Origin of the sequence: Paraliomyxa miuraensis (genome assembly GCF_026337845.1) — a bacterium.
Classification (GTDB): Bacteria; Myxococcota_A; Polyangia; order Nannocystales; family Nannocystaceae; genus Paraliomyxa; species Paraliomyxa miuraensis.
Map to the genome: position 1 here is coordinate 286629 of NZ_JAOVZF010000162.1, position 115343 is coordinate 401971.

The following is a 115343-nucleotide window of genomic DNA, read 5'->3' on the forward strand; positions in this document are numbered from 1 at the left end:
CCGGGCTCCAAGCGGGAGCGCGATCTCGCCTACGTCGCCATGCGACGGATCCAGCTCGCGGAGGCCAAGGCCAACGCGACGAAGGCCGCCCAGGCCGAGCAGCGGGCCGAGGCCACGCGCACCAACCTCCTTCGCCGGCAGCGCGATCGATCCATGGAGCGACTTGGGCAGGTCGAGCGGAAGCTCGGTGACCGCGAGCGGCTGCTGCAGGATCGCGAGCAGGCGCTCCAGGAGGCTCGGCTCGAGCGCGACGCCTTCCAGCGGCGGCTCTCGGCGGCGACGGCGAGCCTGGCGGGCCAGGCCAAGATCGAGGACGATGCCCAGAAGGGTCGTACCGTGGTCGTGCTCAACTCCGAGGTGTTGTTCACCAAGGGCAGCGCGGACCTGCTCGACCCGGCCAAGGACAGCCTGCGGAAGCTCGCGCGAGCGCTCGAGGAGCACGGAGGCAATCCGGGGATCGTGATCGAGGGCTACACCGACTCCACGGGGAGCTCGGCCTTCAACCGACGCCTCTCGCAAGAGCGAGCGAACTCCGTGCGGCAGTTTCTCGTGCAGGAGGGCATGGCAGCCGGCTCCATCTCCGCGATCGGCTTCGGAGAAGCGGATCCCGTGGCCAGCAACGCGACCCCCGAGGGACGGGCGAACAACCGGCGGGTGGAGATCGTGATCGAGGACCGAGCGCAAGGCGACGAGTCGGCGCTCGGTCGCAAGGGAGGCGGCTAGAAGCCCGGGGCTAGTCCGGTGCTGCCTCCCGTCGCCCGACCCACACCCCCAGCGACAGCACGCCCAGCGTGGCGAGCACCATCGACACCACCACCGGGGTCGGGGACGCGCCGAGCATGAAGAGCATGGTGGCGGCCACCGCGGGGACCTGCGGGGCGGAGCTGGCCAGCATGAGCGCCTCGAAGTCCGCCTTGCGACGGGCTTGCTCGGCCGTCATCCCGCGTCGGACGACTCGCAGCTCGCGTCGGGCCAATACCCGAACGAGCCACCACCCCAGCCCCGTGGCCGCCACGGTGAGGGGAACGGTGGCCCATGCCCATGGCGTAAGCGTGGGGGACAACCAGGCACGCACGCGCTCGAAGTCTGGTGGCATCAGCAGGCGTCGCATGCCCGACTCCACCGCCAGGGCCATCGGCGTGGAGAGGGCGATGAGCCCCAGCAGCCCCCACGACCGCCGTTGGCTGGGGATTTGGCCAGTGGGCGGGCCAAACGTGTGGCCAAACGTGTGGTCGGTCGTGTGGCCCGACGTACCGCCAGTCGTATGGTCGGCCTCGGCCATGGTCGAGACGATCAAAGGCGGGCCTGGCCGCGGGCGCAAGGGGAATTGACCCGCAGCGCGTCAGGCGTGTAGCGTGCCAAGTGTAGGTTGCCAGCCCGACGAGGGAGGTCGTGGCCGACACCCCATCGGCGGATGCGAGCGCCTACGAGCCCCGGAGCCACGCATGGCGCACCCGCGACGACCCGTGTCCGCACCATCCCCCAACGTCACGCTCTCCCTCGCGCTGGGGGTCGGTCTGTGCCTTGGCCTCGCGCCGCGAGCCGCGCTGGCCGAGCCCGACGAGGACGATCTGTCGCTCGACGACGAGGAGGAAGAAGATCCGCTCGACGACGAGGGCGAGGAGCAGCCGCTCGATGACGAGGAAGCCCCCGGTGCATCGGGCGGCGCGTCGGGCAGCGCCTCGGTGAGCCTGGGCGGGGGGGCATCTGCCAAGGGCGAGGGCAAGGGCAAGGGCAAGAAGCAGAAGGCCCCCAAGCAGAAGGACGATCGTCCGTTCATCAAGCGCTACAGCCCCCAAAATCACATGATCAACGCGGGCGCATACCTCGGCGCCTTCTGGCGCGCCGACAACCATGGCCTGTTCGATCGAAGCCTCGGCGATCGTCCCGACACGCAGCGCACCAATTTCGACGTGGGCTTTCGCCTGGAGTACATGCCGATCCCCTACATCGGGGTCGGCTTCGAGGGGGGCGCGATGCCCACCAACAGCACCAGCATCATGGGCGGGGCCAAGGGCAACTTCTATGCCGTGCGCGGCCACGTGATCGGTGCGCTGCCCTATCGCATCACGCCCACGCTCGCCGTCGGCGGCGGGCTGGTGGGCCTGCGCTCGAACGAGCCCATCCTCAACGGGGCCGATCCCGCGTTCCACTGGGGCCCCGGCGCCAAGTTCTTCATCAACGAGTGGATCGCGGTGCGGGTGGACGGCCGCCACATGGTCTCTTCGCGCATCGAGGGCAACCGCGTGCACCACGGCGAGCTGCTGTTCGGGGCCGAGGTCACCATTCGCCTCACCAAGTGGGTGGGCGCCAAGTGGCGATCCCAGCGGACCGACACCGACGGCGACGAGATCGCGGACTACTGGGACGAGTGTCCCAAGGAGTGGGGCGACGGCGAGAACGGCTGCCCGCTCGATCGCGACACCGACCGGGACGGCATCAAGGACAAGCACGACAGGTGCCCCAACGAGTGGGGCGACGGTCCCGATGGCTGTCCGATCCCCGACAAGGATGGCGACGGCATCCTCGACCTCGACGATCGCTGCGAGGAGCAGCCCGAGAACTACAACGGCATCGACGACGAGGATGGCTGCCCCGACGAGATCCCCGAGGAGGTCAAGCAGTTCGAGGGCGTGCTCAAGGGCATCTACTTCGACACGGGCAAGTCCACGATCCGCAAGAAGTCGTACCCGGCCCTCGATCGCGTGGTGAAGGTGCTCGAGAAGTACCCGGGGCTCAAGGTCGAGATCAGCGGTCACACCGACAGCGTGGGCTCCGAGGAGGACAACGTGGTGCTGTCGCAAGAGCGTGCCGACGCGGTCAAGCAGTTCATGGTCGACAAGGGGATCGACGAGGGCCGCATCACCACCCGCGGCGCCGGGCCCAACGAGCCGATCGCCGACAACAAGTCCAAGAAGGGCCGTCAGCAGAACCGCCGCATCGAGTTCAGGCTGCAGTAGCACGTCGGCTCAGCGCTCGACCGCCACGGGCTCCACCCGGCCGATGCCGAGCCGGAGGTTGCGAGCCTGTGGCCGGCGCTCGACCACCATGTGGGCGTCGATGATGCCGATTTGCTGCGAACTCGCGCCGCAGCCGGTGGATCTCCACATGGAGGCGGCCGGTGGTATAGCCGAGCTGATCGCACAGGGCCTCCTGCTCCACCCAGCCGCGCTCCTCCTCGAGGTGGTGGGACCGGTCGTCGCGTCGGGCCTTGGCGAGCAGCAGGAGCGGCCGATGGTGAGCCCGCGGCTCGAGTGGCGTGGAGCGATCGCCCCGGCTGACGACCAGCTCGACCAGCTCGGCCCGCTCGTCCTCGGCCCCGGCCACCGAGAGCCGCAGCTCGACCGAGGCCAGTGTCGGCGGATCCACGGAGCCATCGGACACGTCGAGGGTCGACGGCACCAGCTCGGGCAGCCAAAGCGACCACGAGCCGCGCTCGCCGCAGACGACGTCGCCGTCCTCGACGATCGACCGGGTGCCGTCGCGCTCCAACCACCAGCGGCCATCGCGATGCACCACGACGAGCTCGGGATCGGCCGGGTCGGGGAGCAGGAGCCGCGCCCCTTGCCCCTCCACGACGCCCTCGGTGGGCTCCACGCCCGTGGCCACCGGCTCGGGAGGCCCTGCGTCGATCATCTCGTACTCGCTCGGGTGGCCGAATCCCAGGGCCGCTCCGCGGGCCACCGGTACCGGCTGTCCGGGCACGAGGCGCTGACCATCGACGTAGGTGCCGTTGCGGCTGCGTAGATCTTGCAAGCGGTGATCGGCTATTCGGGCTTCTTCAGGTGCCAGAAACCAAATATCGCATGTCGGTCTCGATACATCTCGTACACGCGAACGTTGAAGCCGTTGATCAGCCGTAGCACGAACGCCTCGTTGTCGAGCTCGGGATCGATCATGCTCTTCAAGTACGCCTCCAGGGGCTCTCGATTGGCCTTCATGGCTCGCTCCACCTTGGGGGTGATCTCCTGATAGGAGACGATCTCGAAGCCGGATGTCTCGACCGCATTGCGGTAGTGCTCGATCCGGTCCTCGAAGATGTTGTCCGCATACAGGAACGTGCCCCCGGGGCGCACCACACGAAGCGCCTCTGCGAAGAATTTGGGGACATCCGGGTACGAGTGGGATGATTCCAGGTTGAGCGCGACGTCGAAGGACGCATCGTCGAAGGGCAGATCGTCCGCGCTGCTCTGGACGAACGTCATGTTGGGAAGGGAGTGAACCCGCTGGCAGAAGCGGATGTTGCCGTCGGACAGGTCGACCCCGGTCGCACTCCTGACGCCCCCGTACTTGACGGCATACGAGAGATTGCCCCCACGGCCGGTGCCGATCTCGAGGAGATCCTTGCCCTCGAGTTCGATCCCCCGAAAGAGGAATTCGATGAACGCGACGCTGTACCGATGCACGGGGTGGAATCCCTCGTGCACCGCGGGCTCCCCTTCGGTCTCGTCGAAGTAGCCGTGGTTCATGAAGACGTAGTGGTCCGCTGGCACCATCGTCGTGAGTTTCTCGTAGAAGCTGCGGGGATCAGAATCGCCCATGTCGTCCTCTCTCGTCGTCCGTCTGCTAGGTCGTCCGTCTGTTGGCCGAACGATCGTGTCAGTGGATGTCACCGTGGTTGCTGTCGTGCACCCTGTCTGGTGCCGAGTTCGAATCTCTGTGCCACCTTCGTCAGCTTTCGGTAGGCCAGCACCGAGAGGTCCCTCAGGAGCAACTGCCTGGATACGCGATAGCTCCAGTGTCCCTTGAAGAACAGCGTGAGCGAGATCGCGGGCTCGATGCAGCGGGTGCAGTGCCACCAGTGAGGAGGGATGTAGAGGAGGTCTCCGGGCGAGAGGTAGACATCGAGCGGGCGAGCGTCGGCGTACGCAGGGAAACGCTCGGTCATTCCTAGCCCGACTCGAGACCAGTTGGCCTGCCGGGTGGGAGCGCTCGTGAGCGAGAAGGGGTAGAGCTTGTCGGTGTCGTCTGGTGAAAACAGCCGAAAGAGCTTCTGCCCGCACATCGAGAGCGCGAATGCCTGAGAGGCCCCCGCCCAGAAGACCGGGTGATAGTGGATCTCCGTGCCTTGGCCCTTGGGGCCCACGAACATCCCGTAGCTCTCCGTTCCGGCGTCGCCGAGGTAGGGCTGGAGGAAGTGGGGGATGCGGACCTCGGGCATCAGCTCGGGGAAGATGCCTCCGAGCGTGGCGTAGGTCATGTACTTCGAGAGCCCCGCGGGGGTGTTCATCTCATCGAGGTAGGTTCCGAGGTCCTCCTTCCCCCAGCTCCAGTCTGCCATCCGCGCGTCGTCGGAGTCGAAGACTTGGAGCTTGACCAGCCGATCGGGGAAGTCGCGTCGGAGCCGCTCGATCGACCAACTCGGGCTCGGGAAGCTCGCCGTGACGCCTCGAACGACCAGGGGGCGTCCCGCTCGAAGGTGGCGGTGGAGGAACGCTTCGGGCGTAATGTCGTCCACGATATCGATGTTCAGCATCGGTACCTCTCGCGGTGACCCTCTCGGCAGTGACCATCGCCTCACGCGACTGTGACGTCGTCATTCGGCGCAATCGATGACCGCGTGGTCGAGGCTCCTCTACGGTACGCTCGTCGAGCGAAGGTCCCAACCGCCTCCCGGGGCTCGAGGTGTTCGGGCCTGGAGGTGCGCTGCTTCGGATTCTCCGCGTCGATCGACTCGCATGGGGCCATCCCCTCGCATCCGGCGGAGGATCGGGCCCTACGGGACCGTTGTCAACGGCAATCGTGCTACCATCGTGTTGCAACGCCGACGCACGCGATGACGCAAATCGACCGGCGAGACACCGAGCGCCCTCGGGACATCGTGCTCGATGGGCGTGACGACGGGAGCCAGCAGGGGCGCTCGTGCTCGCGTGGTCGAGGTCACGTAGCACTGCCTGACGAGAGACCATGAGCACGCCACCGCGGAAACCGACCGAGGCCGGGGCACACGACGACGGCCGGTCCGAGGACGAGCGCGGGAACGCTCTCTCCTCCCTGCACGAGCTCCGCACCACGATCCTCTCGCATCTCGCGGCGCGCGTGGGTCGGGAGGCTGCGACCCTCGATCCGAGCGAGCGCTTCGTGCATCTGGGGCTCGACTCGATCGCCGCGACTGCCATGCTCGAGGCGCTCGGTCGAGCGCTCGGGCGCACGCTGTTGCCGACCCTGGCATGGGAGCACCCGACGCCCGAGGCGCTCGCGCGTCACCTGGCCGGGATGAGCTTCGACGAGACCGCGGCGACGAGGCGCTCGAAGGCAGAGGAGCCCATCGTGCTCGTCGGCATGGCCTGCCGGTTCCCCGGGGCAGAGAGCCTCGAGGCCTACTGGCAGCTCCTTCGTGGAGGCGTGGATGCGATCGGCGAGGTGCCCGAGGAGCGCTGGGAGGCCGACGCCTTCTACGACCCGGATCCCGCTGCGCCCGGCATGATGAACACTCGATGGGGCGGATTCTTGACCGACATCGCGGGGTTCGATCCTGGCTTCTTCGGGATCTCGCCGCGCGAGGCCAAGCAGATGGATCCGCAGCAGCGGCTGGCCCTGGAGCTGGCCTGGGAGGCGCTCGAGGACGCCGGGATCGCACCCGAACGCCTTCGAGGCAGCCGCTGCGGGGTGTTCTTCGGCGCGATGTGGTCGGACTACGAGCGGCTGATCGCGGGCTCGGCGGAGGCGATCGTCCAGCACACGGCGACGGGACAGAACCTGAGCATCGTGCCGGCGCGAGTGTCCCATGCCCTGGGGCTGATGGGACCGAGCATGGTCGTCAACACGGCCTGCTCGTCTTCGCTGGTGGCCGTGCACCTGGCCGCCCATAGTCTGCGGCGCGGGGAGTCGGATCTGTGCGTGGTCGGTGGCGTCAACCTGATGATCTCGCCGGAGAGCTCGATCGCCATGTCGAAGTTCGGAGGGCTGTCCCCGGACGGCCGCTCCAAGGCATTCGACGCGCGTGCCAACGGTTACGTTCGCGGCGAGGGGGGCGGTGTCGTGGTGCTCGAGCGGCTCTCGGATGCGCTCGCCCGTCGAGACCGGATCTACTGCGTGCTGCGCGGTAGCGCGGTCAACAATGATGGCTTCAGCAATGGCCTGACGGCACCGAACCCGCAGGCGCAACGGGAGCTGCTGTGGGACGCCTGTGCCAACGCGGGCGTCGAGCCCAGTGAGATCCAGTTCGTCGAGGCGCATGGCACGGGCACCATGCTCGGCGATCCGATCGAGGCGGGAGCCCTGGGTGCGGTGCTGGGGAAGGATCGACCGGTCGAGCGGGCGCTCCGGGTGGGCTCGGTCAAGACGAACATCGGACACCTCGAGTCCGCGGCTGGGGTGGCCGGGCTCATCAAGGTGGCGCTCTCCATGCAGAAGGGCGAGCTGCCGGCGAGCCTCCACTTCGAAACGCCCAACCCACACATCCCGTTCGATGCGCTCAAGCTCCAGGTCCAGACGGAGTGCACGCCCTGGAAGGGCGAGCAGGGACGTCTGCTCGCGGGCGTCAGCTCCTTCGGGTTCGGCGGGACCAACTGTCATCTCGTGCTCGAGGGCCACGATCGCTCCCGGTCCGAGCGCGTGGTCTTCGTGTTCGGCGGCCATGGCTCGCAGTGGCGTGGAATGGGCCGCGCACTGCTCGCGGCCGAGCCCGCAGCACGCGAGGCGCTCCTGCGCTGCGACGAGGCGCTGCGTGCCCACGTCGAGTGGTCGCTGATCGATCGCCTCGAGCGTGGCGATGACGTGCTGTTCGACCGGACCGAATTCGTGCAGCCGGCGATCTTCGCGATGCAGGTCGCGCTGGCGGCGGCATGGGGCGCCAGGGGGATCGTGCCCGCGGCGGTGGTCGGCCAGAGCATCGGTGAGGTTGCGGCGGCGCACGTGGCAGGAGCGCTGAGCCTGGACGATGCGGCGCGGGTGATCTGCCACAGCAGCGCTCTCATCGCGCGCTCGGCCTCGGGCCGAGGTGGGACGGCGATGGTCGGGCTCCCGGTGGCCGCCATGGATGAATTGCTCGCGGACTTCGGCGATCGGCTCTCGATTGCGGGGACCAGCGCGCCGCAAATGACGATCGTGGCCGGCGAGGCGCAGGGGCTGGAGGACCTCTTGGCGGTGGTGCGCGAGCGCGGTGTGTTCGGTCGACGCGTTCGCATGGACTATGCGTCCCACTCGCCTCACATCGATGCGTTGCTGCCCGAGTTCCTGCGGGCCCTCGATGGGGTCGAGGCACGGGATTGCCCGATCGACTTCCACTCCACGGTCACGGGCACCCGGCTCGAGGGGCACTCGCTCGATGCAGCCTACTGGGCTCGCAACCTCCGCGAGCCGGTGCAGCTGGCGTCCACGCTGGAGCGGCTCGCGGCGGAGGGCTTTGCGGTGTTCGTGGAGGTCGATCCGCATCCGGTGCTCGCGCGACCGATCGAGCAGTGCGCAGCCGCGGCGGGAACGAGCGCGAAGGTCGTCAGCTCCGCGCTGCGTGACGAGAGCGAGCCGGAGCGCCTGCGCGATGCGAGGTGCGAGCTGTTCGCGGCCGGGGTGTCCGGGCCCATCAGGTCGGCCTCCGATTCCTCGCCACCGCTGGTCCCGTTCGTGCTCTCTGCCAAGAGCGCGCAGGCCCTCGATGCGCAAGCCGAGCGCTTGGCGGCCCATCTCGAACGGAACTCGGAGGGATCGCTTCGCGAGCTCGCATGGTCGCTCGCGACCACACGCGATGCGATGACGCACCGCCTCGCGTTCCCCGCGAGCTCCAAGGAGGAACTGGTGCGCACGCTCGGTCGCGTGGCACGGGGAGATTCCCCGGTCCACGGGGAGCGTGCCCGTGCGGGCGTCACCCGTCCGCGCGTGGCATTCGTGTTCACGGGCCAGGGGGCACAAACCCCGGGGATGGGCCGAGCGCTGCATGGGACCTGGCCGGTCTTCCGCGAGGCCTTCGAGCGCTGTCTCGGGCTGTTCGAACGCGCGCTCGATCGGCCCCTGCGTTCGGTGATGTGGGCCGAGCCGGACAGCCCGGAGGCCGCGCTGCTCGACCAGACGGCGTATACGCAGCCAGCGCTGTTCGTGCTGGAGTACGCCCTGGCGGCGCTGTGGCAGTCGTGGGGGGTACGGCCGGATCTCGTCCTCGGGCACAGCATCGGCGAGCTGGTGGCGGCCTGCGTCGCGGGGGTCTTCTCGCTCGAGGAGGGGGTTGCCCTGGTGGCGGCACGCGGCCGGCTCATGCAGGCCCTCCCACCGGGGGGAGCCATGGCCTCGATCGCCGCGTCGGAGTCGGAGGTGGCGGCTGCGGTGGCCAGGCACGCCACGGCGCTGTCCATCGCGTCGATCAACGGACCCGAGCAGGTGGTCATCTCCGGTGCGGGGCAGGTCGTCGAGTCGGTGGCGGCGAGCTTTGCCGCGCGCGGCGTACGGACCAGGGCACTGCGGGTCTCCCATGCCTTCCACTCTCCATTGATGGATCCGATGCTCGAGGCCTTTGCCCGAGAGGCGGCCTCGATCGACTACCGCCGCCCGTCGATCCCCCTGGTGAGCAACCTGAGCGGGGCGCTGGCGGACGCCGAGCTCGGCTCGGCCGAGTACTGGGTCCGTCACGTGCGCGGTGCGGTGCGCTTTGCCGATGGCGCCGCGGCGTTGCACGCGGCGGGGGTCGAGGTGTTCGTGGAGCTGGGTCCCCGCGCGACCCTGCTGGGGCTCCTGCCCTCGTGCCTCCCCGATCAGCCGGAGCTTGCCCTGTACGCTTCGATGGAGCGCGAGCGCGAGGAGCCACGCAGCATGCTCGCCGCGCTTTGCGGGGTGTGGAGCCGCGGCGCGTACGTCGACTGGGGCGAGGTGTTCGGAGGCGGCACCCGCCGCGTGCCCCTGCCCACGTATGCGTGGCAGCGTACGCGCTACTGGCTCGACCGTCCGCCCTCGAAGCGCCGCACCGCCATCGATGCCAGCGCAGACTGGTTCTACCGGCTGGAGTGGCCCGAGCACGCCCGATGTGCGACGGCAGACAGCCCGCCGCGGCGCCCGGGGCCGTGGCTGGTCCTGGGCGGTGTCCGGGGAACGAGCGCGCTCGTCCGCCAAGCACTGATCCAGCGGGGATGCGAGCACGTCGTGGTGGAGGACCCGGCACGGCTCGCCGACGCGCTGACGCGTCGAGCCCAGTGGCAGGGCATCGTGTACCTGGGGGGCCTGGACGCGGTGGTGGATGCAGGGGCCAGCGCGACCGCGGTCGGTGAGACCACCCATCGCGTGCTCGCCCCGTTGCTCGCGTTGGCCCGAGCGCTGGGCATGGCCGAGGACCCGCCTCCCCTGTGGATCGTGACGCAGGGAGCCTGCGCGGTCGACCACGAGGCGGCCGACGTACGGCCGGTGCAGACCGCCCTGTGGGGCATGGGGCGGGTGTTTGCGCTCGAGCATCCCGAGGCGTGGGGCGGGCTGGTGGATCTCGATCCGCAGGGCGACCCGGAGGCATCGAGTGAGGCGAGCGAGTTCGAATCGCTCGTGGACGAGCTGCTCGCGCCGGGGGACGAGGATCAGCTCGCGTTCCGCGGCGGGCGCCGCCATGCGGCACGCCTGGTGCGAGCCTTGGGGGACGGGGATGCCGCGACCCCGTCGATCGTGGCGGAGGGTCGCTACCTGGTGACCGGAGGGCTCGGAGCGCTCGGCTCGAAGCTGGCAGAGTGGCTGGTCGAGCGAGGCGCACGGCACCTGCTGCTCACCAGTCGTCGCGGTCTGTCCACCCCGGGGGCCCGTGAAGCGATCGCGTCGCTCGAGGCACGGGGTGTTCGGGTCGAGGTTGCCGCGATCGATGTCGCCGACGAGGAGGCAATGGAGGCGCTCGTGTCAGGCGTCGAGCCGCCGATCCGCGGCGTGATCCATGCAGCAGGCATCGAGTGGCTGGGCCCGCTCGCGCAGACCGACGAGACGACGCTGGCGCAGGTGCTCCGTCCCAAGGTCGTGGGCGGGTGGGCGCTCCATCGGTCGCTGGCGAGGCAGCCCCTGGACTTCTTCGTGTGTTTCTCCTCGGGCGCGGGGGTCTGGGGAGGAACGCACCGCGGCGCCTACGCGGCGGCCAACGCCTTCCTGGATGGTCTGGCGCACCATCGGCGTGCGCAGGCTCGACCCGCGCTGAGCATCGCATGGGGCATGTGGGCACAGGGCGGCATGGGGGGAGCGGATGGCCTGGCGCGACTGCGGGAGCTCGGCGTCTTGGCGATGCCCACCGCACCCGCGCTGTTGGCGATGGAACACCTGCTCGGCGTGGGGGCCACGCAGCGCACGGTCGCTCGCATGGACTGGGAGCGCTTTGCCCCGATCTACACCGCGCGTGCACGCCGGAAGCTCCTCGCGGCGCTGGTGAGTACCGCGCCGGAGCCGGCCTCGGACGAGCCCCCACCTGCGTCCGGGCGCTGGCACGGGCAATCGGCCGAGGATCTCCGCCCGCACCTGATCGCTTCGGTGCGCGAGATCGTGGCCGAGGTGCTGGGCATGGACGATCCGGGTGCCGTCGATGCCACCCGCGGCTTTGCGGCTCAGGGCCTCGACTCGCTGATGGCGGTGCAGCTCCGCAGTCGCCTGCAACGAGCGCTGGGCCTCACGCTCTCGACCACGGTCGCCTTCGATCATCCGACGGTGGAGAGGCTGGTCGAGCACGTCCTGACGGAGGTCCTCGCGCTCGAGGGAGGAGGCCGCGCGCAAGGTCTTCGAAGGGGCTTGCAGGACGAGCCGATCGCCATCATCGGCATGTCGTGCCGGTTCCCGGGCGGCGTCGAGGATCCGCAGGCGTACTGGCAGCTCCTGGCGCAAGAGGAGATCGTGATCGACGAGGTCCCCTCGAGCCGATGGCGGGCGGAGGACTACTACGATCCGGACCCAGGGGCGAAGGGGCGGACCTATGTGACGCGAGGGGGCTTCCTTCGCGAGATCGAAGGCTTCGAGCCGGCCTTCTTCCACATCTCGCCTCGCGAGGCGGAGACCATCGATCCGCAGCAACGGCTCATGCTGGAGCTGAGCTGGGAGGCCCTCGAGCGCGCCGGCCAGGATCCGAGGCTGCTGCGCGACAGCGCCACCGGAGTGTTCGTGGGGGTCGGGCCCAACGAGTATGCGGAGCGGCTCGCGGGCAGCCTCGATCCCGCGAGCGGACAGTACCGTGCGACGGGGTCTCCCCTGAGCTTCACGGCGGGGCGGGTCTCGTTCGCGCTGGGGTTGCACGGGCCGAGCCTCGCGGTCGACACGGCCTGCTCTTCGTCGCTCGTGGCGCTGCATCTGGCCTGCCAGAGCCTGCGTCAGGGGGAGTGCGAGCGCGCGATCGCGGGCGGCGTCAACGTGCTGCTGTCGCCGCGTTCGTTCATCGCGATGTCGGAGATCCACGCGCTGTCCGGGGACGGTCGCTGCAAGACCTTCTCCGCCGAGGCAGACGGCTACGGGCGCGCCGAGGGGTGTGGCGTGGTGGTGCTCAAGCGGCTTGGCGATGCGCAGCGCGACGGGGACCGCGTGCTCGCGCTGATCCGCGGCACCGCCGTCAACCACGATGGGCCGAGCAGCGGGCTCACGGTGCCCAACGGGCCGGCCCAGCAAGCCCTGCTCCGCGACGCGCTCGCTCAGGCCGACATCGCACCCTCGGAGATCGACTTCGTCGAGTGCCACGGGACGGGAACCGCCCTCGGCGATCCGATCGAGGTCCAGGCCCTCGCCGCGGTCTATGGCGAGGGTCGTCCCTCGGATCGACCGCTCGTCCTGGGTGCCGCAAAGGCCAACCTCGGCCACCTCGAGCCGGCGGCCGGAATCGCCGGCCTGCTCAAGCTGGTGCTGATGTTCGAACGGGAGCAGATCCCGGCGCAGCCGGCCCTGGGAGAGCTCAACCCGCACCTGGACTGGGACGCGCTACCGGTGACGGTGCCCCGCGAGCGGCTGGCCTGGCCGCGACGGGAGGAACGACCGCGACGGGGGGCGGTGAGCGGCTTCGGGCTGAGCGGGACCAACGCGCACGTGGTGCTGGAGGAGGCACCCGTCGCGACGCCGACACCGTCGGCCCCACGACGCGCCGCCGAGCTGTTCGTGCTCTCGGCGAGGACCGAGGCGGGGCTCGACGCCCAGGCCCAGCGACTGCGCGAACACCTGGGGGCCGAGCCGGAGCTCGAGCCGGGCGATCTGGCCTACTCGCTGGCCACCACGCGTGCCGTGATGGACCACCGGCTGGCGATCGCGGCCGAGTCCGTGGATGCGCTGTGCGTCGCGCTCGAGGATGCCGCACGGGGGTCGATTCCTGCCGGCGGAACGCGGGCCCGTGCGGCCAAGGACGCGATGCCCGGGGTCGTGTTCGTGTTTCCGGGGCAGGGCTCGCAGTGGGCGGGCATGGGGCTCGAGCTGCTCGAGCACGAGACCGCCTTCCGCGAGGCGATGGTCGTCTGTGACGCTGCCATCCGGGCGGAGGCCGGGTTCTCGGTGATCGAGGAACTCGGCCGCCCCGAGCCCGGCTCCCGGCTCGACGAGATCGACGTCGTCCAGCCGGTGCTCTTTGCCTTCGAGGTCGCCCTGACCGCGCTATGGCGCTCGTGGGGAGTGGAGCCGGCGGTGGTGGTCGGCCACAGCATGGGGGAGGTTGCGGCGGCGCACGTAGCCGGCGCGCTGACGCTCGAGGATGCGGTGGCGATCATCTGCCGGCGCAGCCGACTGCTGCGAACGGTGAGCGGTCGCGGGGCGATGGCCCTGGTCGAGCTGCCCCACGTCGATGCCCAGCGGGCGCTCGCCGGCTACGAGCAGCGGCTGAGCATCGCGGTGAGCAATGGTCCGCGCTCCACGGTCATCGCCGGCGATACGGCGGCGCTCGAGGAGCTGCTCGAGCGCCTCGAGCGCGAGGGCACGTTCTGTCGGCGGGTGAAGGTCGACGTCGCCTCGCACAGCCCGCAGATGGACCCCTTGCGGGAGGAGCTGCTCGAGCGGCTCGGCGGGCTGCGACCGCGGCGTGCGAGCCTGCGCATGCGCTCGACGGTCCGCGGGACCTGGATCGAGGGCGAAGAGCTGTCCGGGGCGTACTGGGCGGACAACCTGCGCGAGCCGGTCCGCTTCGGAGAGGCGATCGGGGCGCTCGTCGAGGGGAACCATCGGCTCTTCCTCGAGATGAGCCCCCATCCGATCTTGGTGCCCTCGGTCCAGGAGAACCTGCGCGTGGGTGAGCACGAGGGGGTCGCGCTGGGCTCGCTGCGACGAGGACGCGAGGAGCTGCTCACCCTGCTCGAGTCCCTGGGCACGCTGTGGGCACAGGGCCACCCCCTCGACTGGGCACGGCGGTTTCCGGCGGGCGGCCGTCGCCTGATGCTGCCCACCTATGCGTGGCAGCGCGAGCGCTGCTGGATCGAGGCGACCCCCGAAGTCACCTCGGGCCTCCAAGCCCACCCGCACCGGGGAGGTCACCCGCTGCTGGGGGTGGCCTGCTCTCCCTCGACCCACCCGAGTCTGCGAATCTGGGAGACCTCGCTCGATCTCCAGCGCCTGACCTGGTTGCAGGACCACCGGGTTCAGGGGGCCGTGGTCCTGCCCGGCACTGCTCATGTGGAGATGGCGCTGTCGGCAGGAGCCGAGAGCTTCGCGGACGCGCACTGGCGGGTCACCGAGCTGGTGTTCGTCGAGGCGCTGGCCTTCGTGGAGGGCGTGGCGCCCACCGTTCAGGTCGTCCTCACCGAAGAAGGGCCCGGCCACGTCCGCTTCCAGATCTCGAGCCTCGTGGCGGGCGCTCAGGGCAGCTCGTGGCGTCCTCACGCCCGCGGCGCGCTTCGGCATGTGCTCCGCGACGAAGCCAGCGAGCCGCGTCCGCCCGACGCCCTCGAGGGTCTTCGGGCTCGCCTCGGCCAGGCCCTGTCCGCCGCCGAGATCTACGCCGAGCTGGCCGCCATCGGGCTCGACTACGGGCCTGCGTTCCAGGGGATCGTCGAGCTTTGGCGAGGTGGTGGAGAGTCGCTCGGGTGCGTGCGGCTGCCCCAGGCGGCCGGTGGCGCGAGCCCCTACCTCGTGCACCCGGCCCTCCTGGATGCGTGCTTCCAGGTCATGGCCGGGGCCCTCGTCGACGACGGCGGCTCCGGGCCATGGATCCCGGTTCACGTCGACGCAATCCATCTCCAAGGGCCCCTCCCCGATGAGGTTTGGTGCCATGCGAGGATCCTGGAGGGGCCAGCGGGGGTTCGGGGCCGCGCCGATCTGCGTCGCGCCGACCTACGGTTGATGCGGAGCACGGGGGAGGTGCTCGCCGAGATCTCGGGGCTGGAGTTGCAGCGGCTGGCGGACTCCCAGCCGCGACGCGAGGAGGACGACTGGTTCCTCGCGCTCGACTGGGAGCAGGCCCGCACGCCCGCGGCGAAGCTCGACACCGGGCGCTGGCTGGTGATCGGCAACGGCGGAGGGCTGGGCGCCTCGCTGGTCAGGACGCTGCAGCGTGCCGGTCATGCGGTGGTCCACGCCTTGCCCACGGCGCTCGGCGAGTCACCGGTCCGGACGGTCGACGACGGCAGCGTCGCGGGCTTCCGCGCGCTCTTGAACGACGCGTTCGACCAGGGACCCCCGACCGCCGTGGTGCACCTGGGGAGCCTGGACGGGCAGCACGCCGACGCCGGCCGCTCGCTCACGCCGGAGGGCGTCGAGGAGGCCCTACGAAGGGGCTGCGACAGCGTGCTGTTCACGGTGCAGGCGCTGGTCACGGCAGGCCTGCGCGATACCCCCCGGCTGTGGCTGGTCACGCGCGGCGCCCAGGCCATCGCCGAGGGTCCCGTCGATCCCGGCCAGGCTCCGCTCGTCGGCCTGGGGAGGGTGATCGCGCTCGAGCATGCGGAGCTGCGCTGCAGCCTCGTCGATCTCCCGCTGGTCGACGCCGTCGAGCCGGCCGACGACGACGCAGCGATGGAGTCGCTGGTAGCTGAATTGTTGGCCGACGATGCCGAGCAAGAGATTGCCCTGCGCCACGGTGCTCGCTACGTCGCACGCCTCGCGCACCAACCCCCGACCCCCCGGGCACGCCCCGAGCGGATCGAGCCCGCGGGGGATCGCCCCTACCGACTCGAGATCGACCAGCCCGGTGTCCTCGAGCGCCTCGCGCTGCGCCCGGCCTCGAGGCGAGACCCGGGGCCCGAGGAGGTCGAGATCGCGGTGGAGGCGACAGGGCTCAATTTCCTCGATGTCCTGCTGGCGCTGGGCGTGATGCCCGACGACCTCCCGGGCGAGCCCGGGGCGCCCATGCTCCTGGGCGCCGAGTGTGCAGGCCACATCGTCGCCAAGGGCGAAGGCGTGGAGGAATTCAGCCTGGGGCAGCCCGTGCTCGCCCTGGCGCGGGGCTCGATGGGCTCCCATGTCACGGTGCCCACCACGCTGGTCGTGCCTCGCCCCGCGGAGCTATCGCCGATCCACGCGGCCGCCATGCCGATCACCTACCTCACGGCCTGGTATGCGCTCGACGGAGTCGCCCGCCTGCAGCCCGGCGAGCGCGTGCTGATCCACTCCGCGACCGGAGGGGTGGGTCTTGCGGCCATCCAGTGGGCGCAGCACTGCGACGCGGAGATCCATGCGACCGCGGGCTCCGCCGACAAGCGCGACCATCTTCGCTCGCTGGGGATCACCCACGTCAGCGACTCTCGCTCCGATCGATTCGTCGACGACGTGCTCGAGTGGAGCGGCGGACGGGGCGTCGACGTGGTGCTCAACTCGCTCTCGGGCGAGCTCATCGAGAAGAGTTTCGGGCTGCTGCGGGCCCACGGCCGCTTCGTCGAGCTCGGCAAGCGCGACTACTACGCCGACCGTCCGCTCGGGCTCAAGCCGTTCTTGCGCAACCTCTCGTTCTCGCTGGTGGATCTGCGCGGGATGATGGTCGAGCGCCCCGCCATGGTCCGCGAGCTTCTCGAAGAGCTCGTCTCGCTGATCACCGCCGGGGTGTTCCAGCCGCCCCCCGTCACGACCTTCCCGATCTCGCGCGCCGCCGATGCCTTCCACCACATGGCCCAGGCCCGGCACATCGGGAAGATCGTGCTGACCATGGGCGACGGCGAGGTCTCCGTGCGAGAGCCGGCGACGGCCCTGCGCCCGATCCGTGAGGACGGCAGCTATCTCGTCACCGGGGGCCTGGGAGGGCTCGGTCTGAGCGTGGCCCGCCACCTCGCCGAGCGGGGGGCCGGTCACCTGGTGCTCCTGGGGCGCTCCGGAGCGAGCACACCCGAGCAGCGCGAAGCGGTGGCCTCACTCGAGGCTCACGGCACGTCGGTCACCGTCGCAGCGGCGGACGTTGCCGATCGCACGGCGCTCGAGCGGGCGCTCCAGTCTGCCCTGCACCAAAGGCCCCCGTTGCGTGGCGTGATCCATGCGGCCGGCCTGCTCGACGACGCCATGCTGCCGCAGCAGGATCCAAGGCGCTTCCGTGCGGTGATGGCTCCCAAGGTCCTGGGCGCGCTGCACCTGCACACCCTGACCCGAGCGATGCCGCTCGACATGTTCGTGATGTACTCCGCGGCGGCGGGGCTCTTGGGCTCTCCCGGGCAATCGAACTATGCCGCCGCCAACTGCTTCCTCGACGCGCTCGCGCACCATCGGGTCGCGCAGGGACTGCCCGCGCTGAGCATCGACTGGGGAGCCTTCGCCGAGGTGGGGCTGGCCGCCGCGCAGGCCAACCGTGGCGCCCGGCTGGTCTCCCGCGGGATGCGGAGCCTCTCACCCCGCGAGGGGCTCACTGCCCTCGATCGCTTGCTCGAGCACGGGCCCGCGCAGGTCGGGGTCGTGCCCCTCGATGTTCGGCAGTGGATCGAGTTCTACCCGGCCGCAGCCGCCTCTCCCATGCTCGCGCGGCTCGTCAGCGCCCACGGTCAGGGCGCGGCCCGGACCACCGGAGATCGAGACGTGCTCGCGAGGCTCGCCGCCGCCGAGCCGAGGGCCCGCGGCGCGCTCCTCGAGCAGATCCTGCGTGCACAGGCCTCCCAGGTGCTGCGGATTCCCGAGGGCGAGCTCGACGTGAGCGCACCGCTCACCAGCCTGGGTCTCGACTCGCTCATGGGCCTCGAGCTGCGCAACCGGATCGAAGCAACCCTCGGGCTCACCGTGCCGGCAACGCTGCTGTGGACCTACCCCACCGTCAGCGCGCTTGCCATGCACCTTGCCCAGCACGACGCACCGGCCGCTGCCCCCGTGACGACCAACGCGGCAAGCGAGCCATCGCGTGACCCGGCGGCGGAGATCGATCAGATGTCCGACGACGAACTGACACGCCTCATCGCTGAGGAATTCGACGCATTGACATGAGCGACCCTACGGCTACCAAGAAGGATCACGCCCTCAAGCAGGCCGCAATCGTCATCCGAACGCTGAAGGATCGGATCTCGCACCTCGAACGGGATGCATCGCGCGCCTCCGAGCCGATCGCCATCGTGGGCATCGGCTGCCGCTTCCCCGGCGGAGCCGACGGCCCCGCTGCCTTTTGGCGGTTGCTCGACGAGGGCCGGGACGCCGTTACTGCGACCGACGCTCGCTGGGCGAGGATCGGCGCTCGCCCGGCCGAGGGCGTGCCGCGGTGGGCGGGTCTGCTCACCGAGCCAATCGATCGCTTCGACCCCGCCTTCTTCGGGATCTCGCCGCGGGAAGCTGTCACGATGGATCCGCAGCAGCGTCTGCTGCTCGAGGTGCTGTGGGAGGCGCTCGAGGACGCCGGCGTCCCTCCCCCCACCCTCGACAAGAGCCGCACCGGGGTGTTCATCGGCGCCAGCGTCGTGGACTACGCCGACACCATCGCCCACGAGCCGGCGGCCGACAAGGATGCCTACAGCGTCACCGGCACCATGCTCAGCATCGCGGCGGGGCGCCTGTCCTATACCCTGGGCCTGCAGGGCCCCTGCATGGCCGTCGACACGGCTTGTTCTTCGTCGCTGGTCGCGGCCCATCTCGCCTGCCAGAGCCTCCGACGGGGCGAGACCGATCTGGCGCTCGTCGGCGGCGTCAACCTCCTGCTCTCGAGCGAGACCATGGAAGGTCTGGCGCGCACCCAGGCGCTCTCCCCCGACGGTCGCTGCCGGGCCTTCGATGCGGCGGCCAACGGCTTCGTCCGCGGGGAGGGCTGCGGGTTCGTCGTGCTCGCGCGGTGCTCGGACGCACGGCGCGCGGGCCACCGGATCTGGGCCCAGATCCGTGGCTCTGCGGTCAACCAAGACGGCCGCTCGACCGGGCTCACCGCGCCCAACGTGCTCGCGCAACAGGCCCTGCTCCGCGATGCGCTCCGGGATGCCGGCGTCGAGGCCCGCGAAATCGATTTCGTGGAGACCCACGGCACCGGGACCTCGCTCGGCGATCCCATCGAGTTCGAAGCCTTGCGCGGGGCGATCGGCGCGTTCAGGCCGGAGGGGAATCCGTGCGTGCTGGGGGCGCTCAAGACCAACATCGGCCACCTCGAGGCCGCCGCGGGGGTGGCGGGGCTCATCAAGACCGCGCTCGCGCTCGCGCACGAGCGGATCCCCCAAAACCTCAACTTTCGCCGCCTCAACCCTCGCATCCGGCAAGAGGGGACCGCGCTCGCCCTGGCCACGACGCCGCGGCCCTGGCCCCGCACCGAGCACCCCCGGGTCGCCGGGGTCAGCTCCTTCGGGCTCAGCGGCACCAACGCGCACATCGTGCTGGAAGAGGCCCCCCCGACCGAGCCCGGGCCGACCGCGGCCGACCGCGGGGCCGAGTTGTTCGTGCTCTCCGGGAAGACGGAGGCGGCCGTCGATGCGCAGGCCATGCGGCTGCACGAGCACCTGCGCGCGCATCCACTGCTTGCCGGCAGTGCGGTTGCCCATAGCCTCGCCACGACGCGCGCCGCCTTCGAGCATCGGCTGGCGATCGCGGCCCGCTCGCGCGAAGAACTGCTCGGGGCGCTGGCCGAGGCCGCGTCGCGACGCGGCGCGGAGGGGGTCGTCCACGGGCAGGTGCGCCCGTCGAAGGAAGCGCTGGCGTTCCTCTTCACGGGTCAGGGGTCTCAAACGTTGGGCATGGGGCGCGGCCTCCATGCGGCCTGGCCCGCCTTCGCCGAGGCGTTCGATCGATGCGCCGCGCTGTTCGACGCCGAGCTCGACCGACCGCTACGCGAGGTGATCTGGGCGGAGCCGGGGAGCCATGCGTCGACGCTCCTCGATCGCACGGGCCATGCCCAGCCGGCGCTCTTCACCCTGGAGTATGCGCTCTACATGCTCTGGCGCTCGTGGGGGATCGAGCCGGGCTTCGTCGCTGGCCACAGCATCGGCGAGCTGGTGGCTGCGCACGTGGCAGGCGTGTTCTCCCTGGAGGACGCGGTCCGCCTGGTCGCAGCCCGAGGGCGGCTGATGCAGGCGCTGCCCTCGGGAGGCGCGATGGTCTCGATCGCGGCCTCCGAAGCGGAGGTCTCGTCCGCGATCGGCCCCCATGCCGCCCGGCTCTCGATCGCCGCGATCAACGGTCCCGCGCAGGTCGTCGTCTCGGGTGAGGCCGCCGCGGTGCAGGAGGTCGTGGATGGGTTCGCCGCACGTGGCGTGCGGACCAAGGCGCTCCGGGTCTCCCACGCCTTCCACTCACCGGCCATGGATCCGATGCTCGAGGACTTTCGCCGCGTGGCGAGATCGGTGCGCTACGATCCCCCCGCGATCCCGCTGGTCAGCAACCTTCGGGGCGCGATCGACCCGCATGCACCCGCGTCGGCCGACTACTGGGTCGAGCACGTCCGCGAGGCCGTGCGCTTCTGCGATGGGATCGTGGCCATGCACGAGGCCGGGGTGGACACCTTCGTCGAGCTGGGGCCGAGGGCGACCTTGCTGGGGCTGGTGCCCGGCTGCCTGCCCGAGGCGCAGCCATCGCTGCACCCGTCGCTGCGCAGCGGTCGGGACGAGGCGCAGACCATCCTGACCGCGCTCGGGGAGCTGTGGAGCCGCGGCTGCACTGTCGACTGGGCTGGCCTGTTCCCCCAGGGAGGCCGTCGCGTCGCGCTGCCTACCTATGCCTGGCAGTGGGGGCAGTTCTGGGTCGAGCCCGAGCGCGCCCACGCCTCGCTGGGAGAAGCCGGCAGCTGGCCGCTCGCGGGCCTGCGGATTCCGACTCCCGGTGTAGAGGCGCATCACGTGCTGCGCGTTGGGCCTCACCACCAGCCCTACCTCGACGACCACGTCATCTTCGGCCGGCTGGTGGTTCCCGGCGCCTTCCACCTGACGGTCGCGCTGGCCGTTGCGTCGGAGCGCTGGCCGGATCAGCCGCTCGAGCTGAGCGCGGTGGAATTCGTGCAGGCCCTGGTCGTCGAGCCGGACGGCGAGGCCGAGCTCCATGTTCTGATCCAAGCGCGATCCGAGTCCGAGGACCACGGGTTCGAACTGTCTTCCTGTGCGGCGACCGACGGTCGCTGGACCGTCCACGTGCGCGGGCGGGTGCGGCCATCGACGGCGGAGCCGAGCCTGGCCTCCCCGGCCGAGCTGGACGCTCGGGCGCGCCGGGAGATCGATCTCGAGGGGTTCCTGGCGAAGCTGAGCGCCCAGCACATCGACTGGGGACCAAAGTGGCGATGGATGGAGCGCGCCCACGTGGGTGGCGAGGTCGCGATCGCCGAGCTGTCGGCTCCGGGCTCGGCCGCCCGCTCGGCGCCGCTGCACCCGTGCTTGCTCGACAACGGCTTCGGGGCCACCACGCTCTGGTCCGTCGAGCGTGAGCCGAACGATGATGTTCCCCAGCTCCCCTTTGCCGTGGAGCGCCTGCGATGGTGGCGTGCACCCACGGGGAGGGGGCGCTGCGGCACGATCGCGCGGCTTGCCCAGGGAACGGACCAGAGCTCGGTCAGCGACCTCGTCCTCTGGGACGAGACGGGCACGGTGGTGGCCGAGGTGGAGGGCTTCGTGAGCCGCCGGGCGCCGCGCTCGACCTTCCTTCGCGGGGACTCGCAGGCGAGCGCCGACGCCTTCTACCGGATCGACTGGCAGGAGGCGCGCGAGGGAACGGACGGAGAGGTCGCTCCGCTCCCGGGCCGCTGGATCGTGGTGGCCGAGGCGGGCTCGAGTCGAGCGGCGCGGCTCGCCACCGCGCTGGAGCGCTGTGTCCAAGTCGAGCCCGAGCAGCTCGAGGCCGCGCTGGCCCGCCACGACGAGCCCGCCGGGGTGGTGTGCCTGTGGGACGCCCGAAGCACGGAGACCGTCCCGCAGACGGCCCTCCGGGTCGCGAGCGAGGGGCTCTCGATCATCGCAGCGCTGCGCGAGCACCCCGGGACCGCCAGCCGCACGTGGTGGGTCACCTCCGCTGCAGTGGACACGGGAGGGGAGGCGCTCACCTCGGCCGCCACCGCCTCGACGTGGGGCTTGGGCCGGACGGTGAGACGAGAGCACCCCGAGCTCGGCCTCGTGCTCGTCGATCTCGCTGCGGAGACCAGCATCGACGCGCTCCTTCGCGAGCTGTCGCGCACGGACGGGGAGGATCAGGTCGCACTGCGCGGCGAACGGCGGCTGCTCGCGAGGTTGGTCCGAGCCGCCACGCCCCCGGCGACCGATTCCGCGATGCCGATCCGTGGTGCGGTGCTCATCACTGGTGGGCTGGGGTCGCTCGGCCTGCAGGTGGCGCGCTGGCTGGCCGAGCGAGGCGCCTCCGAGCTGGTGCTGGTGAGTCGCCGTGCGGCCGGAACCGCCGAGGTCGAGGCCATCGCATCGCTGCAAGCCCTCGGGGCTCGGGTGGAGATCGCATCGGTCGATGTAGCCGACCGCCGTGCGCTCGCGGCCCTCGTTCATGCGCACTCCGGCGAGCGCCCGCTGCGGGGGATCGTCCACGCGGCGGGCGTGCTCGATGATGGGATCCTGGCCGAGCAGAGCGCCGCCCGCTTCACCCAGGTGTTCTCGCCCAAGGTGGATGGCGCCTGGAACCTGCACGAGCTGACGGCCGCGCTCGAGCTCGACTTCTTCGTGCTGTTCTCCTCTTCGGCTGGGCTCCTGGGCTCGGCTGGCCAGAGCAACTATGCGGCAGCCAACACCTTCCTGGATGCGCTGGCTGCCCAGCGGCGAGGACGGGGGCTGCCCGCGCAGAGCCTGGCCTGGGGTCCGTGGTCCACGAGCGGCATGGCCGCCGAACTCGCCGAGGTCCAGCGCGCACGCATGGCACGACTCGGGTTGCGCACGCTCGAGCCCGACCGAGCCCTGTTCCTGCTCGAGCGCGCGCTCTCTCGATCGGAGCGCCTGCTCGCGCCCATGAGCCTCGATCTCGAGGCCGTCTCGCGACAGCAGGGCACGCCGGCGTCTCCCTTGTGGCGAGCCCTGCTGGAGTCTCCCTCGGTCCGCGCCACGAGGTCGGCGGGCTCGGGGTCGTGGGCCGATCGGCTCGTGCGCCTGCCCGCCGAGCAGCGCGAGGTCGAGCTGCGCGCTGGGGTCCAGGAGGAGGTCGCTCGAGTGCTCGCCATGGGCAGCCCCAAGGACGTGCCGGTCGATCGTCCCCTGATGGATCTGGGGCTCGACTCCCTGATGGCCGTCGAGCTGCGCAACGCGCTGGCTCGGCGCATAGGTGCCTCCCTGCCCGCCACGCTCGCCTTCGATCACCCCACCGTCGTCGCGCTCGCCGAGCGGCTCTCTCGAGAGCTTCCAGACTCGAGCCCGGCCGTCGTCGAGGCCCCCTCCCGCCGCCCGGTGGTCGAGGTGAGCGACGACGACGACGCGATCGCGATCATCGGTATCGGTTGTCGCTTCGCGGGCGGGATCACCGATCCAGAGGGCTTCTGGCGCCTGCTGCAGGACGGTCGAGATGCGATCACCGAGGTACCGGCGGAGCGCTGGGACATCGACGCCCTCTACGATCCAGATCCCGACGCGCCGGGGAAGATGACGACCCGCTGGGGCGGCTTCCTGCCCGATCTCGATCGCTTCGAGCCCGAGTTCTTCGGCATCGCCCCGAGGGCGGCGCCGAGCATCGATCCCCAGCAGCGGCTGCTGCTGGAGACGACCTGGGAGGCGCTCGAGCGGGCCGGGAAGACGCCGGAGCAGCTCATGGGGAGCTCGACCGGGGTCTACATGGGGCTCTGCAGCAACGACTATCAGCAGCGGGCGACCTCGCGCATCGAGGCGATCGACGCCTACTCGCTGCTGGGGACCTCGCACAGCGCGATGGTGGGGCGCCTGTCCTATTGGCTGGGCCTCCACGGCCCCAACATGCCCATCGACACGGCTTGCTCGTCCTCATTGGTCGCCGTGCACCTGGCCTGCCAGGCCCTCCGCGCCAAAGAGTGCTCCTTGGCGATCGCCGGGGGTGCCAACGTGATGCTGTCGCCCGAGGTCACCGTGTACTTCAGCCGTCTCCGTGCGATGTCGCCCAGTGGTCGTTGCCGGACCTTCTCCGACGATGCAGACGGCTACGTGCGGAGTGAAGGCTGCGGCGTGGTGGTGCTCGAGCGCCTCTCCGACGCGCGTCGGAACGGCGCCCCGATCGTGGCCATCATCCGGGGATCCGCGGTCAACCAAGACGGTCAGAGCAGTGGGCTGACCGCGCCCAACGGCCCGGCCCAGGAGGCGGTGATCCGCCAGGCGCTCGCACGGGCCCGCGTCGCGCCGGCCCATGTGGGCTACGTGGAGGCCCACGGCACGGGGACCCCCCTCGGCGATCCGATCGAGGTCCAGGCGCTCGCGGCCACGCTCGGGGAGGGTCGCGCCGCCGACGAGCCCGTGGTGGTCGGCTCGGTCAAGTCCAACATCGGGCACGCCGAGGGGGCCGCTGGGATCGCGGGTCTCATCAAGGCCGTGCTCTGCTTGCAGCACGGCCAGATCCCCAAGAGCCTGCACTTCTCGGCGCCCAATCGTCACATCGCGTGGGCCGAGCTGCCCGTGCGGGTCGCCTCGGAGCCCATGCCCTTCCCGCTCTCGAAGTCGGGGAGACGGATCGCGGGGGTGAGTTCGTTCGGGTTCAGCGGGACGAACGCACACGTGGTGCTGGAGCAGGCGCCCCCGGTGGACGACGGCCCCTCGGCGCCGGAGCGCCCCGCCGAGCTCGTCCGGCTCACGGCCAAGACGGAGACCGCCCTCCACGCGCAGGCCGGTCGCCTGCTGGACCACTTGCGCGCGCACCCAGAGCTCGCGCTCGGTGATCTGGCCCATGGCTTCGCCACGACTCGGGTCGCGATGGAGGAGCGCCTGGCCATCACGGCGACCTCGCGCGAGTCGCTGATGGCCGCCCTCGAGGACGCCGCGCGGGGCCGAAGCCCACACGGTGCGGCGCGGGGTCGCGCGGGGGCTCCGGATCGGCTGGCCTTCCTGTTCACGGGCCAGGGGGCCCAGACGCTGGGCATGGGTCTCGAGCTCCACGCCACGTGGCCCGCCTTTCGCGAGGCGTTCGACCGCGCGGTGGAGCGGCTCGATCGCCAGCTCGACCAGTCGCTGCGGGCGATCATGTGGGCCGAGCCGGGGAGCGAGCAGGCAAAGTGGCTCGATCGGACGGCCCATACCCAGCCCGCCCTCTTTGCCTTCGAGTATGCGCTCTACGCCCTATGGCGCTCGTGGGGCGTGGAGCCGGATTTCCTCGCCGGACACAGCGTCGGGGAGATCGTCGCCGCCTGCGTGGCTGGGGTCTTCTCCCTCGACGACGCCGCCCGCTTCATCGTAGCGCGCGGCCGTCTGATGCAGGCCCTCCCCGAAGGCGGCGGGATGATGGCCGTCGCCGCCACCGAGGCCGAGGCGCTCGAGGTCATCGCGCCGCATGCTGCCCAACTCTCGATCGCGGCGGTCAACGGACCCGAGCAGGTCGTCCTCAGCGGCGCCCTCGAGGCCCTGGAGTCGGCCGCGGCCGTCTTCGAGTCCCGCCAGGTACGCACCAGGGCGCTCCGGGTCTCCCACGCCTTTCACTCGCCCTTGATGGATCCGGCGCTCGCCGAGCTACGGCGCGTCGCCGAGTCGATCGACTACCAGCGACCGACCATCCCGCTCGTCGGCGCTCTGCACGGTCGCCTCGTGGAGCATGAGCCGTGCACCGCGGAGTACTGGGTACGGCACGCGCGCGAGCCCGTGCGCTTCGCCGATACCATCGCGGCCCTGCACCAGGCACGGGTCACCACGTTCATGGAGCTGGGACCCATGGCGACCCTGCTCGGCATGGTCCCCGAGGTGCTGCCTCACGCCGACGTCACGCTCCACGCCTCCGTTCGCCACGGTCACGGCGAGACCCATAGCGCGCTCGAGGCCCTCGGTGGCCTCTGGTCCTGCGGCACCGACCTCGACGAGGCGGGCGTCTTCCCGCACGGCGGACGTCGTGTCCCGCTGCCCACCTACCCCTGGCAGCGCGAGCGCTACTGGCTCGACGTACCCGCGGTCGATGCTCGCCTCGTGCACGGGGCGCCGCGCGAGGCCGGCCATCCGCTGCTCGGAGACGCCAGGGTCCCCGCCAATGAGGCTCGCGTGCGGATCTGGGAGACCTCCCTCGCGCTGTCGCGGTTGCCGTGGCTCGCGGACCATCGGGTCCGCGGAGAGGTCGTCTTCCCCGGCGCGGGTTACCTCGAAATCGCGCTCGCGGCGGGGGAGCAGGCGCTCGGGGCGGGCCCAATCGAGGCTCACGCGGTCACCTTCGTCGAGCCGCTTGCGCTCGGCGAGGACGACGTGGTCGAGCTGCAGGTCGTCACCATGGAAGAGGCGCCGAACAACCTGCGCGTTCAGATCGCGAGCCGTCCCGCTGGCTCTGGTGACGACGCGTGGACCGTGCACGCACGCGGCAAGCTCCGCCGCCGCGACGGCGACCAGCCGCCGCGGCTGGACACCGTCGCGGTGTGCGAGCGCCTCGGCGATCCTCTCCAGCACGAGGAGATCTACGCCACCCTCGAGCGCGGAGGGCTCGAGTACGGCCCGGCCTTCCGCGGGCTGCTGCAATCACGCCGAGCGCCGGGAGAAGCGCTGGGGCGCGTCCGTCTCCCCGAGGCTGCCGGCAGCGCGGCTGCCCATGGGATCCACCCCGCGCTCCTCGATGCGTGCTTCCACGTGATGGCGGGTGCGTTCCCCGACGCCAGCGCGAGCACCTGGCTTCCCGTCGAGGTCGGCTCGATTCGGTTGTTTCGTCGCCCGGTCGGGGAGGTGCAGTGCCATGTGCACGACGCCCACGAGCACACCGGGGCGCAGGGCCACCGTCGGACCGCCGAGTTGACGATCGTCGACGGCGAGGGGGTGCTCGTCGCCCAGATCAGCGGCTTCGTCGCGCAGCGGATCCAGATCCAGAGCGACCAACCCGAGCGCTGGTTTCTCGAGCCCACCTGGGAGCGGGCCGAGCCGCCCGCGCCCACGATCGAAGCCGGCCGATTCCTACTGCTGGGAGACCCCTCGGGGGTGGGCGCCGAGCTACGCATGGCCCTCGAGCGCGCGGGTCATGCCGTCGTCCACGCAACGTCGGCCGTGGACGGCCCGGCTTCGCCGGGCTGCGTGACCTTCGATGATCGCTCCGCGGACGGCGTGCGCACCCTGCTGGCGCAGGCCTTCGAAGGCGAGCCGCCGCACGCGGTAGTCCACCTGCGGAGCCTCGAGGGACGAGCCTCCGCGCTCGACCCCGGGTCGACGAAGGCCGCGCTCGTCCGCGGTCCGCATGGCGTGCTGCATGCGGCCCAGGCCCTCGTCAGCATGGATGCCTCGGATCCACCCCGCCTGTGGGTGGTGACCCGGGCGGCCCAGGTGACCGGCGGCGCAGTCCCGGTCGCGGTCGAGCAGGCCCCCTTGCTCGGGCTTGCCCGGACGATCATGGCCGAGCAACCAGAGCTTCGCTGCACCAGCATCGATCTCGATCCGACGCCCTCGAGCGCCGACGCAACCGCACTGCGGATCGAGCTCCTCGGCGACGACCCCGAGCTCGAGGTGCGATGGCGTGCAGGGGCGCGCTCGGTGGCACGGATCGTCCACCGTGCGCCCGCGACCGCGCCGCCCGAGTGGATCGAGCCCGCCGCGGGCCGGGCCTTCCGGCTGGAGATCGACACCCCCGGCGTGCTCGACGGGCTCGTCCTCCGCCACGTCGAGCGGCGACCGCCGGGTCCAGGCGAGGTGGAAATCGCCGTCGAGGCGGCGGCCCTCAACTTCATCGACGTCATGAAGGCCATGGGCATCTACCCCGATCCGCAGGGGGCGACTGCCCTGGGTGGGGAGTGTGCGGGTCGCATCGTGGGTCTCGGGCAGGGGGTCGAGGGGCTCGCGCTTGGGCAATCGGTCGTCGCGATGGCCCCCTCGAGTTTCGGTAGCCACGTCATCGCCCCCATCCACGGGGTAGTCCCGCGCCCCGAGGCACTCGGTGTGGAGCAGGCCGCAGCCGTTCCCGCCGCCTACATGACCGCGTGGTATGCCCTGGTGCACCTCGCGCGCGTCCGGGCCGGAGAGCGCGTGCTCATCCACTCCGCCACGGGGGGCACGGGCTTGGCCGCCGTGCAGGTCGCCCGCCACCTCGGCGCCGAGGTCTTCGCCACCGCGGGCACCGAGGACAAGCGGGCGTGGCTCCGGGCGCAGGGCATCGCCCACGCCATGGACTCGCGCTCGCTCGACTTCGCCGAGCAGACCCTCGAGGCCACCGGTGGGGAGGGGGTCGACGTCGTGCTCAACTCCCTCTCCGGAGCGGCCATCGAGGCCAGCCTCGCCACCCTCGCCCCCGACGGCCGCTTCGTCGAGATCGGCAAGACCGACATCTACGCCGATCGAGCGCTGGGGCTCGCGTGCTTCAAGAAGAGCCTCTCCTTGATCGCCGTCGATCTCGCGGGCTTCGCCGTGCGCCGTCCCGAGCGACTCGCCGCCCTGATGCGCGAGGTGATGGAGCTGTTCGCTGCCAAGACGCTCGTGCCCCCCATGGTGGAGTGCTTCCCCGCCGAGCGGGCCGCCGACGCCTACCGCAAGATGGCCCAGGCCAAGCACATGGGGAAGCTCGTACTCACCTTCGGGGACGAAGAGACCCCGATCCACGTGCGCCCACCCCCGCGCGTGGAGTTCCGCGCCGATCGAAGCTACCTCGTGACCGGCGGCCTGGGGGGCCTGGGCACGAGCGTCGCGGGCTGGCTCGCCGACCGTGGCGCTGGGCACATCGTGCTCATGAGCCGATCGGGTGCCAACAGTGAGGCGCGGCGCGACGCCGTCCAAGCGATCGAGGCCAGAGGCGCGCGCGTGATCGTCGAGCAAGCCGACGTCGCCTCCCCCTCCGAGCTCGCGCAGGTGCTCGACCGGATCGCCACGTCGGTCGCTCCGCTCGCCGGGGTCGTGCACACCGCCGGAATCCTCGACGATGGCCTCTTGCTCGATCAAACTCCCGCGCGCCTGGACGCCGTCATGGCGCCGAAGATCCAGGGCGCCCTGAACCTGCATGCACAAACCCAGGGGCTCGTCCTCGACCTGTTCGTGCTCTACGGCTCGGTCGCCGGGCTGATCGGCTCGCGCGGCCAGGCGGGTTATGCCGCGGCCAACGCCTTCCTCGATGCCCTGGCCCATCACCGTCGGGCGCTTGGGCTTGCCGCGCTCAGCATCGACTGGGGGGCGTTCTCCGAGGTCGGCATGGCGGCCGAGCAAGGCCGTGGCGTACGCCTCGCCTCGCGCGGCCTGGGCAGCCTGACCCCCGCTCAGGGGCTGCTCGCGCTCGAGCACCTGCTCGATCACGACGCCACCCAGGCCGCCGTGATCCCGCTCGATGTGCGGGCCTGGTCCGAGTCCGACCCGACGGTTACGTCGATGCCGCAGTTGTCCGCGCTATGGGCCGATCAGGCGCCCGGCCAGGGGCTCGAGACCGAGCAGGAGGATCTGCGCCGCCGGCTCGCCAGGGCCGCGCCGGGCGACCGGCGGCGGATCGTCGGCGATCTCCTGCGCCAGATCGCGTCGCACGTGCTGCGGATTCCGGGCGAGAGGATCGACATGGACGCACCGCTCACCAGCATCGGCTTCGACTCCCTGGTGGGCCTCGAGCTCAAGCAGCGGCTCAAGCGAGAAACCACAGTCAACCTACCCGTCGCTCGGCTGCTCCACGATGGCAGCCTCGCGAGGATCGCCGAGCACGTGCTCGAGCAACTACCAGAACTCTCCGCGCTCCCCACCGAAGCGGAGGACGAGGAAGCGCACGAGTGGCTGGAGCTCGAGCTGTGACACCGTGTCGGGTCGAAGGTCCGATGCGGTCGTCATCCGGCCTGCGCGGGGCGCTGCGGGGGCGCTGGAACCCCCTCGAACTCGATGCCCTTCGGGTAGGGGATCTCGATGCCATGGGCGACGAATGCCTCGAGCAGCAGGCGGTTGAGCGCATTCTTGATCTCGAAGTGGCACCCCGGTCGGACCCTGGTCTCGATGCGCACGCGCAAGCAGCTCTCGTCGATGGCGGCCACCCCCATGACCTCGGACGGCTCGAGGACCTGGTTGGGGTGCTGCTCGTGCAGGGCCTTGCCGGCCTTGGCCATGACCTCGAACACCTTTGCCAGGTCGGCCTCGAAGGCCACTCCCATCTCCACGACCGCGAGGGTCCAGCCGCGGCTGTAGTTGATCACGTTGCTGATGTCGCTGTTGCGGAGCGTGTGGACCCGGCCATAGCGGTCCCGAATGCGGCTGACCCGAAGGTGGAGCTGCTCGACCGTCCCCTCGGTATCCTCGACCTTGACGTAGTCCCCGATGAGCATCTGGTCCTCGAGCAGCATGAAGAACCCGCAGATGATGTCCTCCAGGATCTTTTGTGAGCCGAGCCCGACCGCGAACCCCACGACCCCCGCCCCCGCGAGCAGCGGCAGGGGATCCACCCCCACGACCACCAGCATCACCATTCCCATGACGATGTAGATCACGAAGCGCACCAGGCTCTGCGTGAGCCTCGCAAGGGTCGCACGCCGTGCTCGCGCTTCTTCCTGCATCATGACCTGCTGCAGCGACGCTCCATCGGGTGCCTTCTCGTCCCGGGTCAGGCCTCGGTACACCGCCACCCCGAGGATGGCGATGAGGACCCGGGATACGAAGAACGTGGCCACCAGCTCCATGATCATGGTGCCGTAGGGCGCCAAGACTTCCTGGGCGTCGAAGCGTCGTACGACGACGACGGCACCGGTCAGGTAGACCATCGCCTCGAGCACGCGTCGGGCCAGCGGCATCAGCGGCTGGACCTCCTCGTAGTAGGGCTCGACCGAGGTCTTGCTGACGCGCGTACGCGTGAGGCTCTCGGAGATCGTCAGCGCCATGGTTGCGACCTGGACCGCCAGGCGCGCGACGGCGCTGACGAGCGCGATCAGGGTCAGGGTGACGATAGTCCAGTCGAGCCACTCGGGAAGCGCCAGGGCGGGGCCCACCACGTTGGCGAAGGCATAGATGATGGCCAGACCGATCACATTGGGGATCTCGGCGAAGATCCTGGTGATCACGTCCGCCCAGTCCTGGAACAGCTTCCGGTGCAGGAGCCGCTTCTCGAGCTGGCCGAGGAATGCGTGGGGCAGGCGGCGGAGGTACCGGACCAGGAGCAGGAGCGCGACGAGCACGCCGACCTTCTCGACGACTGCCCACAGCGTCTCTTCGGTCCACTGCTTGGTGACCTGGTCGGCCCAGCTCTGGAAATCGACCTCCTCCCAGATCCCGTAGCTGAGCACGACGAGCCCGAGGAGCACGACGAGCGCAGAGAACACCAGCGCGACCGAGCGCGCCGACCGGGCGAAGCGGTCGCCAACCTTGGCGAGGAGCTGAACCCCGCTGGCTCGAAACAGCCAGCGCAGCGCTATCGAGCCACCAACGGCGCCGATCCAGGTCGTCAACAAGAGCAGGACGACGGCCAAGCCGACGAGCCAGGCATCGTTGATGATCAGGGAATCGGACAACCTGGGCAGGTGCATGGATACGTCACCACCGGATTCTTGGAGGAGCGGCCGCTGCGTGGGGGCCAGAACTCACCGGGCTGCCCCCGCGAGTCGGCGGACCCACGCCGGTCTTCAGCCATCGATGAACTGCCAGTCCTCGACGTAGTTGCCGACGACGTGCTTGGGGAAGCCCGGGTCGGAGCGGTAGTTGGCTAGATCGTAGCGTATGTGCTGATCGCCCTTGAAGAAGTAGACCTTGCCGTTGCCCCAGTACACCGAGGCGTCGATGCGATCGAAGGTCACCCCGACCCAGCGCTTGGCGATGGGCTGCGGGTAGCCTTCGTCGATGTGGTTCTTGAGGGGATTGAAGCGGGCATACTGGTTGCCGAAGAAGAAGTAGACCTCGTTGCTGCTCGTCACCAGGGCCGCGTCGACGCGCGGGAACGGCAGCCCAGGAAATTCCTCGTGGATCGGCCGAGGATAGCCGGGGTCCTTCTTCTTGGTCTCGAAGTCGAAGCGAAACACCCGGTCCCGCCGGAACAGGTAGAGCTTGTTCTCGAGCGACTTGCCGTCGGGAGCCACCAGGTACTTGCCACGAAACGCCTCGTCGATGCGCTCGAAGCCCTCCTCGTCGATGCCGGGCACGAGCTCGTGAAGGGGGGACGCGGGGGTCGTGAGCTTGCGTTCGCGTTCGTAGCGGACGAACTTGTTGCCGCGGATGAAGTAGAGATCGGGCCCCATGTCGAACACGGCCTTGATCGGCTCGAAGGACACCGATTCCCGGTAGGCTTCCATCAGGGCGGTCGCCTTGGCGGGATCGCGCAGCAGGGTCCAGATCCCGGCGACGTCGAGCTCGATGACCTGGGGGTTTTCGGGGATGGTCTTGAGCCACCCGTTGTACGCGTCCTGGTCGAGCGAGCTCATCGCGGCCAGCAGGACCTCGTCGCCGCCCTTGCCGATGACCGTGCACTGCGAGCTGTTGAGGAGCCTCTCCTTGCTCTCCGCGCGCCTGCTGCTGGCGCCACCGCCGGAGCCTCCAAAGCTGGCCTTGATGCCGGCCTGGATGTCCTCCTTGTTGAGCTGGGAGGACTTGAGCACGGTGAACACGAGCATCGACTTGCCGCCGACCCACGCCCCGCGCACGTAGTGCGAGCCGTAGCGGCGGAAGAACTCCTCGTACTCCTGGCGATGCTCGGGAGAGAAGGGGGCGGGGATGTCGACGTCGCGGACCTCGTCGATGCAGTCGTTGGGGTTGGGGACATAGAGCATCCACAGCGGGACGAAGGAGCTGCGGACCGCGTAGTAGGCCTCCTGCTCGGCCCGGAGTCGACTGTTCCACGAGCTGGTGGCGCTGACGCTGAAGGCCGCGCTGCCGACCGACGCGTTCGCGTCGACGCTCATCTGCTTCTCGAAGCGAGCCCAGGACTCTTCGATGACGACCTGGTTCAGCGCCTCGTTCATCGGGAAGGGCGGGCTGTCGTTGACCTCGTAGCCGACGGGGATCGCATAGTCTTCCTTGGTCTCGTTCGACCTGATCACGCGCATCTCGTCGCGCTTGAACAGGAGCTGGGCCAGCGTATACGGGCGATACGGTCGCAGGTAGATGCCACGGCCGACGACCTCGAGACCAGGAACGGGCTTGAGGAGCGTCTCCGTATCGACCTTCGGCTCCACCGCAGAAGCCTTCGATTTCTGCACGTTGGTCTGGGCTGCTCGCTCGGGCTCGGCCTTGGGCCTTGCTGCCCTGGCCTGCGTCTTCGTGCCGCTCATGACTCGATGCTAGCAGCCTTTGGGCACGAGGAGGAGTGCTCCCCGAATCGCTCGGGCTCAGGATGACACGAGGTGGGTGATGTCGAGCACGTCGACATCCTCGGGCCTCCGAGGGGCGGGAGCCCGAGGAAGCCCTCCGCGGTGGCGATGAGGCCACATGGCAATCGAGAGACCGGTGACCATGCTGGCGCTGTACAGGGCGGTCATCACCGGAACCCCCACCCCTGCGAACAGCACCCCGCCGATGCCTACCAACGAGGGAATGCCCAGCGACAGCTTGATCCGATCGACGTTTTGCCGAAACTCGTCGGCGGTTTCGAACAGCCGAGGAAGCTGCGCCAGGTCGTCGATGACGACCTGTGCGCTATGGATGGCCGAAGCAGAGGCCGATTCCATCGTGACGGAGACGGCAGCCCGGGTGAGCGCCAGGCAGTCGTTGATGCCATCGCCCACGAAACATACCGTGCGCCCCCCCGCCTGGAGCTCGTCGATGAGCTCGGCCTTGTCTGCCGGCAAGACCCCGGCGAAGTGCTGCTCGATCCCCAGCGAGCGGGCAAGGGCCCGCGTGGGCGCCTCCTGGTCGCCGGAGACGAGGTAGATCTCGATGTTTCGCTCGCGAAGAGCCCCGATGATGTGCTCGACCGCCGGATGCATGGTGGGCTCGAGCTCGAGCATGCCGAGCAGCGTGGAACCCACGGCCACATAGACCCGAGAGGACATCGTGAAGTGATCGTCCTCGTCCTCGAGGGCCAAGATCCCGCCAACGTCGATCTCGTGGGCGATCATGTAGCGACGGCTGCCGATCCTGATGTCCTGCCGACCCAAGCGGGCCGTGAGCCCGAGACCGAGTTCGAGCGTGGTCCCGTCGACGGTGGGAATCTGGAGCTTGCGCCTCCGCGCGGCGTCGACGATGGCGCGAGCGATGGGGTGGGATTGCCGGTGCTCCGCTGCCGCCGCCATGCACAGTAGGTGATCGCCGTCGACGCCCTCGGTGGGCACGACACGGCTGACGTGGAGCTCGTTGAGGGTGAGGGTACCGGTCTTGTCGAATACGACGGTGTCGACCTGCGGGAGGACCTGGAACGAGCGCCCGTCCCTGATCAAGATCCCTCGCTCGGACGCTTGGCGCAGGTAATTGAGCATGCTCAGCGGGATGAACAGGCGCATGTTGTCCAGGAAGCTCGCATTGAGCAGAGCCACGCTCCCGGCAGGGCCGACCAGGGGGTAGGCGAGGCCGCCGAGGGTGAGCATGGGCAAGGCGAGCCGATCCGCGATCCGCTGGCCCTCTGCTTCGAGTGTGCTGGTGTAGGCGGCCGTCCGCGCCATCATCCCCGCGATCTCCGCGGCGACCGTCGCTTCACCGGTCGTCCGAACCCGAATGTGCAGCCTTCCCGAGCACACCAAGGTCGCGGCGAACACCGGATCGCCAGCGCTGCGCTCGAGCGGCTGGGACTCACCGGTCAAGATGTGCTGGTCGACGTAGCCCACGCCCCCGACGACGAGGCCGTCCGCGGGGATGGGGACGCCAGCGTCGACCACCACGATGTCGCCGACCTGCAAGCACGCGAGCGGAATGCTCTGCTCGACGCCGTCTCGCAGCACCCAGACCATGTCGGTGCGCTGGCCGAACATGTGGCTCATGCTCTGCGCAGCCACGCGCTCGGACATCTGGCGCAGCTTCTGACCGCCTGCGTAGAGAAAGAAGACGATCGACGAGGACATGTAGTGACCGGTGGCAACGGTCGTCGTCAGCCCTATGGTATCGAGCAACTCGGCGCTGGCCCGACGCTCCTCGAACAGGTACTGCTTGGCCTTCCGCAGGATGGGAATCCCCGCAAACAAGACGAGCACCCCTCCGAGCACCCGCACCTGGGGAGCCATGAATCTCGCGGCCGCGTTGATGCCCAGGCACACGAGCGACAGATCGAACTGCTGGTCGATCTCGGCCTTCGCCGAGTCGGCCTTGCGCACATGGGCCGCGCTCGGGATGGCGAGCGCCTGTGTTCGTTCGCCGGGCTCGTCGTTCGAAGGGGTGGGAACCTTGGATTCCCTGCGATTGTCGAGGATGCGACGGCCGTAGTAGACGCTAGCGGCAAAGAGGCACAGCTGCAGGAACATGGATGCCCGTGGATGATGCCTACACTACCGCCGGCGCCATTGCTCGATGGTTGAAGAACGACAGAGGGTCGAGCTGCTCGAGTCGCAGCCGAATCCAATCCAATCCAAAGGTGCCACTGCCCCTCATCGGGCGGTCACACCTCGACCGACCTACTTGGGCTCGGGTGAGGTGCCAGCGGGCTCGGCCTCGCCGCGGGGCTCGTCCCCCGACCGGCGGAATTGCTTGAGGAGGTTCTTGCCGGTCGTGGACCTCGCGTAGGAGTTTGCCACGACGAGGGCGAGCCCCACCGGGCCAATTGCAGCCCGTGCCCACGCGCCAACGATGGCGTGGGCACCTCCTGCGAGGATCTTTCCATCCAGCAGCAGGCTCGCGCCCGGGATGAATGCTTCACCGATCAGCTTCACAGCGTTGTGACTGGAGTTCGTCTCGGGCATCGGAATCTCTTCTCTTGCTGGCACCTCTTGGACGAGGTCCCTCAGCCTAATACGATTCGAAGGGATCGAGCAAGTTGGTGCGGGGGTACCGCATGGCGCGAAACCGCGTCATGAAACAGCGTCATGCCGAACCGTTGCGGCCCGTTCTGCTCGCGTGAGCTCGCCTTGACACGTTTCGAGCGATCCTCGCATAATCCGCGCCCGTGCGCGGAGCTGGCCTCCTCGCGCGCCCCCTTCTTCGAGCTTCGAGGACCAGAGCGATGGAAGCACCTCGTGACCAAACCTTCAACAATGCGGTCAAGCTGCTGGGCGAGGCCATCGTGCCAGGAGCGAGCCTCTTGCTCAGCGGGAAGATCGTCTCGGGGAGCGTCCACCTCATCGTCGGCTCCTGGGCCAGGGTCGCGCTCGGGCCAGTAGGGCTGGCGTTGGTCATCGCCAACTCGTATTCCGAGTCGACGACGGGCAAGAGCATCCTCAAGCACTTCTCGAAGGTCGCGAACGACCTGCAGTCGTCGGACGCCGCCTCTCCGTCGGATGCCGCCCCTCCGTCGGATGCCGCCTCTCCGTCGGACGCGACCCCGCTGCCGGACGCGACTTCCCAGCGGGACGAGCCGACACCCCAGGGCAGCGAAGCGTAGGAACGAGGCAAGGGCGATACCGCCCAGCGCTTGCGTCCAGATCTCGGCGAGGTAGCCGAACTGGCCGAAATTCGCGGGCGGATCCCGACATCGTCGGATTCAGATCATGAGGATGCGAACCCACGGCCTCGGTTCTCGATCGAGCCATCGAGCGCCGGGTGAGCGACCAGAGGTGTCCCAATGAGCGAGCTCGGTGCCTTTCTCCGCGAGCTCATCTGTGCCGGTGCCGAGCTGTGGATCGAGGAGGACAAGCTCCGGGTCCGCGGTCCCAAGGCGCTGATGCGCCCCGAGGTCACCGAGCGGCTCCGCGCGCACAAGGCCGAGCTGCTGCGTTCGTTGCCGGAGTACCGCTTCTCCCTGCCGCTCTCGCCGGGGCAAGAGGCGCTGTGGCTGATCCAGCGCGGAGACCCGGAGTGCGTCGCCTACAACATCGGGCTCGCGCTACGCATCGAGTCGGACCGCGACCCTGCGCCGCTGCTTCGGTCGGCGCTGCAGCGGCTCGTCAATCGTCACCTGGTGCTGCGTGCGAGCTTCCCCACCGTCGACGGGCAGCCCCGCCAGGAGGTCCGGGCGGCCTGCGTGGCCGAGCTCATCGAGGTCGACGCGGCAGGGCTGCGGGGGCCCGAGCTGGCCGAGGCGCTCTCCCAGCGGCACCTGCGGCCCTTCGATCTCGAGCGCGAGCTGCCATTGCGCGCCCACTTGCTGCGCCTGGGACCGGCCGAGCACGTCTTGCTGCTGTGCCTGCACCACATCGCCGTCGACGGCTGGTCGCTGCGCATGTTGGTCGACGAGCTGCTCGAGCTGCTGCGCGCCGGCGAGGGCGTCAACCCGCTGCGACCGCTCGAGCGGACCTACGCACGCCACGTAGAAGAGCAGCGTCGACGCCTCGCCGAGCGCGGCGATGAGCTGCGCCGCTACTGGTCGCGCGCGCTCGACGGGGTCCCGCAGGTTCTGGAGCTGCCCACCGACCGGCCGCGTCCCCAAACGCAGAGCTTCGCGGGCGCGTCCCACCGCTTCGTGATCGGCCCGGAGTTGCTCGAGGGGCTGCGTGCGCTCGCCCGTCGCGGCGGGACCACGCTGTACGCGACGTTCCTCGCGGCCTTCGAGGTGCTGCTGCACCGGCTCAGCGGACAAGCAGAGCTGTGCCTGGGCACGCCGACCGTGGGCCGCGACGACCAGGAGTATGCGGGGGCGTTCGGGTACATGGTGAGCCCGATCGTCCTGCGCTCGCGGCTGTCGCCCGAGGACCCGCCGGACTTCTTGGGCATGCTCGCCCGTACCCGAGACGACCTGCTCGAGGGGCTGCGGCGCTCCGACTACCCGTTTGCGTGGGTTGCACGCGAGCTGCTGCGCGAGCGTGATCCGAGCCGCTCCCCGATCTTCCAGGTCATGCTCGCCCACCTACGGGCCCAGGATCTCGGCGGCGCGGCTACCGAGCTCCTCGAGGGGCGCACGGTCACGGTCGCGGGGCTCCGGCTCACCTCGGTGGCGCTACCCCAGCGCACCGCGGAGATGGATCTCGTGCTCGAGATCGATGAGCGCAGCCATGAGGCCGAGGTGGCACTCCGCTACCGCACCGATCTGTTCACGGAGCAGACGATAGCCCGCTGGGCCGACCACCTGCGCACGTTGCTCGAGGCCGTGGTCGCCGATCCCACCCGGCTCGTGACGCGGCTGCCGCTGCTGACGGCGTCGGTCCGGGCAGCGCTCGTCGACGAGTGGAGCGGCGTGCCCGGCGAGACGACGGCGGAGCCCAACGTGACGGCGTTGTTCGAGCGCCAGCGCGCGGCGACGCCCGAGGCGATCGCGCTCTGCTGTGGGGACGAGGCGCTGACCTATGCCGAGCTGGGGCAGCGTGTCGGCACCCTCACCCGCGTGCTGCAGCGCCACGGGGCCGGGCCCGGGACGCGGGTCGGTGTCGCGCTCGAGCGACGCACGTCGCTCATCGTCACCCTGCTCGCGGTGCTGGCGTCGGGTGCCGCCTATGTACCGATCGACCCGCGGTACCCGCTCGAGCGTCAGCGCTTGATGCTCGAGGACTCGCAGGCGCAGCTGCTCGTGACGACGGGCTCGGACCGCAGCGAGCTGCTCGCGCAGCCCATCGCAGGCCTGCGCGTGATCGACCTCGAACGCGAGCCGTCGATCGAGGCCGAGCCGGCGGGCCCGCTCGGGGGGAGCGCGGGTCCCGAGGACGCCGCCTACCTGCTCTACACCTCGGGCTCGACCGGGCGGCCGAAGGCGGTGGTGGTCGAGCACCGCAACGTCTTGGCCCTGCTCGTCTGGGCGCGCGGCGTGTTCTCGATCGAGGACCTGCGCGGCACCCTGGCCTCGACCTCGGTCTGCTTCGACATCTCGGTGTTCGAGATCTTCTTGCCGCTCGCGGTCGGCGGCACGATCCTGCTGGTCGATGACGCGCTGGCGTTGCCCCGGATGCCGGCGCGGGACCGCGTCACGCTCGTCAATACGGTGCCCTCGGCAATGGCCGAGCTGGTCCGCTTCGGGGAGCTGCCGCCGAGCGTGCGGGTGGTCAACCTCGCGGGCGAGAAGCTGAGCGGGGAGCTCTCGCGGCGGGTGTATCGGCGCTCGCGGATCGAGCGGCTCTACAATCTCTACGGGCCAACGGAGGCCACGGTCTACTCGACCTGGTGCCTGGTCCCGCGCGACCTGACGGGCGAGCCTTCGATCGGTCGCCCCGTTGCCGGCACCTCGGTCTACATCCTCGATCGCGAGCAGCAGCTGGTGCCGCTGGGGGTCGCTGGCGAGCTCTACATCGGCGGTGCGGGCGTGTCCCGGGGCTACTTCCAGCGCCCCGAGCTGACCGCCGAGCGCTTCGTGCCCAACCCCTTCGCGGGGGGGCTCATGTATCAGACCGGCGATCGGGTCCGTTTCCGTGCCGACGGTGAGCTCGAGTACCTCGGCCGCATCGACCACCAGATCAAGCTGCGCGGCTACCGGATCGAGCTCGGCGAGATCGAGGCGGCGCTCGAGCGGATCGGGGCGGTGGAGCGGGCAATCGTCGTCACGCACGGCCGCCCGGGCGACGAGCGGCTGGTCGCCTACTGGAGCCCCGCTCCGGACGCAGACGCCGGTCCCGAGACGCTGCGCTCGACGCTCGTCGCCGTGCTCCCACGCTTCATGGTGCCCGAGGTGTTCGTGCGGCTGCCAGCGCTCCCGCTCACGGCCAACGGCAAGATCGATCGAAAGCGGCTGCCGGCCCCCACCTCGTCGGACCTGCGTCGTGGCGAGCGCCGCCCGCCCGCGACCCCCACCGAGGCCACGCTCGCCGCGCTGTGGACCGAGCTGCTCGGCTCCTCCGAATCCGGGGTCGAGGTCGGTGCCGACGACGACTTCTTTGCGCTCGGGGGCCATAGCCTCGTCGCCGCCCAGCTCGTGGCGCGCCTACCCGCGCGGTTTGGAGTGGAGCTGCCGCTGCGTGCGGTGTTCGAGTGCAGCGTGCTCGCCGAGCTCGCCCGCCACATCGACGCGCTCGTGGCGGACGCTCGCGACGCGGCGCCGCCGGCCCTCCAGCTCGTGGCGCGCCCGCATGCGGGGGAGCTGCCGATGGCGCTCTCGCAGCGGCGGATCTGGTTCTTGAGCCAGCTCCCCGGCGCCGACGTGGCCTACAACATGCCGGTTGTGGTGGAGCTGCGTGGGCGCTTGGGCGCCGACGCGCTCCGCACCGCGCTCGATGGGCTCGTCGGCCGCCACGAAGTCCTGCGGACGACCTTCCGGCTCGGCGACGAGGGTCCGCTCCAGGTGATCCACCCGTCCGCGCCGGTCGAGCTGCCGCGGGTCGATCTACGAGGCCCGGGGGGCGAGGCCCCGCGCGAGGAGGAGGTGGCACGGCGGGTCGAGGCGCTGCTGCACCACCCGCTCGACCTCGAGCGCGGTCCGCTGCTGCGCGCTCACCTGGTACAGCTGGAGGCGGAGCGCTGGCTGTTCGTTCTGGTCATCCACCACATCATCGCCGATGGGTGGTCGCTGGGGATCATCGAGCGCGAGCTGTCCGTCCTCTATGCGGCCGCGCTGCGCGGCGAGCCCGACCCGCTGCCGCCGCTGCCGATCCAATACGCGGACTTCAGCCGCTGGCAGGCCGAGCGGGCGCTTGGCGACAAGGCCGCCGAGGATCTCGCGTTCTGGCGCCAAACGCTCGCCGATCTACGACCGCTCGAGTTGCCCACCGACCGACCGCGACCGCCGGTGGAGTCGTTTCGCGGCGAGCACCACGTGTTCGCGATCGATCGCGCCTCGACCGACGAGCTGCGTGCACTTGCCCAAGCCGAGGGGGTGACCCTCTACGTCACGCTGCTCGCCGCCTTCGACGTCTTGATCGGACGCTACGCCGACGAGGAGGACATCGCGATCGCCTCCGGCAACGCCAACCGCGGGCACCCGTACTTCGAGGGACTCGTCGGCTTCTTCGTCGACACCCTGGTGGTGCGCGTCGATCTCGGCGGGGAGCCCACGGTGCGCGAGCTGCTACGCCGGGTCCACGAGGCCTACCTCGCCGCGACCGAGCACCAGGAGCTGCCCTTCGAGCGGATCGTCGATGATCTGCGACCCGAGCGAACGCTGAGCCGCAACCCGCTGGTGCAGGTGGGCCTCACCCTGCAGAGCTATCGCAGCGACGGCCTCGTGCTCCCCGACGTGGAGGTGCGACGGGAGCACTTCCGATTCACCACCGCCAAGCTCGACATCCTGCTGATGATCAGCGAGGACGACGATGGTCTGGAGGTGGTGCTCGAGTACAACACCGACCTGTTCGAGCGACGGACCATCGAGCGGATGGCCCGACACCTCACTCGCATCCTCCGCGAGCTCGCCCGCGACCCGGAGCGGCCGATCGCGGAGATCGACCCGCTCGACGACGAGGAGCGCGAGCTGCTCCTGCGCGCCTATAGCGGGTCGACGGCACCGTTCTCGGCCGATCGCTGCATCCATCAGCTGTTCGAGGAGTGGGCCGATCGCACCCCGAACGCCGTCGCGATCGTCGATCACTGCGACCCGACGGGGCGCGCCGAGATCACCTACGGCGAGCTCGAACAGCGCGCCAATCGACTCGCGCACCGGCTCCGAGGCATGGGCGTCCGTCGCGAGCGCCTGGTCGGCATCTATCTCGATCGCTCCGCGGCCCAGATCGTCGCCATGCTGGGGGTGCTCAAGGCCGGAGGCGCGTTCGTCACGCTCGACCCCGAGCACCCCGATGCGCGCCTGCAGATGATGCTCGAGGACACGTCGCTGGCGCTCGTGGTCACCCGCGCCGGGGTGCGGCCCTTGCCGCAGGGCGTATCCGTGACGCGGGTCGAGCTCGACGACTCGCTGGCGCAAGAGCCGGGCGAGCGTCTGGTCGACGTGGTCGGCCCGCGCGATCTCGCCTACCTCATCTATACCTCCGGTTCCACCGGCGAGCCCAACGGGGTCCTGGTCGAGCACCACTCGCTGGTCAACTCGATCGAGTCCGACATTCACCTGTTCGAGACCGGCCCAGGCTCGAGCTTTCCGCACCTGACCTCGTTCAACTTCGACGCGGCGCTCTCCCACCTGCTGATGATGCTGTGCGCCGGTGGGACCACCCACCTGATGGGCCGCGGCCCGGACGCCCTGGGCGCGGGCCTGGTCGCGCAGATGGACGCGGAGCGAATCACCCACGCGGTCATGCCGGTGGCGATGCTCGCCGCCCTGCCGGAGGCGGAACTGCCGGCGTTGCGCATGATCGGTGCCGGCGCGGACGTCGTGTCACCCGAGCTGGTGGCACGGTGGGGAAGGGGCCGGAGCTTCTTCAATGTCTACGGCCCCACCGAGGTGACGATCACGGCGACGGTCGCTCGCTGCGTCGCCGATGATCGACCGCCGCCGATCGGGCGCCCGATCGTCAACGTGCGGGCCCATGTGCTCGATCGTCGCGGGCGCCTGGCCCCCCCTGGCGTGCCGGGCGAGCTCTATCTGGGCGGCATCGGCGTGGCTCGCGGATATCTCCACCGGCCCGCCCTCACCGCCCGCCTCTTCGTCGACGACCCCTTCGGTGAAGGCAAGCTCTATCGCACGGGCGATCGCGTGCGCTGGCGGATCGAGGACGATGCGTTGCCCTCGCTGGAATTCCTCGGCCGCGTCGATCACCAGGTGAAGATCCGTGGCCACCGGGTCGAGCTCGCAGAGGTCGAGCATGCCCTGCGTGCGCTCCCGCGGGTGCGCGATGCCGTGGTGACCACCCACGTCGGCACCAGCGGCAAGCGCCTCGTGGCCTACGTCACCGAGAAGCCCGGCGGGCGTGACGATCGGCGCGAGTCGGATCGGATCGGCCAGTGGGAGACGATGCACGGCGAGAGCCTCGCCGAGCCCGAGGGTGAGGACCCCACGCTCGACCTGCGCGGCTGGTCGAGCAGCTTCACCGGCGCTGCGATCCCGGCCGACGACATGCGTGCGTGGGTCGAGGCGAGGGTGCAGCGGATCCTCGCGCTCGCGCCCCGCGAGGTGCTCGAGATCGGCTGTGGTACTGGCATGTTGCTGTGCCGAATTGCGCCGTCGGTCGTGCGCTATCACGGCTGCGATCTCTCGCACCATGCAGTCGCGCACATCGAGCGCCTCGTGGCGCGGATGCCCGGGCTCGCCGGCGTGAGCACTGCCCATGCCCCCGCCCACCGGGCGGTGGAGCAGGCGGGGCGCTACGACACCGTCGTGCTCAACTCGGTGGTGCAGTACTTCCCCTCGGCCGAGTACCTGCAAGAGGTGCTCGAGCGGGCGCTGGCAGGCCTGCAAGGGCCTGGCGCCATGTTCGTGGGCGACGTCCGCAACCACGCGCTGCTGCGCACGTACCACTGTGCCGTCGAGGCGGCGCGGGCCGGGGGCGAGCCATCGCCCGAGGCGCTGCGTGGGCAGGTCGAGCGCGCAGTCGCCAACGAGAACGAGCTGCTCATCCACCCGTCGTTCTTCTTCGCGCTGGCTGAGCGCGCGCCACAGATCACGTCGGTCGAGATCCACCTCGAGCGTGGGGCCTACCGCAACGAGCTGTCGATGTTCCGCTACGATGTGGTGCTGCGGGTGGGCGGGTCGCCCCCGACTCCGCCGCGGGTTGCATGGGAGGACTGGCGCGCGGTCGGGGGGTCGCTCGAAGGGGTGCACCAGGCCGTGGTCTCGGCCCGGTCCCGCGGGGTGGCGGTCGAGCTGGCGTTCCGCGCCATCCCCAACGCGCGCCTCGTTCGCGAGCGTGCGCTGGAGGCCTGGGCCTTCGATGGGGGCGAGCGCGAGGCGTATCACGCGGTCGAGGGATCGGCGGTCGACCCCGAGGCGCTCTACCGCCTTGCCGAGCAGCTCGGGGTGACGGTGCGGCTGAGCTGGGCGCGTGGGGATGCCGACGGTGCGTTCGACCTGTGGGTCGGTGAGCGGGACGCAGCCTCGGTGCTCGTGCCTGGGCCCGAGGCCGCGCCACCGCGGTGGGCCAACGATCCGCTCGCGGGGGCGCGACGCAAGCAGCTCGTGGTCGAGATTCGGGGCCGGCTCGCGGAGCGCCTGCCCGCGCACCTGGTGCCGTCGTCGATCACCGTCTTGCCTGCGCTGCCGCTGACGATCAACGGCAAGGTCGATCTCACCCGGCTGCCGCCGCCCGCGATCCACGACTCCGCAGAGGAAGGCGACCAACGGGCCCCGCACAGCCTCGCCGAGGTGGCGCTCGCGGAGATCTGGTGCGAGCTACTCGGGGTGCCGCGGGTGGGCCTGGGCGACAACTTCTTCGAGCTGGGGGGCGACTCGATCATCGGGGTGCAGGTGGTCTCACGTGCCCGCGCCCGCGGGCTGTTGCTGCGAGCGAGTCAGATCTTCGAGCGGCAGACGCTCGGTGAGCTCGCCGCGGTCGCCGAAGTCCACGCGGGCGCAGTGGAAGGCGAGCCGGAGCTCATCGGCACGGTGCCGCTGAGCCCGATCCAGCGGTGGTTCTTCGCGCTCGATCGACCACAGCCCCAGCACTTCAACCAGGCGGTGCTGCTCGTGGTCCCGGCCGACGTCGATGCGACCGCGCTGGCCCGGGCCCTGCGCGCGCTGGTGCGCCACCACGGAGCGCTGCGCCATCGTTTCGTGCGCGAGCCGGACGGAGGCTGGACGCAGCGCTGTCTGCCCGCGGAAGAGATCGACGAGGGCATCCCGCTCGTAGAGCTCGAGCTGTCCACGCTCGCGGCCCACGCCCGACGCGACGCGATCAACGAGCACAGCGCCCGGCTGCAGGCCGCGCTCGACCTCGCGGAGGGGCCAGTGACGCGGGCCGCGTTGTTCCGGCTGCGCGACGACGGTCGCCTGTTCTGGGCGGTGCATCACCTGGTCGTCGACGCGATCTCGTGGCGCGTGTTGATCGAGGATCTCGAGGCCGCCTATGCGCAGGCCGTTGGCGGGAACGACCCCGTGCTCCCGACCAGGTCCATGCCGTTCGGCCGCCACTGCGAGCGGCTCGCGAATTGGGCCGGCGAGTTGGACCTGACGGCCGAACGCGCGTGGCTCGACCAGCCCCCGGCGCCGCCGCTGCCCGTCGATCACCCCGGTGTGGCGAACGACCGTGCCGATGTGGCGGTGTGCCGCGTCGAGCTCGACCCCTCGACCACGGTGACGCTGTTTGGCGAGGGGCTGCGGGCCTACCGATTGCGACCGCAGGAGCTGCTGCTCACCGCGCTCGCGCGCGCGCTCCGGAGCTGGACCGGAGCCTCGGCCACGTGGATCGACCTCGAGGGGCATGGCCGCGAGGAGCTGCGGCCCGACGAGAGCATCGATCTCACGCGCACCGTCGGATGGTTCACCGCGCTGTTCCCGGTCCGCCTCGCGCTGCCGCCGGGCGATGATCCCGGCCGGGAGCTGCTCGCGGTAAAGGAGATGCTGCGCGCGGTGCCCCGCCGCGGGGTCGGCTTTGGCGTGCTGCGCCACCTCCACCCCGAGGGGGCCGCGCTCGCGTGGCCTCGCTGCGAGCTCGCCTTCAACTTCCTCGGGCGGGCGCCGGGCGGCCTCCGCGGCTCGCTCGTGCGCGGCCTTGCCGAGGAGACGATCGGGCCCAGCGAGGCGCCGGTCGGGCCGCGGACCCACCTGCTGGGCATCAACGTCGGCGAGAAGGCGGGACGCCTCGAGCTCGCGATCGAGTACAGCACGGCGCAGCACGACACCGCGACCGTCGAAGCCCTCGCCCACGGCCTGCGCGGCGAGCTCGAGCGGCTGCTCGCGCACACCACGGAGCCGGGCGCCGGAGCGCTGAGCCCCAGCGACTTCCCCCTGGTGGCCCTGGACGCGTCGGCCCTCGCCGGGCTCGCCCACCGGCTTGGGGGCGCGGGCGAGGTCGAGGCGATCTACCCGCTGACCGGGCTCCAGCGTGGCCTGCTCGCGCGCGTTCTCTACGACGAGGGATCCGACGCGTATACGACCCACATCGCGCTCACTGTGCACGGTGCGCTCGATCGTACGCGGCTGCGCGAGGTCTGGCGCGAGCTCGGCGAGCGACACGAACTCTTGCGAAGCTGCTTTCAGTGGGAAGGCCTGCCCCAGCCCGTGCAGGTCGTGCGCCGTCGGGCCGAGATCCCCTGGGAGGAGCACGATGGGCGTGGTTCGCCGACCACTCCCGGAGAGGACGGCCTATTCGCATCGCACCCCCTCGCCCTCGACGTCGCCCCCGTCGGTCGCGTGAGCCTGCACCGGGTCGAGGACGAGCGGCACGAGCTGGTGTTCCACTCGCACCACGTGCTGCTCGACGGGTGGAGCATGTTCGTGCTGGTCCGCGACATGATGGAGCTGTACCGTGCGCGGACGGCCGAGCGGGCCCCACGGCTGTCGCTCCCCGGCTCGTACGAGGCCCATGCGCGGCGGCTCGCGGCCATCGACCACGAGCAATCGCGGCGCTTTTGGCGGTCGGATCTCGAGGGGTTCGAAGCCCCCACCCCCTTGCCCTCCGAGCGCACGGCACCGCGGGGCGAACGTTGCTTCCAACGCGAGAGCCTGCGCCTCGATGCCGAGCTGACCGCACGCCTCGTCGCGGCCGCCGAGCGTGAGCGGGTCACGCTGGCGAGCGTCGTCGAGGGCCTGTGGGCCCTGGTGCAGGCGCGCCACGCAGACCTCGACGAGGTGCTGTTCGGCACGGTGGTCTCGGGCCGCGACGCAGATCTGCCCGGGATCGAAGATATCGTGGGGCTGCTCATCAGCACGCTGCCGGTGCGCATGCGCCTCGACGAGTCGCTCGATGTGTGGACCTGGCTGCGTGCCCACCAGGCGCGGCAAGCCGAACGACGCGAGCACCAGCACCTGCCGCTGGCCGAGATCCAGCGCTGCACCGACGTAACCCCTGGCGTCGAGCTGTTCCGCTGCATCGTCGCGTTCGAGAACTATCCCATCGACGCGGGGATCTTCGCCGACCCCGGCCTGCGCCTCGAATTCCACGGCGCGTCGAGTCCCACGCACTACCCGTTGGTCGTCAGCGCGTTGCCCGGAGAGGCGCTCGAGATCCACCTCGACTACGACGTCGCCCGCTTCGACCCCACCTCCATCGCTCGGACGTGCGCGCAGCTCCAGCAGCTCGTGCGCACGCTGGTGGACACGCCGGCACCGCAGCTCGCGGCGCTCTCGCCCAGCGGCCCCGAGGAGCGCGCGCGGCTGCTCCGCTGGGCCAGCGGCCCCGAGGTGCCGGTGCCCGCTCGCCCCCTCCACGCGCTGTTCGAGGCCCAGGTCGATCGCGATCCCTCGGCGCTCGCGGTCATCGTCCCCGAACTCGCGGGCGGGCAGCGCAGCGCGATCCGCTTTGGCGAGCTCGAGGCGCGGGCGAACCGGCTGGCCCACGCCCTGCTGGCGCGGGGCGTGGTGTCCGGCGATGTCGTTGCCCTCATGCTCCCGCGCGACGTCGACCTCGTGGTCGGCATCTTCGGCGTGCTCAAGGCCGGGGCCGCGTTCGTCATCCTCGATCCGGAGCTGCCCGCGGCCCGGCTCGCGGCGATGTTGGCCGGCGCCGCACCGCGCTTGATCGTGGCCGATGCGAGCCTGGACGACCCGAGCCTCGCGACTGGCCTCGGGACTGGCCTCGCGAGGCTCGAGCTGGCGCACGCGCTCGCGGAGGGCGAGGAACGCCGCCCGGCCGTGGAGCTGCCCGAGGACGCGCTCGCCTACCTGCTGTTCACCTCGGGGACCACGGGCACGCCGAACGGAGTGCTCGTCGAGCACCGCGGGGTCGCCAACGTCGTGGCCGCCGCCGCCGAGGTGCTCGCGATCGGCCCGGGCACGCGCTACGCCAATCCGCTCTCGCTCAACTTCGACGGCGGCCTGTTCAACACCTTCTGCTCGCTGTGCGTCGGCGGGACGATGGTGCTGGTGCCGCGCGAGGGCGACTTCCTCGGGGCGGGCTTGGTGGAGCTGCTCGCGCGTGAGCAGGTCACCCACACCCTCATGGTGCCGTCGATGCTCGCTGCGCTCCCCCAGGCCGAGTTGCCGGCGCTGTCGGTGCTCGCGGTTGCGGGCGAGGCGTGTCCGGCCGAGCTGGTCGAGCGCTGGGGCCACGATCGCGCGTTCTGGAACCTCTACGGCCCCACCGAGGCCTCGATCTGGGCCACCTTCGCGCGCTGCGTGCCCGACGGCGAGACCCCGTCGATCGGCCGCCCGATTCCCAACCTCCGCGTCTATGTCGTCGATCGCAGCGGCCGGCTCGCGCCGCCCGGGGCTGCGGGTGAGCTGTGGATCGGGGGCGTGGGCGTTGCTCGCGGCTATCTCCACCGACCGGAGCTGACGGCCCGCAATTTCATCCGCGATCCCTTCGACGACGGTGCCCACGGGCGGATCTATCGCAGCGGCGACCTCGTTCGCTTCCGCCTCGATGGCTCGTCACCACCGATGCTCGAGTTCCTCGGCCGCATCGATCAGCAGGTCAAGATCGGCGGCTACCGCATCGAGCTCGACGAGATCGAGCTGCGCCTGCGGGCCTGCGCCGGAGTGCGCGACGCAGCGGTGATCACCTGGGGCGAGGACCGGGCCAAGCGGCTGGTCGCCTACGTGGTCCCCGCGGCGGGCCACGTCGTCGACGCGGCTGCAATCCGCAGCGAGCTGCGCCACACGCTGCCCGGGCCGCTGGTGCCCGCGACGATCGTGTCGCTGGAGGCGCTCCCGCTCACGATCAACGGCAAGCTGGACCGGCGCGCGCTGCCGGCCCTCGAGGCCAGGCGCGACGACGACGTGGTGGCCGAGCCCCGCACCGAGCTCGAGCGCGCCTTGGTCGACGTCTGGCGGCGCATGCTCCGACGCGAGCGGATCGGCATCCACGACAACTACTTCGCGCTCGGGGGAGACTCGATCACCAGCATCCAGATCGTCTCGCAGCTGCAGGCGCTCGGCTACTCGCTGCGCGCCAGCCAGATCTTCGACCACCAGACGATCGCCGAGCTCGCCGAGGTCGTGGTGGTGACGCCCAACGTCGCGGAGCAGGGGGTGGTGTCGGGTCTGGTCCCGCTGACGCCGATCCAGCGCTGGTTCTTCGAACTCGACCTGCCGGCGCGCAGCCACTTCAACCAGGCGCTCGTGTTCGAGGCACCGCCCGAGCTCGAGCCCGAGCGCCTGCAAGTTGCGCTGCGGTGCGTGGTCGAGCACCACGACATGCTGCGCGCCCGCTACGTGGCGAGCGACTCGGGCTGGCGCCAGGAGATCACGGCGTCGATCGCCGGGCCACCGGTCGAGCAGATCGACCTCTCCGCGGTGGACCCCGCCGAGCAGCCGGCGGCACTCGAGCGCGAGGCCACGCGCCTGCAGCAGCGCCTCGACATCACCGCCGGGCCGCTGATGCGGCTGGCTCTCGTTCACCTCGGCCCCGGGCGGTCGGCGCGGCTCTTGTGGGTGATCCATCACCTGGCCGTCGACGGCGTCTCGTGGGGGGTACTGCTGGCCGACCTCGGCGCTGCATACCAACGCGCGGCGATCGAGCCGCGACCGCGGCTGCCCCCCAAGACGACCTCCTTCAAGCGCTGGGCGGAGCTGCTGGTCGAGCACGCCGCCCGCGAGCCCTTCGCCGAGGAGCGAGCGTCGCTCGCCGGCCAGGTTCCCGCGCCGCTGCCCGTCGACGGCCCGGGCGGCGCCAACCGCATGGAGCACGTTGCGGAGCACCGCGTGCGGCTCGCGACGGACGTGACGCAGCGGATGCTCGGCCCGGCGCTGCGGCCCTACGGTGTGGGCGCCCACGAGCTGGTGCTCGCCGCCTTCGCCGAGACGCTCGCGCGCTGGACCGGTCATCGCGAGCTGTGGGTGGACATGGAGAGCCACGGGCGGGAGCCCCTCGATGGGGTCGAGCTCTCGCGCACGGTGGGATGGTTCACCTCGCTGTTCCCGCTGCGGCTGCCGCTCGCCGCGGACGATCCCATCGATCGCCTCGTCGCCGTCAAGGAGGCCCTGCGCGGGGTACCGCGGCACGGCGTGGGTTACGGCCTGCTGCGCTACCTGCACGCCGAGGGCGGCACGCTCGCGTGGCCACGGCCCGAGGTGAGCTTCAACTACCTCGGGCAGGTCTACCGCGAGCTCGACGCGGGCCTCGGACTGCGCCTCGCGAACGAGAGCGTGGGGAAGTGGCGAGCCGAGCGGGGCGAGCGTCCGCACTTGCTGGCGCTCAATGCTCGCATCGTCGACGAGCGCCTCGCGATCACGTTCGAGTACAGCCGTGCCCACCATGACGCGGCGACCATCGAGGCCCTCGCCGACGGGGTGCTGCGGGCGGTCGAGGGGCTCGTCGAGCGCTGCTGTGCCCCCGGAGCCGGGGCCGCGACACCAAGCGACTTCCCGCTCGTCCGCCTCGAACGCCAGGAGCTCGCCGCCGCGCTCGCGCAGATCGAGGCGGGCGCGGGCACCGACGTCGAGGCGATCTACCCGCTCGTCGCCGTGCAGTCGGACATGCTCGCACAGTCGCTGGGCTCCGCCTCGTCGACGATGTGGCGGACGCAGGTCGTGCTCGAGCTCGACGGACCACTCGACGAGGCCGCGCTGCGCACCGCGTGGAAGCGGGTCCTTCGCGCGCACCCACTGCTGCGGAGCTGCTTTGCGTGGCGCGAACTGGCGGCGCCGGTTCAGATCGTGCGGTCCGATGTCGAGCTGCCGTGGGAGACGATCGACGGGTCGGCCTTCGCCGAGCCGAGCACGGAGCTTGCACGCGTGTGCGCGCGACTGTTGGCGACCGAGCGCCCGCTCGACCGGGTGCCCCTGTTGCGCCTCGTGCTGCTGCGCTGGCAGCCCGAGCGCCACACGCTCGTCTTCGACGCCCACCACCTGCTCGCGGATGGCTGGAGCCTCGGCGTGATCCTCCGCGAGCTCGCCGCGTCCTACGAGGAGGTGCGCAGCGGACATCCGGCTCGCCCCCCGGCCGGTGCGGTCTACGAGCGCTATCTTCGCTGGCGCGAGTCGCTCGAGCTCGCCACGGCGCGGGACCACTGGGCACAGGCGATGCGGGGATTCGGCGAAGCCACGCCCCTGCCCGGTGAGGGGACCGGCAACGGCTCCAGCCCAGAACACGCGCACCATGCCCTCGACCTCGAGCCAGCACGGGCGGCTCGGATGAGCGTCGCCGCGGAGGCCGCCCGGGTCACCCTCGCGACGCTGCTGGACGCGGCGTGGGCGACACTGCTCTCGCGCCGCAGCGGGCGGGCGGACGTGGTGTTCGGCATGACCGTGTCTGGGCGCGACGTCGACGTCCCGGGCATCGACGGCATCGTGGGGCACCTCATCGACTTCTTGCCGCTGCGCGTGACCGTGGCGGGCGACCGCGATGTGGCGGAGTGGTTGCGCGAGGTCCAGTCGACGCGGACCAGCGCGATCGTCCACCAACACCTGGGCCAGCGCGAGATCCAGGGGTACAGCGACGTGCCCCAGGCCGAGCCGCTGTTCCGCAGCTTCGTCGTGTTCGAGAACTACCCGCTCGAGCTGGCGCTGTTCCGGCGGACGGGGCTCGAGGTGACGATGCACTCCGGTGCCAGCCATGCGTCGCACTACCCGCTCATGGTCGGCATCATGCCGAAGCGGGACCGACTGACGTTGTTCTTCAACTACGACATCCGGAGCTTCGACGCGTCGACGATCACCGAGCTCGCAGCGGAGCTGCGGGACGTGCTCGAGGAGCTGTGCGCGGCCGCGTGCGACACCGACCGCACGACCAAGCCGAGAGGAGACATCGAGATGACGAGCAATGGCCCGAGTCCGTTCCAGGTCGAGTGGGACGATTCGCAAGAGGCGAGCGAGATGTGGATCCTCGACCTCATCCACTGTCCCACGCCGGTTCGCCGACTGGACTACCACCTCCGGTTGCGTACCTTCATCGACGCGACCAACCGCTCGAACGGCCGCTTCGGGCTGCCGATCGGCTCGGCCCCGAAGCTGATCAATGGCTTCGTGTACAACCGCATCGTGGGCCCCGAGCTCGAGCCCGAGGCCATGCCAGCGGCGCTGCAAGCCTGCGACGACAACGTCCGCCGCGGCTACGCGGAGCTACAGCGCTCATGGGAGCAGACGTGGCTGCCCGAGATCCAGGCGCACTTCGCCGAGCTCTCCGCGTTCGACGTCGACGGCGCTTCGCTCGCGGAGCTGTGCACCCACGTGGCCACGGTCCGCGACAAGGTCGATCGGCTGTGGGAGCTGCACAACGACCTGCTCCTCCCGTCGTTGCTCGCGATGCACGACTTCGAGGAGGCCTACCGTGACGTGTTCCCGGACGCCGGCTCGCTCGGCGTGTTCGAGCTGCTGGGCGGCCTGCCCAACAAGACCACGGAATCGAACCTTCGGCTGTGGCAGATCGGCCGCGATGCCGCACGAGACCCCGTGCTACGCGCGTTGATCGCGGAGGGGCCGATCGAGCGCTTGCCCGAGGCGCTCGCGCAGAGCCCCGAGGGACGGGTGCTGTGGGGCACCCTCGAGCAGTTCCTGCGCATCTACGGCGAGCGCAACGACGACCTCTACATCGACCACCCCTCGTGGATCGAAGATCCGACGCCGGTGCTCCGCGGCCTGCGCGAGGCCGTCCTCCAGCCGGAGCGCGATCTCGTGGCCGAGTTCGAGCGACACGCGCAGGCGCGCGAGGCCAAGATCGCCGAGATCCGCACCACGCTCTCGGCGCTCCCGAGCACCGTCGCGGAGGAATTCGAGCGCCTGCTCGCAGCGGCGCAGATGAGCACGATCCTCAGTGAAGACCACCACTTCTGGATCGACTGCAAGATCACCTACCACGCGCGTCGCGTCGCGCGTGCGCTCGGGCAGCGGCTGGTCGTGGAAGACCAGCTCGACGCGGTCGACGATGTCTTCCACCTCGGCGCCGACGAGATCATCGCGCTCGCCGACGGCATGCCGACCCCTGGCTCCTTGCGCGAGCTCGTCGCTGGGCGAGCGGCGGTGCTCGAGCGCTACTCCGGCGTCGAGCCGCCCTTGATGCTCGGTACCCCCCGGCCGCTGCTGCCCATGGACTGCGCCGTGATGCAGGTGAGCACGAAGTTCAGCGGCAACATCTTCCAGCCGCCCTCGGAGCCGGGGGGTCCGCTCGTGGGCATGCCCGCGTCGGGCGGCAAGGTGGTCGGGCCCGTGCGGATCATCGACCGCCTCGAGGATACCGGCAAGCTGCGCCCCGGGGACATCATGGTCACCGCCTTCACCTTGCCATCATGGACGCCGTTCTTCGCCAGCGTGGCCGGTGTGGTGACCAACATCGGCGGGATGCTCTGCCATGCCGCGGTGGTGGCCCGCGAGTACCGCCTTCCCGCGGTGGTCGGCACCGTGCGTGCAACGTCCGTATTTGCCGATGGGCAGCTCATCGAGGTCGATGGCGATGCCGGCACGGTTCGCAGCATCGGCGATACTTCGGCGTGATATCGAGCAGTCACGCACGGTGTTCCCCGGGCTCCACTCTCGGCTTGTAGTCAACGGATGGCTCCGATAGCGTAGCCCCGATGACGCAGATCACTCTTGTCGTCGCTCAATCGGTCCAAGAGGTCACCGGTGAAGGGCCTGCGCACGCCGTCGACTTCACCGTCCTCCAGCTCAACGACACCTACGACGCGATGCCAGTCGAGGGCGGGCGGAGGGGCGGCCTGGCACGGGTGGCCACACTGTACCAGCGCCTGCGGGAGGAGAACCCCAACACGTTCTCGGTCATGATCGGTGACTTCCTCGCGCCCTCGGCAATCGGTGCCATCACCGGCGACAGCGGGTTGCACATGGTCGAGGCGCTCAATGCCTTCGGCCTTACCTACGCGACCATGGGCAACCATGAGTTCGACGTGCCCGAAGACGACTTCCGCCAGCGGATCAAGGACAGCGACTTCAAGTGGATCGTTTCGAACGTGAAGGACGGCAAGGGAGCGCCCTTCGAGGGGGTTCAAGAGCGCGAGATCATCACGTTCCACAACGGCCGCGGTGACTCGGTCCGGGTGGCGATACTCGGGGTCTGCACCGACATGGTCAAGAAGCCGTGGCTCACCTACGAGAGCCCCATCGCCAGCGCCAAGCGTCAGGTCGAGGAACTCGGCGACAGCGCCGATGTGTTCGTCACCATGACCCACCTACCGATGGCCCAGGACCACGTGCTCGGCGCGGAGGTGCCGCGACTCGACGTGCTGCTCGGCGGCCACGAGCACGAGGCCGCCACCGCGATCGTCGGCGACGACGCCACACCGATCTTCAAGGCCGACTCCAACGCCCGCAGCGCTTTCGTCCACCGCTTCCGCTTCGACCCGGAGACGAAGGTGACCACCGTCTACTCGGAGATCGTCGACATCGACGCCAAGCTCGAGGAGGAGCCGAAGACCGCCGAGGTGGTCCGCGGCTGGCAGAACATGGCGTACGCCACCCTACGGGCGCAGGGCCACGAGCCGATGGCGGTGGTCGGTGCGACCGCCGAGCCCCTCAACGGGGCCGAGGCCGACATCCGCAAGGGGCCGACCAACCTCGGCCAGCTCGTCGCCGAGACCTTCCTTGCCGAGGTGCCGGAGGCCGACGGGGCCTACCTCATCGCTGGCCTGTTCCGCATCGATGGCGTGATCCCACCGGGCGAGATCCTCTACTACGACGTGGTACGCATCTTCCCCGTCGGCGGCAAGCTGAGCGTGCTCAAGATGCCGGGCTCTTTGCTCCGCATGTTGCTCGACATGGGCTCGAGCAAGGTGGGCGACGGCTCCTTCCCGGTCCTCGCCAAGATCGCACGGACGGACGATGGATGGACGATCGGCGGAGCGCCGATGAAGGACGACCAGCTCTACACGGTCGTCTATCCGGAGTTCCCGGCGGCCTACTTTGCCTACCCGCCGTTCAAGGGCAGCGGCGCGAGCAAGCTCTACGACACGCGGGGCGTGCGGGAGATCTTCACGGATCGCTTGCGCCGCGACCTCGTGCACGCCGCCACGGGGACCCCGTGTTGGGCCGCGTTGGGCACCTCTTCGGTCGCGGACGCGAAGCGCTTCTACGGGGCGGTGTTCGGCTGGGAGTTCGAGGTCGAGCCCGGCGGTACGACCGTGGCCAAGGCGAACGGGCAGCCCGTCGCCAGGATCGACGAGCTTTCCAAGGGCGCGGCCACACGTCCGGGGTGGATGCCGTACTTCGCGTCCTGCGACGTCGGACTGGCCGCGGATCGGCTGCAAGCGCTCGGCGGCAAGGTGCTCGCGGATCCGGTGGAGGTCTCGCCCGGCAGCCGCCTGCTGCTGGCGGCCGACCGCAGCGGTGCAGCCTTCGGGCTGTGGCAGCGCGAGGGACTCGGCGCGTTCGCTCCTGACGCGAAGGTCGGTACCGTGTGCTGGCGCGAGGTCGTGGCCCCCGACGTCGACGCCGCAGAGGCGTTCTACGGCGCGCTGCTCGGGCTCGAGGTGCGACCCTTCCTCGGCCTGGGCGAGTCCTACGATCTGCTGCGGCGCGGCAACAAGCCCGTGTGTCGGCTGACGCAGGGCGACGGGACGGGATCCTGGACACATCACTTCTTGGTGGCCAACGTCGAGGAGACCGTGAAGCAGATCAAGGCCTCGGGTGGATCGATCGTCGAGCACGAAGGGACCCCGTTTGCCAAGATCGTGACCGTCGCCGATCCGTGGGGCGCGAAGTTTGCGATCGTGCAGGCGCTGGCGCCCGCGCCGGCCACGGGCGCCAACCTCTGATGTAGTCGGCAGCGTCGGGGCTGGACCTCGATCGACGAGTCGGGGCAAAGTGGAGGCTGAAGCCATGTCCGCAGACACAACGAACGACGAACCCACCGAGTCCACCGAGGCGACCAAGATCGTCCGCAATCACATGCTTGCTGCCGTGGCCGCCGGGGTGGTGCCGGTTCCGCTGATCGACATCGCCATCCTCACCGGGCTCCAGATGCGGATGGTCCGCGCGCTCGCGAGGCACTACGAGGTCGAGTTCGCCGAGCAGCGCGTGAAGTCCTTGATCGGCACGCTCGTCAGCCTCGGGGCTGTGGCCACCATCGGCAGTCTGCTCAAGGCCGCCGTCCCGGGGGCGAGAGGGCTGTTCGGGCTCGGCAGCCTCGCTCTTCCTGCGGCGACCACGTATGCCGTCGGTCGGGTGTTCATCAAGCACTTCGAGTCCGGCGGCACGGTCTGGACCTTCGACCCGTCGCGAGCCAAGGAGGAGTTCGCCGAGGAGGTCGAGGCCGGCAAGCAGGTCGTCGAGCAGAGCTTTGCAGGCGTGCGTCCATGAGGTCCGACGTCGGACCGCGATGGTGCTCGGATCCGTGACCATGTCTGCGAGCCCCTGGCTGCATCGCCTGCGCAGCGACGCGCGCGTGCGGCTGTTCTGTCTGCCTGCGGCGGGAGGCGGCTCGACGCCGTTCTTGCCGTGGCGCGGGTGGCTGGCGCCCGATGTGGAGCTGTGTCCGGTGCTGCTGCCCGGCCGCGAGACGAGGCTGCGCGAGCCCCCACTCACCGAGATGAGCGCGCTCGTGAGTGCCGTGGCGGACGGGCTCGGGCCGGCGTTCGATCGACCCTACGCGCTGCTCGGATACAGCCTGGGGGGGCTGATCGCCTTCGAGCTGGCCCGCGAGCTGCGGCGTCGCGGCGTCGAGCCGCCGCAGCGCCTGTTGGTGGTGGCACGTAGCGCCCCCGATCGCCAGGAGCAGGTGGCGATCGGGCACCTGCCCGACGACGCCTTCGTGGCCGCGCTGCAGGACCGCTACGCCGCCCTTCCGCCGCAGGTAGTGGCGGACCCGGAGATGATGGAGATCTTCCTGCCGGTGCTGCGTGCAGATTTTTCCTTGCTCGAGGGCTACCGCCACGTTGCCGAGGCACCGCTCGAAGTACCGATCGCCGCGTGGTTCGGCACCATGGACCGCACGCTGACCCACGAGCGGGTGGCGGCGTGGGAGCATCACACCTCGGCCGCCTTCGAACTCCACGCGCTCGACGCGGGGCACTTCTTCCAAAGGAACGCGCGACTGGTCCGGCGCATCGACGCGTTGCTACGTTGAGCGGGGTCGGCCACGAAATGACCTCGACGCCACTCTAGAACCCGCACCTTGGCCCAGTTGACCGCCAGGGTACCAAGCGGTACGGTTGCAAGTGCGCAGCGAGGAGATCCGACATGGACGAACAGAACAACACCGTGAACAACGCCATCAAGCTGATCGGTGAGTCCTTCGCCCCAGGTGCGAGCCTCCTGATGGATGGCAAGATCCTCCCCGGCGCCGCACACCTGCTCGTTGGCATGTGGACGCGGGCCGTACTCGGTCCGGTGGGCCTCGGCTTGGTCATGGCGAACTCGTATGCGACCTCGACCACGGGCAAGAGCCTGCTCAAGCAGTTCAAGGGCGAGCCCGCCAAGGACGAGCCCGCCAAGGACGAGCCCGCCGCCGCCGAGGAAGCACAGTAAGCGGCTACCGTGGGGCAAGTCGCTTGGCTGGGTGAGTCCGGCTCCGAAGACATTGCGCAAACCGGCGGCAAGGCAGCCAATCTCGCTCGGCTTGCTGCTCGGTATGAAATCCCTCCTGGCTTTTGCCTCACTGTCGAGGCCCACGCGGAGTGGTCCTCCCGTGTGCTGGCTGGCGAGTTCCCGGCGGCATTCGTGACGCTCGTCTCCGATGCCTACGCAGCGCTCTCCGAGCGCTGCGGAGCAACCTCACCCCCCGTCGCGGTCCGCTCATCCGCCGTCGACGAGGACGGTGCTCACGCTTCGTTTGCCGGCATCTACGTGTCGTGTCTCAACGTTCGTGGTGTCGAGGCATTGCTCGCGGCGATCGTCCGTTGCTGGACCTCCGCCGAAGATCCGCGGGCGCTGGAGTACCGCGCGCGCCAATGCCTGAGCGCTGCCGGTACTGCCGTGCTGGTACAGGAGATGGTCGCGGCCGACGCGGCCGCGGTGGTCTTCAGCCGCAATCCCACCGGCTCCGACGAGGTGTTGATCAACGCGAACTACGGGATCGGTGAGAGCATCGTCAGCGGTTTGGCCAGCCCGGACACCTGGCACCTACGGCGCGCAGACCTCTCGATCGCACGCTTCGTCGTCGGCGAGAAGGCGACGATGACGGTCTACGATGCCGCGGGAGGCACGCGCGAGGTCGCGGTGCTGCGCACGCTGCGATCCCGCGCCTGCCTCTTGCCGAAGCAGGTCGAGGCGCTCGGCCGCCTCGCGCTCGCGCTCGAGGCCACCATGGGCTGGCCGGTCGACCTCGAGTGTGCCTTCCGCGGGGACGACCTCTGGCTGCTCCAGTGCCGCCCGATCACGACCGCGCGCTAACGAACGCGAGCACCGCTCACGTGGATGCCGGCAGGGCAAGAGGGTCCGGCTCCAGCGCGGGGATGTTGGTGGCGAGCCGGCGATGCTTGTGCAGTGGGTACATGGCGATGCCGAGGCTGGCAGCCAGGCTCAGCATGCTCAGGCCGAGCGCGTGATAGAAGCCCCAACCGAACAGGAACACCCCGCCGATGGTGATGCCACCGGGGATGGTCCCGGCGTAGGTGCCCAGCCGCAAGCACCGCTCCATGTCATCGCCGAGCTCGAACAGGAATGGGAGCTGGCGCAAGCTCTCCTGCATGAGCACGACCTGCGCCGAGTCGGTCGCCACCGTGGTTGCACCGCGCAGCGAGACCGAGATGTTGGACTTCTTGAGGGCGATCGAGTCGTTGATGCCGTCGCCGACGAAGCAGACCATGTGCCCCTCCCGCTGGAGCTGCTCGACCAGGTTGGCCTTGCCCTCCGGGAGGATGTTGGCGAAGTAGCGATCCATGCCCAGGCGCTCGGCGAGGCGGCGCGTCGGCTCGTCCTGATCGCCGGAGATCACGACCATCGCTAGCCCACGCTGGCGCAGACTGGCGATCACCTCGTCGGCTTCGGGCCGGATCGTCGGCTGGAGCTCGATCGCGCCGGCGAGCTGGTCGTCGACGGCGATGAGGACGAGCGTGTGCCCGCCCGCATGACTCTCGCGCTGAATCTCGATGATCTCGGACGACAGCGCCACCCCCTCGGCCGTCATGAAGCGCTCGCTGCCCACCCGGACCAAGCGCTCGCCGACCGTAACCTTGATGCCATAGCCGATCTCGTAGCGGGCGTGGTCGATGGCCGGCATCTCGAGCCCGCGCGCCTCGGCCTCGGCGAGGATCGCCAGCGCGATCGGGTGGGTCTGATCGCGTTCGGCGGCGGCGGCGAGTGTGATCATGCTCGTCTCGTCGAAGCCCTCCAGCGGGATCACGCGCGCGACGTTGGGGCGCGTGAGGGTGAGGGTGCCGGTCTTGTCGAAGACGACGGTGTCGATGTCGGACAACAGGTCGAGCGAGCGGCCGTCCTTGAGCAGGATCCCATTGTGCGACGCGATGTTGAGGAGGTTCAGCATCGCCACCGGGCCACTCATGCGCACGCTGACGCCCAGGGCGGAGTTGATGGCCGCCAGCGCGCCGTCGGGCCCCACGGTCGCGAGCGCGAGGCCAGACAGCGCGAGGGTCGGTACGGCGAAGCTATGGGCGATCTCGCTACCCTTCGACTGGAGGGCGAGCTGGTAGCTGGCAGTCTTGTTGAGCACCTCGCCGATCTTGGCTGCGACCGTCTCCGTGCCCGCGGAGGCGACACGTACGTGCAGCTTGCCGGCGAGCACGACCGTCGAGGCGTAGACGGAATCACCCGGGGACTTCTCGGCGGGCTGAGCCTCGCCCGTGAGCATGTGCTGATCGATGGTGGCCATGCCGTTGACCACCACGCCATCGACCGGCATGAACCCGCCGGCGTGGACGACGACGATGTCGCCGGCCGAGATCCGCTCGAGTGCTCGCTCGACCTCGCGACCGCCCTCGAGCACGATGACGCTGCGCGGCTGCTGTGAGAACACCGCGATGAGCCCCTTGTGCGATCGATCCTCGGTGACCATGAGCAGCTTCTCACCGAGGTAGAAGGCCATGCTTCCGGCCAGCGCGGGGATGTAGAGCCCCCGCAGCCAGATCGCCGTCATGCTGATGATGCTCACGACGTGGTAGGTGATGCGCCGCTGCTTCTTGACCGAGGCGGCCGCCATCTTGAAGGCGGGAAAGGTGAGGGTGAACGAGGCGGGGACGGTGACGAGCAGGGTGGCGGGGGCAAGGAGCCGCCCCGCGACGAGGGCCAGGAGGGCCGAGGCGCAGAACGCGATCTGACGGTTGAGCATCACCTCGCGCGGGCTGATCTCGAAGCCGCCCATCTCTTCCAAGTGCTGGTTGCGCGCTTGGCCGAACAGCGGGTCGACCCGGCGGACCATGAACTCCTGATAGCGGCGATCGAGGACGAGGGCCTGCCGCACGAGCGACGGCCCCACCTGCTCGGGGATGCGGGCGAGCGCGCGGTCGAGGTTGCCTGCGCTGCGCTGGACCGCCGGCGCCACGCTGCTGGAGACCGCAGCGGAGACGCGGTCGGCGATCGCGTCGAGATCCTGGATGAGCTCGAGTCCAAAATCCCGCAGCTCGGTCCACCAGCTCATCGTGTGCTCGCTCCGTGCATGAGGAGCGATGGTCGCTCGATCCTCGCGGGCGGCGCAAGTGACCGGACCGAGGGGTTCATCGCCGTCATGGTGACGAGTGGCGGTAGGAGCAAGGCCGAAGCTGTGCCGGGCGCACTGCGAGCGCCGAGCGACACCGCCACGGACGGCCCCAGGCGTGCCCTGGCCTTTGGGATTGGCGGTTCGCGTCTCTAGACCAGCGCGCACGCACGGTACCGCCGACGGGCCGGGAGGGCCTCCCAGAGGGCGCTGCCGGCCACCAACGCGTGGATGGAGAGAAACCACAGTTTGTCGCGTAGCCGCATCCCCCCGGGGAGTTCGAGGCTCTGCTCGGCGAGTTCGGGCGCGGAGTCTGGACCGGTGAGGCGGTACTGAGCAGCGACCATCGGGCCGGTAGCGAGTCGCCAGGCCAGCCGCGGCCGGAGCAGGACCTCGCGCAACCGCGGCCGGCAGCCGATCCGGTCCGCCAGATCGTCCATATAGGGGATCCAGTCGACCAGGGTGACCGGCCGCGGCTCGTCGAAGCTGGCGGCTTGGGCTCGCCGACGCTCGGCTGACTCGCGCACCATCTGGGGCGGCTCCGGGAGCTGACGCTGGCCGCTGGCCACCAGCGCGGCGTAGCGGGCCTGGACCTCCGCGATCGGTGGGATCGCACCGATCGCTGGCCGGACGAATCCGATGAACACCAGGCGCTCGCGATGCTTGCTCGAGTACATCAGGCGCCACAACTGCGAGGGGCAATGCGGCACGGTCTCGTCGTCGAGGAATGCGTAGCCTGCGGGTCGAAAACCCGTGGCGAACAGCACCACGTCGGCGGGTACCTCCTCTCCATTTGCAAGCTCGACGCCGTTCTCGGTGAAACCGACGAAGCCGGCGCCAACCCTGCACCGGTTGCGCTCGAGTGCATCGACGAAGTTGTCCGACTTGGTGGCGAAGCGACGGAAGGGCGACGGGCTCCCCGAGCGCCGCAACAGATCGACGCGTATGCGATCGCTGGGGCGCGCCGCACCCCAGCGGGCGTACGCGCGGTCGCAGGTGCTCACCGCGAGGTCGTGGGCCCACTTCGGCAGGGCATAGCGCAGGCGGTTGCTGTCGTAGTCGTTGGGGTAGCCGGTGCGCGGGTTGATCCGCGGGATGACATAGGCGCCTCGGCGTAGCGACAGCACCACCGACGCGGCAACCGAAGCGATCTCGGCGACGAGGTCGGCCCCCGTCTCGCCGAGGCCGACCACGACCACCCGCTTGCCAGCAAACGGCGCGGCGTTGTGGTAGTCCTTGGAGTGGAGCACTTGGCCGCGAAAACCCGTGGGATGGGCCTGCGGGAGGTTCGGCATCTGGTGAAGGCCCGAGCAGACCACCAGGGAGTCGAATGGGCCGTGGGTCGTGGGGTCGGTTCCGCTCGTGCCACGGGTAGTGACGAGCCATCCACCCCGGGCCTCGTCGAAGTGCGCCTGCTCGACCCGATGCTCTAGGTGGATCCGGCTGCGGATCTCGAAGTGATCGACGTAGCGCTCGAGGTAGTCGACGTACTCGCCCTTGGTCCAGTGGCGGTGGGTACCGGGAGCCGGCGGGAAGTCGGAGAAGGCCGTCACGGCCGCCGATGAGGTCAACAGGACCCCGTCGTAGCTTTGGTTGAACACACCACCGACGCTCGCGGTTGCTTCGAAGCAGACGACGTCATGGCCCGCCGCAGTGAACTCCTTGAGCGCAACGAGGCCGGACGGGCCGGCACCGATGATTGCGACCCGGCGGCGGACCGGCGCTCCGCTAGCGGTAGGACGTGCACGCCAGGGCTCGAGCAGTGACAGGCCGTAGAGGCTTCCGATCGCCGAGATCGGAATGAGCATCCACGGGGCTGCGACAGTGGCAAGACCGACGACGCCCAGCGGGGCGAGGGTGACGCCCCAGTGGATTGCCGCCGGCAGCCATCGGCTCGGCCACGGGCGCTCATGCGACTGGGCTTGGCCAACGCCAGCACGAGAGTGGAGCAACCGCAGGACATTCTTAAGCGTGTCGTTGGATGATCTGGGCCCCTGTGCCCGCAAGGCGGATATCACGCCCCGCACGGTAGTGCGATTGAGTCACGATTGTCCAGCGTCGACGTGAACGACCGTGGCCCAGGGATACCGGAATCAATAGAGCCTCTGCGACGACGTCGAGGACCACGAGCTTGGCCCGATCGACCTCGACGAGACACGGAACTCACGCCGGCTCGCCCAGCGCCTCGAGGGCCTGGGCTACGAGGTCGAGCTCCGCGTGGCCGCTTGACCGAGCCTCCGGCTTCTGGCTAGGGACACCGATCGCACATGAGCGGCCACCGAGGTGCCGAGCTGCGTCGCGAGGGGTAAGGCGCGAAGAGGGAGCGTAGCGGGCCTACGTGACCGAAGAGCAACGCAGGCCGTTCATCGCGGTCGGGCTCCGCACGGCCCATTGCCTTCGGCCCGTCGAGACATTCGTCGTTCGCCGCGTCGCCCGCCTCGCCGTGGGCTCGACTCCGAGGACGCTCGACTGGTCCCGCCATCCATTGCAATCGCAAGAATGTGACATAGATCGTGCTCGAGCGATTTCGCTGTGAAAGGGACGGGTCCAATGACTCAGAGCACGGTCGTTCATGAGCACGACATGGGAAAGCTGGCCGTGACGATTCCGGTCGCCAGGGAGAACGCTGGCGAGCTCGGCCAGCCAGTAGCCTACGTCTCTGGTTCGTCGGATCAGGCGAGCACGAACCCTCGATGCGTGGCGGCCGGCCGCAGCCATGGCCAGGGCGCACCGGCCATCGCCCACACGGCCAGCGTCTCACTCGTGTTGCCAACACCCTCGCCTGGGGTCATGAAGGCGACCGTCACGCTGACCTTCGAGTCCGCCGGGGTCAGGGTCGCGGTCGGTGGCTTGATCGGTGGCTTGATCGGCACGGCATTCGGTGGAGGCTTGGGTGCAAGGCTCGGGGTATCGATCGGAGCCGCCGTGGGAGCCGCGCTCGGTCTGTGCAACGAGGAGAACCGATAGGCAGGATCTCAGCCCCCTGCCCCCCTTGGGGGCAAGCTGGCTGCCTGCTCGCCCGCAACCGGTCGCGGGTGCGAGAAGAGTAGAGCGCACCGCTTGGCCGACCCATGCCCCCCTTTGGGGGGCAAGCTGGGTGCCCGCTCGCCCGCAACCGGTCGCGGTGCGAGCAGAGTAGAGCGCACCGCTTGGCCGACCCATGCCCCCCTTTGGGGGGCAAGCTGGGTGCCCGCTCGCCCGCAACCGGTCGCGGGGGGCCAAGAAAAGTTCGGCCGCCGCCCGGACCGCCCCCAAATGGGTCCGAGCGGCGACCTCGGTCGCAATAGCTCTTCGTTGCTGGCGATTCGCCGGCCATCGAACCGTCGCCTCGCTCGAGGCCGGCTCGAAGAAAAAGGGTCACCGCCCGGGTCGCCCCCAAATGGACCCGAGCGGTGACCACGGTCGCGCTGTAACTCGTGGCTCTCGGGGGCAGCGGCCCCGTGCGCCGTGACCGGCTTTGGGGCTCGCATCGAACGTGGCGTGTGCTACGCAAACGCCACAGGGCCAGGCCAGATCGTGCTGGGCTTTGCGCTCACATGCAAGCCAAAACAGCGGTCGATTCCAAGGAGGGGAAGTGTGGGTGTGATACGTGGAGCACACGAGATTTGGTGGCTTCGGGCGAACTATGCCGATGAGGAGAGAACGGTCGTCTCTCATCGGATGCCCGCGTTTCGTCGCTGGCTCGATCGTTTTCGCCGCTCCGGCCCCGTGGCGAAAGAGCGCGGAACCATGGGTTTTGCAGGGTCGGGAGACGCGTAGGAGGCGCGGACGAGCGGCAGGTGCGAACGAGTCGACGCGGCCGGGTCTGGTGGGGTCGACTCGGGTCGGTCACGACGGGCCCGCGGGTCGGGAGGCTCGGCCCAGGGTCACGGTCATCCCGAGCAAGATCTCCGCGTTGTGGCTCAGACCATCCTTGTAGCCCTGCCGGGCGGTGATCAGGTCGCGCACGTCCAAGCGCAGGGCGGTGAAGCGATTGAAGTAGATCTTCACGCCCGCACCCAGGTGCATCGCGGCATCGACGTCGTTGCCCACGACCTCGCGTGAGCTCCTCACCCCCAAGAGCCCTCCACCGATCGACCCGAACGGGGTCACGCTCCAGCCATCGCGACGCCCCAGCTGCCCGACCACGCTGCCGCGTGCCGTCCACAGCACCGCCCGACCACGCGGCTCGGCGTGAGTGGGCATGACTCCACCCTCGGCCTCGACCCCGAACCACCGCGAGGGAAAGTAGCCCGCACGGAGCCCGAGGTCGGGAGCCACCCGCGCGAAGGGACGGTAGCCCTGATCGGCCAGGCCGAAGTCCGCCTCGAACAGCTCCACCCGACGCGAGGGCAGCAAGACCCCGCCGTAGATCCCAGCCTCGATCTGGTTGCTCTCGGGCGTCCAGCGCACGATCCAGGGCCGATCGGTGCGGTCGCCGGTGCTCTGGCTCGACTCGTCCGGGGCGGCCTCGTCGGCGATGGGCTCCGCCGCGGCGGCCGAGCAGGGCAGACCGAGCAGCACGGCGATGGCGGCGAGGTGCAGGGCTCGTTCCATGAGGGCCGCAGTCTAGCAGCCGCGACCGTCGCTAGCGCGTGGGCTCTGCAGGCGAGGACGAGGGGGCGCTCGTTGCCGGCGGCGCGTTCTCGACCGTCTTGGGCTTGGGCTTGGTCTTGGTCTTGGTCCTGCGCTCGCGCTTGGTCTTGCCCTTGTGCTCGCGCGGGGGTGGAGCGGCGGCGCTGCGTCGGCCGAGCACGACCGACAGCCCGAGCGTGACCTCGGGAGAGTGGGCGGCTCCATCACCCCTCGCCTCGGTGATCACGTCGCGCACGTCGAGGCGCGCGACCGCCCAGCGGGTGGCGTAGAACTTCAATCCGGCCCCGAAGTAGGGCGCAGCGTCGACCTCTCCGCCCAGGACCGAGCTGGCCGCGGATCCCACCACGCCGCCGCCCACGTGCACGGTGGGCGTGATCCTCCACGGCATCTGGGCGAGCGCATGGGCGCGAACCGTGAACAGAGTGACGCGATCGTCGGTGGTACGGGTACGCGTGGGCGCGAGGCCTTCCTCGAGCTCGACCCCGACCCAGCGGATCGGGTAGTAGCCCAGCCGCAGACCCAGAGACGGCGCGACCCGAGCCAGCGGCTGCCACTCGATGTCTTCGGCGAACTTGATCTGGAACAGGTTGTGGCGCGACGACGGCATCAGCACGCCGCCGTAGACCCCTCCTTCGATCATGTGACGCTCGGGCCGGGCGGGCTCGGCCGAGGTCACGATGGGCGCGGTAGGAGGAGGGTCGTCGACCGTCAAGGTCAGCTCGCCCAGCGCCACCGGCTCGCCGCTCGCGTCGGCCATGATCCGGAGCGTGGCCGCTCGCGGGGCCCCTTGGTCGGCATGCACCCGGACCTGCCACTGCCGGGTCCCCTCCGCCGGCGTCGGGTCCTTCGGGGTGGGGACCCCGACCAGCACCCCCTCGGGCGCCTCGACCCACAGGCGCTGGGGAAGCGGAGCGTCGGCATCGATCGAGAACGCAGCGAACGTGGTCTGGCCGCGGGTGGCGACCTGGGCCTGCGCCACGGCGGCCACCTTCACGTCGACCACCGTGACCGCGAAGCCCGGCACGGGTTGGTCGCTCGGAGTGAGGCAATCGATCAGGCTCGTACCCACCTCGTCGAGCACCGGAGCGCGGCTGGGCTCGCCACCGTCGACGCGACAGCGGAGCTCTCGCGGCACGTCGAGCCGGGTGCCGCGCAGCACTCGGGGCGGCGCCTGCACGTCCGCGTCCTCGCCCGCGGCCTCCGGCAGCGGAGCGTTGCCGGGCGCCCGCAGGCCCACCGACACCAGGCTCAGCCGCAGGCGCTCCGAGGGCGCACTTTCGAAGGCATCGTCGTCGACCGCGGCCACGCTCACGTAGTAGTCGCCCGGCGGCAGGCCACGCACCTCGAAGCGCTGAACGCTGGCGGGCACGGTCTGGGCGGCGAGCAGCTCGCGGCCGTCGGGTCGAAGCGCCACCTCCACGCGGTACGAGGCCGCCCCCGCGATCGCACCCCACTCGCCCTGGATGGTGCCGCCGTGATCTGCGGCCGCCACGAACTTGGTGGCTCCCCGCTCGATCCACGCGGGGGTGGGAGGCAGGGGCTTGGGCTTGGAGGGCGCCTTGCCCTTGGCGACCTTGGAGCCCATCTTCGGCTTGACCTTCACCTTGGCCCGGGACTTGCCCCCGGACGAGCGCACGGCGGCCTTGCCCTCGCCGTGGTTGGCCACGCGGCTGGTGCCGCCATCGTCCACCGTGACCAGGCTGGCGCCGCCCTCGAACTCGGCCACCGCCGACGGGGTCGTCACCGTGAGCGCGCGCTCGCTCTTGCCGGTGTAGGCCCCCAGCCGGCTGCGCAGCGCCCCGCGGTCCAGCGTCGCCTCGCTGGTCTCTCGTCGGGCCTTGGCCTCCGATCCTCCATAGATGATGACCAGGGTGTTCTCGCGCATCTCGATGCGGGAGTCGTCGCGAAACGTGATCTCGGCCGAGGCGCGCTCGTGGGTGTTGACCCGCCATCCGCGGTAGAGGTCGAGGCCCGGCCGGGCGCTGCTCCAGTCCGCGGTGTCGGGGGCCCGCGCCTCCACCTTGCGCTGCGCCGCCGTCACCTCGGCATCGGGCAGGGCCGGCGGCAGCGACTTGGGGAGGACGAGCACCTGGCCCTCCTCGAGGTGATGCGGGAGCTGAGCGCCGAGCCAGCGATTGTACTGGTGGATCACGTCGTGGCGCTGCGGATCGCCGTAGAACGTGCGCGCGAGCCCGCTGCAGGTGTCGCCCTTCTTGATCCGGTACTCGATCGTCTCGATCTCTTGGGGCGCGGGAGCAGCGGCCAGCAGGTGGGCGGCTGCGAACGAGGCGAGCATCCAGGTGGTCATCGGGACCTCTTGTCGTGTCTGCGGTGGCGGGTGACGGTCCGGCGCAGCTTGCGGGCCAGCTCGTCGACCTTGAGGGGCGGCGTGAGCACGTCGCTCACCCCGCGGCGGAGCAGCTCGGCCAGCAGCTCCACCCGGGATCCCGGGGGCACGGCCACCACCGGCACCCCGGAGCCGGTCAGCGCGGCGATGTGCTCGAGATCCTCGACGAGCGCGAGGACCACGTCGTGGCGGCTTGGGGTGGGCAGGGCGCCGGGCTCGATGCGCTCGGGGTAGAGCCCGTTGCTGGCCAGGCCAAGCCACAGGCCGTCGTCGTCGATCTCACCCACGACCCCCACGGCGAGCTCCTCGGCCTCGGCCATCGCCCGTCGCACGGCGGTGCGATCGATGGCGGGGTTTCGCTTCGCATCGGGGGTGGGCGCGGGCTGGTCGGGCACCGAGATCATCCGAGCGGCGCGCCCCTGCAGCATGCGATCGTCCCGCCCGCGGTGGCGCTGCCCCGCCAGCGTGCCCTGGACCTCGCGAATGGCCTCCAGCAGCACCTCGGCGGTGGGCCGATCGCTGGGCTCCTTGGACAGCATGTGCAGCACGAGATCATCGAGATCCGAGGGGATGCCGGCCTCGGGGGCCCGCTCGCGCGGAGACACCGGAGCCACGTAGATGTGCTGGGTGAGCACGTTCATGTGGCTGCCGCGGAACACGAGCTGGCCGGTCAGCATCTCGTAGAGCACACAGCCCAGCGAGTAGATGTCGGCGGCCGGGCCCACGTGGATGCCCTGCGCCTGCTCGGGCGCGAGGAAGGCGGGGGTGCCCACCACCAGCCCCTCGCGGGTCAGCCGACCCGTGTCGGCGTCGCCCTCGATGAAGGCCAGCCCGAAGTCCACCACGCGCACGCGCAGCCGCCCCTCGCGATCGTGCTCGACGAAGACGTTCTCGGGCTTGATGTCGCGGTGCACCAGGGGAATCGCGTGGGCGGTGACGAAGAGATCGGCGATCTGGGCCGTGATCTCGAGCGCCTCGGCGAGCGGCAGGATGCCTCGAGCCTGGGTGTAGTCGCGCAGCTCCTCCCCCGTGAGCAGCTCCATGGCGATGTACACGTGGGGGCCGTCGGTGCCCACGTCGTAGATCTCCACTGCATTGGGGTGCCGCAGGGCCGAGGCCACCCGGGCCTCGCGCAGGAATCGGCGCAGCCCGGTGTCGTTGGCCAGCTCGCGGGTGAGGATCTTCAGCGCCACGTCGCGTCGCAGGTTGAGCTGGGTGGCCCGGTAGACCTGACCCATGCCGCCCTGGCCCAGCATGCCCTCGATCACGTAGCGCTCGGCCACCGTGGTGCCGGGCCGCAGCCCGCCGACGTCGTCGTCGTAGTCGAGCTCCTCGTGGGTCAGGTGACGACCTCGAACAACCTCAGTGGCTCTTGCTGACCCGCCAGCGTCCGTTCGCCCACGGGGGTCAGCTGGAAGCCCTCGCCCGCCAGTCTTGCGGTCTGCTCCGAGATCAAGATCTGCTGCGGTCTCGCGATTGCCTCCAGGCGGGCCGCCACGTTCACCGTGGTCCCGATTGCGGTGTACTCCATCCTCGATTCCGAGCCCACGTTGCCCACCACCGCTTCCCCCGAGTTGATCCCGATCGCGATCCTCACCGAGATCCCGTACTTCTCCTCCCAGCTCGCGTTCCCGATCTCCAGCCATGAGATGATCTCCTCTGCCGCCTCGAGGGCCCGCGCTGCGTGATCGGGCTGTGCCGTGGGAGCGCCCCACATCGCCATCACGCAGTCGCCGATGAACTTGTCGACCGTACCCCCGTGCCGGAACACGATCTCGGTGACGATGGTGAACAGCTCGTTGAGGATCTGCACGACCTGCTCGGGCGGCAGCTTCTCGGTGAGCGGGGTGAAGGCCACCACGTCCGCGAACATCACCGTGATCTCGCGTCGTCGTCCGCCGAGCCCCATGTCCTGCTCGCGCTTGACCACCTTGTCGACGAGCTCGGCCGGCAGGTAGCGGCCGAGGTCGGAGCGGATCTCCAGCTCCTGGCGGATCCGTCGCTCGCTGCTCTCGAGCTCGGCCGCGGCCTGGCTCATGGCGCGGCCGACCATGGCCAGCTCGTCGGAGGTGTGGATGTCGACGCGGGTCTTGAAATTGCGCTGCGACAGGGCGTTGGCGAAGCGCGAGAGCTGGTGCAGCGGCGAGGTGATGCGCCGCGCCAGCAGGAACGCCGCGATCAGGGCGATCACCGCGGCCACCGACACCGTGATCACCACCACGTTGCGCATGTCGACGATCGGCTCGTAGGCGAACTCGGTGGGGACCTGGGCGACCAGCGCCCACGGTCGCGATTCCATGCCGACCACGGTGCCGACCACCTGGCTGCCGCCGGGGCGGGTGTACTCGCCGGTGGTCGAGAACTTGGCCCGCAGGGCGCCGGGATCGAGGCCCGCCAGGATCGGCTCGTCGGCGGCCGAGGCGAGCGCGGCGGCACGCTCGCGATCGGGGTGGGCGAGGATCCGCAGCTGCTCGTCCACCACGAACAGCGCGTCGGGCATGTGTGCGAAGTGAGCGCTGGCGGTCAGCTCCACGCGCTGCTGGATCCCCGACAGCGGCACCAGGCTCGCCACCAGCCCCGTCACCTCGCCCTGGAAGCGGATCGGCAGCACCACCAGCACGCGCGGGCCGTGGGAGTCGGCCACCGCCTCCCCGGTCGCCACGTTGCGCTCGATGGCCTCCTCGCGCAGCGCCGCGGGCAACGGGTCGGGCGCCACGAGCTTCGCCGCGCTGGCCTCCACGATCGGCTCGGGCTCGGTCCCCTCGGCGGTGTAGAGCAGCGCATTGTCGAGCACCTCGTTGCTCTCGACGAGGATCTTGGCCAGCGTCAGCCGGGTCTCGACGTCGAGGCTCTCGTCGACCACGACGCGCCCGATCGCGTCGAGGCCATCGTTGGCCTGCGCCAGCTCGGCCTCGATGTCTCGGGTGACCGCCTCGATGATCGCCAGCTGCATCGCGCGCTGGGCCCGGTCGACGTGATCGCTGGTCAGGCGCAGCGCGGCCCAGCCCACCCCGAGCACGTGGGCCAGCAACAGCAGCCCGGCGAACGCGGCCAGCTTGGCCCGCAACGGAAAGCGAACCGGGGCGCCGGGCAGGGTGGCCGACGACGAGGCGTCGGGTTCGGTCTCGTGCACGCTCATCGAGGGGGCAGGTGGCGGCGAATGCACCTACCGGGCCAATCGTACCGACAAGCGGGGGACCCCGCCCACGGCGTGACGGACCCGGCCCACGACCCGGCCACGACCCAGCCCTCGACCCAGCCCACGTGTGGCCGATGTCCGGCCACGCGGGGCCGGTGCGCGGGGCATCCTGACCGATCGGGGCATCGTGCCTCGGTCGGTCAGGATGGCAGCAGCGCACGCAGTCGCACCAGCTCTCGCTGCAGGTGGGCCCAGCGATCGGCTCCCCGGGGACCCTCGCCGCGCTGGGCCTGGTCGAGGGCGCGAGCCAGCAGGCTCACGCACGCACGCAGCTCGGGCGAGGCATCGGGGGGCAGCGCGGAGCCGAGGATGCGGGCGGTGGCCTCGGCATCGGCCAGTGCGTCGAGATCGTCCGCGCTCACCGCATCGCGCACATGGTTCTCGAGCTCGGCCATCAGGCTCTGCGTGCCGCGCTGCCCGGGTCCGATGATCGCCCGCGGATCGATCGCCACGGCCGGGTCCGAGCTCCCCGCGGTCGACTGGCGGGCGGTGACCCGCGCCCCCGAGCGCGAGCGCATGACGGGCAGCTCCACGTAGAAGGTCGAGCCCCGCCCCACGTCGGAGTCCACCCCGATGTGACCGTGGTGGGCCTCGATCAGCGTCTTGGCGATCACCAGGCCCAGCCCGCTCCCGCCGCGGGCGCGGGTGTCCGAGGCATCGAGCTGGTGGAATTTCTGGAACAGCCGCGGCACGTCGGCCCGCGCGATGCCGGGCCCACGATCGACGACCGACAGCCGCACGCGCCCGTGCCCGGGCTGCACCCGCAGGGTGACCCGCTCTCCCTCGGGCGAGAACTTGATCGCGTTGGAGATCAGGTTCACCAGCACCTGCGCCAGGCGGTCGCGGTCGCCGTGGACCGGGGGCGACGGCTCGGTCTCGACCACCACCGCGACCCCGGCTTGCTGGGCAAAGCCGCTCATCTCCGCCACCACCGCGTCGACCAGCGGACCGAGCTCGACCACCTCGCGGTCCAGCACCAGGTGGCCGGCCTCCATCTTGTCGAGATCGAGGATGTCGTTGATGAGGCGGATCAGCCGATCGGAATTGGTGCGAGCGATGCGGACCAGATCGCGTGCCTTGGGGGGCAGCTCGCCCGCCACCCCGCCCTCGAGCAGGCCCAGCGAGCCGCGGATCGAGGTCAGCGGCGTGCGCAGCTCGTGGCTCACGATCGAGACGAACTCGTCCTTCATCCGCTGGGCCCGCAGGCGCTCGGTGACGTCGGTGGCCACCCCGACCGCGCCCACCACCCGCTCGTCGCGCAGCACGGGGGAGCAGCGGATCTCGAACGCCAGGTGACCCACGGTCTGGGTGATCACGCCCACCCTTCCGCCGAGGGCGTCGCGGATCACCCCGAGCAGGTCGGGCATGTGGCGATAGGCCTCGAACACGGAGCTGCCCACCAGGTCCTCGCTCACGAAGCCGGTGCCCGCGCCGCCCATGCCCTCGACCACCGTGATGGTGCCCCCCAGATCGAGCGAGAACAGCACGATCGGGGCTCCGGTGAGGATGGTGCGCAGCCGGGCCTGACTGCGCCGCAGCGCGTGCTCGGCCCGGACCTGCTCGGTCACGTCGTCGTGCAGCACCACCACGCAGCGCGAGGACTCGGAGCCGGCCAGCGTGCACACGCTGGTGCGCGACCACTGCGAGGGCGAGCCGAAGCGATAGGTGAGGGCGGGAGCCGCCTCGCCGTCGAGCGCCCGCCGCAGCGCCCGGGCCACGCGCAGCGCGTCGTCGCGCAGGGGCCCGGGCTCCTGCTGCAGCCGCTGCAGGTAGTCGTCGTCGAGCTCGGCGTCGGGGCCGGCCAAGGGGTGCCCCGGCCGGCGCCAGGCCGCGTTGATGGCCCGCAGCCGCCCCTGTGCATCCACCAGCCCCGCCCGGGTGCCGAGGGCGTCGAGCAGGGGCTTGAGGGTGGCGGGGTCGACCATCAGAGGAATCGTACCGTGAGCAGCACCGCGGTGATCGTGTCGAGCTTCTCGACCGTGGGCAGCGGATCGTTCTCGTAGCGCAGGGTGAACGTGGCCGACAGGCCCAGGCGATTGGCGAGCTGGATCGTCAGCGCGCTGATCCAGTTGAGGCGGTAGCGACGGGCCTCGATCACGCTCTGCAGGTACTCGAGCTGGGTGTCGAGCGACACGCGCTGCGACAGCGAGTTGTTGTAGCCGGCGAACAGCCGCGCCGCGTGGTTGACGAGGAAGTCGTCCTCGCTCTCGATGATCCGGAAGCGATCGGTGTCGGCGTAGCCGTCGCCGTCCTCGTCGACCGCGGGATCGAGCGGTCGGAGCTCGTACAGCGAGTCCTCGCGGTATGCGTCGTACTGGAAGTCGTAGCCGGCCTCGAACCACAGGCGATGCTTGGCGTTGGTCAGCACGTGGAACGCCACGCCGGGGTCGAGGTTGAAGCGCAGGTCGAGGCCCTGGAAGCGATCGCGGCGCAGGGTGGCCATGAGGAACGCCGACCAGCGCTTGGCGAAGTACACGTCATAGCGGGCCATGCCCTGGATGTTGGTGACCGTGGTGTCGCGTACGTCCTCGGTCTCGTCGGTGTACACCGCCCTGGCGGGTGCGCCGGGGTCGTCGAGCGGAGGCGGGACGAAGTTCCACCGCGGGAGCGCGCGCGTCACGTCCGCGCGGCCGTAGTTGGCGGCGACCTGCGAGGCCACCTGATGCCTCCCTCGCCGCAGGCGGAAGCGACCCTGGCCGGTCACCGCGGCCGCGTACGCGTTGCCCGTCGAGTACAGGCCGCCCGCGGAGATCTCGAGCTCGGTCGCATCCTCGGCCTTGCGCGCGTCGACGTCGGCGGCGGCGAACTTGCCCTGGCCCTCGACCTCGGTCGAGCCGCTGCTGCTGGGGGCGGCCTCGACCGTCCCCTTGGGAACCTCCGGCTCGGGCGGCTCGGTACCCGCGGCGAGCTGGGCCGCACCGAGGTGGACGGCGAAGGTGATGATGGCCGCGAGGGTCGGTGTCATGGTCGTGCGCGGCGAACGGGGGCGAGGCGGGCGGCCGAGGGCGGACGCGCGCCCGTCGGTAGGCTACAGCGGCCCAGGCGCTTTGAACACCGCCCTCGGGCGTTGGGCTCGCCAGCGTCGGGAAGTCCCGTGGTATGACCCAGGGGGCCGAAACGGGCGACCAAGACATGGCCGAACGAATGCAAGGAAGGGTGCTCATCGTCGACGACGACGACGATCTCCGCGACCTCCTCGTGGTGGGGCTCACGGCCCAGAGCTACGAGGTCGTGGGATGCGCGTCGGCCGAGCAGGTGCTGGCCACCATGGTGGATCGACGCTTCGATCTCGTCCTGGCCGACATCAACCTGCCGGGCATGAATGGCATCGAGCTGTGCTCTCGGATCATCGGGGACCGCCCCGACCAGACGGTCATGGTCATGACCGCCTTCGGCAGCATGAAGTCGGCCATCGAGGCCATGCGCGCGGGCGCCTACGACTACATCACCAAGCCGCTCGACGTGGACGCGGTGGGCCTGCGCATCGGCCGGGTGGTGCGCGAGGTCAGGATCCGCGAGGAGGCCCGGCGGCTGCGGGCGGTGGTCGAGGTCAAGGAGTCCTTTGGGCGGATCCTGGGCAGCAGCGCCGCCATGCAGAAGGTCTACGACCTGCTCGAGCGCGTGTCCGACTCCGAGGCCTCGGTGCTGGTGACCGGCGAGAGCGGCACCGGCAAGGAGCTGGTGGCCCGGGCCCTGCACGACCGCGGGCCGCGGCGGGGAGGGCCGTTCGTGGCCGTGAACTGCTCGGCCGTGCCCGAGAACCTGCTCGAGAGCGAGCTGTTCGGCCACGCCAAGGGCTCGTTCACCGATGCGCGCTCGGATCGGGTGGGCCTGTTTGCGCAGGCCAACGGCGGCACCCTGTTCCTCGACGAGGTGGGCGAGATTCCGCTGCTGATGCAGCCCAAGCTGCTGCGCGCGCTCGAGGAGCGCCGCGTTCGCCCGGTGGGCTCCAACGCCGAGGTCCCCATCGACGTGCGCATCGTGGCGGCGACCAATCGCGATCTCGAGGCGGCGGTCGAGGAGCAGCGCTTCCGCGAGGACCTCTACTTTCGCATCAACGTGATCCACGTGGCCCTGCCGCCGCTGCGCTCGCGCGGGACCGACGTGCTGGCCCTGGCCCAGCACTTCCTCAACCGCTTTGCGCTGCAGGCGGGCAAGGACGTGCAGGGGATCTCGCCAGCCGCGGCCCAGCGGCTGTGCGACTACGAGTGGCCCGGCAACGTTCGCGAGCTTCGCAACTGCATGGAGCGGGCGGTCGCCCTGACCCGCTACACCGACCTCGCGGTCGAGGACCTGCCCGAGCGCGTGGTCAAGTATCGGCGCTCGCACGTCGTGGTCGCATCGGACGATCCCTCCGAGCTCGTGCCCATGGAAGAGGTCGAGCGCCGCTACATCTTGCGCGTGGTGGAAGCCGTGGGGGGCAACAAGACGGTGGCCGCGAAGATCCTCGGGTTCGATCGCAAGACCCTCTACCGCAAGCTCGAGCGCTACAAGCTCGACGCCTGAGCGCCATGAGCCGCGGGATGGGGCAGGAAGGGCGGGGCAAGGCTCCCCGGTGGGGCCCGATGCCCCACGTCGAGCCGTGGCTCCAGCGCTCGCGTGGGCTCGGACCCACCGACCGCGATCTGGCCCGGATGCTGCAAAGGTTCGCGGGATGACCCGAGCGCTCAAGGTCCTCCTCGTCGATGATGACGAGGACATCCGAGCCATCGGGGAGATGGCGCTCACCGAGGTCGGCGGCATGCAGACGGTGCTCGCCAGCAGCGGAGCCGCTGCGCTGGGGCTGGCCGCCCGCGAGCAGCCCGACGTGGTGCTGCTCGACGTGATGATGCCCGGCCTCGATGGCCCCACCACGTTCCGGCGCCTGCGCGACGACCCGAGCACCGCGGCGATTCCGGTGGTGTTCGTGACCGCCAAGGTCCAGCGCAGCGAGGTCGAGCGCTACGTGGAGATGGGGGCGGCCGGCGTGATCGGCAAGCCCTTCGATCCCATGCGCCTGCCCGACGACGTGCGGGCCATCCTCGACAAGACCGGTGGGGAGGCGCCCCGCGCATGAGCGCCGATCCGGCGGAGGGTGCACGCGTCCAGCTCGTCGAGCTGCGTTCGCGCTTTGGCGCGCGCCTTCGCGAGCGGCTCGAGCAGCTCGCGGCCCTGGTGGAGCGCGCGCACGCAGGGGCGAGCCCCGAGGCGCTCGCCGAGGCCCTCGGGGCCGCGCATCGCCTGGCCGGGACCTCGGGCTCCTACGGCTTCGTCGACGTGAGCGAGGCCGTGGCTGCGCTCGAGCGAGCGCTCCAGCGCATCACGGAGGGCGAGGCCGAGTGGGAGCTCGCGCTCGCCTCGCTGGCGCGCGCGCAGCAGGCCGTGCAGTAGTGCGTGCGCGGTCGATCCTCGGCGGGGGGCACGGACTGGTAGAATGCGCGCTCCATGACGCGCGTGCTCGATCTCCGTTGCTTGTCCTTGCTCGCGGTGCTCGCTCCCACGGCCGGGTGCTTCGACGTCTCCGATGCTCCTCCACTGGAGACGGAGACCACGACCGGTACGCCGGTCTCGACCGATGATTCCACCACGGGATCCATGCCCGATCCCACCAACACGAGCACCACGGCGAACCCCTCGACCGGCGAGGATCCGAGTACCTCCACCGGCGAGGACCCGGACACCTCCACCGGAGCCGACGGCAGCTCGTCCTCGGGCGATCCGCCCGAGTCCGTGTGCGGCGACGGGATCCTCGATCCGATGACCGAGGAGTGCGACGACGGCAACCTCGAGGCCGGCGACCTGTGCGACGGGGCTTGCTTGCTCGAGACCCTGGTGTTCGAACACACCGGCATGCCCCAGATGTTCGAGGTGCCCACGTGGGTCGACTCCCTGGAGATCGAGGCGTGGGGGGCCCAGGGCGGCGACTCGGAGTGCTGCATGGGTCCCCCTCAGGAAGACGGGGGCCTGGGGGGCCACGTCTCGGGGGTGCTCCCCACGGCGGGGGGAGCCAATCTCGCGATCTTCGTCGGAGGCAAGGGCGTCCTGGGCGGACCCGGAGGCTTCAACGGCGGAGGTGCGGCTGGCCAGTACGGAGGAGGTGGTGGCGGCGCGACCGACATCCGCATCGGGCCTGCAATGCTCGGCAATCGCCTGTTCGTGGCGGGCGGCGGAGGTGGAGGCAATTGCGGCTGCCCCGACCATGGTGCGGGCGGCAACGCGGGCGGCCTGATGGGCGCGCCCGGGATCTCCGGTCAGGGCCTGACACCCGGCGGAGGAGGGACTCAGGCGGCGGGGGGATCCGCCGGCGAGGGCGGTACACCCGGCCAGCTCGGCCTCGGAGGCTCCTCGCCCGATCCCGCCAATCTGTACCACTTTGCGGGGGGCGGGGGCGGCTACTATGGCGGTGGCGGGGCCTATGCGTCCGGTGCCGGCGGTGGCTCGTCGTACCTGGGCCTGCTCGAGAACGGCAACACCATCGCCGCAGAGCGCATGGGGCACGGCGAGGTTCGGCTCACCGCCGTGCCCCAGTGAGGGCGGTCGTCTCCCCGCCCTGGCGCGGCCGGCCGGCCTTCGCCGCTTTCTTGCCTTTCGTGCGCATCGGTGCCGACACTGGCATCGGAGCGATGGCTGCGCACACTCTTCGTACCCGTATTGCTCGCTGGTGCCTCGCAATGGGCTCGCTGGTGCTCGCCATGCCCGTGCAGGCGGCCCGCCCCGATGGCCAGGCTCGCTACACCGTGATCTCGGGTGACTCCCTGTGGAGCATCGCCCAGCACCACGGCTGCCGGGTCTCCGATCTGCGCCGGGCCAACCACCTCTCGGAGGGCAGCCCGCTGCTCGCGGGCACCGAGCTGGTGATCCCCACCTGCAAGGGCAAGGGCAAGTCCTCGGCCGCGCGAGTCCACGAGGTGGCGCGCGGCGACACGCTGTCGGCCATCGCGGCGCGCTACGGCACTACCGTGGCGGAGCTGCGCGCCGCCAATGATCTGAAGGACGACACGATCGTCCCGGGCCAGCGCCTGTCGATCGCGGCCGCCCCCGCCGAGCTGCCCGTGCGGCTGGTCGCGGGTCAGAGCATCGGACGCCCGCAGCGGGGAAGCCTCGCCAATGGCGTGCAGCTGCCCCACAGCCGCCAGTACTTTCGCCGTCGCCCCGAGTGGGCCTGGGGGGCGCAGCACGTCGTCGATCACACGCGTCGTGCCATCGACGAGGTCAATCGTCGCCACCCGGGGCTCCATCGCCTCGCGATCGGCGACATCTCGGCTCCCAAGGGCGGCGTGCTCCCCGGCCACGGCTCGCACCAGAGCGGACGCGACATCGATCTCGGCCTCTACTACACCAAGGTCCCCGCCGGCTATCCCGAGGAGTTCGTCCCGGTCGCTCGCGGCACCCTCGACGCCGAGGCCACGTGGGACCTGGTCCACGCATTCTATCGCGCCTCCAAGAACCCCGGCGGCCCCGACAAGATCTTCCTCGACTACGAGGTGCAGGGCAAGCTCCATGCGGTGGCCCGCAAGGCCGGGATCTCGCGCGCCACCTTGACCAAGATCTTCCAGTACCCCGATGGGCGTTGGGCCAGGGACCGCTTCGTGCAGCACGTGCCCAAGCACGACGACCACCTGCACGTGCGCTTCGACTGTCCGCCGCGCGACGACGAGTGCCACTGAGACCCGGGGTTGCTATCCTCGCGCGCGCATGAGCTCTTCGCTGCGCGAGGCCCTCGACGGCCGTGACCCCGAGGCGATCATCGACGCCCTCGACGACGACCCCCACCTCGACCCGGCGGAGGGTCTCGATGCGGTGGCGGCCTGGGAGTGGATCGAGCCCACCGAGCACGCGCCTCGCTTCGCCCGCACGCTGCTGCGCGCGCTCGATGCAAGCGCGCACGCGCTGCGGATGCCCGCGGGCTGGGTGGCCCAGACCGGCCTGGGCCTGGCCGAGCGAGCGCTCGAGGACGTGGACGACGCCGACGGGTCGACCTTCGTCTACGGGGCGCTGCTCACCCAGGACGTGATGAACGACGAGGCGCTCGACGCCTGGATCGAGCAGGCGGCGGACGGCGACGGCTACTTCGATCCGGAGAGCCTCGGCAAGGCCCACGGCGAGCGCCACCAGCCCGGCGCCCCCAAGGCGCGGCTGCAGCTGCTGCGCGCCGTCGAGGCGCTGGCGGGCTTTTCGTGGAACGTGACCAACGTGCCGCGGGCCAAGGCCCTGGAGTACCTCGCCCGGGCCCTCCGCTCCGAGCGCGCTCCGATCTCGGCCGAGGCGCTCGCCCTCGCCACCGAGCGGCTCGTGTCACGGGGGAGCTTCCAGCTGCCGAGCGCCGAGGAGCTCGCGAGCGCGATCGGCTGAGCCACGGGCGCTCGTCGTCGCCGGGCTACCCGCGGATCTCGTCCTCGTCGAGCTCGTCGAGCGCCTCTCGCACGAACTCCTCCACGGCTTCTTCGTTGCTCTGGGCGATCTGTCGCGGCGAGCCCACGATGGGGATGCCCCGCTCGTGCACCAGCGCGATCCGGTCGCTGACGCTGAAGGCACAGCGCATGTCGTGGGTGACCAGCACGCTGGTGATCCGGAGGTCGCGCTGCAGCTCGGCGATCATCTCCGCGATGACGGTGATGCTCTGGGGATCGAGCCCCTGCGTGGGCTCGTCGTAGAGCACCACCTCGGGCTCCACCGCGATCGCCCGGGCCAGCGCGACGCGCTTGCGCATGCCCCCGGACAGCTCGCCGGGCCACTGATCGAGGATCCGGCGATCGAGGTTGACCTTCTCCAGGCACTCGATCACCCGCGCGCGGATCTCCTCGTCCGCCATGCGCTTGTGCTCGCGCAGGGCGTAGCCCACGTTCTCGAGCACGGTCATCGAGTCGAACAGCGCGCCGGCCTGGAACAGGTAGCCGACCGACCGTCGCACCCGAGCCAGCCCATCGGCGCTCATCTGCGTCACGTCGTCGCCACGAAAGAGGATCTTGCCCGCGTCCACCGGGACCAGCCCGATCATCATCTTGAGCAGGATGCTCTTGCCGCAGCCGCTCTCGCCGATGATCGACAGGGTCTCGCCCCGGCGGACGACGAGCGACGTGTCCTCGAACAAGACCAGGTCGCCGAACGCCTTGGCGATCCCCTGCAGCTCGAACGACGACGCATCGGGCATGGGCGCGACCACGGTGCCCGTGCCGAATCGCGGCGCGATCGAGACCTGCGAGGTCACCCGCGGATGCTAGCAACCAACCATGGGTGGGGCTGACGACCGCCCCCGTCGGCACGAACCCTTCCGGGCGTTCGTGGCCCCCGGCTCCATGCGTAAATCGCGCCATGCGAAAGGGGGATCGAAATCCTGGGGGCGCCGCCGCCGGCCTGCAAGGGGACCAACTTCAGTCGGAACCGCAAATGCTCAACGATAACGGCGTTCTGCGCCAAAGTGAGCCTCCAAGGACCACCCCCGAGGGCTACGATCCTCCTCCGCAGGAGCGCGACGCCCGGCACGAAAATGTTGGAAAATGCGCCTTGCGACCCGCGAAGAGCGTTGGCTCTCGTACGCGTGTCCCCTACCTTCACGCGCTGCGCCCCGATGATGGCGACCAACACCGCCAGCGACACCTTCAACCACGACCCCTTGCTCGGCAAGGTGGTAGGGGGACGCTACGCGATCGAGCGGCTCATCGGTCGCGGTGGCGTGGGCCTGGTCTACCTCGCCAACGATCTCACCGACCGGCGTCAGGTGGTGGTCAAGGTCCTCGCTCCGCACTGGGCCGAGGATCGCGATGCCGTGGCTCGCTTCAACCGCGAAGCCCAGCGGATGGCGCAGCTCGACCACCTCAACGTGGTCAAGATGTACGACCACGGTCACTTCGAGGGCCGTGCGTTCATCGTGATGGAGTTCATCCGCGGCGAGCCGATGCGGCGCTTCCTCAACCGGAACAAGCGCATGCCGTGGGAGGAGTTCGCCCCGATCGCCGCGCAGATCCTCGTGGGCGCCGGCTACGTGCACGACCGCGGCATCATGATGCGGGACATCAAGCCCGCGAACATCATGCTGTGCGAGCACGACGGGAAGGCCAACCACGTCAAGCTGCTCGACTTCGGACTCGCCAAGCTCATCGAGGAGGACGAGGAGGACGAGGTCACCAAGGCCCACGTCATCGGCACCGCCGCGTACATGTCCCCGGAGCAGATCCGCGGCGACAAGATCGACGTGCGCGTCGACGTGTATGCCCTGGGCGTGCTGTTCTTCTTGATGCTGACCGGCGAGCAGCCGATCTCGGGTGACAACGACGCGGCGATCCTCGTCAACCATGTGCACGGCAAGCCCAAGTCGCTCTCCGAGCGCCTGCCCAAGGGGCACCGCGTGCCGGCCGAGGTCATCGCGCTCATCGAGTCGTGCCTGGCCAAGGAGGCCAAGGATCGGCCCGCGAGCGCCGGGGCGATGGCTCAGCGGCTGTTTGCGATGGTCCCCGCGGCCGAGCTGACCCAGCCCATCGCCGACGCCAAGTCTCGGGTTGCCGTCGAGACCTACTGGTCCACGCGGATGACCTCGGGACCGGCCGCCCTGGCCGCGCTGCAGTCCGATACCAGCGACAGCGCGGAGTGGACGCGGCCGCTGCTGCGGCGCGCCGCCAAGACCGGGCAGGCCCCGCTCAAGCTGGCCGAGGAAGAGCTCGCCGCGCAGAAGGCCAAGATGGAGGCCGCCGCGCCCAAGGGCAAGCGCCGGCCCACGCAATCGGGGATGAAGCCCCGGCCGCCCGGGCTCGGCCCGCCACCGCAGCCGCCCAAGCCGTCGGGCTCCCGAATGACCAGCGTCAAGAGCCTGGGGCCCCCGCCGCAGCCGCCCAAGCCGTCGGGCTCCCGGATGTCGAGCGTCAAGGGCATGGACCTGCCCCCGCGGCCACCCAGCAAGACGCCTCCTCCGGTCACGCCGGTCGGCTCCAAGCCCACGCCGGCCACGGTGCGGGTGACCGCGGCCGATGCCCGCGAGGCCGTCGAGCGGGTCGAGGACGAGTTCGATCGCAAGCGCGCAGCGGCCCTCGAAGTCCAGCGTACGGTCCAGCGACGTCTCGCGCCGAGCGGCTCCGAGCCCGAAGACGACGACGACGCGGACATGCTGCCGATCCCGCTCTCCGTCGACGACGAGGACGTGCGGTCCACCGAGTCCGTCTCGCGCAGCGCGCCCACCAAGCCGTCGTCGCCGCTGCTGGGCGAGCCCTCCAGCGGGCCGCTGCTGGTGGCCGAGCCCGGGTCCAGTCCCATCCCATTCGGCCAGCCGACGCCCGATGGGATGAAGCTCGGCGCGGTCGTGGCCGTGGCCGGCCTGGTGGCCTTGGTGCTGGGAGGGCTGACTGCATTCTTGATCCTCGGCGGCTCCGACGACCCCGCACCCGCGTCCACGTCGACGGTGGCTGCGGCCAGCACCACCCCCACGGCCGACGAGCCCAAGCCCACGGCCGTGGGTGCCGATGCCACGCCCGAGGCAGCCGACGTGGGCACGGTGGAGATCCGTGCCACCATCGAGGGTGGCAATGCCAAGGTCGAGGTCGATGGCGAGGACCGGGGCGAGGCGCCCGTTCAGCTGGAGCTGCCGCCCGGGGAGCATCGGGTGCGGGTGACCGCGGCGAGCCACTATCCCTGGCAGACCACCATCGTGGTCAAGCCGGGGGCCAACGCCGACGTCACGGCCGAGCTGGTGCCCGCCGAGCCCGCAGGTCCGAGCGGCACGACCCCGGAGGCGCCGCCCGACGGTGGCTCCAAGAAGCCCAAAACCGGCACCAGCAAGCCCAAGGGGGACTCAAAGCCCAAGGGGGACCCCAAGACCGATTCCACGTCCAAGCCCAAGCCCAAGTCCGATGTCTTCATGGGTTCGTCCAAGGGCGGGGATGACGGTATCTTCATGCCCGTCGGAGGCAAGTGATCCCACGTTCCACCAGCATCGTTCGTCGCGCTCGGCGAGCCGTCGTTGCCGGCGCCGTCATGACCGAGCTCGTCTTGGGTTCGGCCTGGGGTTCGACCTTGGCACTGAGCCTGGGCCCGAGCACCGCCATGGCCAGCGCCCCGAGCGTCAAGGAGCAGGTCGACGCCATCAATGCCGAGGCGGTCGAGAAGTTCCAGGCCAAGGAGTACGACGCGGCGGTCGAGCTGTTCCTGCAGGCCTACGAGCTGCAGCCCGAGCCCAACTACCTGTTCAACATCGGCCGCATCTACGAGGAGAGCGGCAACCTCGAGAAGGCGGTCGAGTACTACGAGCGCTTCGTCAAGGAACCCGGCGTACCTCTCGAGGCGCGTGAGCGCGGCCTCGAGCGCCTGCGGGTGCTGCGGGCCATCATCGAAGAGACCGCGGTCAAGAACGATCCCGACCCCGACGAGGAGCCCGACCTCGAGCCCGAGCCGGATCCGCAGCCACAGACCACGCCCGAAGCGCCGCCCGAGAAGCCCAAGCCGTCCAAGCTGCGGATCGCGGGCTACGTGATGCTCGGCACCGGCGTGGCGGTCCTGGGAGCCGCCGGTGGCCTGGCCGGGGTGGCGCTGGGGCGCTCCAACACCCTCGAGGGCCAGCACACCCTCGAGCAACGCAACGACACCATCGAGTCGGGCCGCACCATGGCGCTCACGGCCGACATCCTGTTCGGCGTGGGGGGAGCGGTCACCACCGCCGGCCTGGTGATGGTGCTGGTCTCGCTCAAGCGCAAGCCCAAGGCCGGGCCGACCGACGGCCCAACGGACGCGCGGCGTCCCCAGCTCACGCCCTGGGCCACACGCCAGGCCGCCGGAATGACGGCCACCCTCCGCTTCTAGTTCGAGGCATCGACCACGAGGATCCAATTCATGCGTTTCGCACCGAGGACGACCCTTGCGGCCCACACCCACGGCCGCTCCCTCGCGAACCAAACCGGACGGGGCTGGGGGCTCGCCCTCGGCCTGGCCGGGCTCGCGACGGCGGGCTGCTCGGTGGTGCTCGACTTTCCCCAGTGCGTCGACGACGTCGACTGCACCAACGCCGCCGGCACCGAGCTGGTGTGTCGTGACAGCCAGTGCGTGGAGCCGATCCCTCCCTCCACCGTCGCGTGCGTGTCCGACGGCGAGTGTCAGTCGGTGTTCGACGAGAGCGTGGTGTGCGGGGTGGGCAACGTCTGTGCCGCGCTCACGACCGAGCGCTGTGAGCTCCGCATCCGGCCCGAGGGCGTGGCGTCGCAGGACGTCGTCTACATCGGCTCGATTCTGCCGGTCACGGGGACCTACGAGATCTTCGGGGCCCCGCTCGAGAACGCGGTGCAGCTGGCGGTGGAGGACTTCAACAGCAGCGCCACGCTGCCGGGGGGCAAGCGTGTGGCGTGGGTGGCCTGCGACTCGCAGGGCAGTGCCGTCGAGGCGGCCGCGGCCGCGAGCGAGCTGGTCGCCGCGGGCGTGCAGGCCATCATCGGTCCGGGGCTCTCGTCCGAGACCGTCGACGTGGCCAACGTGACCGCATCGTCGGGCGTGCTGCTGATGAGCCCCACCGCGTCCGCGCGCGTGCTGGGCCAGCTCAACGACAACGGCCTGGTGTGGCGCACCGTCGGCAGCGATGCCATGCAGGCCGCGGGCATCGCCGATCGGATCGCCACGCTCGAGCCCGTGCCCACCCGGGTGGTGGCGCTGGTCAAGAACGACCTCTACGGCCAGACCCTGATCGAGGACCTCGCGCCGCGCCTGTCCGACGTGTTGCCGGGCAATGGCCTGGGCACGCTGCTCCATCGCGATCTCGACTCGTTCGCCAGCACCGACGAGCTGCTGTCCGAGTACGGGGCACGGGTTGCATCGGCGTTCGATGCCGACCCCCAGGTCATCGTGATCCTGGGCAGCGTCGAGGCGCGCGAGCTGGTGCTGTTCTACCTCGAGGCCTGGTCCAACGCCGATCCGCGCCCCGCGCTGCCCCGGTTCCTCGTCAGCAGCGAGGCGGTTCCCATGCTCGAGCCCATCGTCGAGGCCGTCAGCGACAACTTCAAGCTGACGCTGATGAACAACCTCGAGGGCATCACGCATGACGCCCAGGATCCCAGCGCCTACGATCCCTTCAAGGTCCGCTACGAGATCCGCTTCCCCAACCAGCAGGCCGGGCTCAACGCGGGGCTGGCCTACGACGCCACGATGTCGGTGCTGCTGGCCCAGAGCGCCCTTGCCTCGGGCGACGGCACGGGGGTGGAGATCGCCGGGGCCATCGCCCGGCTCGCCAACCCCTCGGGCACCCCGGTGTCGTTCGGGCAGGGACTGGGGTTCATCGCCACCGTGCAGGACGCGCTCGCGAACGGGGGCGACGTGCAGCTGACCGGCATCAGCGGCCTGCTCGAGTTCGATCCCGACTCCGGCAACCTCCGCCGCAACCTGACCGGGTGGGACGTGGTGCCGGTCTCGGGCACCACCAACCCGCGGCTGCGCGCGAACCGGCGCTACGTCCTCGATGCCGCTCCGGCGGTGACCGGGACCTGGGAAGACCTGTAGCGACCGGCCTCAGCGGAGCATCGAGGGATCGAGCTCCGCATCGGTGCTCTCGTGCAGCCAGCTCAGGAATCGGGCGGGATCGGCCGGAGTGGGGTCGCTCCAGATCCGCACGCCGCGGCGCCCGAACGCATCGGCCAGCACCCCGCGGCTCGACCACACCAGCGGGTCGTTGCGTCGCGAGAAGCGGCGCATCTGGCCCGATTCCACGTCGACCCACAGCGCATCGATGTCGCGGCTCTTCTCGAGGCGCGGGCGCAGCAGCAGGGCGCGGGCATCGGGCGACACCCGCAGGCGGTCGTAGCCCATGCCGATCGCGGGCAGCAGCCGAAAGTGATCGCCCGCCAGCCGCCACAGGATCGTGTTGTCGTCGTGCGTGTGCAGCAGCAGCGTGCGTCCCTCGGCGTCGACCAGCAGCTCGCGCAGCTCGGGCTCTTCGAACAGCAGGTGCACGTTGCCGCTGTCCTGGCCGATGTGCCACACCCGCAGGGTGGTCGAGACCACGCTGCCGCTCTCGTCGCGTAGATTGTCCGAGGTGGCCATGCGGACCCCGCCGCGCACGTAGGCGAACGCCAGCCGCCGGTCGGGCTGCTGGCCGTCGGGCCACTCGAGCGCCCGTCCTCGACCCTCGTCGAGATCCCACAGCCACGAGCCCGTGGGGTGGTCGCTGAGCAGGTGGCGCCCCGAGGGCGAGAAGCGCAAGGCAGACGGGGGCGAGTCGGTGACCGACAGTCGCCTCGGCTCGGCGCGCGACAGGGGGTAGAGCACCAGCTCGCAGCGATACCCGTTCTCGCACTCCGGGGCCGCGATCCGATCCCCATCGGGCGACCACGCGGTCACTCCGGTCATGCCGAAGCTGCGCAGGCGCACGACCGGTTGGTCGCGATCGGCCACCGACCACACGAGGAGGGCACCATCCTCGTCGAGCGCGACCAGCTCGTGCCCTCGCGGCGAGAACCCGAGGTCGAGGATGGTGCGGGTGTGCTGACCCAGAGTTCCGCGCGGCTCACCGCGCTCGGACCACAGCTGCACCAGGCCCTGGCGGGTGGCCGACGCCAGCAGGCTCCCGTTGCTCGAGAACGCCAGCGCGGTGATCGGACCGTTGGTGGTGGTGACCCGCGAGCCATCGGGCTCGATCTCGTCGGCGCTGCCTCGCAGGTGCCACAGCAGCACGCCCTCGTCTCCGGTGGCGGCGGCCGCCCACGCACCGTTGGCCGACAGCGCGATCGCGGTGACCAGCGCCGCGTGACCGCGCAGGGGCTGGGGATCGCCGTCGCCGTGGAGCATCAGCTCGCGCTCGCCGTTGCACACCAGCGTGCGATGGCCCGACGGCGTGCGGTCCAGCAGGCTCACCCCGTGGAGGTTGCGGACGGCGAGCGGCTGTCGCTTCTCCGCCGACCAGCGTCGCACCATGCCGTCCTCGGACGTGGACCACAGGTACTCTCCCTTGCCATCGAAGCGAATGCGGCGGATGCCCGTGCCCACCTCGAGGACCACGTGGGTGTCGCCTTCGAGATCCCACTGTCGCAAGGTTCCGTCGCGGCTGACGGAGGCGAGCTCGGCACCATCCGGGGAGAAGTCGAGCGAGCTGATCGGTCCCTTGTGGTTGCGGTACGCCCGCAGCCCGCTGCCGTCCCACGTCTGGATCCGCAGCAGGCCCGTGTTCGTGCCGAGCGCCACGCGCTCACCGTCGCTCGACACCGCCACCGACAGCGGGCTGCCGTCGTCGCTGGGCAGCCGCCGCATCGGGGTCGACTCGCGGCCCTGCTCGTCGAACTCCCAGTGATAGAGCGCGTCGTCGGTCCCCACCGCCACCAGGCGACGACCGTCCGGGGTCACCGCGAGGTCGCGCAGGGGCACGCCGGGATCGCTCGGGCGCAGCAGCTCCTGACGCAGCAGGTCCCAGCGTCCGACTCCGCGGCCCGCGATGAACAGCGAGTGTCCCTGCTCGGCGAAGACCATGCGCTCCACGCGGCCCAGGCCCGGATCGAGGCGGCGACGGATCACGCCGCGCTGCACCGCGTCGGCCGCAATGGTGCGCGCCGCGGGCAGCCAGCGGGCATCGTCGGGCGTGAGCTGCTTGAGCGCGGCCAGGGCCATGGTGGGGTCGTCGTCGATCACCTCGCGGGCATAGGCCAGCACCAGGTCGTCGCGCTTCTCGGACACCGAGCGCGACTGCATGCGTCGCAGCTCTTCCTCGGCGTTGAGCACCCGAGCGCGATCGAGCTGGACGCGCAGGCGCTCGCCCTCGGTTCGGGCCTCGCGCTCCTCTCGCTCCGACCACCACAGCCCCGCGACCAGTCCGACCGCCAGCACCGCCAGCAGCAGGTAGGCCAGGCGCTGCAGGGCCGCCCTGGGATCGCGCGCCAGCTCGTCGAGCAGCGGCTCCATCGCGGGGTATCGCTCGTCGGGGTGCACCTGCAGCCCGCGCTCGAGCACGCGAAAGATCCGCGGGGGGATGTCGGTGTAGCGAGGGGGCTGCTCGATGCGTCCCGCCAGCACGTTGCGCCGCAGCGCGGGCAACGTCTCGCCCCCGAACGGTCGAAATCCGTAGAGCGCCTCGTAGAGCGACACGCAGTAGGCGAACTGATCGCAGCGAGCATCGGCGCGCTGGCCCAGGTGCTGCTCGGGCGCCATATAGGCGGGGGTGCCCATGATCACCCCCGTGCGGGTCAGCGCGCCGTCGGCCGAGCCGTCGGCCGTGACCAGCGACGAGCCCGGGCCGGTGCCCTCGAGGTCGACCGGTCGCGAGCTGGACATCAGCGCCCCGGCCTCGAGCTCCTGGCGGGCGAGCCCGAAGTCCACGACCCGCACGGCACCATCTCGACGCACGAGCACGTTGGCGGCCTTGAAGTCGCGGTGGATGATGCCGGATGCGTGGGCGGCCGCCAGCCCGCGGCCGGCCGCCACATAGGCCTCGAGCACCTCCTTCCACGTGCGTCCCTCCTGGCGCTGCCACTGCGCGAGCGTGCTGCCGTCCACGAATTCCATGGCCACGAACACCTGGTCCTCCCAGGCGTCGACCTCGTAGACGTGGATGACCGAGGGATGCGAGAGCCGAGCCAGCGCCTGCGCCTCGCGGATCAGGCGGGCCTTGGCGTCACCGCCGGCCCCGGTGCCTCGTGGATGCAGGAGCTTGACCGCGACCTTGCGATCGAGCGCGTCGTCGTAGGCGGCATACACCATGCCCATGCCGCCCTCTCCGATCCGCTTGATCACCACGTAGCGACCGATGCGAACCGGCTCCTTCGGTGGTTCCCTCTGCTGCTCGCCGGGCAGGGTACCGTCGTCGGTGGGCGCAGTGACGGCGCCGCCGAACAGCTGCGCCTTCACATTGGCCCGCACGCGCTGCAACCATGCGCGGGACTCGGGCGAGTCTGGATCCCCCGGGCGCGCCCCGCTCATGTCGAGCTCCCATCAGGCAGGCCGGGCCTGCCGGCAAGACCCCGCGGCGCCGCCAGGCGACGCTCCCCAAGGGGTCGCCAAGAACTAGCGCGGTCGGTAGGTGATGCGGCCACGGGTGGGATCGTACGGCGACACGGCCACGGTGACCTTGTCTCCCAACACCACGCGGATCCGATAGCGCCGCATCTTGCCGGCCAACTTGGCGATGACGTCGTGTCCCGGGGCAACGTTGACCTTGAAGGTCCCGCCGGTGAGGACTTCGACGACCTTGCCCTCGAACTCAATTGCGTCGTCGCTGCTCATTCGGAAGCGCCTGATAGCACATCTGGGAGACCCGCGGGCAATGGGGCCGACCACCTGGCCCCGGACGAGGGGCGGACGAGGGGCGGCAGGGGCTCCAGCACGGCCTCTCGACCCCCACAGGATGCCCAAGGATCGGCGGTTCGCAAGCGCTCGCCGGCCGTGGCGGCCGAGCGCGGGAGATCTCCCGGTCCACGGGCGACCCCGCGTTTACCGCGCGAGCACGGAAACCCGACGCAACGGCCGGCAACGGCGGCCGGTCTGGCAACGGTGACCCGGCCGGACCCGCCAAGGGTGCGATGGGGCGCTGCGTCCCGAGTCAGGATCCGCATGCGGTCGGGTGTGGATCCCGATCGCAGCACCCCTGCGCCGTGTCGGCGCGGCACTCGACCTCGAGCTGGCGTGCGGCGGCGAGGTCGAGATCGTCTCGGCACACGCACAGCTTCTCGCAGCAGTGGTCGCCGAGGCTCTGGATCCGCGCGCAGGCAAAGCCCGTGTGGCAGGTGGTGTCCGGATCGCCGCCGTCGCAATCGGCGTCGCTCTCGCAGCTCTGCGAGCACATCGAGCGCTGGAGCACGTAGGCCTGGTCGAGCGCGCACGAGCCCTCCTCGCAGTGAAATTTCGACGGGGCCTCGGGTCCGTTGCAGTCGGCGTCGCTCGAGCAGGTCCCCGCGGGCTCGTCCACGTCCTCGGCGTAGACGCACAGCAGATCATCACAAGCGAGGGCCGGAAAGGTGATGGCCTGGCCCTGCGGGACGAACGCCGGCCCGTGGTTGCAGGGTCGGCCCACATCGGAGCTGGGACAAGCGGCGAGCCATAGCGGCAGCACGGCGAGCACGGCATTGCGAGGCATGACCTCGACCAACCCCGAGCCCACATCCGGTTTCCCAACCGCCACCACCCGAAGCCCCGCCACCCGAAGCCCCGCCACCCGAAGCCCCGCCACCCGAAGCCCCGCCACCCGCAGCCCCGCCTCCCGAAGCCCCGCCAGCCCGCAGACAGGAGGGCCCCGCCACCCCGCAAACAGGAGGGCTACGCCCGACCGCCGGGGAGGGGGCCCCGTGACGGCTTTGCCGGCACGGGGGCGGGGCTGCGAAGCCCCGCCAAAAAGACATAGTCCCTAGGCATCCGCGAGCTTGCGCTTGAGCTCTTCCAATTGAGCGTCGATCTCCGCCGCCTTGCTGGCGTCCTCGACCTCGTCGTCGCTGGGCGGGGCCTCGGACTTGGCGCCCGCGCTGGCGTCGACCCGGCCACCGATGGCCTTGCGCTCCTCCTCGGCCGCCTGCAGTGCCATCTTGCTCTTGAGCGCGGCGAGCTGGTCGTCGACCCCCGAGCTGGCCTCGAGCGCCTTGAACTGCTGCTCGAGCGAGGCTTCCGGCAAGGCCCCGCCGAGCTCGGCCGTGGCCTCGGCCTCGGCCTCGAGCTGCGTGACGCGATCGGACATGCGCTCGAAGGTGTCGAAGGCGGAGGTGGAGTTGATGTTGGAGAGCGTCTCGTTGATGGTCTTTTGGGCCTCGGCGCGCTTCTGACGGGAGACCAGGATGTTGCGCTTGCGCTTGGCCTCCTCGATCTTGGCATCGAGGCTCCGCAGCGCGAGCTTGAGCTGCTCGACCGACTGCTTTTGTGCCTCCCACTGCTGGCGCAGGGTCTCGGAGACCTCGTCGTGCTCGCCCTTGCGAGCCAGCGCCGCCTTGGCGAGGTTGTCGTCGCCGGCCTTGATGGCCAGCATCGCCTTGCGCTCCCACTCCGTCGCCTTGGCGGCCTCGGCCTGGTACTGCTTCTTGAGGCGCTTCTCGTCGGCGATCGCGACGGCGACCTGCTTCTTGGCCTCGACGAGCTGCGACTTCATGTCGACGAGGACCTGATTGAGCATCTTCTCAGGGTCCTCGGCCTTGTTGATGAGCTCGTTGATGTTCGAGCGAATCAGGGTGCCCAGCCGTGAAAACAGTCCCATGTCAAGTGCTCCCCTCGGCGTTGGAGTCGGCGTCGGCGCTCTTGGACTTGCCCCGCAGGCCCCACGGCGCGAGCTTGTCCCAGTGTCGGTCGAGGGCCATGCACATGTCGTCGATCATGGCTTGGAACTCGTTGAAGTCGAGGTTCTCGATCTGCTGGGCGCCCGACAGCACGACCTTATCACCCTGGAGGGAGTAGGAGGAGTGCAGCAGCTCGGCGTTGAGCTCGAGGAGGCAGCGAAACAGCTTCACGTCGTCGCGGAGCTGGTCGGTGATCTCGAGCACGGGGACCGAGAACAGCACGATCGGCACGTCGGCGCTGACGGCGATCTGTGCAGCGTGCGCGCTGTCGGGGTGTATGACCCAGGTGTTGTGACCGATCTGCTCGTAGGGCAGCCCGGTTTGGATCAAGTGGGAGTCGAGTTCGTCGACGCTGCTCATCCTGTTGGTTTCCCTGGGTCGTCGTCCCCGCGGTTCGATGCCCGCGGTCGATGGTGGAGGTCGGCGTGGCCAGTGGCCACGTTGATGGTCGAGCACCCCTGCCGGAGGCTCACGGGGGAAGGTTAGGCCAGGCCGAAGAAGCGCGGCAAGCGAGGGTGGTGCGCGGCAGGGAGGGGCGCAACCGGGACTCCTGGGGTCCTGGCCCGTCGTCGCGTGACCTGTCGCTCGCAGTGGCGCCGCTCGACCATGGGTTTCGGCGGCTGGGTCCTGCCATGGGGCCGCTGACCCATCGCGTCTGGGATCGGGGCTTTTCCGGGGTCGGGGGCCATGGTATCCCGCCCCGGAGCATGTCCGAAGCTGCGTCCATCGTGGGCCCTCTGCCCCGCCACGTCGGCATCATCATGGACGGGAACGGCCGCTGGGCGCGTTCGCACGGCCTGCCTCGCGAGGAGGGCCACGCCAAGGGGGCCGACTCGGTTCGCACCGTGGTGCGAGCTGCGCGCAAGCTCGGGATCCAGGCGCTCACGTTGTTCGCGTTCTCCAGCCAGAACTGGGATCGGCCGCCCGAGGAGGTCTTCCACCTCATGCAGCTGCTGCGGCGCTACCTCATCCAGGAGCGTTCGGAGATCCTCGACAACGGCATTCGGCTCATCACCGTCGGCGACACCGAGCGGCTGCCGGCCTATGTGCGCACGCCTCTGGTCGAGCTGATGACGGCGTCGGCCAACAACGACCACATGGTCCTGTGCCTCGCGCTCAGCTACGGCGGTCGCGAGATGATCGCCAAGGCGGCCGCGGCGATGTGCCGCGCCGCGGTGGCAGGCAAGCTCGATCCGGCCGACGTCGATCCCGACGTCTTCGGCTCGTACCTCGAGTCGTCCAACCTGCTGCCGCCGATGGACCTGCTCATCCGCACCAGCGGCGAGCACCGCATCTCCAACTTCTTCTTGTGGGAGATCGCCTACGCCGAGCTCTACTTCACCGAGAAGCTGTGGCCCGAGTTCGAGCGCGCCGATCTCGAAGACGCGCTGCACGACTTCGCCAAGCGGGAGCGACGCTTCGGCCTGACTTCCGACCAAGTGTCGACGCTCCCGTCCCGCACCCTGGCGCCGGACGAGGACGGGACCTCCGCGGCCTCCACCGGTGGGTGACGTCCTCAAGCGCGTTGGCACCGCGGCCGTGCTGGTGCCGATCGTCCTCGGGGTGATCTACTTCGACCCCACGCCGTGGGCGGCCACCATCGCATGCGTCATCGTGGGGTGCATCGGGCTCGACGAGTACCTGCGCATGGCGCTGCCGGTCGGCGACCAGGATCGAGGGGTCTTGCTGCGCGTGGTCACGGGGCTGCTCGGGGCCGCGATCGTGGCGTTGCCCGCGGTGTGGTCGCCCGGGCTGGTGTTGCCGCCGCTCTTGGCCGCGGCCGCCATCGTGGTGGGATTCGCCACCCTGGGACGCCCGTCCCAGCTCCCCGAGGCCGGGCGGCACTTCGGCGTGTGCCTGTCGGGGCTGCTCTACGTGCCGATGCTGATGTCGGTGCTGCCGCTGCTCAAGAAGGCCGGGCTGCCGCACTGGATCACCCTGTCGCTGGCCATCGCGTTCTTCTCGGACACGGTCGCGTACTTCTTTGGGCGGGCATTCGGCAAGCACAAGCTCTACGCGGCGGTGAGCCCCAAGAAGACGTGGCAGGGGGCCTTTGGCGGGGTGTTGGGCTCGCTCCTCGCCACCGTGGTGGTGGGCTCGATGTGGCTTCAGCCCACGCTGCCGTTGGTCCACGCGGTGGTGCTGGGGGTGCTCGCCAACGTGTGCGCGCAGGCGGGTGATCTGGTCGAGTCGATGATCAAGCGCACCTACGGGGTGAAGGACTCGAGCAACCTGCTGCCCGGGCACGGCGGCATGCTCGATCGCATCGACGCCATGGTCTTCGTGGCCCCGGTCGTCTACTACTACGTGACTCTCGTATTGTGATCGGCGTGCCGTGACGGGCGTGCCGTGACGGATCGGATAGGTCCACCCGTGGTCGGTGGGGCGAGCACGGCTCGCTCGGCACCGGTCACGGGAGGGGGAAGAGGTTCGTCATGGGGTGCTCAGCCCTCCGAGGATGGGGGGAGGGCCTTGAGCGTCTTCTTCTTTCCCATGTAGTAGGCGCCACCCACGACGCCGCCGATGAGGAGCGGGAGCCACAGGGCCGAGACGACGGCCACCGCCAGCGCGGTGGCTGCGCCCGATGCGGCACCCGAGGCCGCGGCCGCAACCACCGATTGGCCCGTGCTGGCCTTCTTCTTCTTGGCGTACAGATACGTGCCGCCCGCAACGACGGCTCCGACGAGAACGGCGAGCATGGACGTGGCTGAGTATAGGCCGTCGCTGCGGGTGGTGCCCGTTTCGTTTTCCCACCGGTGGCTCCGAGATGGGCGGTCCCTGCGCTCTGGGGCTTTACGTCGCCAAGACGGGGGGAGATACTGCCGCGCCAGTCGTAGTGCCCTGGGCGCGGGCTGGAGAGGCAACGCGTGCAGGGCGAGCGGAACAACGAGCGGGGCGCAGAGGTCGAGACGACCTTCGAGCATGGCGCAGACGGGGCGTCGGCCGGCGACGAGGGTGAGGACCGAGGCTCGTCCGACGACGGCTCGCCCGACGGACCGCGCCGCAAACGTCGACGACGGCGCCGCAAGAAGAAGGCGCCCGAAGGCGGGAGCGCCGAGCCGTCGAAGGCGAGCGACTCGGGTGAAGCCGCGCCCTCGCGCTCCGATGCCGCGTCGTCACCGGGGGAAGGGTTCTTTCGGCCCGAGCGCCCACGCAACGACGGCGGCGATGCGCGCGAGCGCAAGCGGGGCTCGGGTCCGCGGCGTGCGGCGCCGCCCGAGCCTCCAAGCAACCCGGCGTGGGCGACTCTGGCCACGGGCTTGCTCAGCCACATCGACGATCGACAGGTGCCCTGCAAGGTCGATGGCTGCGTGAACACATGGGCGTGGACGGCTCAGGAGCAGATGCAGGCGTTCGGCCAGCCGCCGCCGCGTCGCATGTGTGCCCAGCACATGGCGCGGCTGGGCGATCTGGACGATCGCGAGGTGCCGTGCGCGAACCCGGGGTGCGGGCGTACGTGGACCTGGCCCAGGAGCGCGCAGCTCGCTGCGGTGCAGCGCGGGGGATCGGCCGAGCCGCCTCGCAAGGTCTGCCCCGAGTGCGTCAAGGAGGAGCGAGAGCTGGTCGATCGCGAGGTGCCGTGTCGGGTGGACGGATGCGCGCGCACCTGGACGTGGGCCCGCGATGCGCAGCTCAAGCACCGCACCTGGGCGCGTCGCCACGCCGAGGAAGAAGAGGCCCGCGGTGGGCCTCCGCCGCCCGAGCCCGGGCGAGGAGGCAAGCGCCGTCGTCGTCGTCGCCAGCGAGTCGACGTCAACGAGCCCCCGGCGCGCATGTGCCTGCCGTGCCGGGACAAGGCGGCGAAGATCGTGGAGCACGAGGTGCCCTGCAAGGTGCACGGATGCACGCGCTCCACCACGCTGGATCGCGAGTCGCAGCTGCGGGCCTGGGCCAAGCTGGGCACGCTCGATCTCGACGCCGAGGGAACGCCCGCGCGGCGCATGTGCGAGACGTGTCGCGAGTTCTGCCGCGCGCATCCCGATCGCGAGGTGCCATGCGGTCGTCCTGGCTGCGACCAGAGCTGGACCTACAAGACCGGCGCCCAGCTCCAGGACTTCTTGGCGGGACGCCGTCAGGACCCCATTCGCCTGTGTGAGGACTGTGCCAAGGGCGGCGCGATCGGCTTGGTGGCGGGCGCTCCGGAGGGGACCGAGGTGCTGCCGTGCGTCGTGTCGCTGTGCGATGGCGTGTGGTTCTATCGCGAGGGCGTGACCGAGGTCGTGATGCGCACGTCCGAGGAGCTCCCGCTCGATCGGATGTGTGATCGTTGCCGGACCGAGCGCGGCGCGGAGCCGCGGCGCCAGCAGATCGCCTCGGAGGCTCGGGGCTCCGATGCGCCGGTCGAGGAGGCCGAGCCTCCACGAGGAGGAAGCGGGCTGATCGCCGAGATCGGGGCGGCCAACGAGGCGGTGCCGGCCAACGAGGCGGTGCCGGCCAACGAGGCGGTGCCGGCCAACGAGGCGGTGCCAGCCAACGAGACGCCCTCCAGCGAGGCCGAGCCCGCCGAGCGTCCTTCCGTCGACCCGTGAGTCGACCGAGGTCGCGGGCTCGTCGAGCATCCCAGCGCACGAGGCGCGAGCGCGCTGGCCCTGCCGATCCTGCGCGAGGTCTCGAAGCGATATGATCCGCTTCGGTGGCAGACGGGACGCTCTTTGGTGCGGTGGGCCACTGGCTCGGCCGTCGCGTGGAGCTGTCGCGGATCGTGGGGGAGGCGGTAGCCGAGGTCGCTCGCGCGATGAAGGCCGAGCGCGGAACCTTCTTCCTGGTGGAGCCGGGCACGGGGGACCTGGTGTCGGTGGCCGGGCACTTCCCCGAGGTGCCGCGGATCCGGCTCGCGGCGGGGCAGGGCATCGCCGGCCACGTGGTCGAGACGGGTCGGGCGCTGGTGCTGCGTCGGGTGGAGGACGACCCGCGGTTTTGCGCGGCGGTGGACGCCGAGTCGGGCTACCGCACCAGGAGCCTGCTGTGCGTGCCCGTGCACGACCGCGCGGGGCGGATCCTCGGGGCGCTCCAGATGCTCAACAAGCGCGGTGCGTTCACCAAGCGCGACACGGCTCGACTGACCGGGCTGGCCGCCCAGCTCGCGATGGTGCTCGAGGCGACCTCGCTGCTCGATCGCGTGGAATCGCCGCAGCCGGGGCCGCTGCGTTGCCGCTACGATGGTGTGGTCGGCGAGAGCGGGCCGATGCTCGAGCTCTACGAGCGCATCGCCCGGGCGGCGCCCACCGATGCCACCGTGCTCGTCACCGGCCCCACGGGTACCGGCAAGGGCCTGGTGGCGCGGGCGATCCATGACAATGGGCCGCGGATCCACCGGCCGTTCGTGACCGTGGACTGCGCGGCGATGCCCGTGACGCTGATCGAGAACGAGCTGTTCGGCCACGAGCGCGGCGCGTTCACGGGGGCAGACCGGCGCGGCATCGGCAAGCTCGAGGCGGCGCACGGGGGTACGGTGTTCTTCGACGAGATCGGCGAGCTGCCGCTGCCCGTGCAGGGCACGCTGCTGCGGGTGCTGCAGGAGCGTCGCTTCGAGCGGATCGGCGGGCACCAGCGGGTGGACGTGGACGTGCGGGTGATTGCGGCGACCAATCGCGATCTCGAGGTGATGGTCGAGCGCGGTGAGTTTCGCGAGGATCTCTACTATCGGCTGCGCGTCCTGCCGATCGAGGTGCCCTCGCTGCGGGTGCGCGGGGCCGAGGACCTCGAGATGCTCGCGCAGCACTTCGTGCGGCGGGCGGCGAAGCGGCATGGTCGTGCGGAGCTGCGGCTGCGGCAGTCGGCGCTCGAGCGCCTGCGGGCGCACTCGTGGCCGGGGAACGTGCGGGAGCTCGAGCACTGTCTCGAGGGAGCGGCCGTGCTGGCGCGGGGAGAGGCGATCGAGGCGCGGGATCTACCGCTGCCCGCTCGCTCGCCTCGGCGTGGGGTCAACGACGATGCCGCGCTGGGGCGGCTGACGTGGGCGCAGATGGAGCGGCGCTATGTGACCGCGGTGCTGGCCGAGCACCAGGGCAACCGCTCGGCCGCCGCGCGGGCGATGGGGGTGGCCCGCGCCACGCTGCTGCGGAAGATCAAGGAGCTGGGACTCGAGGACGTGGGGCGCTCGTGAGGGCGCTCGGGCGTCATCCCCTTGACGCATCCCTGATCTTGCGCCTGCAATAGTCCAAGTGCTGCGCGGCGTTCTCCGTGTATTCCCCCACGGGATTGCCGACCCGCCAGGAACTCAGCCCGTCGATGATGATGTCCTTGAATGCAGTCCATGCAGGTCTGTAGCTCCGGGACCTGTATCCCAAGTATGCCACGGCGTATTGTTGTGCCAAATTCTCGTGCTGGGTCGGTGAGGAAGGGTACTTTCCCTCACCGCTCTCGAAGCCCGTGAATCCATCCTTGGCCGTCAGCCAGAACGTCTGACTGACGCTTCCACCGCTGGGAGAAACCGACTCTGTGTAGTAGTTGGTCAGGTACCACTGCTCGGCTCGCCAGAAGATTGCGTCGTGGATGCTCGACTCGAGATGCGAGTAGTACTTGTTCGTCAGCTCCTTCAGCAGGGACTGCCACTTCTGTTGATCTTGCGGTCTCTGTCTCTCGGATTCGTCGATGAGCGCGCGCAAGACCAGCGCATGAACGAGGCATGCCATGGTCGCTGCCGATAGCGTGGCGAATTTCTCGTGGCTCTCGTCGGGGAGGAAGTCCTCTGCGTTCGAATTGATGTCGGTGTGGATGGCCACCATTTGCGTGTATCGAGTGTCCCCCCCGAAGCTGGCCGTTTGCTCGAGACTGCTCACCCAACCCGCAGAGAGGTTCTTGAACCGTCTGACTTGCTGCTCGAGGATTGCGCCCTCGACGTACGCACGCACCCAATCCTTGAGCGCATCCATCTTGGCGTCGATGTCGTCCCCCTTGGTGAAGAGCTTGATGATGCCCTCCAGGACCGGGCCGACGTATGGGACGGGGATCAAGCCAGTTGCAATACTGGCCCACTCGGAGATCTCTTGCGGAATAGCCATCGAGTGCAGTGTATGGAGTATGGTGTGTCATGTCAACGAGATGAAACGCATTGAAACTCGTATGTGATTCATCGATGGCAGCTGCGAGGATGTTCGTGGGCGGACCGGACGGATCATGACATGCGATGTGCTCGAGTTTCATGAGCGTACCGTGCCTTGGCCGGTGAGCGTCGATACTCCTACGATGAAGGAATCGGCTTCCGTCGGCATGACACGAGCCTCTGCGTATTGTAAGCCACGAGAGGCTGGCGATGGTTGCAGCCGGTTGCAGTCGGTTGCAGTCGGTTGCAGTCGGTTGCACTGCAACCGGCGGTCGAGCTGCCGTCGTCCTCCTCGGGGTGACGGGCGGCGGGTCACCTCGACGACGCAGTCGGGCGAATGCCATCCGATGCGCGCATCTGGTCCCGGATCCGTTCCACCCATGAGTCGAGCCCCTCTACCTGCCCCGCTCGCCCCGGCGCACCCACGTCCAGAGATCGTTCCAGCAACTCGCGACCCTTCTGCAGCCGGTCCCGGATCGTGCTCGCCGACACGTCCAGTACGTGCGAGATGTCCACGCTGCTCATCTGCTCCCAGTACCGCAACTCGATGATCACCTGGAGATCCAGGGGCAACCGGCGCAGGGCATCGAGGAGCCGCCCGTGCTCCTCGAGCTTGCGCAGGAGCGTGCTGGGGCCGGGACTCAGGTCGCGGATGGAGGTCGATGCGGGGTCGCCAGCGAACCGGTACTTGCGCCGCAGATGCCCACTGAGCACCTTGTAGGCGACCCCAAAGAGGTAAGAGCGAAAGCTCCGATCGTCGCGAATGCGATCACGCCCTTGCACGCAGGCCATGAATGTCTCTTGCACGAGATCATGGGGGGGCTCGGCGACCTTGTTGATGAAGAAGCGCGCGATCGGATCGTAGTAGCGCCTGAACAAGGCCTGCCCTGCCTCTGCGTTACCACCTCGCCACGCTCGTAACAGCGCAGGGTCGTCGCTCATCGTGGCGAGGATACATCATCCTCGACCGCAAAGCAGCGGCGGCCCGGCCGGAGCGATGCAGATCCCGTTGGTCTTGCACATCATCTCGCCAAGGCGCCGATGGCCCGGACCAGCTCGCCTCGTAGCTCTTCACCCTCCGCGATCGATTCGGCTCGCTCGTCGTCGGCGAGCGAGGGAGCGAGCTCGAGCGCTCGCTCCACCCGCTCGAGCGCTTCGCGGGGTCGACCCGCGGCGTATGCGGCTCGGCTCCATAGCAAGAGGGTCTCCACTCGACGACGATCCTGCTGGGCCAGCGCATCGAGGATCTCGAGCGCCGCCTCGTGATCGCTCATCGCCTGCTCGAAGCGCCCCTGGGTGGAGTGCAGCTCGCCGAGCCGATTGAGCAGCCGGGCGGCCTCGACCTCCGAGTCGCGGCCAAGCCGGAGCAGCATTTCTCGGGCCCGCTGATAGTGTTGCTCGGCCTCGTCGGCCTTTCCCTGCCTGCGGCGGACCTCCGCCAGCGAGCGGAACAATCTGAACCGAATCTCGTCGTTGCTGGGAGTGTGCTCGTTGCTTGCGAGGATTTGGAGGGCACGCCGATATTGCTCGGCCGCTGGCTCATCGCGACCGCGGCGCTCGAGGTTGGCCCCGAGGCTCATGCGCGCCTGGGCAACCCACGGGTGGTCGGAGCCATAGAGGGCTTCCCAGTGGCCAATCGCCTGCTGGAGGTGGAACTCGCCCTTCTCGGTCCTTCCCTGTCGATTGCGCAGCACACCGAGATTGGTGTGTAGCTCGGCCAGCAGCTCGCGTTGGGACGGTAGGGCCTCGAGGATCTCGCGTGCTCGCTCGTACTGGGCTTCGGCGGCGTCGGTCCGGCGTTGTTCCATCAGCACCACCCCCAAGTTGATGCGCTGATATGCGACCTGCGGGTGTCCGCGGCCGAGCACCTCGATGCGCAGCGCGAGCGCGCGCTCGTAGTACGCCTGGGCTTGCGGTAGTCGACCCTGGCGTCGGAGCACCTGCCCGAGGCCATTGAGCGGCACGATCAGGGCGGGATCGTCGTCCTTCACTCGGGCATCGAGCAGCGCGAGCGCGTCGCGATAGCGCTGCTCGGCCTCGGCAAGCTGACCGCGCTGCACCAACACCTGGGCGAGCACGACAAGGGACTCGGCCTCGAGCTGGCCGCCGGGATCGTGGCGCTTCGCGAGCGACTCGGCGGTCGAGCCTAGCCACAGCCCGGCGTCGCTCTGGGCCTGGCTCACCCCTACCAGGTAGGCCAGGCTGATCGCGGCCTCAAGCGCGACCTTGCCCAGGCCGAGCTCTAGGGCCCGCTCGTAGGCTTCTCCCAGGCGGGCTCGGGCGGGATCGATCCGACCGTCGGCGAGCAGCACGAGGCCTTCGACGGCGTGGATCTCGGTCAACAGCGTGGGCTCGTCGAGGGACTCTGCTTCGACGAGCACCGCTGCGAGCTCCTGCTGGGCCTCGCCGAGCTTGGTGGCTCGCTCGAGGATTCGAGCCACCTGCAGCCGTCCCCGCAGCTCGCTGATCCGTTCCGCTCGTTCGGGTGCTCGCGCGAGGCCGACGCCGTCGGCGGGTGCGGCTTCGAGGCAGCTGTCGAGGCCGGGCAGGCTCGCGACAACATCGGCCGCTTGCTCGGTGGTGCCAGCATCGGCCTCCTCGAGCAGCGCAATGGTCCGATCCAGCGTGCCCCTCAGGGTCTCGAGGCAGCGCCGTCGCGGCCCATCCGGCCCCGCACCGACCTCGCAGGCGGCAACGTGGGAGGACGCGAGCGCGTCGACGTAGAGGTCGAGCCGAGGCTCGACCTTCGACCACAGCTCCGGGGCATAGGGCAGCTCGCTCGCGGCCATCCTCGCGCGCACCCGGGCCTTGCGCTCGGGACTCCAGACTGCGGCCGCTTCTCCTCCGGTCTGTTCGCAATTCGCGGCGTCGACCCCCGATGTCGGGGTCATGAACGTCCAGGCAATGCCGCCGATGGCGAGGACCCACGGTATCCAGTGTGCCTTCCTGCGTCGAAGATGACGCTCGAGCTCGGCGAGCAACGCGGGTATCGAGGGCCAGCGTGCCTCGGGGGAGCCCGACAGGCCCCGCCAAAGCGCCCGGATGAGCCATCGCGGTGCGTGGCGATCGCCAGGAGGGGGCAGCGGTTCGATCGCCTCACCCGAGGCGAGCCGCAACAGCGTGCCCACGGGGTTGCGGGTGAACGGAAGCTGGCCGAACAACGCCTCATAGAGCGACACACAGAACGAGAATTGATCGCTGCGCGCATCGACGACCCCCCCGGCCACCTGCTCCGGAGCCATGTAGGCCCTCGTCCCAACGATCGATCTCGTCTGCGTGATCCTCTCCTGTAGCGCGTTGGTGGTCGGCTCGAGCTCGGCTCGCCCCCCAGGCACGGGCTCGCCGTCGTGGCGCACCAGGCCGAAGTCGAGCACACGCACGTGTCCCGTCTCGTCGAGGATGCAGTTGGCCGGCTTGAAGTCGCGGTGGACGAGACCCGCCGCGTGCACGGCAGCCAGGCCCCGACCGGCCTGCACGTAGGTCTCGACGCACTGCCGCCAGGGGTGGCCCGGGTGTTGCCACCGCTGGAGCGTCTCGCCCGCGACGAGCTCCATTGCGATGAACAGCCGATCGGAGGTCTCGCCGATCTCGAAGATCTGCACCACGTTGGGGTGCGATACGCGAGCAAGGGCCTGGGCCTCTCGCATCATCCGGCCCTCGTGCATACCCGGCAGCATGACCTTGATTGCCACCTGGCGATCGAGCGAGGGATCGTAGGCACGCAGCACCGAGCTCATGCCACCTCGTCCCAGCAGGCCCAGCACGATGAACCGATCGATGTGGCTCGGCAGGGCGTGGAAGTCGCCCGCCGCGGGTTCGGGCTGCGAGGAGGCCAAGTCGTCGTTGGTCTGCGTCGACTCCACGCCGCCCTCGTCAACCCAGCGCAGGGGGACCCAGCGTAAGGGCGGCCACCGTGGTGGGTCAAGCGACCGCCGCACTCCGTCCGAGCGGTAGAGCACGGCGGCATACGAGCACCCATCAACCGTCGTCGTCATCGTATGGATCATCGATGAGGATGTCCGGCAGCTCGCCCGGCCGCTCTTGCGGCTCGTCGCCGACGTCGGTGAGGTCGCCGTGCCCGAGCTGCCCGGCATCGTTGAGTCCCCATGAACGCAAGCCACCATGATCGAGCACCGCGAACGTCGTATTGGCGGTGGGGCCCGCGAGCACGGCCATGCCGAGGTGCTCGCCCAGGTCGAGGGGGTCGACCTCGGAGGGAAGCTCGTCGTCGCCGACGTCGCCGGTATGACCAAGGCCGAGCTGACCGTGCTGGTTGTCTCCCCAGCAGCGAATCGTTCGGTCTTCCAGCAGGGCGCAGGTGTGCCGAGCGCCTGCGACGAGATCGATCGCTGTTCCACCGACGTCGACGTCGGGGAGCTCGGAGGCGAGAGCCTTCGTCTGGGTCGAGACGCTCGAGCCATGGCCGAGCCGACCGCTGCCGTTGCTGCCCCAGCAGCGTATGGCCCCGGTCTCCAGCAAGGCACAGGTGTGCGCCTCGCCAGCCGCCACCGCGATCACGGCGTGACCCAGGTCGATCTCGTCTACCACGGGGCCGCTGCCGTCGTGCTCCCGGCCGAGCTGACCCTCTTCGTTGCGGCCCCAGCACTGCACGAGCCCCGTGTCGAGCACCGCGCACGCATGCTGGGCGCCGGCGGTAACGTGGATCGCCACCCCTGCGAGCTCGATCGGCTGGCTTGCAGAGGGCAGTTCGTCGTTGCCGATGCGATCTATGTCGTCACGGCCGAGCTGGCCGCAGCCGTTGTTCCCCCAGCACCGAACGTCGCCGTCGAGCATGCGGGCGCAGGCGAAGTCGGCTCCTGCGCTCACCTCGACCGCGGGCCCGGAGAGCTCGATCGACGAGGGCACCAACGCGAGGATGAAGGCCGACGCATTCGTGCTCCCCGCTGGGGCTACACCGCAGGACTCGTCGGGGATCGATCCCCAAGCGTACACCTCGCCCGCGTCGGTCAGAGCCACTCGATGGCCCAGCCCGGTCCCGATCTGACGGGCGGGGCTGGGGAGCACGAAGGACTCGATGGTGGCTGGAGCGCCTGCGTCGCCGTGGCCCCAGCACGCGATGGCTCCCGCCCCGGTCACCACGCACGTGTCGTCTTCACCAGGGCCGACGTCGGCCACCACGCCCGCCGCACCGAGGCGGAAGCTCGGCTCGACGGCTCCATCCAACGCAAGCTCTCCATCACACGCGGTCGCGCAGATGGTGATGATTGGGCCGATGTGGGCAATCTTGCCCATTGGCACGCTCTGTCCACGGTTGCTCATGGTCGTCCTCCCGCGAGCGCACCCGGAGGACCACGTCGTGCGAGGAACAGGCGAACCATTCGCCTGCGCTCGCACGGAACGACACCGCTACCCAGCGACCATCATGGCTCGTCCGGCTCGGCGGCGAGGCCGATTCAGACGATGAGAGGGTCGAGCGTCGCGACCCTTGCCCTCGATGAGTACGGTTCCCTCGTGGCTCCTGGTGAGCTCACCGGGGATGTGGAGCGAGCCGAGCAAGTGTCGGCCGAAATCGTCGGAAATCGTCGGCGGTGCTCGGGGTAGCGAAGGGCACGCGGCTATCGGCCGACCCGGAGCCGGGCGACCCCCAGACGCAGCTGGTTGGAGCTCCGCCGACGCTCCACGAGCCGGTCGATGTCGTAGACCCCGGCATCGGCGAACTCGCGGCGGGCCCGGTGGATCCACAGCTTGATCCGCTCGCGATCCACCTTCAATTGCGAGACGAGATCTTCGAGGTGGATCCAGCCATGCTCCGATTCCTCGAGATCGGGTCGGCGCTGATCCTCGAGCCGCGCCCGGGCCAGGGTGAGCAGCAGGACGTCGTGGGCACGCGGGGTCACGGTCACTCGACGTGTGCCCTGGTGGATCTCGACCTCTACGTGCTCCTCGTCGCGGCTCACGTGGAACTCCAGCGCGATGCTGGACACCGTCATCACCAGGCCGTCCTCCTCGGTTCCCTCCACCGAGCCGGGCAGGTGCACGATCCAACGGCGGCCGCCGGCCCACAGCTGCTCCTGCGGGACGAGCTTGCGCGGCTCGTCGTCGGTCTCGAGCCACCAGCCATCGCCCAAGCGCTCGAACAGCGTCAGCTCGCCCTGCTCCTCCGAGGGCAAGCACAGCATCCCTTGGTGAGCGCCGACGATGGTGCCCTCGTCGTCGATCGCCAGAAGGCCCGGCGGGGATCGATCCACGAGTGTGTAACGATGCTCGTCGGTACCGAACATGACCTCGGCGCCCAACTCGATGGGCTGGCGCTGCTTGGGCACCAGAGCGGAGCCGTCGAGGTGGGTACCGTTGCGGCTGTCGAGATCGCGAATGGTCCAGCAACTGCCGTCCCACACCAGCTCGGCGTGCACTCCCGAGACCCGCGCGCTCGGCAGGCGGAGGTGACAGGCATCCGAGCGCCCCACGAGGGTTCGGGCCGCCAGCGGAATGCGTCCGCCGCTCTGCTGGTGTTGGAGCGCGCCCACAGTGCCGGCAACGATGCTATCAAGCGTGGTCGAGCCAGTCCTCGAGCCCCGGAGATGCCGGGCACGTGGGGAGAATCGGCTCCGTATGGGCGCACGAGGACGTTTCGACGCCCGCTCAGCGCAATGGACGCAGGAATCGCCGGTGGCCTCGCCATCGTGCTCGAGATCCATCATGATCATGGGCGGGGTGGTGGAGCGTGGGGGCGGCTTGCGGCTGGAGGATTCGTGCGAGTCGGCGACTACGAGCCACGAGGATCCCGGCCCGCTCGACCAGGTGAGGCCCGCGCTCGGCGGGGTGGTCGACGCAGCCGAGCAGGCCCGGGTGTTCGAGGCGTTGTTCGAGGTGCCCGCCGAGCGCCCCTGGCTCGGGCGTTACGAGGTGCTGGGCATCGTGGGACGAGGCGGCATGGGCGTGGTGCTCGAGGCATTCGACCGCACGCTGAACCGCCGGATCGCGCTCAAGGTGCTGCTTCCCGAACTCGACACGCAGCGCCTGCTGCGGGAGGCCCAGGCGCTGGCCAAGCTCTCGCACCCCAACGTGGTGCAGGTCTACGAGGCGGGGGTGGTCGAGGATCAGGCCTTCATCGCAATGGAGCTGGTCGAGGGCCAATCGCTGCGGGAGTGGCTGCGGGAGGAGCCAAGACCCTCTTGGCGCGACTGTGTGGAGGTGTTCCTGCAGGTGGGCGAGGGCCTCGCTGCTGCACACGCCGCCGGGCTGGTCCACCGGGACTTCAAGCCCGACAACGCGATCATCGACGACCACGGACGCGTGCGAGTGCTCGACTTCGGGCTGGCCCGCCAGCTCGACGGGCCAGCCGAGAGCATCACCGAGCAGCGGTCCGCGCCGCGATTCGAGCCCGAGCTCGAGCCCACCGTGCTCGAGGCCTCGCTCACGCGGAGCGGCACGGTGCTGGGGACCCTGGAGTACATGCCGCTCGAGCAGCTCGACGGACGCGAAGCGGATGCGCGCAGCGATCAGTTCAGCTTCTGTGTCGCCTTGTTCGAAGCGCTCCATGGCGAGCGACCGTTCGAGGACGGCTCACGGCAGGAGCGGGTCACTGCGCTCCAGGAGGGCCGCATGCGTCCGCCTCCCCCGGGGAATCGGGTGCCCAACGCGGTGCGCGACGTGGTGCTGCGCGGGCTGGCAGCGTCGCCCGACGAGCGCTGGCCCTCGATGGATGCGCTGCTGGCCAGGCTGCGGCGGCTGACGTCGCCGCGCTCGGGTTGGCGGTGGCTGACGTCCATGGGCCTGGCGGGGACGATGGCCGCCGGGGTCGCGCTCTGGCCACGGATGGGCCCGTGCGACGCTCTGCACGACGCCGGGTTCGCGGCATGGGACGAGCCGGCTCGCGCTGCGGTGGAGCAGGGCCTGCTCGCGGTGGAGCTCCCATTTGCGCCCAAGGTCTGGGAGCAGACCAGGCAGGCCCTCGATCGCTATGCTGCGACGTGGTCGGACGCGCGGCTGCAGGCCTGCGAGGCGGCGCACGTCGACCACACCATCGGGCTCCAGACCTACGAGCTACGGCTGGCCTGCCTCGATCGCAGGCAAGAGCGGGCGAGCGCGCTGGTGCAGCAACTCGTCACCGCCAATGCGCCAACCCTCGCGCGGGCGATCCAGGCGGTCCAGGCCCTGCCTCCGATCGAGCCGTGCAACGACGGTGAGGGGCTCAGACGCATCGAAGACGAGGTGCCCGAGCATCTCGACCAGACCAGCGCCGAGGCTCGCCGGCTGGTGAGCGAGGCGTGGGCCCTGCACCAGGCCGGACGCTCGCGCGAGGGGGCCGAGCGAGCCGAGCAGGCGATCGAGCACGCCAGGCCCCTGGGTGAGGTCTCCGTGGCCCTGGGCGAGGCCTACCTCGTTCGGGGGCAGATCCACCAGGAGGCCCGTCGCCTCCCGGCCACGCGACGCGACTACCATGCCGCGCTCGAGCTTGCCGAGCGCACCCGCGACACCGAGCTGCAGCTCGACGTCCTCCATGGGCTCGTGCTGCTCGCGGGCCGCGAGCAGGATCGGTCGACGGCCGAGGCCTGGATGGTGCAGGCGCGAGGCAAGCTCTCCCATGCGTCGAACGAGCCGAGCCGGCGCATCGCCTTGCGCCACGCCGAGGGCTACGTGGCGTACTGGGCATCGGAGCATGCCGCCGCGCTCGAGCGGCTCGAGCCCGTCGAGGCCTACTATCGAGAGCACGCCGCGCTCGAGCCCCAGCTCGCCAAGGTCCTGGGCGTCGTCGGGGCCGCGAGAACGGCCCTGGGTGAGCTCGACGCTGCGCTCGAGGCCCACCAGGAGCAGCTCGAGCTCGCCGAGGGGGCGGGCGACTACCTCACGGTGACGTCGGCCCACCACGAGCTCGCCATCGTCCACGTCGCGCGCGGCGATCTCGATACGGCCGAGGAGCACTTTGGGCTGGCGCTGGCGCTGTTCGCCTCGATCTTCGGTCCCGGGGCGCCTGCGGCCGTCCAGTCTCGCATCGGCCTCATTCAGGTCCACGCGTATCGTGGCGAGCTCGAGCTCGCCCTCGAGCATGCCCGACTCGCTCGCGAGGCCCTGGCGAGCAACCCCGAAGCAGAGCTCGATCTGCGGGGTCAGGTCATGCTCACCTCGGGAGCTCTGGCCATGGCCAGGGGCCAGCACGAGGACGCGCTATCGTACAATGAGCAGGCCCGCGAGACGTTCGCCGCGATGCCCGAGCCCGATCCCGTTGCGCTCGCGATGGTCGACAGCAACCTCGGCGATTGCCATCGGCACCTGGCCCACCATGACGCCGCCCGCGGCAGCTACGAGCGCGCCCTGGTCACGCTGCGCGAGCACGTCGACGACGACTCTCCCTACTGGATCCGCCCGCTGCTCGGGCTCGGATCGCTGCACCAGGACCAGGGAGCCCACCTGCAGGCACTCGAGCCGCTGGAGCGCGCGCTCGGGCTTCTCGGCGGTGCGCAGGCGGAGCCGGAGCTCGGTGCCTCGGTGCGCTGGCACCTGGGCCGAGCGCTCGTCGAGGCGGATCGGGACCGACTCCGTGGCCTCGAGCTCGTGCAGCAGGGCCGCCGGGAGTTCGAGTTGCTCGCCAGGGCCGACGCAGTGACCGAGATCGATGCCTGGCTCACCGCTTGTGGTGAGTCCTGTCAGCCAGCTCCCCGATGACTCGGGAGCAACGACCCCTCTACCGGAACCAACAGACGAAATGGCGACCGTCACCATCACCCGAGACTCCAACGACGACTACTACGGCCAAGGCGACGGGGACTCCGGCCCAACTGCCCTCGGCGCGAACGAGAGCACGGCACCGGACCTGCACTTCATGGGCTCGGGATCATGGCCCATCGACGCTGGCTCCTTCTCGCTCTGCCTGGCCGAGGATGGGAATTGCACCGCGCAATCCACCTACGACGAGAACGACACGGTCGGCGTCCTGGGCCCGGGGATCGAGAACATCATCGGTTACTTCAAGGTCAAGTCCTCGATTCGGTGACGAAGCGGTCGAGCGCCCATTCGCTCGGCAATCAAGCATGACCGCGTGGGTCCTCGGCGGAGGAGTCGTGGTCCACGCCGCCCTTCTCGTCCGGAGCTCTTCGGGCCATGGGTGCGACCGGCTGCAACGCGCTGCAACCGGCTGCAACTGCATGGGCCCTTCGGGCTTGCGACGGTCCATACCGGAGCTGCATGCTCTTGCGGGGACATCTCGGTTGCCAGGCGTCTGATCAGAAACGTCCGGGTACGACAAACGCACCCGGCCCACCGTTGCGGTGGCCCATCGATCCCGGGACAATGTCGAGGTCATGCCGGCTCGTCGACGGTCGCTCCTCCTCTTGCTGCCGAGTCTCGCGTGCGTGAGCGCCCCGCCAGGATCGGGCACCACCGGCGAGCCCGAGTCGACGGGTCCGCATCCCGCATCCTTCCTCCGACGGGACCACCTCGGTGCTGTCGACCCCTGGACAGCGACTGGGGGGTCGCTGGGCGACAGCCATCTGTACCGGCTGGACATGGACGGCTCGATGACCGACCTGGGTGATATGGGCTCTTCCGGCTGCACCAACCTCGGCGCCCCCTGGACCGACGGCGTGGATCTGCCGGTCCCGAGCTGACCGTCCCCCTCATGCTCGCACACGACCGCGAGCTCCGCTTCGTCGACGAGCACATCCTCCTCGACGTAGCTCGTCACCGCCAATGCGCAAACACTCACGCGGGGATCCAGGGGTCCACGCCGGGCTCGCGCGAGACCGTCATCGGTTGCAGCCGGTTGCAGTCGGTTGCAACAGGTTGCGATGATCCGTTCCAATTGCTTTGCGAACGCCGTTGTCGGGCTCGAAAACGGTGGATGCGGTCGTTGTGCCGACATTTGACGATGTAGTATCTCGTTACTACCTTGAGACTGTCTCGTCTGCCGGACTGCAGCGAGACAGAAGAGACAAGACAATGGTCATTACCCGTTCATCCGACGCGCCCCGCACCTTCCAGACGGAGGGGTCCTTCACTCTCGACCCCACGGAATCCAGGGTCCTCCTGAGCTTCCAAGGAACGCTCGAGATCGAGAACCTCTCCAAGGAGCAGAAGGTCGACTACACGATCTCCAACCAACAAACCAACGAGGTCATCGGCAAGGACACCATCGACTTCCAGCCGGGTCAGAATACCAAAATCGTCGAGATCAAGAATGTGGTCCCCCGGCTCAAGGTCGAAAACTCCTCGACGAACCTGGCCAAGCTCAAGGTCGAAGTCGGCTGACATTGCAGAGGTCGGCCCGTGCTCATCGTGCCATGAGCATGGTCGCACCCTTCGAAAACCATGAACCCCGTGCACGATCCGAACGATGACCCATGACAAGCCATACGAGTCCTGCATCGTAAACTCTCACAATGAGTGGGATCCGCTGGAAGAGGTCATCGTCGGCGTGCTCGGGGGGGCCTGCCACCCGTCGTGGGAGATGGGATTCGAAGCGACCACCCCGGTCGAGATCCTCGAGCGGTCGCGGCGACTCCAGCTCACTCATGGTGGCATGGCAGAGGCTCCGGAGCAAGAGGAGATCGCCGAGCGAGAACTCGAAGGGTTCGTTGCAGCGCTCGAAGGGGCTGGTGTCACGGTCCGGCGACCTGATCCCTTCAATCACGCACGCCCCCATGTCACGCCGCACTGGGCGATTTCTGGTGGCAACTGTCAGGCAAACCCGCGTGATGTGCTGATCGTCCTTGGCGAGGAGATCCTCGAGGCACCGATGGCCTTGCGCTCGCGCTACTTCGAGTTCCTTGCCTATCGCCGGCTGGTCAAGGAGTATTTTCGCCGCGGCGCTGGTTGGGCCACGGCCCCCAAGCCCGAACTGTCCTCGAGGACGTATGACGCGTACTTCCAGCGGGGGCGGGGTTACGTGACCACGGATTTCGAGCCCGTATTCGATGCGGCGGATATGTCTCGCTTTGGTCGGGACGTCTTCATCCAGCGGAGCCACGTGACCAATGACATGGGCATCGATTGGTTACGCCGGCACCTGGAACCGCGCGGCTATCGCCTACATCGCATCGAATTCGAGGACTACCGTGCCGAACACATCGATGCGACGTTCGTGCCGCTGGCACCGGGAAAGCTGATGGTCAACCCCGAGCGTCCCATCAAGGAGTTACCGAAGATCTTCGCAAGGAGCGACTGGGAGATCCGTGAAGCACCGCTCTCCACGTTTCCCTCGACCCACCCCAAGCACTCATCCTTTCGCTGGTTCAACATGAACCTGTTCAGCCTCGACGAGAATCGAGTGTTCGTCGAGCAGAACGAGGAACCCATGATCGAATTCTTGCAGAATTGGGGGTTCGAGCCGATCGCGCTACCATTTCGCAACGTCTATCGGTATGGTGGTAGCTTCCACTGTGCGACGGTCGACATTCGCCGTAGGGGAACGCGGCAGGAGTACTTCCATGAGTAAGGATGCTCGGCCAGTGCAGCGCGGTACACCCATGGAACTCAAGCTCATTGCACTGCCCTGGTCCGCCTACGAACGACCGGCCGCCGCCCTCGGGGTGCTCAAGGCCTACGTGCGTGCCCACCGGCCAGCCGTGGACGTCGAATACATCTGTGCCTACCTCCCGAGCACACGATCCTGGTGACCAAGGGCGGTTGCGATGTGCTGACCAGGCAACCCGACTCCCTGGTCCTGCAACGATTCATCGAAGCTCTCGCGACCTGATTCTCCGTTTTTTCATGTGCATGCCCATGCCTGACTCATCGAGTTCCATGGTTTCGGAGCGAGCATCTACTCTGAGGGCTTTGGCGTCGAGGCTGGATTCCGAGCGTCGACGACGGTTCGACGAACTCGAGTCGACCGGGTTGGTGGGTGTACGGGTCGATGAGTGCAGGGGCGCCCATATCCGCGTCGGTGGTGATTGGGTCGTCTCGTTCACCCACATGGACTACCTCGGCCTGACGACGCTCCCCTGGGTACGTGAGCAAGCACGGGAGCGCCAGGACCGTATGTGGCCGCTCGCGAGCGTTCCAGCCCGCTTGGGACGAGATGCTCGCATGAGCAGGCTCGAGGCTCGACTCTCCGACTGGACCGGGTTCGAGTCCGCATTGATCTTTCCTTCGACCTTGCACGCACTGACGGACGTGCTGTGGACCGTGGCTCGGCCCGGTGACGTGGTGTGGCTGGATCGTTGGATCTACTCGCTCGGTCGGCAGTGCAGCGCGGCCGCGACGGGCCGTGGCGCGTTGCTCTTCGAGTTGCCCCACAATGACATCTCGGATCTCTCGAAGACCGTCGAGCGATCACCGAACACTGCGCAGATCTACCTCTGCGATGGCCTCTACGCACATGATGGCAGCCAAGCACCACTTGCTCGGGTCTTGCCGCTGGTCGAGCAGGGAGCTGGATGGGTCATCGTCGATGATGCACACGGCCTGGGCACGGTTGGCGTCGAGCCGTCCGCGGCCACCCCGCATGGCCGTGGTGGCGGCGGGGTCGTGCGACACCAGGGGATCGAGTCGGCCTCGGTCGTCTACGTCAGCAGCCTGGCCAAGAACCTGGGGGTATCGATGGCCATGGTGGCGGGCAGCAGGGCCTTCATCGACGTGCTGCGCAAGGCCGCAGGACACCTCGAACACAGCAGCCCGCCCTCGGCCTGGAGCCTGTGCATGGCCGAGATCCTCGAGGATGCCCAGCGCCGTTTCGGCGAGCAACAACGATCGCTCGTGCTGCGTCACGTCACTCGGCTCCGAGATGGCTTGCTCGAGACCGGGCTCGTCCCGCTGCACCAGACCCTCTTCCCCATTCAGACCCTGGCCTTTCGGACCGCTCGTACCGCTTTGAACGCTGCGCGCCTGTTGCTCTCGCGCGGCATCTGGGTCGCCTTCGACCGCGCTCCCGATGATTTCCGGGAGGGAGCCGTGCTTCGCATCGTGCTGACGGCCCGCCATGACGACGCTTGCATTGATGGGCTGCTCGCTGCTGTCGCCGAGCTGGCCAAGGAGCCGAAGATTCGCGGTGAGTTGTACACCCACGCGATGTGAGGCGCACCAGGTAGCCTGCAAGGCCCGACCCGACCCCAGTTCCTCGACGGGAGCCCGAAGCAGGTGTGGTCGAGGCTCGCATGGTTCTACGAGATGGAGACCTGGGCCGAGACCGAGGTGCAGGCCACCCGCGAGCGCTTCCTCGCCGAGGCGGATGGCATGCTCCACGCCGACGGCACGATCCCCTGTCGCATGACCCATCGACGGGTGCGCTGCCGACGAGCACGGTGAGAGCCGACCAGATTCGAGGCACCTGCCTCGTTTCGAGACACCTGCTCGCCCTCGGGCTCGTGGCCAAGCTCGCGGCTCGCCAGCATCCACGGCCCTGGCACGGCTCATGCTCACTGCCCCCACTCGCATGAGCACCGCCAAGAACCTCGAGCCCCATCGTCCCCCTCACTTGCGCGCCGTCTCGTCCGACGAGAGCCTGCCGTCCTTCGATCCCTACGCGGCGTGGCGTACGGGCAAGCCGGCCGAGGATCCCGAGAAGACCAAGCGCTGGGGCATCGTGACGGCCAAGCCCTCGGAGTACCTCGTGCACATGCGGCGCGGCAAGATCCGTCGCCGCAGCACGGGGCAGGGGGCGAGCTGCTTCAAGCTGCCGTGGGACTCGGTGGCGGTGATCCCCACCACCATCAACCGCCTGCAGTTCACCGCCGATCAGGTCACGCTCGAGAAGGTCGGCATGCGGGTGACGGGCCTGGCCGTGTATCGCATCGTGGAGCCCGAGATCGCGTTTCGCATGCTGAACTTCTCGTACGCCGAGCGGGCGTCGCAGAAGCTCGCGGAGATCATGCGGGAGATGTTCGTGGGGGCAACGCGGCGTCACGTGGCCAACCTGCGGGTCGAGGACGTGATGACGCGGCGCAAGGATGCGATTGCGGGCGAGCTCCTGGCCGAGCTCGCGCCGGTGCTGGCCGGCCGGGGACAGGTGGACGACTCGACGGCGATGGGGTGGGGGGTGGTGCTCGACACGGTGGAGATCCAGGACGTGCGGGTGCTGTCCGAGGAGGTGTTCGCCAACATGCAGGCCACCTATCGCGCCGAGCTGGCCGCGCGTGCCCGCGAGGCGCAGCTCGAGCGCGAGGCGTTGGTGGCCGCGCGGGAGACCGAGCACGCACGCGCGCTGGAGAAGGCGCAGCTCGAGGCGGAGGCCGAGCGGCGGAGGCTGCGGGCGGCGGCCGAGAGCCGGTCGACGGAGATCGAGCTGTCCGAGGAGGGCAAGCGCGCCGAGCTGCGGGCGGCGGCCGAGCGGGTGACGATCGAGCGCGAGCGGGCCGAGAAGATCGCCCGGCTGCAGGCCGAGGCGGCGGTGAAGGCCGAGGAGGCCGAGCGCGTCGAGCAGGCGCGGCGCACGGCGCTGGAGCGACAGGCCCGGCTGCTCGAGGCGCAGCAGCAGCTCGACGCGAGGGAGCACGCCACGGCGTTGATGCGCCAGCAGCAGGAGGCGGAGCGACGCAACGCGCAGGCCGAGGCCGATCGGGCCCACGAGGATGCGGCGGCCGAAGCCCAGGCGCAGCTGCGTCGCCGACAGCTCGAGCTCGATCGGCTGACCGGCGAGCTCGAGAGCGCGCTGGCGCTGGCGCGACGCCGGGTGGACGACACCGTGTCGCCCGAGCGCATCCAGCTCGAGCTGGTCTCGCGCACCCTGCCCGCGATGGCCGAGGCGTTCGCGCAGCAGATCGGCGAGCTGAGGGTCACGCAGATTGGAACCAGCGACGATCCCTCGACCATGCTGGTGCGCGGGATGGCCCAGATGATCGAGGTCGCGCGCGGTCTGGGCCTGCGCCTGCCGGGCACGGACACCGGGCCGGTGGCCCGATAGGGTCCTCGATCCTCACGCGTTGCGTCGTACGGAGTACGGACGTTGGGCTGGGCTACCAATCGACGGTTGATCGAATGTTCACCCTCGCCGCGGTCTCAACGTGTTTCTTGACCGCGCGGGGCGGGGGGTGACAAGGTGGTCGCGCGCACGCACCCCCGCTCTCGCTCTGCTCCCTCGCGTCTCCTCGAACGCTCTGCTCTCGCGATCTCGTAGCGTGCGCGTCAACTCCCCGGCCCGCGTCTCGGCTCGACCCTCACGGTCGCCGAGCACGCGGGCTGCTTCGTTCTTGGTCCCCCGCAGTCGGTTGTGGGTGAGCAACCGTTCGAGCTTGCCCCCAAGGGGGCCCGCGGGAGGTGATTGCCCGGGGGCGCAGCCTCGCGGCTCGCGCTGGCGATCGATTCGTCCGAGGTCGACACACGTAGGGCATGCCATCGCGGTCGTCGCTTCGTTTCGCTTCGCTTGGACTCCCCGCGCTGCTGGTGCTCGGGGCTTGCGGTGGATCACCTGCGCCGGACCCCGAGGCCGGCACCGAGGGCGATACGATCCCGTCCGACACCGGCGTCGAGGCCGACACGGCCGCGAACTCCGACTCCGACTCGGGCTCGGACTCGGGCTCGGACTCGGACTCCGGCTCCGGCTCCGGCTCCGGCACCGGTGAGCCCGCCGACTCGATCTGCGTGGACGAGGATCCGGCCATATCGGCCAGCACGATGGTGGACTGGTCGGAGTGGCCGGAGGAGGAGGACGTCTTCGACGTCGAGTTCGCGGTCGAAATCGACGCACCGTGCACCATCACCGCGGTCGATCCGACCGCCGATCCGGTCGTCACCGTGCTGGAGTGCGACGACGATGGGGTCACGCGCGGTCTCGAGCTCACGGTCGCGGCCGCCGATGCGCCCGTGGCCTGGGACGTCGGCGATGCGGTGGAGGTCTCGTACTCGCGGGCCGAGTACAGCGATGGCTACGGTACCCTGAGCAACGTGCTGTCCATGCGCCGGGCCGCCGACGGCGAGGTGCTGCTCCGCTTCATCAACGAGCCGTCGGTGGGCGCCTTCACGCCCTTGATCTTCTCCGTCGACGACGAGCGCTGCCTCCCCGAGGAGACGCACGCCGACCTCACGTGGAACCTGGTGCTCACCTTCGCCAACGGTCTGGGCGAGGTGCTCGAGCTCGGCCATCGGCAGCGCGGCACCATCACGCCCCCGTCCGGTGGGGGCTTGTTTGCCATCGACGTGGGCACGGCGCGCAAGGGCGCCGACTACTGTTGCCACGAGGGGGCGCGCATCCACATCTTGATGCGGCGTACCGTGGCGGAGCAGGCCGCCGTCAATTCACCGCGTACGGCATGGAGAGCGAGAACGGGGCGATCTCTGCGTCGAAGCGCTCGCCGTCCTTGGTGACCATCTGATAGGTGCCGTGCATGGTGCCGAACGCGGTGGGCAGCGGGCAGGCCGAGGTGTACTCGAACGACTCGCCGGGCTCGAGCATGGGCTGAGCTCCCACCACCCCGGGGCCGCGCACCTCTTCGACGTCGCCGTCGGCGTTGGTGATGATCCAGTGCCGGCTGATGAGCTGCACCGAGGTGTCGCCCTCGTTGGTGATGAGCACGGTGTAGGCGAAGAACCATGCGCCG

63 protein-coding genes (2 of these 63 cut by a window edge) are annotated in these 115343 nt (G+C 69.7%); 34 read left to right on the forward strand and 29 right to left on the reverse strand.

The window, feature by feature from the left end:
- A protein-coding gene (locus OEB96_RS38825; protein WP_266221951.1) for an OmpA family protein crosses the window boundary here: on the forward strand, nt 1–723 show its 3' portion. It extends 186 nt beyond the left edge of the window; the window shows 723 of its 909 coding nt (coding positions 187–909); its start codon lies off the left edge, out of view; the stop codon is at nt 721–723.
- Between the two features lie 10 nt (nt 724–733).
- Here the strand turns inward: OEB96_RS38825 and OEB96_RS38830 are convergent, their stop codons facing one another.
- On the reverse strand, nt 734–1282 hold the full coding sequence (locus OEB96_RS38830; RefSeq protein WP_266221952.1) for a hypothetical protein: 549 nt from the start codon (nt 1280–1282) through the stop codon (nt 734–736).
- Between the two features lie 184 nt (nt 1283–1466).
- Between OEB96_RS38830 and OEB96_RS38835 the strand changes: the two genes are divergently transcribed.
- Entirely contained in the window at nt 1467–2960 is a 1494-nt protein-coding gene (locus OEB96_RS38835) for an OmpA family protein (RefSeq protein ID WP_266221953.1), read from the forward strand.
- Here the strand turns inward: OEB96_RS38835 and OEB96_RS38840 are convergent.
- The 3 genes from OEB96_RS38840 to OEB96_RS38850 form a co-directional block, all read right to left on the reverse strand.
- Complete coding sequence (locus OEB96_RS38840) at nt 2947–3756, reverse strand: FHA domain-containing protein (RefSeq protein WP_323137479.1); 810 nt, start codon at nt 3754–3756, stop codon at nt 2947–2949. The two genes, OEB96_RS38835 and OEB96_RS38840, sit on opposite strands and share 14 nt — an antisense overlap.
- Before the next feature lie 11 nt (nt 3757–3767).
- A complete protein-coding gene (locus OEB96_RS38845; protein ID WP_266221954.1) occupies nt 3768–4541 on the reverse strand; it encodes a class I SAM-dependent methyltransferase in 774 nt (257 codons plus the stop codon).
- A gap of 68 nt (nt 4542–4609) precedes the next feature.
- A complete protein-coding gene (locus OEB96_RS38850; protein ID WP_266221955.1) occupies nt 4610–5476 on the reverse strand; it encodes a cupin-like domain-containing protein in 867 nt (288 codons plus the stop codon).
- Nucleotides 5477–5907: 431 nt separating this feature from the next.
- Here OEB96_RS38850 and OEB96_RS38855 point away from each other — a divergent pair, with 431 nt between their 5' ends.
- Nucleotides 5908–18225, forward strand: a complete 12318-nt coding sequence (locus OEB96_RS38855) for a type I polyketide synthase (RefSeq protein ID WP_266221956.1) — start codon at nt 5908–5910, stop codon at nt 18223–18225.
- Nucleotides 18222–30002 carry a type I polyketide synthase gene (locus OEB96_RS38860; RefSeq protein ID WP_266221957.1) on the forward strand — a complete coding sequence of 3927 codons (11781 nt, stop codon included), beginning with the start codon at nt 18222–18224 and terminating at the stop codon, nt 30000–30002. Before OEB96_RS38855 ends, OEB96_RS38860 begins: the two co-directional genes overlap by 4 nt.
- Before the next feature lie 32 nt (nt 30003–30034).
- Here OEB96_RS38860 and OEB96_RS38865 read toward each other — a convergent pair whose 3' ends face one another.
- The 4 genes from OEB96_RS38865 to OEB96_RS38880 form a co-directional block, all read right to left on the reverse strand.
- Nucleotides 30035–31699 (reverse strand): mechanosensitive ion channel family protein, encoded by a 1665-nt coding sequence (locus OEB96_RS38865; RefSeq protein WP_266221958.1) that lies wholly within the window; start codon nt 31697–31699, stop codon nt 30035–30037.
- Between the two features lie 111 nt (nt 31700–31810).
- Nucleotides 31811–33448, reverse strand: a complete 1638-nt coding sequence (locus tag OEB96_RS38870; RefSeq protein ID WP_266221959.1) for a hemopexin repeat-containing protein — start codon at nt 33446–33448, stop codon at nt 31811–31813.
- A 57-nt stretch (nt 33449–33505) separates the two neighbouring features.
- Entirely contained in the window at nt 33506–35566 is a 2061-nt protein-coding gene (locus tag OEB96_RS38875) for a heavy metal translocating P-type ATPase (protein WP_266221960.1), read from the reverse strand.
- Between the two features lie 150 nt (nt 35567–35716).
- Complete coding sequence (locus OEB96_RS38880; protein ID WP_266221961.1) at nt 35717–36001, reverse strand: DUF6072 family protein; 285 nt, start codon at nt 35999–36001, stop codon at nt 35717–35719.
- A gap of 260 nt (nt 36002–36261) precedes the next feature.
- Between OEB96_RS38880 and OEB96_RS38885 the strand changes: the two genes are divergently transcribed.
- The 7 genes from OEB96_RS38885 to OEB96_RS38915 all read left to right on the forward strand — a co-directional run bounded on the left by OEB96_RS38885 (nt 36262) and on the right by OEB96_RS38915 (nt 58308).
- A complete protein-coding gene (locus OEB96_RS38885; protein ID WP_266221962.1) occupies nt 36262–36639 on the forward strand; it encodes a DUF6072 family protein in 378 nt (125 codons plus the stop codon).
- Nucleotides 36640–36819: 180 nt separating this feature from the next.
- Nucleotides 36820–53460 (forward strand): non-ribosomal peptide synthetase, encoded by a 16641-nt coding sequence (locus OEB96_RS38890; protein ID WP_266221963.1) that lies wholly within the window; start codon nt 36820–36822, stop codon nt 53458–53460.
- Nucleotides 53461–53540: 80 nt separating this feature from the next.
- Nucleotides 53541–55733, forward strand: coding sequence for a 5'-nucleotidase C-terminal domain-containing protein (locus tag OEB96_RS38895; protein WP_266221964.1), 2193 nt, complete (start codon nt 53541–53543; stop codon nt 55731–55733).
- 49 nt (nt 55734–55782) lie between these two features.
- A complete protein-coding gene (locus OEB96_RS38900; RefSeq protein WP_266221965.1) occupies nt 55783–56277 on the forward strand; it encodes a DUF697 domain-containing protein in 495 nt (164 codons plus the stop codon).
- 40 nt (nt 56278–56317) lie between these two features.
- Nucleotides 56318–57043: a thioesterase II family protein gene (locus tag OEB96_RS38905; RefSeq protein ID WP_266221966.1), complete on the forward strand. Its 726-nt coding sequence runs from the start codon at nt 56318–56320 to the stop codon at nt 57041–57043.
- Between the two features lie 113 nt (nt 57044–57156).
- Entirely contained in the window at nt 57157–57444 is a 288-nt protein-coding gene (locus OEB96_RS38910; RefSeq protein WP_266221967.1) for a DUF6072 family protein, read from the forward strand.
- A gap of 162 nt (nt 57445–57606) precedes the next feature.
- A complete protein-coding gene (locus tag OEB96_RS38915) occupies nt 57607–58308 on the forward strand; it encodes a PEP/pyruvate-binding domain-containing protein (RefSeq protein WP_266221968.1) in 702 nt (233 codons plus the stop codon).
- 16 nt (nt 58309–58324) lie between these two features.
- Here the strand turns inward: OEB96_RS38915 and OEB96_RS38920 are convergent, their stop codons facing one another.
- Together OEB96_RS38920 and OEB96_RS38925 are read right to left on the reverse strand one after the other, a co-directional pair.
- Nucleotides 58325–60511 carry a heavy metal translocating P-type ATPase gene (locus tag OEB96_RS38920; RefSeq protein ID WP_266221969.1) on the reverse strand — a complete coding sequence of 729 codons (2187 nt, stop codon included), beginning with the start codon at nt 60509–60511 and terminating at the stop codon, nt 58325–58327.
- A gap of 209 nt (nt 60512–60720) precedes the next feature.
- Nucleotides 60721–62586, reverse strand: coding sequence for an FAD-dependent oxidoreductase (locus OEB96_RS38925; RefSeq protein ID WP_266221970.1), 1866 nt, complete (start codon nt 62584–62586; stop codon nt 60721–60723).
- 772 nt (nt 62587–63358) lie between these two features.
- Between OEB96_RS38925 and OEB96_RS38930 the strand changes: the two genes are divergently transcribed.
- The gene (locus OEB96_RS38930; RefSeq protein WP_266221971.1) at nt 63359–63535 is read left to right on the forward strand and encodes a hypothetical protein; all 177 of its coding nucleotides are present in this window, start codon (nt 63359–63361) and stop codon (nt 63533–63535) included.
- Nucleotides 63536–64396: 861 nt separating this feature from the next.
- Here the strand turns inward: OEB96_RS38930 and OEB96_RS38935 are convergent.
- The 6 genes from OEB96_RS38935 to OEB96_RS38960 all read right to left on the reverse strand — a co-directional run bounded on the left by OEB96_RS38935 (nt 64397) and on the right by OEB96_RS38960 (nt 73654).
- Nucleotides 64397–65104 carry a porin family protein gene (locus OEB96_RS38935; protein WP_266221972.1) on the reverse strand — a complete coding sequence of 236 codons (708 nt, stop codon included), beginning with the start codon at nt 65102–65104 and terminating at the stop codon, nt 64397–64399.
- A gap of 31 nt (nt 65105–65135) precedes the next feature.
- The gene (locus OEB96_RS38940; protein WP_266221973.1) at nt 65136–67451 is read right to left on the reverse strand and encodes a FecR domain-containing protein; all 2316 of its coding nucleotides are present in this window, start codon (nt 67449–67451) and stop codon (nt 65136–65138) included.
- Nucleotides 67448–68773, reverse strand: a complete 1326-nt coding sequence (locus OEB96_RS38945) for a serine/threonine-protein kinase (protein WP_266221974.1) — start codon at nt 68771–68773, stop codon at nt 67448–67450. Before OEB96_RS38945 ends, OEB96_RS38940 begins: the two co-directional genes overlap by 4 nt.
- Before the next feature lie 56 nt (nt 68774–68829).
- Nucleotides 68830–70629 (reverse strand): adenylate/guanylate cyclase domain-containing protein, encoded by a 1800-nt coding sequence (locus tag OEB96_RS38950; RefSeq protein WP_266221975.1) that lies wholly within the window; start codon nt 70627–70629, stop codon nt 68830–68832.
- Between the two features lie 200 nt (nt 70630–70829).
- A complete protein-coding gene (locus tag OEB96_RS38955) occupies nt 70830–72614 on the reverse strand; it encodes a sensor histidine kinase (RefSeq protein ID WP_266221976.1) in 1785 nt (594 codons plus the stop codon).
- Nucleotides 72614–73654 carry a DUF481 domain-containing protein gene (locus OEB96_RS38960; RefSeq protein ID WP_266221977.1) on the reverse strand — a complete coding sequence of 347 codons (1041 nt, stop codon included), beginning with the start codon at nt 73652–73654 and terminating at the stop codon, nt 72614–72616. The genes OEB96_RS38955 and OEB96_RS38960 overlap by 1 nt, the downstream gene beginning before the upstream one ends.
- A 167-nt stretch (nt 73655–73821) precedes the next feature.
- Here OEB96_RS38960 and OEB96_RS38965 point away from each other — a divergent pair, with 167 nt between their 5' ends.
- The 6 genes from OEB96_RS38965 (at nt 73822) to OEB96_RS38990 (ending at nt 79020) form a co-directional block, all read left to right on the forward strand.
- Nucleotides 73822–75195 carry a sigma-54-dependent transcriptional regulator gene (locus OEB96_RS38965; protein ID WP_323137481.1) on the forward strand — a complete coding sequence of 458 codons (1374 nt, stop codon included), beginning with the start codon at nt 73822–73824 and terminating at the stop codon, nt 75193–75195.
- A gap of 148 nt (nt 75196–75343) precedes the next feature.
- On the forward strand, nt 75344–75745 hold the full coding sequence (locus tag OEB96_RS38970) for a response regulator (protein WP_266221978.1): 402 nt from the start codon (nt 75344–75346) through the stop codon (nt 75743–75745).
- Nucleotides 75742–76059, forward strand: a complete 318-nt coding sequence (locus OEB96_RS38975; RefSeq protein ID WP_266221979.1) for an Hpt domain-containing protein — start codon at nt 75742–75744, stop codon at nt 76057–76059. Before OEB96_RS38970 ends, OEB96_RS38975 begins: the two co-directional genes overlap by 4 nt.
- 54 nt (nt 76060–76113) lie before the next feature.
- On the forward strand, nt 76114–77199 hold the full coding sequence (locus OEB96_RS38980) for a glycine-rich protein (RefSeq protein ID WP_266221980.1): 1086 nt from the start codon (nt 76114–76116) through the stop codon (nt 77197–77199).
- A 92-nt stretch (nt 77200–77291) separates the two neighbouring features.
- Entirely contained in the window at nt 77292–78335 is a 1044-nt protein-coding gene (locus OEB96_RS38985) for a penicillin-insensitive murein endopeptidase (RefSeq protein ID WP_266221981.1), read from the forward strand.
- 28 nt (nt 78336–78363) lie between these two features.
- Nucleotides 78364–79020 carry a hypothetical protein gene (locus tag OEB96_RS38990; protein ID WP_266221982.1) on the forward strand — a complete coding sequence of 219 codons (657 nt, stop codon included), beginning with the start codon at nt 78364–78366 and terminating at the stop codon, nt 79018–79020.
- Between the two features lie 25 nt (nt 79021–79045).
- On the opposite strand, the gene OEB96_RS38995 is transcribed toward OEB96_RS38990, so the two are convergent.
- Nucleotides 79046–79876 (reverse strand): ABC transporter ATP-binding protein, encoded by an 831-nt coding sequence (locus tag OEB96_RS38995; protein WP_266221983.1) that lies wholly within the window; start codon nt 79874–79876, stop codon nt 79046–79048.
- Between the two features lie 330 nt (nt 79877–80206).
- Between OEB96_RS38995 and OEB96_RS39000 the strand changes: the two genes are divergently transcribed.
- The 3 genes from OEB96_RS39000 to OEB96_RS39010 all read left to right on the forward strand — a co-directional run bounded on the left by OEB96_RS39000 (nt 80207) and on the right by OEB96_RS39010 (nt 85131).
- Nucleotides 80207–82570, forward strand: a complete 2364-nt coding sequence (locus OEB96_RS39000) for a serine/threonine-protein kinase (RefSeq protein WP_266221984.1) — start codon at nt 80207–80209, stop codon at nt 82568–82570.
- 128 nt (nt 82571–82698) lie between these two features.
- The gene (locus OEB96_RS39005; RefSeq protein ID WP_266221985.1) at nt 82699–83451 is read left to right on the forward strand and encodes a tetratricopeptide repeat protein; all 753 of its coding nucleotides are present in this window, start codon (nt 82699–82701) and stop codon (nt 83449–83451) included.
- Nucleotides 83452–83481: 30 nt separating this feature from the next.
- Entirely contained in the window at nt 83482–85131 is a 1650-nt protein-coding gene (locus OEB96_RS39010; RefSeq protein ID WP_266221986.1) for an ABC transporter substrate-binding protein, read from the forward strand.
- A 9-nt stretch (nt 85132–85140) separates the two neighbouring features.
- On the opposite strand, the gene OEB96_RS39015 is transcribed toward OEB96_RS39010, so the two are convergent.
- From OEB96_RS39015 to OEB96_RS39035, 5 genes are all read right to left on the reverse strand, one after another.
- The gene (locus OEB96_RS39015) at nt 85141–88533 is read right to left on the reverse strand and encodes a WD40 repeat domain-containing serine/threonine protein kinase (RefSeq protein ID WP_266221987.1); all 3393 of its coding nucleotides are present in this window, start codon (nt 88531–88533) and stop codon (nt 85141–85143) included.
- Nucleotides 88534–88617: 84 nt separating this feature from the next.
- Entirely contained in the window at nt 88618–88836 is a 219-nt protein-coding gene (gene infA / locus OEB96_RS39020) for a translation initiation factor IF-1 (protein WP_266221988.1), read from the reverse strand.
- Nucleotides 88837–89152: 316 nt separating this feature from the next.
- Nucleotides 89153–89686: a hypothetical protein gene (locus OEB96_RS39025; protein ID WP_266221989.1), complete on the reverse strand. Its 534-nt coding sequence runs from the start codon at nt 89684–89686 to the stop codon at nt 89153–89155.
- A 267-nt stretch (nt 89687–89953) separates the two neighbouring features.
- Nucleotides 89954–90787: a PspA/IM30 family protein gene (locus OEB96_RS39030; RefSeq protein ID WP_266221990.1), complete on the reverse strand. Its 834-nt coding sequence runs from the start codon at nt 90785–90787 to the stop codon at nt 89954–89956.
- 1 nt (nt 90788) lies between these two features.
- Nucleotides 90789–91226 (reverse strand): type III secretion system chaperone family protein, encoded by a 438-nt coding sequence (locus OEB96_RS39035; protein WP_266221991.1) that lies wholly within the window; start codon nt 91224–91226, stop codon nt 90789–90791.
- Between the two features lie 347 nt (nt 91227–91573).
- Here OEB96_RS39035 and uppS point away from each other — a divergent pair, with 347 nt between their 5' ends.
- Together uppS and OEB96_RS39045 are read left to right on the forward strand one after the other, a co-directional pair.
- Nucleotides 91574–92377: a polyprenyl diphosphate synthase gene (gene uppS, locus OEB96_RS39040; protein WP_266221992.1), complete on the forward strand. Its 804-nt coding sequence runs from the start codon at nt 91574–91576 to the stop codon at nt 92375–92377.
- Nucleotides 92370–93191, forward strand: a complete 822-nt coding sequence (locus OEB96_RS39045) for a phosphatidate cytidylyltransferase (RefSeq protein ID WP_266221993.1) — start codon at nt 92370–92372, stop codon at nt 93189–93191. The genes uppS and OEB96_RS39045 overlap by 8 nt, the downstream gene beginning before the upstream one ends.
- A 119-nt stretch (nt 93192–93310) precedes the next feature.
- Here OEB96_RS39045 and OEB96_RS39050 read toward each other — a convergent pair whose 3' ends face one another.
- Nucleotides 93311–93565: a hypothetical protein gene (locus tag OEB96_RS39050; protein WP_266221994.1), complete on the reverse strand. Its 255-nt coding sequence runs from the start codon at nt 93563–93565 to the stop codon at nt 93311–93313.
- Between the two features lie 168 nt (nt 93566–93733).
- Between OEB96_RS39050 and OEB96_RS39055 the strand changes: the two genes are divergently transcribed.
- Together OEB96_RS39055 and OEB96_RS39060 are read left to right on the forward strand one after the other, a co-directional pair.
- Nucleotides 93734–95395, forward strand: coding sequence for a hypothetical protein (locus OEB96_RS39055; RefSeq protein WP_266221995.1), 1662 nt, complete (start codon nt 93734–93736; stop codon nt 95393–95395).
- Nucleotides 95396–95499: 104 nt separating this feature from the next.
- Nucleotides 95500–96972 carry a sigma-54-dependent Fis family transcriptional regulator gene (locus OEB96_RS39060; RefSeq protein ID WP_266221996.1) on the forward strand — a complete coding sequence of 491 codons (1473 nt, stop codon included), beginning with the start codon at nt 95500–95502 and terminating at the stop codon, nt 96970–96972.
- 13 nt (nt 96973–96985) lie between these two features.
- Here OEB96_RS39060 and OEB96_RS39065 read toward each other — a convergent pair whose 3' ends face one another.
- The 5 genes from OEB96_RS39065 to OEB96_RS39085 all read right to left on the reverse strand — a co-directional run bounded on the left by OEB96_RS39065 (nt 96986) and on the right by OEB96_RS39085 (nt 104399).
- Nucleotides 96986–97870, reverse strand: coding sequence for a hypothetical protein (locus tag OEB96_RS39065; RefSeq protein ID WP_266221997.1), 885 nt, complete (start codon nt 97868–97870; stop codon nt 96986–96988).
- 353 nt (nt 97871–98223) lie between these two features.
- A complete protein-coding gene (locus OEB96_RS39070; RefSeq protein WP_266221998.1) occupies nt 98224–98853 on the reverse strand; it encodes an RNA polymerase sigma factor in 630 nt (209 codons plus the stop codon).
- Between the two features lie 80 nt (nt 98854–98933).
- On the reverse strand, nt 98934–101906 hold the full coding sequence (locus OEB96_RS39075; protein WP_266221999.1) for a serine/threonine-protein kinase: 2973 nt from the start codon (nt 101904–101906) through the stop codon (nt 98934–98936).
- Nucleotides 101890–103191: an RCC1 domain-containing protein gene (locus OEB96_RS39080; protein WP_266222000.1), complete on the reverse strand. Its 1302-nt coding sequence runs from the start codon at nt 103189–103191 to the stop codon at nt 101890–101892. The genes OEB96_RS39075 and OEB96_RS39080 overlap by 17 nt, the downstream gene beginning before the upstream one ends.
- Before the next feature lie 296 nt (nt 103192–103487).
- Nucleotides 103488–104399, reverse strand: a complete 912-nt coding sequence (locus OEB96_RS39085) for an FHA domain-containing protein (protein WP_266222001.1) — start codon at nt 104397–104399, stop codon at nt 103488–103490.
- Nucleotides 104400–104571: 172 nt separating this feature from the next.
- Between OEB96_RS39085 and OEB96_RS39090 the strand changes: the two genes are divergently transcribed.
- The 9 genes from OEB96_RS39090 to OEB96_RS39130 all read left to right on the forward strand — a co-directional run bounded on the left by OEB96_RS39090 (nt 104572) and on the right by OEB96_RS39130 (nt 115110).
- On the forward strand, nt 104572–107538 hold the full coding sequence (locus tag OEB96_RS39090; RefSeq protein ID WP_266222002.1) for a protein kinase domain-containing protein: 2967 nt from the start codon (nt 104572–104574) through the stop codon (nt 107536–107538).
- A gap of 40 nt (nt 107539–107578) precedes the next feature.
- The gene (locus tag OEB96_RS39095) at nt 107579–107866 is read left to right on the forward strand and encodes a hypothetical protein (RefSeq protein ID WP_266222003.1); all 288 of its coding nucleotides are present in this window, start codon (nt 107579–107581) and stop codon (nt 107864–107866) included.
- Between the two features lie 944 nt (nt 107867–108810).
- Nucleotides 108811–109119, forward strand: coding sequence for a hypothetical protein (locus OEB96_RS39100; RefSeq protein ID WP_266222004.1), 309 nt, complete (start codon nt 108811–108813; stop codon nt 109117–109119).
- 85 nt (nt 109120–109204) lie between these two features.
- Nucleotides 109205–110305: a hypothetical protein gene (locus OEB96_RS39105; RefSeq protein WP_266222005.1), complete on the forward strand. Its 1101-nt coding sequence runs from the start codon at nt 109205–109207 to the stop codon at nt 110303–110305.
- Nucleotides 110306–110318: 13 nt separating this feature from the next.
- Nucleotides 110319–110486, forward strand: a complete 168-nt coding sequence (locus tag OEB96_RS39110; RefSeq protein WP_266222006.1) for a hypothetical protein — start codon at nt 110319–110321, stop codon at nt 110484–110486.
- 10 nt (nt 110487–110496) lie between these two features.
- The gene (locus tag OEB96_RS39115; RefSeq protein WP_266222007.1) at nt 110497–111885 is read left to right on the forward strand and encodes an aminotransferase class I/II-fold pyridoxal phosphate-dependent enzyme; all 1389 of its coding nucleotides are present in this window, start codon (nt 110497–110499) and stop codon (nt 111883–111885) included.
- A 63-nt stretch (nt 111886–111948) separates the two neighbouring features.
- Nucleotides 111949–112116: a hypothetical protein gene (locus OEB96_RS39120; protein WP_266222008.1), complete on the forward strand. Its 168-nt coding sequence runs from the start codon at nt 111949–111951 to the stop codon at nt 112114–112116.
- A 127-nt stretch (nt 112117–112243) separates the two neighbouring features.
- Nucleotides 112244–113710: an SPFH domain-containing protein gene (locus OEB96_RS39125; RefSeq protein WP_266222009.1), complete on the forward strand. Its 1467-nt coding sequence runs from the start codon at nt 112244–112246 to the stop codon at nt 113708–113710.
- A 425-nt stretch (nt 113711–114135) separates the two neighbouring features.
- On the forward strand, nt 114136–115110 hold the full coding sequence (locus OEB96_RS39130) for a hypothetical protein (RefSeq protein ID WP_266222010.1): 975 nt from the start codon (nt 114136–114138) through the stop codon (nt 115108–115110).
- Here the strand turns inward: OEB96_RS39130 and apaG are convergent.
- Nucleotides 115037–115343, reverse strand: partial view of a Co2+/Mg2+ efflux protein ApaG gene (apaG, locus tag OEB96_RS39135; protein ID WP_266222011.1) — the 3' portion only. The gene runs 83 nt beyond the window's last position; 307 of the gene's 390 nt are visible here — the last part of the coding sequence; its start codon lies beyond the right edge, outside the window; it ends in the stop codon at nt 115037–115039. The two genes, OEB96_RS39130 and apaG, sit on opposite strands and share 74 nt — an antisense overlap.

What these genes read in the sequence shown, in the direction of transcription:
- OEB96_RS38830 (WP_266221952.1), bottom strand. Translation starts at nt 1,282, where the DNA reads ATGGCCGAGGCCGACCATACGACTGGCGGTACGTCGGGCCACACGACC.
- OEB96_RS38845 (WP_266221954.1), bottom strand. Translation starts at nt 4,541, where the DNA reads ATGGGCGATTCTGATCCCCGCAGCTTCTACGAGAAACTCACGACGATG.
- OEB96_RS38850 (WP_266221955.1), bottom strand. Translation starts at nt 5,476, where the DNA reads ATGCTGAACATCGATATCGTGGACGACATTACGCCCGAAGCGTTCCTC.
- OEB96_RS38855 (WP_266221956.1), top strand. Translation starts at nt 5,908, where the DNA reads ATGAGCACGCCACCGCGGAAACCGACCGAGGCCGGGGCACACGACGAC.
- OEB96_RS38860 (WP_266221957.1), top strand. Translation starts at nt 18,222, where the DNA reads ATGAGCGACCCTACGGCTACCAAGAAGGATCACGCCCTCAAGCAGGCC.
- OEB96_RS38870 (WP_266221959.1), bottom strand. Translation starts at nt 33,448, where the DNA reads ATGAGCGGCACGAAGACGCAGGCCAGGGCAGCAAGGCCCAAGGCCGAG.
- OEB96_RS38875 (WP_266221960.1), bottom strand. Translation starts at nt 35,566, where the DNA reads ATGTTCCTGCAGCTGTGCCTCTTTGCCGCTAGCGTCTACTACGGCCGT.
- OEB96_RS38880 (WP_266221961.1), bottom strand. Translation starts at nt 36,001, where the DNA reads ATGCCCGAGACGAACTCCAGTCACAACGCTGTGAAGCTGATCGGTGAA.
- OEB96_RS38885 (WP_266221962.1), top strand. Translation starts at nt 36,262, where the DNA reads ATGGAAGCACCTCGTGACCAAACCTTCAACAATGCGGTCAAGCTGCTG.
- OEB96_RS38890 (WP_266221963.1), top strand. Translation starts at nt 36,820, where the DNA reads ATGAGCGAGCTCGGTGCCTTTCTCCGCGAGCTCATCTGTGCCGGTGCC.
- OEB96_RS38895 (WP_266221964.1), top strand. Translation starts at nt 53,541, where the DNA reads ATGACGCAGATCACTCTTGTCGTCGCTCAATCGGTCCAAGAGGTCACC.
- OEB96_RS38905 (WP_266221966.1), top strand. Translation starts at nt 56,318, where the DNA reads ATGTCTGCGAGCCCCTGGCTGCATCGCCTGCGCAGCGACGCGCGCGTG.
- OEB96_RS38910 (WP_266221967.1), top strand. Translation starts at nt 57,157, where the DNA reads ATGGACGAACAGAACAACACCGTGAACAACGCCATCAAGCTGATCGGT.
- OEB96_RS38920 (WP_266221969.1), bottom strand. Translation starts at nt 60,511, where the DNA reads ATGAGCTGGTGGACCGAGCTGCGGGATTTTGGACTCGAGCTCATCCAG.
- OEB96_RS38930 (WP_266221971.1), top strand. Translation starts at nt 63,359, where the DNA reads ATGAAGGCGACCGTCACGCTGACCTTCGAGTCCGCCGGGGTCAGGGTC.
- OEB96_RS38935 (WP_266221972.1), bottom strand. Translation starts at nt 65,104, where the DNA reads ATGGAACGAGCCCTGCACCTCGCCGCCATCGCCGTGCTGCTCGGTCTG.
- OEB96_RS38940 (WP_266221973.1), bottom strand. Translation starts at nt 67,451, where the DNA reads ATGACCACCTGGATGCTCGCCTCGTTCGCAGCCGCCCACCTGCTGGCC.
- OEB96_RS38950 (WP_266221975.1), bottom strand. Translation starts at nt 70,629, where the DNA reads ATGAGCGTGCACGAGACCGAACCCGACGCCTCGTCGTCGGCCACCCTG.
- OEB96_RS38955 (WP_266221976.1), bottom strand. Translation starts at nt 72,614, where the DNA reads ATGGTCGACCCCGCCACCCTCAAGCCCCTGCTCGACGCCCTCGGCACC.
- OEB96_RS38960 (WP_266221977.1), bottom strand. Translation starts at nt 73,654, where the DNA reads ATGACACCGACCCTCGCGGCCATCATCACCTTCGCCGTCCACCTCGGT.
- OEB96_RS38965 (WP_323137481.1), top strand. Translation starts at nt 73,822, where the DNA reads ATGGCCGAACGAATGCAAGGAAGGGTGCTCATCGTCGACGACGACGAC.
- OEB96_RS38970 (WP_266221978.1), top strand. Translation starts at nt 75,344, where the DNA reads ATGACCCGAGCGCTCAAGGTCCTCCTCGTCGATGATGACGAGGACATC.
- OEB96_RS38975 (WP_266221979.1), top strand. Translation starts at nt 75,742, where the DNA reads ATGAGCGCCGATCCGGCGGAGGGTGCACGCGTCCAGCTCGTCGAGCTG.
- OEB96_RS38980 (WP_266221980.1), top strand. Translation starts at nt 76,114, where the DNA reads ATGACGCGCGTGCTCGATCTCCGTTGCTTGTCCTTGCTCGCGGTGCTC.
- OEB96_RS38985 (WP_266221981.1), top strand. Translation starts at nt 77,292, where the DNA reads ATGGCTGCGCACACTCTTCGTACCCGTATTGCTCGCTGGTGCCTCGCA.
- OEB96_RS38990 (WP_266221982.1), top strand. Translation starts at nt 78,364, where the DNA reads ATGAGCTCTTCGCTGCGCGAGGCCCTCGACGGCCGTGACCCCGAGGCG.
- OEB96_RS39005 (WP_266221985.1), top strand. Translation starts at nt 82,699, where the DNA reads ATGGCCAGCGCCCCGAGCGTCAAGGAGCAGGTCGACGCCATCAATGCC.
- OEB96_RS39010 (WP_266221986.1), top strand. Translation starts at nt 83,482, where the DNA reads ATGCGTTTCGCACCGAGGACGACCCTTGCGGCCCACACCCACGGCCGC.
- OEB96_RS39015 (WP_266221987.1), bottom strand. Translation starts at nt 88,533, where the DNA reads ATGAGCGGGGCGCGCCCGGGGGATCCAGACTCGCCCGAGTCCCGCGCA.
- infA (WP_266221988.1), bottom strand. Translation starts at nt 88,836, where the DNA reads ATGAGCAGCGACGACGCAATTGAGTTCGAGGGCAAGGTCGTCGAAGTC.
- OEB96_RS39025 (WP_266221989.1), bottom strand. Translation starts at nt 89,686, where the DNA reads ATGCCTCGCAATGCCGTGCTCGCCGTGCTGCCGCTATGGCTCGCCGCT.
- OEB96_RS39030 (WP_266221990.1), bottom strand. Translation starts at nt 90,787, where the DNA reads ATGGGACTGTTTTCACGGCTGGGCACCCTGATTCGCTCGAACATCAAC.
- OEB96_RS39035 (WP_266221991.1), bottom strand. Translation starts at nt 91,226, where the DNA reads ATGAGCAGCGTCGACGAACTCGACTCCCACTTGATCCAAACCGGGCTG.
- uppS (WP_266221992.1), top strand. Translation starts at nt 91,574, where the DNA reads ATGTCCGAAGCTGCGTCCATCGTGGGCCCTCTGCCCCGCCACGTCGGC.
- OEB96_RS39050 (WP_266221994.1), bottom strand. Translation starts at nt 93,565, where the DNA reads ATGCTCGCCGTTCTCGTCGGAGCCGTCGTTGCGGGCGGCACGTATCTG.
- OEB96_RS39065 (WP_266221997.1), bottom strand. Translation starts at nt 97,870, where the DNA reads ATGGCTATTCCGCAAGAGATCTCCGAGTGGGCCAGTATTGCAACTGGC.
- OEB96_RS39070 (WP_266221998.1), bottom strand. Translation starts at nt 98,853, where the DNA reads ATGAGCGACGACCCTGCGCTGTTACGAGCGTGGCGAGGTGGTAACGCA.
- OEB96_RS39075 (WP_266221999.1), bottom strand. Translation starts at nt 101,906, where the DNA reads ATGACGACGACGGTTGATGGGTGCTCGTATGCCGCCGTGCTCTACCGC.
- OEB96_RS39080 (WP_266222000.1), bottom strand. Translation starts at nt 103,191, where the DNA reads ATGAGCAACCGTGGACAGAGCGTGCCAATGGGCAAGATTGCCCACATC.
- OEB96_RS39090 (WP_266222002.1), top strand. Translation starts at nt 104,572, where the DNA reads ATGATCATGGGCGGGGTGGTGGAGCGTGGGGGCGGCTTGCGGCTGGAG.
- OEB96_RS39095 (WP_266222003.1), top strand. Translation starts at nt 107,579, where the DNA reads ATGGCGACCGTCACCATCACCCGAGACTCCAACGACGACTACTACGGC.
- OEB96_RS39100 (WP_266222004.1), top strand. Translation starts at nt 108,811, where the DNA reads ATGGTCATTACCCGTTCATCCGACGCGCCCCGCACCTTCCAGACGGAG.
- OEB96_RS39105 (WP_266222005.1), top strand. Translation starts at nt 109,205, where the DNA reads ATGACCCATGACAAGCCATACGAGTCCTGCATCGTAAACTCTCACAAT.
- OEB96_RS39125 (WP_266222009.1), top strand. Translation starts at nt 112,244, where the DNA reads ATGAGCACCGCCAAGAACCTCGAGCCCCATCGTCCCCCTCACTTGCGC.
- OEB96_RS39130 (WP_266222010.1), top strand. Translation starts at nt 114,136, where the DNA reads ATGCCATCGCGGTCGTCGCTTCGTTTCGCTTCGCTTGGACTCCCCGCG.